We start from the raw sequence: 97,842 nt of genomic DNA on the forward strand, positions 1-97,842 counted from the left end.
CTTCACTGTTTGTTTTGGAGATGACATTGCCGTTGTCGTCATACTCATAACGTTCTTTTCCGGCTGTCTGCAGCTGGTTCATGGCATTATACGTGTATTCGCTGGTTCCTTCGTCATCCGTCATCGTCAGCCTGTTTCCGGCTGCATCGTAGGTGTACTTGACTTTGCTTTGTGGATTCACCAAATAATCTGGCAGGTTATCCACTGGTCCGTTGCTTAGGTCAAGTTCGATGTTTCCATCAGGTCCGCATGATAAAGGTGATTTGTTATTTTTGCCGTTGTTTTCTTTGCCCTTAGACGGTTTTTCCTTTTCTGCCGGTTTTCCTTTTCCTTTTTCAGAGCTGTCTTTTCCGCCCTTGTTTGGATTATTTCCTTTATCAGACTTGTTCTTGTCTTCTCGAGCAGGAGACTTGCCCTTGTCTTTAGTTTCACCAGTAGTTTTCTCTTCTGGCTTTCCTGTAGTCTTCTCCTCTTTGGCCTTCTTCTCATCTGAAGCATTAGGCTCTTTATTTTTTTGTCCTTTCTCCGAACCTGGTGCCGTTTCAGAAACATCAGCTTTTGCTGCTTCGGCCTTAGAGCCGCTAAAGAAGCTGACTATGCTTTCCCACAGATTCTTAAAGAACCTTCCGATTGCCTCTGCCGCTGCTTTTATTTTTTCTTTAATAAAGGCAATGATTTTGTTTTCGTTTTTCTCTTCCTCAGTCTTTTTGTCTTTTGAGTCTGACGAAGCTGCTGCTTCCTTCACTTCATCCTCAGCATTAGAAGAATCAAGAGTGGAATCCAGAGCTTCTTCTTTGCCAACCTTTCCATTTTCCGGGTTTTCTGATTCGGACACTGAGGTGCCTGTTGCGTCTTTCTCCTCAGAACCGCCAATCATGTCACCAATAAGGGGAAGGGCAACAATTTTTTCTTGTATTTTCTTCATTCCAGATTCGATCGACTCTATTCCTGATTCAATCGACTCTGAAATTTTCCCCGGTTTCTTGCTGCCATCGGAAGGAGTATCCGGCTCATTCCTCAGTCCTTTGATCTTCTCCTTTGGATAAATGACTTCTGTCAATCGATTCAAGGCATCGTAGCTATACTTTGTAGCCGCTCCGTCTTCCTCGATCTGCGCAGTACGATTGCCGTTTTTATCATACTGATACGCAAAGGAAGAGAAGACTCCATCTGAATTTTTGTTTTCAATTTCAGACAGGTTTCCATCTTTGTCATAGCTTCTGGCAATGGTGTTGCCGTTCGCCATGCTTCTCTTGATTTCACGGCCCAGGCCATCGAACTTAAAGGATGTGACGTTTTCATCAGGATCCGTCACACTGGACATTTGGTTCCGCTCGTCATAGGTATAGGCAGTGGTCCGATCCTCGCTGTTTGTTACCTGGAGCATGTTTCCAACTGCATCGTACTTGAATTGCAGCTGTTTTTCCAGCTTTACATTGTCCTGCAATGTCATCCTGCCCATCGCATCATATTGATATTTTTCATGGGATGCAGGGGAAGACAATTCCGACAATCTTCCGGCTTTATCATATTGATAGTTGATCTTTTCATCGCCATAGTCGGCGCTTTTCACCTGGCTCAGCTGTGAGTATTGATAAGCAACCGTATTGCCATTCGGCATCGTGACGCTTCCGAGCTGGCCTGCAGGGTCATATGAATATTGCGTCTGCTTGCCGAGCGGATTTGTCTCTTTTGAAACCTGGCCATTAAGATTATACTGCCAGCTTCTCATGTTTCCATTCGGGTCGGTCTGCTTGATCATCTGGCCGAGCTTGTCATATTCATATTGGGCAGTTCCCTTTAAAGCATCCTCTACCTTGGATAACCGATTCAAAGAGTTATATTGATAAGAGGTATTGTAGCCTAAAGGGTCTGTTTCTTTTACAAGATTGCCCGCTTTGTCATATTCATATTTTCTCGTATTTCCTTGAGGAGAGATTTCCTCAACAAGACGGTTCAGTGGGTCGTATTTATAGCTGGTTACGGCACCAACCTGATTGTTAACAGTCAGCATGTTCCCGGCTTTGTCATACTCCCAGTGAGTCTTGGAGCCTTTTGCATCTGTTACCTGGACAGGACGGCCGATTTCGTCGTATTGGTACGAAACCTGGTGCTCAAGCGGATCTGTTTCGCTTAATACATTTCCTTCCGCATCATACGTATACTTCGTTTTAAAACCAAGAGGATTGGTTTCCTCAAGGAGGTAGCCTACTTTATTGTATGTGTATTTCCATGTCTCTCCCGCAGGATTTGTCTTCTCGAGGGTCCTGGAGAGCAGGTCATATTTAAATCCGGTTTCCCCTCCAGCCGGATCTGTCAGCACTTCAAGATTCCCGGCGCTGTCAAACTTGTACTTTGTTGCGCGCATCAGCGGGTCGATTGCTTTTGTATTCCTGCCAATGGCGTCATATTCGTAAGCCCAGATTCCGCCTTCAGGATCGATTTCCTGTACGAGATTGCCAAGCTTGTCATACTTGTAAGCAGATTTTCCGCCGTCTGGGTTTGACTGGGCAGCCAATCTGTTCAGTTTGTCATACTGGTAGGAAATTTTCCCGTCCGCCGGGTTCGTCATGCTTGTCATGTTGCCAGCAAGGTCATATTCATAGCTTGTTGCATGGCCATTTTTATCGACTGCCGAAAGGACATTGCCCACTGAGTCATAAGTTGTTTTTTCAATATTGCCGAGTGCATCCTTCACTTCCGTCAGACGGTTAAGAGGATCGTATTTATAAAATGTCTTGTTCCCTAAAGGATTCGTTTCCTCAATCAGATTCTGGAGCGCATCAAATTTTTGGCTAATGACTGCTCCAGTTGGATCGGTTACTTTTACGATTCCTGCCTGATCACTGAACTCATACTTCGTCGTTTTGCCGCGTCGGTCTGTTTCAGATACCAGCCTGCCAAGGGCATCATAATCAAATGAACTGCTTTTCCCCATAGGATCGACAGTTTCAAGGATATTTCCGACCTCATCATATTGGTACTTGGTGACCCCGGCCATTGGATCGATTGTTTCTATATTTCTTCCCAGTGCATCATAATTATGTGAAGTGACTGCACCATTCGGCATGATTGCCTGTTTTAAACGGCCGGCCTGGTCGTATTCATAGGATGTTGCCTGATTAAGCGCGTTGATTGTTTTGATCAGCTGGCCAAGCTTATCGTACTGGTATTGTGTCTTATTTCCTGCAGGATCCGTCACTGAAAGCAGCTCACCTGCAAGGCTGTATTCCATTTCGGAATTCTGGCCAAGGGCATCGGTTACTGTCTTTACGTTGCCGAATTCGTCATATTGGTAGGAAGTATTATTGCCAAGAGGGTCAGTCATGCTCGTAACCCTTCCCAAGGCGTCATACTTCATTTTTTGTTCGGCTCCATTAGGCTGTGTCACCGACTCTGCCTGTCCTAATGGATTGTATTGATACTCTGTCTTCCCTTGAAGCGGATCCACCATCTCTTTAACCCGGCCAAGCTTGTCGTATGCCCATGTCATCGTCTGCTTGAGCGGGTTCGTCATGGTTAGGGTCCGGCCCATCACATCATAGGTATAGCTGGTTGCTCCCTTGATATCTTCCGATTTTGTCACTCTGCCGAATGAATCATAGGACAGTGTCGTTTTCTGCCCTAGCGGATTAATGGCCTCATATAATCTGCCTGCATCATTGTACTTGTATTCTGTAACAGCATTATCCGGCCGTGTTTCCCTTGTGACCTGGTCAAGGACGTTATAGTAAAATTGTGTTTTTTGGCCGAGTGCGTCCTCAATGATGGTTGGACGGCCTGCCTTGTCATAGGTCCAGGCTGTCTTTTCGCCAAGAGCGTTGCTAAACTCGCTGATCAAGCCCAGGCTATTGTATTTGTATGTCAGTTTCGTTCCATCTGGACGAGTGTAAGTTGATGTGTTATCTGCTGCATTATAGGTCCACTTATGGACTCTGTCCATCTGGTCTACTGTTTCAACCAGGCGGTCCAGTTCATCGTATTTGAAGGTTTGAGTGCTTTCTTTTGGACCTATGATTTTTTCGGTACGGCCTAATTCATCGTAATAGAATGAAGTGACCTGGTTCAGCGGATTTTTAATCGCCGTCAGGTTCCCTATCGCATTATAAGAATAGGTAATCTTTCCTCCTGCAGGGTTGATTACCCCTGTTGCATGGCCGTTTTTATCATAATCATAACTCGTGACCTGTCCGAGAGCATTTTTCACTGTGGCGAGCTGCCCGCCAGGATGGTAAGTATACTCCTCGGTGGTTCCGTCACGGAGCGTCTTTTTATAAACCTGTCTAATAGAATCATATAAATAAGATTCTTTTGTGCCGTCCTCATATACTTTATCCTTTAATAAGCCAAGTCCGTTATAGACATACTGGACTGTCTGGCCATCAAAAGATTTCTCTTTTTTCAAACGCCCGATTGAATCATATTCATAGCTTTGTACTCTTCCTGCTGGATCAGTGATTGATGTAATCTGCTGGGAGTTATTGTACTTATAGCTGGTTGTGCGGCCAAGCTCATCCTTGATTGTGTCAACCAGGCCCTTTGAGTTATAAACATACTCGAGTGTACCCCGTGGCGATGTCACTTTCTCCGCCCCGTGCTCTCCATAAACATAAGAGGTTGTACCCTCGATTGTTTTAAAGGTTTTCAGTCTGCCAAGTCCGTCCCAATCATAGGATATCACCTGGTTTCCTGGTGCCGTTACAGTTTTTACCCTTCCAGTCTTGCTGTCATAGGAATAGACATATTGGTATCCTTTTGGGTTTGTAATGGTTTCCAGTTTGCCAGCGTTATCATACTTATGGGATGTCACCTGACCCAGCTGGTTGGTAATCGTCAGGATCCTGCCAGCCTTGTCATAGGAATACTGCAGCGTCTTCCCATCAGCATAGGTGATCTTAAGGAGATTCCCATCCCCGTCATATTGATATTGCTCTCTATAGCCGTTAGGCTCCTGCATCGATTTGATGTGCCCAAGGCTGTCAAAAGTGTAGCTGGTGATTTCACCTTTTGCGTTCTTCGCCTGTTTCATGTTGCCAAAAGCGTCGTATTCGAAGGTGATTTGAGCGCCAGCAGAATCCTTCGCCCAAAGCATGCGGCCCTTGCTGTCGTGGCCATAAGTCGTAACAATTCCATTTTCCGTTTTCTTTGTTAATTTTCCGTTGGAATCGTAGTCATAAACGGTTGATTTTCCAGTGGATTCATTGATCGTTTTTGGCTGATTCCATAAGTCCTCATATGTATAGGTTGTGGTTACGCCAAATATGTCAGTCTTTGTCTTAATACGATCCTTATCATCATAGGAAAAGCTTTCTGTTCCTGTGCTGGAAATTTTCTTCGTTATCTTTCCATTATCGTTGTTTTCAAAGTTTGTCTGATATCCCAGCGGGTCAGTGACACGGACAGCCTTCTCTTTTGCAATATGATAAGTCCATGCTTCTCCTGCTGGATTTTGCTTAATGGTTTTCGTCAGTTTTCCTGAACCGTCAGTTGTATAAGAATAGCTATACAGGACAGCGCCAGCAGGATTTTTCGCCGTTTTGACACGATTGTTGCTGTCATACGTGAATGAAGTGGTTTCCCCTTCACCATTTGTGATCCCTGAAATACGGCCGCCGTCATAAGAATAAGTGATTGATTTATTTCCTGGGTAGTTTACGTTTTCCAGTCTTCCAGAGCCATCATAAGAGAAGCTGATTTTACGGTTTTCTGGATCAATCAGCTCACTGATATGGCTGCCTGACCATTTGATCTGGATCGTGCGGCCGTAATCGTCTGTCATCGTTTCAAGCTTGCCTTTATTGTCGTAACCGTATTGAATGCTGTTGCCATAACGATCTGTTTGTTTGACCAATCTTCCGACTTTTTCGTCCTGGCCTTTTCTCCACGATGCATAGTAGCCATAATAGGTATATTTTGTTTTATCAGCTGTTTCAACAACATACTCAAACTGGCTAATCCTTGTAAGCTTATCGCCATTGGCCGCTGTAATATACTCGCCCTTGTCAAGCTCATAGTTTGTCATGGAGTCTTCATCGTATTCGGTCACATAGGCATTCGGATCTTTCTTGTCGAATGCGTAGCTTTGGGTGCTGCCGTCTAGGCGGCTTTCTCCCATTGAAAACTCGGCATACATTTCGAGTCTTGATTCCAGTGATGTGGTCCAGCCTTTCCCAAAAGGACCATCTTCGGTATTATTGCTGGAGTAATCTCTCTTGATGCCAAACGGACGCAATACTTCCGGAACAAGAATATCTTCTTCCTTCAGTTCCAAATATCCGTTTTCGATGTTGATAGGTGGTTCAGCAGTCGTGTTTGCAGGCGGCGGTGCCTGCTGCTGCTTTCGTGGAGCCACCTGGCTGTTTGGAATTTCCGGTGAAGTATTTGGCACCGGGGGCTTGATTCCCTGGGCTGGATTGTTGACCGGCTGATGCTGGTCGATTTCCGGCAGCAGGCCAAGAAGGTTCTCAGGATTCGAATAAAACTCCTGTTCAAAAGCTTTCTTCTCAGCAAATGCCTGTGCTGGATAGACCCCAACACTACTGAATAGGATGATTGCAGATAAAAATATTACGGTAAATCTTTTAAAATACATAAAAACTCCTTTCTTTCCGTCTGTAAAAGGGCATACTTCGCCTTTTGGTTACCGGTAAAAAAGGAGTTTACTAGGATGAATGATTCACGGCAACCCAGCCGCCATAATAGGATATACCCACCTTAGGCCTGAAGCTTTGCGTCCCCGCCTTTCAACGGGTTTGCCTTTTACTTGAATAGTTATAAAGTTATAGTTCAATATAACTATACTACATTATTTTACAAATTCTGATTATTTTTTATAAAATAGGACAATTTTCCTAATTATTGTCGAAAAAAAGAATCCAGAGGATGGATTCCTCTGGATTCTTTTTCTTTATTCTTCAACTTTCATCCTTCTTCTGCGTATCACTACCGTAGTTGCGGCAACTACAAGACCTACTACTCCGACCAGTGTACCGCCAAGCAAAGGTTTATTTTCATAAAACTTCACCAATGCTCCCTTTTCGACGATTTCAAATGAAATGACTGTTGTTTTTTCATTGCCTGCTTCGTCATATGCGGTAACTGCGATTTCGTAAGGCTTGATTTCAGCCAATTTGGTTTTGATTACTTTGTAGCCATTTTCTTCTAATACGTCCCCTTCGAACATTTCGCCGTTAATCATGACAGATTTTATTTTGTCATTTGGATTATCCAGGCGGATGGCGATGTCAACAGGGTCATAGTATTTTTCTTTATTTTTCACACCTTCATAAACTACCTTTGGCGCGGTTTTGTCGATAATGAACTCGACGCTCAGCTGCTGGATGTTACCTGCCTTATCCTTTACTTCGAAGAACATGACGTGCTTTCCTTCTTCCTTGATTGGATCACCTTTTTCATATGGCTTTCCGTCAAGCATCATTGCGATGATATCGTAAGAACTCATATCATCAATCAGCAGCTGAGGCAGCAGATCCGTGTTGAAATACTTATTGGAAATTGGCTCTTTGAACTTGATGACTGGCTTTGTTTTATCGATTGTGAAGACGATCGTACGTGATGAAACGTTTTTCGCCAGGTCTGTTATTACTGCTTTTAAAATATAATCCTGTTCGTATTCAAGCTTTGTTCCGTTTTCGAATGGTTTGCCGTTCAAAGTAACGGATGTCTTGCTGCTATCCAAATGGATATCTGAATAGGTCACTTTCGGCGCGATGTTTTTATTGAAAAAGCCATCGAGTACTCCGGAAATATTCAGCATTGGCTTTGTAGTATCAAGTGTGAAGCCGATTTCAAGTGTTGATTCATTGCCGGCTTTGTCGCGAGCAAGAACCTTGTATGTGTATTTCATTTCCTTTGCTGCAACAGGGATGTTTCTGCCAAGGTTTGCACCGTTGTTCAGTGTCGCGGATACAATCATATCTTCCGCTTCATCCAGAGCAAATTCCGGAGTGAATACTTCATTGATATACTCGCCATTCTTAATGACACGATTCTGTCCTTTAAACTTCGGCGTAATGACAGGCTTCGTCTTGTCGATGGTGAACTTCATCGTCTTGCTGAAGCTGTTGCCTGCTTTGTCAGTTGCTTCTACCAGGATGTTGTACTCACCCTCTCCGCTGAAGTTATGGCGGAAGGAAGCAAGGTCTCCATTTACAGAGAAACCGCCGGCGTTATATCTTGCACCGTTTCTTGTAACAGTGATTCTGTTGATATCCAGGTTCACATCTTTGATTGCAGCGTTAACAGGTTTATCAACATTGTAATAGGCGTTATTTTCCACACCTGTGATCTCAATTTCCGGTTTGGTCTTGTCGATGGTAAAGGTCCTTTTTTCAGTGATTGGACCGTTACCGGCTTTGTCCTCTGCAGTAGCAAGGATTGTGTAAAGACCGTCCCTGGTAAAATTGTATCCCAGGTTCGAAAGTTTTCCGCTGTTCTTCCATGTACCAATAGGGAATGCAGCTCCATCTTTCGTAGCGCTGATGCTCACATTGTTCGTTTTATAATTCAGTTCGTCAATCGAGATGGTGACATATTTGCTTTCAGGATTGAAAGAGTTATTTTCTGCTCCATCGATTTTTACGATTGGATTGGTTTTGTCGATGATGAAAGCAAGTTGGTCATGTCTCTTTGAATTGCCGGCTTTATCGGTAGTCTTAAGATTGATTACATATTCGCCTTCTTCAAAGAATGTGTAGCTGTTGACAGCAATTGTTTTTGAATCAGCAAGCAACTTCATTTGTCCCACATTATATGGCTTGCCATTTTTCTCAACTTTTAGTTCTGTGTTTGAAAGATTGATATTGCGGTCTTCAACTTTCATTTTGACCAGCATGTTCTTTCTGTAGTCATTACCATCTTGAATCTCAGTCACTAGTTCTACATTAGGCGCTGTCTTGTCAATCGTGAACTTGAGAGTTTTCATATCAGCACGATTTCCGGCTGCATCTTCTGATTTAACAATGATTTCATAGTCATTATCAGCTTCAAACCTGTGCTTTAAAATTGTTTCTTGATCAACGTTTTCCCACTTAACAGGATACTTGACCTTTTCCCCATTCACTTTAAACTCGATTTCCACTTTATTATTTTCAAAGTTTCGCTCGTTTACCTGGATTTTAATCTCTCGGTCTTTGTTATTGAACGAATTATCTTCAGCGCCAGTAATTTTAATTTCCGGCTGAGTATCGTCCACAGTGAAAGTCCTTTTCATGGTTGACTGGTTTCCTGCTTTATCCGTTGCTATGACGGTGAATTCGTAGTTTCCGTCGCCTTTGAATGTGTAGTCATTTGTAGTTTTTTCACCCTTATCGGTCCAGGAAAGTTTTTGTTTCTCCCCACCATTTATCTTGTAATAGACCTCTACATTCATGTATTCATGGTTATGCTCATCAACCTGGACCTTAATCAAGTTTCCGCCCTTTACAAAGTCCCTATCTTTTATTCCACTTAAAGTAAGCTCCGGTTTCGCCTTATCAATCGTGAAAGATATCGGCTTAATGGCATAGCTATTTCCCTTTTTGTCATAGCCTGAGAATTCTAACTTATAGTCTCCCTCTTCTTCAAAAGACAGGACCTGGTAGGCAGTTTTCAGTCTACCTTTATTTTCTTTTGTCCACTTGTCATATTCAACAATTGTCCCGTCTTCTTTTGTGACTTTCAGCAGGGACTTGCTCAGGTCAAGTGTTAAGTCTTCTATGGTGAAGGTCGCATCCTTCAATCCTGGGTAATGGCCACTTTGCTGCAGGTTTTCTACCGTTAGCTTCGGTTCATTCTGGTCAATCGTGAAAGTGATTGCTGAATCATTCACCGGTCTATTTGTTGCTTTGTCCTGGATGTCAAAACGGATTTCATAGTTACCGTCAGCATTGTAGCTATACTTATATAGTGCGCCTTCAAGGTCACCTTCTTTTATCTTCTCGATTACCGGTTTAGCCTTTAAGTCCTCACCGTCACGCCAGACAGAGATCATTGTATTATCAAAATCAAAGTTCTCGTCCGTCACCTTGATGGTGAATTCCTGTTTTCCTCCGTAGTCTTCATTTTCCTTTAAGTTTAAGATTTCCAGCACTGGAGGCTTTTGATCAATTGTAAAAGTGTATGGCCCTTTTGAATTCTGGTTATTGAATAAATCTTTCGCGATTACTTCAACAGTGTATGGGCCATCTTCTTTAAAAATATGTTTTGTCTGAGCAGTAAATAAGAATTGAGAAAAAGGAGTGTGGTCAACTTCTTTTCCATCTTTGTTCGTTATAGTTAAGGTCTTTTCAATCAGGGTTAAATCTGTGACGGAAAAATCAATTTGAGTATCCTTGTTAAAATACTTGCCTTGAAGTTGTTCATTTTCCAGACTTCCCGCCCTCATCGAGATGACAGGGCCGGATTCCTTATCGATTTTAAACTTGGCAGTCTCGTTTGTTTCATTGCCAGCTTTATCGATGGCATTTGATTGAATGGTATATTCACCTTCTTCAGACGCTGTGAATGTTGTTTTACCATTACCATTCCTTGTCGAGACGTCCTTTTTATCTCCGTTGGCATACTGCAATATCACCGTTACATTAGAAGATTGTATGTTAGCTTCATCCAGTGCGATCTCAACTTCCATATTCTCATCGCTTTGCAAGCTATAAGCCTTATCTTTCTCGAAACTGTAAGTGAATTCAGGCTTTGTATTATCAACCACGAAAGAATATGAGACGGGGTCATGGAGAATCCCCTTATTGTGATGGTCCTTAACGGTTACTTTGACTAAATAAATTCCGTCCGGATTTGCAGTACCACCCTTTGTGAGATCATACTCGAATATTTCTGTTGTTCTTTTTGTAGGAACCATTTGCTGCGCGGGAAGTTCCTCACCATCTTTGATAATGACCAGACTTGCTTCCCCAATCAAAATTTCACTGTCAACCTTGACACCAATTCGCTTTGCTATTGCATAATCCTTGATGACTTTTCCCCCATCTGTCATGTTAAACACAGATACTTTTGGTTCATTTCCAGGCTTTGATACTGTCAAATAGAAAATTTTTGATACTTCGTTTCCTGCTTTGTCTTTTGCTTCAATGGTTACTTCATAATTGCCGTTTTCTTTAAAAAGGATATCCTTTGTATACTTTCCAGTTTCCTCAACATCAGCTGTAAATACCACTGCCGCTTCATCATTCTTTTTCTTGGAGATCTTAATCGAATTCGGTAAAAGGTTTACTTCATTCACTTCTGCCGTTAAAGTAACATCTTTTGTGTAAAAATCATCGTTAACGGAGCCATCAGGACCATTTAACTCTGCTGCAGGTTTTGTAATGTCACGATGGACAGCAAAGGAACTTGCTGAAGCAGGATTTTTCCATTTTTCAAGATGTGCTATATCAATGTTGATCTTTACAGCCCCGTCAGCAGCCACTGGAACGGTAATATTGTATAACCCCGTAAAAGCTTCACCTATTCCCTGAGGAGTAACAGCTATATTATTAATGGAGTTTTCTCCTTGTGTTGCCGAAACTGAGATAGGCTTATCAACGTCTGGGTTTATATTAGATTTGTCTTCAATTCTTCCATAATCATCTTGCAAATCGACAACAAAGGAAATATTCTCTTTGTTTGTCCACAGAGTCCCCAAAGGCTGTGATTTCATCTCCCATTGTTGGCCATCAAAAGAAATATACCTTTTGGGCTCTGTCTGCTCCGACAGAACCTTTCCATTTAAAATCAAAACCGAAGAAATTAACACCAGCACGAGTGGAAGAGCGATTGCCCATTTATTTCGGGGCTTCTTTTTCTTTTTCCTAGGTTCAAGCATCTCTTTTTCTCCTTTTAAATAATGGTTTTGGAGTGGACAATCATGATATCCACTTGTTTCTGAAAACTTGGTTCCTCTTCTGTCAGCAAGGTGGTCTCATTGATGTTGTCTAATAGTGTTGTTTCATCCATGTCATCCGGTTCCGCTGTAAGGACGGTAGTTTCATTCCATTCGGACAGAATGGTCGTCTCGGTTGGTGAATCATGGGAGGTACTCTGGCTTGTTGAAACTCCGGCTGCCACTGGTTCCCGCACCGGAACTTCAGCTAATAATGCTGTAGGCTCGTATCCAGCCTGAGTAAGAAGAGCAGTCGGCTCAAGGCCATCCTGTTTAAGCAAAGCTGTCTTTTTGAAGCTCTCCTGGCTTAAGAGAGCAGTCGGATCCATCTTCTCGCTTGCCATCTTTTCGGTCGGCTCCACATATTCACCAGCTGCGACTTCCTTCTCAACATTCTTGCGGACATGGATTTCCTTTGTTGTCGGCTTGGTGCTTGTGTCGGTCTGTTTACTGGTCGTCTTCCGGGCTTTTCTTCCCGCCCCAGGCCAATTCCATCCGGTAAGGTCCGTAATCACCTGGGCAATATTGAGCTTCATATAGACTGTGATGGCTATCACCAGCGTAACCGCTGCCCCTGCCATTCCGCCGTAAAACATAATCTGGTATGCCAATCTCTTTCAACTGCCTTTCTTGAGAAGTGCCCCTTTGCTACTTGGGGCCTTCCCTTTACTCCCCTAGAGAATATTCAAGTTTTCCATACGTCTGGTGAGTTTTTTGAAGCCTTCATCGTCTTTGACGCCAGGCAGGCTGCCTGCTTTTTCATAGACCTTTTTCGCTTCGGCATAATTTCGGCTGCCTTCCTCTTTGTTTTGTTCAATGTCGAGGAGCAGGTTCCCGAATTTCACATGTGCGTCGATGCTGTCAGGGAATTTTTTTAGCGTCGTGTTACGGAAATGTTCGACTGCCCGTGAGAATTCACCCATCTCCTGATATATAACGCCAACTTTGACATAGACTTCTTCCTGGTCGGCGACATTCAAATCGAGCAGATTGTTATAACGCTCGATCGCCTGTTCAAAATCGCCGCGCGCGGTGGCTTTGTCCTCGGAATTCACGCCGCGGCTGTAGTATGCCTGAGCCAGCTTCTGTTCAAATTCCATTTCATATTTGAATTGGAGCTGTTCGTTTTCGAGCTTTGCCAGTACTTCCTTCGCCTTCTGGACAATTTCGATCGCCTGGGTATTGGCATCTGGAATCTGGCTTTTGTAAGAAATATAGATGTTGGCAAGTGAATTGTAGTTATCGATTTTCCTACTGTCGTTGGCAAGGCCATCATTGTACTCGTGGAATTCCAGAAGGTCTCCGGCAAATTTGGCATAGTCGACGTTCAGACTGCTCATTGTCGTTGCCAGCGACTTGTAATATTTCGCATCCGGCAGGTCTTTTTCATCGATTTGCTGGAAGTATTTCAGCGCATTGTTATAGTCCCTTTTTACATCGAAATAGGTCATCCCCATTTTGAAAAGGACCTCGTTATTCTTATGGACTCCTCCGTATTCATCCTGTATGTATGATTCCAGCTTGGCGAGTCCTTCGTCGGTCTGGTTTCTATTAATATATAAATCAAGCAGATTGATGTATGCCTCCGGACGGCTCTTGTCGACGCGGGTGGCACTTTCGAGAAGCTTGATCGCCTCGGTCTGCTCTCCGTCCATCAAGGCAATGCTGGCCTGATTAACAAGATTCATATAATCCTGGAACTGTTCATTTTTCATCCCTTTGTAGCCAAGGGCAGAAGTCGTCGAGAATCCGAGGAACAGTACAGCAGGAACAAGAAACATCGCCAGCTTCTTGATCAGCATGTTCTTGTAGCCCTTCGTCAGCCTGTTGATATGCTCAAGGTCATAGCTCAGCTCTTCGCAGTTCTGATATCGATTAGCTGGTTCGGCCTGGGTGCATTTTTTGATGATATGCTCGAGGCCTTCAGGAAGCGTCGGATCCCACTCGCGTATTGGCCTGATTTCAAACGGCGGCTCGCTCAGGTTTTTCCCTGTTACGAGATGATAGAGAGTGATTCCAAGGCTGTAAATATCCGTTTTTGCGTCGGTCTGCCTGCCGGAAATCTGTTCAGGGGCCGCATACCCCTTCGTTCCGAGATTCGTAGTGTCAGAGAGATTTTCGGTTTTGAATTCCCGAGCGATCCCGAAGTCAATCAGCTTGATTTTCCCCTCGGGCGTAAGCATGACATTGTCCGGCTTCATGTCGCGGTAGATGATTGGGTATGGCTTTCGGGTGTGCAGATAACCGAGCACATCACTCAGCTGCTTCGCCCACTCGATCACTTCTTTAGCAGGAATTTTGCCATCGCGCTTAAGGCGTTCCTTCAGCGACTCACCCTCGATATAGTCCATCACCACATAAATGTCGCCTTCTGACTCGATGATGTCATAGATTTTCGGCAGTGAACCGTGGTCGAGCTTCTTTAGCATGTTCGCCTCAACGACAAGGCTGTTGATCAGCAGCTCGTTGTTGCTGTTGCTGCGCTTGCGGATATCCTTGACGACGAGCGATTTGTTGAGCCGGTTGTCCATTGCCAGATAGACGACACTCATGCCGCCGCGCCCGATCTCCTTCAATATTTCATATCTGTCATCAATAATCGTGCCAATTTGTATCAAAGTCATTCCTCCCAGAAACGCGGGCTGGTTCTTAATGATTTATCGTGATCTTGAACCTTCCCTATGCTTCCTTTTTTGCCAAAAGAATCGAGATATTGTCTGTTTCCTGGCGTTCTTTTGCCAGCTCGACGAGTTGAACGAGCTTTTCTTTCATGGTTATTTCATTGGTAAAATGTTGCGGATTCAGGTTTGTGAGCATTTCTTCCTCAGTGATTTCATGGTAAAATCCGTCGGTGCAGAGCATAAACATGCTCCTGCTTTCGAGTTGGCCTGAAGTAGTGACGACGTTAATGTCCTTTGTTGCGCCCACGCACTGAAGGAGCACATTCCGCCTCGGGTCAATTCTTGCCTGCTCCGCAGTGATGTTGCCGCGCTGCAGTTCGCGTTCCACGAGGGTCTGGTCCTCGGTCAGTTTTACCAGATGGTCAGTGATACTGTAGGCCCTGCTGTCTCCAATCTGCAAAATGTAATATTGCTTTTGGAGGATGAGCAAAGCCGTGATTGTTGTCCCAAGCTTGATGTTCGAAGCCTCGCCATATTCAAGGATTTTAGTGTTCAGGTCGCGGATACGTTCCTCAAGTCTTGCGGGGATTTCGTGTTCAGCAATGCCGGTCTCCAGCAGCTCCGGCAGATCATTGTCAAACCAGCCGGACATGCCCCTGATCACCGTCGCGCTTGCAAGCTCCCCATGAGATAGTCCGCCCATGCCATCGCAGATGATGAACAAGCCGATTTCCCCGGCAGGTGTCTTCGCTGTTTTCAGCAACAGGCCATCCTGGTTCGTTTTCTTCTTGATTCCTATGTCGGTATGATAGGCCACTTGAAATGCCATCGTAGTTCCTCCTATCCATCAATAAAGCCTGAAGATGAATTCCTCGTTCGCGAGCTTGATTTTGTCTTCATGCTTGATTTTGACTTTCTCCTTAGGCGAGACCTTCACGCCATTCACGTAACTGCCGTTGGTCGAGTGATTGTCTTCCAGGAAGTATTCGCCGTTCAATACGATCACATGGGCATGGACCCGGCCGATCACTTTATTTTCAGAGGCAAAGTCCGCCCTCATCGGGTCGCGGCCGATTTTGAAAAAGTCCTTGGCAATTGTAATTTTTTCGTTCTTTGATACCGCCAGTAAAAATGGCCTTCGGGTCGAATGGCCGAGGGTTGTTGTTCCCTCATCCTCATCGTCCGGAAAAACTCCCAGAACTGTTGTCCCTTCGTGCTCCGGTTCACTGCTGGCAATGGCCGGCTGGATATTAATTGACGTACCACCGCCTAGTGCTGAAGCATCTTTTAACAAGGCATTGTTGTCACCGAGCTCTGCCCTCGTGATTCGCTTGTAATTGACCTCTTCCTCGATTTCAAGCTTGCGTCCTGTTTTTACATCCTTCTTCTGGCTTGTATACTCGGAGGTCAGCACGCCATTGTCGACACTCGTTTTCATAGTGTGAACTTCGCTGCCCGGGCTGTAAAAGTTCGGGTTGATCGCCGGAATTTCAAGCTCTGAGGATTCCAGCAGTGGTTCTTCGTCTGTTGTTGCTGCTTGTAGTGCCGCTTCCTGCTTCGGTTTTTCGGGCATTTTGTATGGCTGACGTACGAGCGTTTCATCCCCGCCAAGCTCATTCATCTTTTCTAATAGACGTTCCGGCGTGGTTTCCTCTGACTCAATCAGGAAGTTATGGAGTTTGATGAAAAATACGGCATCATCATTTTCGTCGTAAGGAGCCGACAGCAGCAATTCCTGCAGGAATCCTTTAAGTGATACCTTTTCAAAAATATTATTTTTTATTGGGAGGTAGATAAAAACTAATCTGTTTGAAAAATTATCAATAAAGATGTCACGCTGGCTGAACACAAAATTCGCGATATCCAGGCCGCTGGCTTGAGCATCCGCCAAGGTTTCGGCAATGTTGAGGAAGCTGTTGTACAGCCGCTCCTTCGTCGCCGGCGCGGAATTCAGCATTTCAAGCGTGTTATCGGAAATCATGTCATAGCGAAGAAAGCAGTTCTCTCCCTCTAAAATCGCATGACACGGCAGGATTCCCGGAACCCGGCTCGCTCTCAGCAGCTCCACCTGGCCGGCATCGATATCCGCCTTGCTTTCTGCATGAAAATAAAGGAATTTCGAAATTCCGTAGCTTTCCAATTTAAATTCCACCTGTTTGATCATCGCGCTTCGACTCCAATTTTGAATTTATGTATGGTTTTAGGTTGAGACCATCCTTTAAGGACGTTTATCTCCAGTTGGGCCCATTTTATCTCCAGTTGAAAAGCTTTTATCTCCAGTTGAAGAACTTTTATTTCCAGTTGAAGAGCTTTTATCTCCAGTTTGGTGATTTTTTACAGCGAATCCCATTTTTAGAGGAAAACAAAAGCTTTCCCTCCTGCAAAATCATGGATATTTCCTGTTGGAGCACTTTTTTTCCGGGTTGCTCCTCATATATGAAAATTGCCCTTAATTAGGGGTACATTTTACAGAAGGGCAAACTGCCAATGCCGCTTGCCCCCTACCCTCTGTAAAAAGTGATTACTTAAAAGAGCTGGCGTTGTTGTTGATTGCTGTTTCTGCGGTGTTGTAGTTTGTGACAGTGTTATCCAAGAACTTGGCGTAGCTGTCGACGACCTGGCGATATTCTTCAAATCGTGGTGCCAATGAGTTGAAGTTGCCGCGGATTGTGTTGGATGCATCAGAGTTCCATGATGACGCAAGTGCATTCATGTCCTTCTTGATTTCTTCCAATCTAGTGGATAGTTGCTGGTTCAGCGTGCGGATCTGGCCCGCCGTTTTGCTAACCTCGCCGAGCGAGATTTTGATTCCATCTCCTGCCAATGTATTTCACCTCCTGCATTATGTTATGGATTAGTTGCTCAATCTCTTAGCCTGGTTAATGACTTCAGATTGAGTGTCGCGGTATGTCTTCGCGCTCATCTTCAGGAACTCAGAGTATTGTCTCATCAACTGAGTCATCTTCTGGAAGTCGTCCATGAAGCCTTTGATCTGTGCAGTGTAAGCCTGGTTGTCAGCACCTTGCCACGCTGCAGCCATGCCTTCGACTTCGTTGAAAAGAGCTTTGTAGTTTCTTTCGTAGTCAGCTGCCTGCTGGTCGATCTTGTTAGCAGTCGTTTCAAGCTTCGCTGGTTCAACAGTGATTGATCTTGCCATCATTTTTCACCTCCTTTCAAGTCTGATAGAGTTATATTCTTCTTAATTTGTAGCTTACATAGCGGTACTTTTCCGCAGACCGGCGCAAACCCGACGCTGCTTTTACAGAACCGATCCCTTTAAATTCGTGACTGATCCCATTCGAAATATCATCAAGCTCCCTGGCGATTGCGTTCGCTTCGTTGGCAATCCTGTTAATCTTGCTTTTCACTTTCGCATCCATTGTTTACCCCCTGATCGAACCGGCTTTTCCGGCAAGATATCTTTCATTCTTCTGTAAAAGTTCTGCCGTGGTGTAAAGGTAATTGATGCTATCCGGAATCCGGAAGTCGAAAGACGTGCTGATATCGGCAGCAAGGACATTATCCAGCCCGGACAATCCCGCTTCCCAGTATAGATTGTCAATCATGTCGTTGAGCTGCGCGATCCGCCTTTGGACCGAACGGAGCCGGTTGGCGTAATAGTACAGCCTTGGGATGTCTACTTTTATATAGGGTTCGATTGGGAAGTTGTTGCCGTTCAGGCCGTCTATAAAATTGCCGATTTTAACTGCAGCCTTTGATATGAGCTCGGCAAAGAATGAATTTACCTTTTCCTCGAACTCTTTTTTTGCTTTTGCCAGTCCCACGACAAGCTTCACCGTCTGTTCACGAATTAAATGGGCAGCTGCTGTCATTGCTTTGGCCGTGTAATGCATGACAGCTACCGCGGCATTAGCGACTACGTAAGCTGCCTTATAAACCCTGATCGGAGTGGAGTTAGATAGTTCACGGAAGATGTCTTCAAAAATCATATTGTTTAGGACAGACCTGCCAAACGATTGACCATTCTCATAAACTTTGAAATTGCCATTTTCATCAAATCCAGCACTGCTCGTTAATGAATGAGGATAGAATGGTTTTTTAATATCATAATCCTCTTTAATACCAATCGTTTTATCGACATACGGTACTTTGCCAAGTTGCGAGACAGGATCATAAGCATAAACGATGAAATCATGCCGATCTCCCATCAATGCCTCTTGTTCCTTCTTGGATAGAGACCACCAATATAATGGGGCAGCATTTATTACATATGCCTTGGTGTTATCATCAAGGTTGTTGATAAAAACGTAATCCGCCAGGTTGCCGCCCTTGGAATGGCCAAGCAGCAGCCTTTCACCCGATGCCTCTCCAAGATATTTTTGATAAAATTCATTTGCTTCTTTCTGTTGCTTGATTTCCACTCCCATTGAAGCTTCAAAATTGGAGGTCCAATCAGTCCTTAAGTGACCCATATCCCCCATCGCCTCACTGCCTCGGAAAACAGCAGTCGCGTTTCCGCTCTTATCTTCGAATGCATATCCAACAAAACCGGAGTCGGATGCACCTTTAGAATTGTTTCCTTCATTAGGGTTAAAGTTCTGGTAGCCTGATAATTTTACGTTATGAAGATTTGAACTTTTAAAACTACCACTTGAAAAAAAAGCCTCTAGCTGTTTATAGCTATCCTCATTTTTATCAGCACTCATTTTTGCATAATCCCAAATCCGCTCTATGCTTTTGCCGTTAAGAGGTTGATTATTAGGCAAATCATAGTATGACAACATTAACAGGACATTTTTCTCTTCATCAGTTAGTTTATTAAGGGACATATTATCACCCCTCTTGCGGTTGATAATATTCTTTAATCTGCTCAGGGCTGCTAATATCCATTGAATCATCAACCATAATAGTTCCGTACACCTTAGCATCCAGATTTGACCAGTCAATATTGTTCACATTAGATGTCCTCATATAGTCAGATACATTTTCAGAACGATCTACAAAGCCGACAGTCACTCCATAATATTTCGCATTAGACTCCTTTAGTTCGTTCAGCAATTGATATACCGGCTCCAAATATTTCTCTACTTCCGGTTCTCCGTCGGTTTTCACTGCAATATTTAACGTAAGCAAAGCACCATTTTCATCTGTTTGTAAAAAATCAGTGACAGATGAATCTTTCTTTTCTGCAGTGTATTTCTCTTCTTCCACAAACAGCATTGTCTTGAACTCGACATCTTCATTGAAAGCCTGGTTCACCTTATCCTTATAAAGCTGGTCAAGCTGATTTGACCAAACGGATAAAATATAGGTGTCATAGTATACTCCATCTTCATTTCTACTTTCACCTGCAAGGAAAACAAGCTCCGGCTTTCCTTCTGGATGAGCCATCACTTTGTCTTTTCCATACATTTCCGGAAAGATAACACTGCCTTCTTTTACACTTTCAATCTCAAACTTCTCACCATATTTTTCTTCCAAATGCTCCATAACCTTACTCTCCGAACTCATACACCCCGCACCTCCCATTACTACGAATAAAATCACTGCAGTCAGCTTGATCCATTTTTTCAAGTTCTCCACACCTTCCGTATTTAAAAACAGGAGCGGTCCGGTTTATGAAAACCGCCCCCAAGGTCATATGTTCATATTCTGTGAGACGTGCATCGCCCCTGCGTCGCTCTTTCCGTGACACAAGAACCGTCCCCATGTCTCTAGATCAGCATCAACTTCGCCCCGTTCATCAACCCATGTTCCTCGACGGTCTGGTTGATATTCAAGATGGTGCCGGTTTTGCGGTCACAGAGGATGGTGTCGGCTGTTGCTGAGAAGTATCCCTGTGACAGTTCGGTCATGGTGCCGGCGAGCAGGAAGACGACTTCGTGCAGTTTGCTCTCGGGCGGCAGGAAGACGTCGTATGATTTTTCCGAGGCGGGGATGAAGACCTCTACGAGCACCTTATCCATGGTACGCTACCTCCTCTTGCATGCTCTCAACTGAGGTTATCAGCTTCACTAGTGTTGCTTTCCCTTTTGTCACAACGTAACCGAAGCCTGGAGGGATTTCCTGGTACATATCGTTTGTCACCTTGCCGATCTTCATGATGTACTGGTCGGTGATGCCGTTGCCTGCCCAGATGAAATCGCTTAGCGATACGTGCTGCTTGAACCAGGCTTCGAATGAAACCGAGCTCAGTTTATCGGCACTGTCGGAGATGACCAGGTTCACATTCAGGCCATTTCCTTTTTCAAGGAAGACCTTGAGTTTATCCTGGCCGTCCGGCGACAGATACATCATCAGATCTGTAAAGGAGTCGATGACGCAGGTGATGTTGCCGAATACTGGCGGCTGTTCGCCCGCTTCGATCGCGTCCTTCGTCGTATTGTTGCGGTGGACGAGCGTGTTGAACAGATAGACGATTGTGTCTTCGAGTTCAGCAGGCTCAACGATATACTTGTAATCCTGCGTGCGGCCCGCCGCAAAGTGCTCATTAGGGTCGATGACGATCAGCTCCCTGCCTTCAGAAGCGTTGAACATTTCAGCGACACCCTGCATGAAGCTTGAGCACTGGTCGTTTTGCATTGCCGCCACGACATTTATATAATTGCCAAGGAAATCGAAATGAGCTGTCTTTAGCGAGTTTTTCTCGATGCCGACCGGCACTTTGTTGCTGGTCATATTTTTTGCTTCATCACGGAGATAGTTCAGATCCACTTTTTCCGGAAGGATCGGAACGCGCATTGCGGCCGGCTGCGTCCAGGTTTCACGCAAATCCTTGCAGTAATCAGTGATGAATGTGTACATATTGTCTATATCGCTTGTGATATGGGCCGTCTGGAATTCATATGTGGTATCGTTCTTGAATATGCCGCGGCCCTTCGATTTGGATGGATACACACCATCCGTATTGCCCAGTACGCCAGAGTATTCGCTCTGGTCATTCAGCTGGAGCACATACATCTGCTTGAAGTTCTGCAGCAGCCTGTAGCGTATCGCCCCCGTATTGATCGCGGTGACGATGAAGTAAATGCCATACTTCAGGCCCTCGCGCGTCAGGAATGAAATCCCTTCCTCGAGCTCCTCGAACATCTCTGAGAACGCTGCATAGTTGTGGATCGCCACAATGATCGATGGCAGGCTCTCACCTGACATCTCGTTGTAGGTAATAAAATCGCCGCCGTAATTCGAAAGCAGCTTCTTCCTCCGTTCAATCTCGCCTGTCAGCATCTTGAACAGATTGTGGATCTTCTCACTCTCATGCGACAGCATGACATCGCCGACATGCGGTGCTTCCTTGAACCAGACCAGTGTCTCGGAACCGAAGTCCAGCAGGTAAAAATTCACTTCGTTCGGCGTATGCTCTTCCATCAATGAGTAAAGCATCGTCGTCAGGAAGGTCGTCTTGCCGCTGCCAGCAATTCCGTAAATGACGGCATTTCCTTCCTCAGTGATCGGCATCCTCATGACCAGCTGTCTCTGGTTCGCAGGATCATCGTATTCGCCGATGATCGGATTCAGATGGAAACCTTGCTGAACGACACTATATTTCTGTTTCAGCTTATCTACGTAAATCAGTTCAGGAATCGGCTCAAGCCACAGCTGGCGGACCTTGATGTTCTCCTGCTGCGCCATTTTAGCCAGGTACTCGGTAATCTCATCGATTTGCTTCGGCGGGTTCTTCACAGCCAACTTGCGCTTATCGATACGGGCATTCTTGATGACGCGGCCGAGGTCATCGATGACGACGACGCTGTCATCCTTATGCTTTTCAACTCTGTCGGACGGATAGTAAGGTGCACCTGCCCATGCGGACTGCCCCAGCTCGAACAATTCGTTGAAGCCGACCTGGAGGTAAAAACGTCCCGTCTGCTTAAGCTCCGCGGCGTCAGGACGCTTGATGACTTCCATACTGTCCGCTTTTTCCTGCACCTTCAAGCTGATGCGGAATTTACTGTTACTCCAGATCTGGTCATCAACGACACCTGATGGCTTTTGTGTCGCCAGGATCAGGTGGACGCCAAGGCTTCGGCCGATACGGGCCGCACTGACAAGCTGCTCCATGAATTCAGGCTGCTGGGCCTTCAGTTCGGCAAACTCATCGGAAATGATGAACAAATGCTGCAGCGGCTCTGTTACCATGCCTTCGCGGTATAGCTTCTGATATTTATAGATATCGATATTGCTCTGGTCAACAACCCGGCTCGTTTCGCTAAAAATGGCCTGGCGGCGCTTCAGTTCACTCTGGATTGAAATCAATGAACGGTTGACCGCTGCCCCGTCGAGATTGGTGATTGTACCTGCCAGGTGTGGCAGATCCTCGAACGCGTTCGCCATGCCGCCGCCCTTATAGTCGATCAGGATGAATGCGACTTCATCAGGATGGTAATTGACCGCAAGCGATAAAATGAACGTCATGATGAATTCACTTTTACCGGAACCGGTCATCCCGGCAATCAAGCCGTGCGGTCCGTGGTATTTTTCATGCAGGTCAATCATGAACGGGTCGCCTTGCGTATCGACACCGATTTGCGTTTGAATCGTATGGACCGGATTGTTTTCCTTCCATTTTGTCAGCGCATTGAGATGCTCTATTTTTCCGACGCCAAACATTTCCAGGAATGTCAGCATATCAGGCAGGGTATAAGCCTTCTGTGAGGTATTCAGCTGGATATTGGCCAATTTTACTGCCAATTCTTCAGCATTTTCCTCTAGGTAGCTGTCTGCATTGAAGCCTACATATTTCCCGGAAATATCGTCTTTGTCATAGATTTTTGAAAAACTCTTGTCAAGCTCGATGACATTCGTACATTCCTTCGGCAGGTTTTTCAGCTCGTCATAAAGGGTGACCAGGCTGAATCTGATATTCTTTTTTTCTTTTAATATGAGGTTGATCATCTCAGCCTTTGACGCGAGGCTCTTGCTCATTGAGAACACGATATAATGCTGTTCGATTTCAGCTAGGTCTTCCTCGTCGAGTGCCTGGCGCGCTGCAATTTCTTTTTCAAAGTAAGCCGAAAGCTCCTTGATTTCATTCGCATCTGTAGCGACGAAGCGGATTGTCTTGCCATCATCCCAGACATGCGGCAGCCACTTCACGAAATTCCATGTATCATGCTCATGGTCATCATAGATGAACACCAACTTCAGCTCGTCATAGCTGTGCAATGCTGTCAACTGAAAAATCAGCCCCTGAACGAAGCTCTTCACTTCTTCTCTTCTGCCGATGATGCCGCTGATCCGTTCATCCGTCAGGTCGACCGTAACAGGAACATCCTTTAAAATCTGCGGCTGCTCCACGATTTGATACAATTCATCCTGAAGATTATCATCCTCAAGCATGAAGCGTTTTTCCGGATATTTGATCTCTGCGTTCAACGGTAAATCGCCGATCCCAAGACGCACTTTTAAAAAGTCATTTTGCCCGATCCCGCGCTCCCACAGATTCCGCTGGCGGCGCTTGATCCTTGTCAGGCAGTTTTCCAATGTGACATGGTTTTCGAACAGAATCTCGCTCTGGTGCTTGCACTCATCTGCGATAACCTGTTTCATGTCTGCAAGGTATTTCAAATATTTCTCCTGGCGGATGCCTTCAAGCTTGATCCGGCGCTTCTTTTCGTATCTTTTTGTTAAAATCGGCCAAAGTACGGTACCGATCAACATGCTGAACGACATAACAAGCATTGGCAACGCCTGTATGATATTCCCGTCATTGCTCATGACGTTCTGTAACATCAGGAGTCCGGTGAACAAGGATGCCATCCCCATCGTGATGGACGGTCCCAACAGGAGCATCAGCGGTGTTTCATCAACATTCGGCTGCGGCGGCGGCGGATCGATTTTTATCGTCGTTTCCTCAATATCCCTCTTGAAACGCGGTGAACGGTAAAAAAGCTGATCATTTTCTTCTTCAATATGTATTTCATCGAGGTTGATTTCTTTCTCTACTACCGGCTTTTCGGCAATGAAGGAATTGAACGCATTCCGGTCAAGGAATACAGATTTATGTGGATTGTTAAGCGACAACAGGCGGCCGTTGAAAATGATCTTAAGGCCCATGATAAAAATGACATCGCCAACAGCCAGCTGCTTTTCCTTGATTCTTTCGCCATTGACATATGTACCGTTCGAACTGTTGAAGTCCTTGATCACAGCCTCGCCCTTGCTGCTGTATTCGATGACGCAGTGTGAACCTGATACTAGTTTGTTCGAGAAGCAAATCTGGCTGTCCTGGGAACGGCCGATTTTTATGAGATTGCTTGTTGCGATATGTTTTGTGAATTCATTGCGGTCTGCCGTTTGCGGCTCGACATAGACTAACGCGGATTGATCATCGTTGCGGTGAATACTATACGTTTTGAATGGTTCAATGAGGACCTTTGATTGTATTTCGTTGGCGTTGTTCTTTATGAATGCATGCTTATTGGACTTCAGGTACCACTGGCCATCTTCCGCTTCCACCGCCAGCATATCGACCGGATTTTGCTCCGGGTCTTCCGTGTTCAGTATGTATCTCCCAGTGACTCGTTCAGGTAAAACGAGATCGAATACCCGATTCCGGTCAAAAAGTGTTAAAATCACCTCAAAACCTCCCCAGCCCCAATATTTATATTCCTACAGTATGTATAGTGGCAATTTCATATTTTTTACCATGTTAGCTCAAAAAGTGTAATTTTACATCAAACTTAAGGTTCATCTCTAAATATATAAATATCTTACAATATTAGGAATTATATTCAACTAATTACCCCCTTAATTGGAAAAATAGGGATATTGGTCCTAAATTTACTTACTATATGTAAGTATCAAAGGATGTTAAAGGTGCCAACTTGCTCTCCAAAATCATAAAACTAGTTCTTTTTACCCTGAAAAAATGTAACATAAACCCTAATTTAACTAAAATAATCCATTTTATTTTTATAAAACATTGGGATTTTTTTCAAAAACATACTATAATCAAAGAATCTAAAAATATGAGCAGGTGATCCAGATGAAAATCAATGTCAGCCAGGCGTATGCACAGGCAAATAGAATCAGTGAATACGCCCAGGAATTGAATGAGGTTAAAAGCAGGCTGCAGGACTTCAAGGGGAGTCTTAACAGCGGCTGGCAGGCGCAGGAAATGGTGTATATCAATAACGCCATCAATAGCATAAGCAGGGAAATTTCAGAACTGCAGACGCTTCTTTTTTCTATTGGACCGGATATCGTCGCAGCAGCGAATGAAATCAGAAGGGAAGAAGAGGCTCGGGAAGCAGCGGAAAAGGCAGCAGCAGAACGCGCAGCTGCCGAACGGGAAGCAAGACTGAAGAATACCGGCTTACGGTAGACGAACAGGGGGCACGGGTGGATGGATTCGGCTGCCTGTCCCTTTTCCCCCCATAATAAAAAGGCGGCAGCCTCCGCTATGTATCAAAGCAGAATCATACACGCCTTTTGTGGCGATGCCCGGCTTTTCTGGATCTAAGCTGGGCATTTTTTTTTGATATGTCGGCAGTGATTATAAAGCTGAATTACGGTCCCTCCCATCTGCTTCATTCGGATTTTTTCACTTCACAGGTTCTTCTTCCCTTTCCTCTTTACGGTACTTCATTTTGGTGGCTTCCCCGCCTCTTAGATGGCGGATGGATTTATGATAATCAAGGATCTCTTTTACTTCGTTGGCAAGGTCAGGGTTGATCTCAGGCAATCTTTCTGTCAGGTCTTTATGGACTGTACTTTTGGATACGCCAAACTCCTTCGCTATGACGCGAACTGTTTTTCTCGTCTCCACGATATACTTTCCAATCTTGATTGTTCTCTCTTTGATGTAATCGTGCACACCACTCGCCCTCCCTAAATTGGATGTGAGAAGCGTGAAATGAGACTCGCTTTTATCGGCCAATACTGTATTCCGCGAATGCTCTCCCATTGCGGCAGAAGGATGGTCCTTCTGGATATTACTAAGATTAATCATGTCCCCGGCTGAATCCTCATATTGTTCAAACGATTCCTCACCTCAAACACTCTCTTTGTCAGGTTTGTAACATTTTATTAGCTTGGTTGAGGATATATGCACGAAAAAAGCAATAGGGACAAGGTTTAGGTAAGTTTTTTGAAAAATTCAACTATTTTTTACAGAAAAACTTTCCTATATACCCATTTTTAGTACATAAAAACTTATTCCCGCACGAATTTTTGTAAAGGAGTTTATTTTTCATTGGGGGAGAAGCAGACTTGATTACCTACAGACAGACTAGAAAACAGAGAATCAGAGAAGAAAAACGCAGAAAAACCTTAAAAAGGAATCGAAAATTAATTGGTGCAGCGGTAGCCGGATCGGTTGCGGCAGGATTGCTGATCGGGGTCGGCCAAAAGAAAACAGATGCGGTCGGATCCTTTTATACTGTGAAAAAAGGAGACACCCTCTACAGCCTGGCAAAGCAATATGATACCTCAGTTGAAATGCTGAAAGAGGTTAATTCACTCCGTTCAGATTTCATTAGGACCGGCCAGAAACTTGAGGTGCCAGTAGAGGCAGAAGCAGGAACCTATATTGTTAAAAAAGGGGACACATTGTTTTCCCTGGCAAAGAAATATGGAGTGGCCATTACCGACTTGAAAAAGGAAAACAAATTGGTCACTGATTCCATCTATGTTGGACAAGCCTTATCCGTACCGACTCATGGTTATGATACACACGAAGAATTTTATGAAGTGAATGCTGGAGACACGTTATATAATATTTCCAAGCGGTTTGGAGTTAGCCTAAAAGAATTAAAAGACGCAAATGGGTTGAAGAAAGATATGGTGTTGATCGGCCAACACCTGCTCATCCCAGGTAACATTGAAGTTATGGAAGCAACCGTTAACGGAGCAGCCGATAATTTCACCGTCGAGTTCGAAACAGATGGGAAGGCGATACCTTTGAAGGTGTCATACGGTACGGCCCGGAAATATCAAGAGCTGGCCGGACAACAAGTCATTGTTACTTTTAAAAACGGGGCATTGATCAATATTCAATAATACACAAAATGCTTAGAGGGATCTCTAAGCATTTTTTACTTGTCTTCTTGTATATTCATCAATTAAAAAGAAAATGGCCGAACATAATGTTGGCAACATGAAAACACCTGGTTCCATGTAGTCTGACAGTCCAAAAATCGCAGTAAGAAGTCCAAATCCGATGTGTATTGAACCAGATACCAGAGCACGAAACTTCTTGAACCGTCGAGAAACAAGCTCTGCGATGATAGAGGAGGGAATTCCATAACAGAAAATCCCGATACCGCTAAAGAAAAAGACAAGCATGAAGCCAACAAAAATTTCGTGGCCTAAATGTGCTATACTCTGCATGGCAGAAAAAAGCAGCAATCCGATCGAAAAAGCAAGTGAAGTATAAAGAGCCACTTTTATCTTTCTCAGTTTATTTTCGAACATAACCTCTCTCGCTGCCGGTATTATGAATGTTAATCCAAAGATCGCAAGGACTACTTTTATATATCCAGGAATAGTAGATAAGTAAACAATAAGTAAGACCATAATAACAGAAAGATTAGGTATGATATTTTGTATTTTTAACATATTACACCCTTCCTCTTGCTGAAATCGCACTCTTACTATATCCATAGCAAATAATAAGCCCCTGCTGCTATCACAGAAAATGACATCATTCCAAAACCTTTTTTATAGCTCACATCTATGAGTTCTAGGCCGCCATAAAACCAGCTAATGCAAATCAACGAGATACCGATATGCTGGATTATAGAAATCCATGTAATCATCCCCGTAAACATCAAAAGCATACCGATATGCCTAAATCCATCATCAAGATAATATAAGGGACTTTTCAAGGCTGCTTTTATTTCTGATTGTTCCTCTTTATCCAGTTTTCTATAAATCTTTATAAACCGGACGAGTGGTATTCCCCATAACAAAATTAAAAAGACAATCTGGACTACATCCATGCATTTCCCTCATTTACCTAATAAGTTGAAACAAACTTAGCAGGCGAAAGCAATAATCCACTGTTTTCATTTTACACATTATTCCATATTAATGAAACAATCAAAACTGCATCGACCGCATCTGGCTATCGGTCGCTTTGATCAGCTCACCCCAGGTGGAATTTCCCCTGCCCTTGAACTGCTGCAGCAGCTCGGTGAAAAGATACGCCGTCGTCAATGCGTCGCCGATTGCGCTATGGCGGTCATAAATCCTTGTTCCGAATGCCATGGCGTATCGTTCCAAATCGCGCATATCGTAGGATGGGGCAATGAAGCCGATCAGGTCAAGTGTATCGATGGTGAACAGCTTTTTCAGGGCCAGCTTTTCCCGTTTGAGCTCGCTTTTCAGCACGAGATGGTCGAAGCCGACATAGTGGCCGACAAGACATACCGCTTCGTGGGATTGAACATAATCAAAGAAATCGGAGATCGCTTCAGATGCCTTCGGCGCGCCAGCCACCTTTTCATTTGTAATCGACGTCAGCTCAATTATTTCCCGAGAAATTTGTCGCTCAGGGTTTACATATGTCTGAAAACGATCATTTTCCATCACCTTCAGGCCTTTTACCGGAACTCCACCTATTTCAATGAGCCGGTCAGAAGTCGCCACCTGAAAACCAGTCGTCTCCGTGTCGAAAACAATAAAAGAAAGATCATCGATTCCAGTCGATAAAGGTATTTTTTCATACAAAAGCGGGCAGGAAATACTCCTTTTTTGAAAAAACATGCCAGCCTCCTTTCCACTTCGGTGCCTGGCACCGCCCAATTTTGACGAATCCAGTAACGATCAGGTTTACGTTCGCGTGATTTTCATGGTGCCTGTCACCAAACTTGTCGATTTCTCAGACTGAGAATCTAGCATATACCATACCTTGTAGTTCGCGGAGTGTGCGCAGGCTCAGGATGAGTTCGTCTTTTTGTCTGGTGGACATGGTGGTGAATGATAGAATGGTGCTGCTTTCGCTATTTGTCCATCTTTGCCTGATATAGAGGTCAAGTACATGGCTGATGGCTTCTCTCAGGTCTTGTGTGAATCCTTCCGTAAAAACGCCTTTCTCCTTTAATGCTCCGATTTTCTCGAGGGGCATTCCCGGGATGCCGCCATAATACAGCGAAAGAATCTGCAGGCTGTGATGGAATGGGAACAAGACTTCTTTTTTCATGTCGATGCTTTTCCGGCCGAGTCTGAACAGGGCGCGTATTGGTTCATCCAGAGTCGGGATTTCCTGCTCCTTTTCTGCCTGGACCATGCGATACAGGAATATTTTAGAGCGGTCGAGCAGTTCGCCGATTTTTGCTTCGAATTCCTTGTTCAGTTGTTCGCTTCCAACCGCAAATCGATAAGAGAAAAAATTCTGGGCCAGCAGGATATTCTCATTCGTCGATTGCAGCATCCACTTTCGGACACGCTCCTGCCATTGCAGCACCGTCCCTCTCCACTGTTCTTCACTCGACATCATCAGACCTTTGCAGCGGGCAAAGCCTGCGGTCTCGAGCTTGGCGGTGATTTCCCCGCCTAATTTTTCAAAATAGCCATGTTCCTTCGTATCGGCATATACAAGAAAATGATCCTGGTCTGTCAGCATGAACTGCTCACCGCGGCCCGCAGATCCCATCAAGTAGAACGCAAACGGTACAGGCGGCTCCCCAACTGCCTCAACAGATAGCTCCACTGCCCTGCCGATCAATCTATCATACAGTTTTGTCACGATATCTAGCAGCGCCAGTGAAGGAACAGAGTCCCGCATCAATGTATCGGTAATTTCATAGATTGCGGCTTTAACCTCAGGCAGGCTCGCTTCATTTTCCCCCTCGATTTTCTTGATTGTCCTCATCACACTGTCATTCTTTTTTCTAAGCAAGTCGGTTAATGTAACAATCCCAGACACCTGGCCATCGTCAACGACCGGCAAATGCTTGATGCCATTCAAAAGCATTTCTGAAAATGCATCATAATAATAAGAGAACCTTGAGATCGTCACCGGGTCCTCAGTCATGACGAGTCTGGATGGTTCATCAAATGACAGACCCTCTGCCACCACCCGGCCGACGATGTCCCGCTCGGTGATGATTCCTTTCAGTTCTTGTTGTTCCAGTACCAGCACGGAGCTTGTTTTATGCTCGGACATTTTCAGGGCAGTGTCCTTTATGCTTGTTTCCGGGGAAACGGAGACGATGCTCTCCGACATCATGTCCTGCACCCTTGCTAGAATCGTCTCGCCTTCGCCGATTCCCCTGGCCATCTTCACCTGCTCTGCAAGCGATCCATACACATCTTTTAGCCGGATTGACACCTGGGTCAGCAGATAGTCATGGACATCCTGGTCATCCCATCTCTTTGCCAGAACGGAAAAAGGAATCAGCAGGGCCCGGACATCATCAACTGCCCTGACCTCAACATTGGTTTGTGATTTATCGGCCTTCGTAAATCCGAGGAATTCCGCGAGGCTTGAAAAACCGACGATTTCCCCTTTTTGGATGACCTCCAATATTTCTTCCTGCCCGGCGGCATTTTTTACGAATACCTCGGCGATTCCTTGTAAAATCAACAAAAGCCCCTGGCGTGGTGTGTCCGCCTGGAGCATCATTTCCCTTTTCCCATAAGAAAATGCTCCACATTCCTCGACAAGGGAAAGGGCCGTGCGTTCATCCAACCCCTGAAACAGGGGATGGAACTGCACGGCCTTCCAGATTTCTTTATAGAGCTTTTGTTCCATCATCATTCATCCAGACTTCGCCATTCTTGTAAGACATCTGTTCAGGATAACGAAGGTCGAGGACTTCTTCCTGAATTTTTTGCGATGGAGCCGGAGTGGCAAGCGATACGATCACGTTTGCTAAAATCGCAGCTGTAGCGCCGAATACTCCTGCACCGGTGTCGATAATGCCAAGAATCGTATAGCCGCCGTACTTTGCGGCGAAAATATATCCCAATGTCACGGCCAGACCGACGACCATGCCGGCGATGACACCCTGTGCATTGGAACGCTTCCACCAGACACCAAGGATTAGTGCCGGGAAGAATGTACCGCTGGCAAGCGCAAACGCCCAGGCCACGATCTGCGTAATCGCCCCAGGAGGGTTAAGGGCAATCAGGCCTGCAAATAAAGTCGCTACAACGATCGAGATACGCGCTACGTTCAGACGCGTTTTTTCAGTAGCATTTGGCTTCATGACTCGGTAATAGATATCGTGCGCAAACGCTGAGGAAATGGCGATCATCAAGCCTCCTGCTGTAGAAAGGGCTGCAGCCATAGCGCCTGCCGCTACAAGGCCGATGACGAATACGCCAAGGTTGGCGATTTCAGGCGTCGCCATTACGACGATATCGTTGGAGATGATCAATTCACTCCATTGCAGGACTCCATCGCCGTTTCCGTCGGCAACCTGAAGCTTGCCAGTATCGACCCAGGTTTTCGTCCATGCAGGAAGCTCGCTGATTTTGCTGCCGGCTACTTTTGTCATCAGGATGAAACGTGAAAATGCCGCATACGCAGGTGCAGACAGGTAAAGCAAGCCGATGAAAAGAAGTGCCCAGGCGCCTGACCAGCGAGCAGCCTTCATCGTAGAAACCGTATAGAAACGGACGATTACGTGCGGAAGTCCCGCCGTACCGGCCATCAATGTGAACATAAGGGCAAGGAACTGCCATTTTGTGCCGTTCGTGAATGGTGCAAAATATTCGGAAATGCCAAGCTCACGGTCGAGTTCACCCATTTTCCCGACCAGTTCGCCGTAAGAAAGCCATGGCAGCGGGCTGCTCGTGATTTGCAGGGACATGAAGATAACCGGAATCAGGTAGGCAATGATCAAAATGATATACTGAGCAACTTGTGTCCAGGTAATTCCTTTCATACCTCCGAAAGCAGCATAGAATGCAATCAGGACAACCCCGATCATCGTGCCAACCTTTGCATCGATTTCGAAAAGGCGCCCGATCACCACGCCGGAACCGGAAAGCTGGCCGATTGAATACGTGAAGCTGATGATGATTGTTGAAATGGCCGCAATAACGCGTGCTGTATGGCTGTTGAAGCGGTCACCGATGAATTCAGGAACCGTGTATCGCCCATACTTCCTGAGCTGCGGTGCAAGCAGGAAGGTCAGAAGCAAATATCCGCCCGTCCAGCCCATGATATACGCCAGGCCGTCATAGCCGAGCAGCATGATCGTACCGGCCATCCCGATAAAGGAAGCGGCACTCATCCAGTCAGCTCCGATTGCCATGCCGTTGAAAATTGGCGGTACTCCGCGGCTGGCAACATAGAAGTCTGACGTTTGTTTAGCTGTATTGTAGACCGCAATCCCGATATACAAACCGAATGTAGCTAAAATAATAGATAATGAGACCAAGAATTGTGTATCCAAAGTTCTCCCCCTTATTCAAACGCTCTTTTTGTCATTTCCAAAGACTTAATGGTCCAGGCTCTTTCCTTCGTTCAGCTTTACATTCTTCTCTTCGTCAATTCCATACTTCTTGTCGATGCTGTCGCTAAGCTTGGCGTTGACAAACAGCAGGATGATGAACGTCACAACCGCACCCTGGGCTCCCATGAAGTAGTGGAACGGGAAGCCGCCGATTGAAATCTCGCTCAGAGGCTCGGCAATCAACACTGCACCGAACGAAACGAGAAACCAGATGACGAAATAAACGATCATGTTACGGGTTTTTTCACGGAAATACGCGTCAGCAACTGACTTATCAATTTTCTTCACATTTACACCCCTTTGGTTTTGCTAATCCCCTTTTTATATTCCTTCATGATGGACGGTCACAGCCTATCATTCTAAAAGCTTCCCCACTCCTTTTTCAAATTTTGATTATATGAACCCTGCGCCAGGCAAGGTTGATACCGATTTGTTTACGGAAAAAAATTTAGCTCAGACTGAAGATGAACTTTAACGTTTCGAAAAATGGGGCCGGGACCATGATGATCTGGATGAGGAAGTAGAGAAAGATGCTCAGGAATGGGATTGCCAGAAAAACCACCTTGTTTTTCCGTAAACCCATGAATAGACTGATGCCGGTAATCACCAGCAGGCCAATTAAAATAATCAAGTAAATCCCTCCAACTCTTAAATATGTCATTTAACTAAATCTTTAGAAAATTTAATTTAATTATCCATATAATGTCCAGGCTGGTCAATACATTATGTTTAAAAAATGTAATCGCTTACTATGTCGATATTTTTCATACCGTGGTAAATTCGTCAGTAACAGTAAGGGTTTATAAGGATTACAGGCTAAGGAGTTTGTCGAAAAAATTTTTTTCTGCTTGTTTCCAGAGAAATGGACTGTTTGTAATGATTTTACAGAATAGCAAAAAGGAACACTCGTGATGGAGTGTTCCTTCATTAGACTATAATATTACCAGCAGGCAATGGCACCGTCAGTTCTCATTTCGGTTCCGCCGGTCAGGACGCCCGTCTTTGGATCACGAATAATAACCTGGCCTCGGCCGAAACCTCCTCCATCGTACGCCACCTTCATCTGATGCCCTCGTCTAGCTAGTTCTTTGACGATATGGTTTGGGAAATGATGCTCTGCTTCAATCTGTTTTCCGCTAGTCCATTGCCAGCGAGGTGCATCCAGCGCAGCCTGCGGATTCATTCCGAAATCAATCATATTCATCGCAACCTGGACATGACCCTGTGGCTGCATATAGCCGCCCATTACGCCGAATGGGCCGACTGCCTGGCCATCCTTCGTGATGAATCCCGGAATGATTGTATGGTACGTCTTTTTGCCAGGAGCAAGTGCATTCGCATGAGTGGGGTCAAGCGAGAAATCATGTCCGCGGTTTTGCAGGCCGATGCCTGTTCCCGGAACGACCACACCAGAGCCGAAGCCCATATAGTTGCTCTGGATGAACGAAACCATGTTGCCTTCGCCATCCGCTGTAGAAAGATAGACCGTTCCTCCTTTTGGAAGTGAACCCGGTTCAGGCATTCTTGCTTCATCGGAAATTTTAGCTCGCGCTTCCTCACCATACTGCTCTGATAACAGGTCCGCTACCTTCGCCTGCATCGTCTTAGGGTCGGTGACATACTCCTTTCCATCCGTGAACGCCTGCTTCATCGCTTCCAGCTGCAGGTGGACTCCACGGACATCATCACGATGAGTAAACTCGTATCCTTTTAAAATATTCAATGCCATCAAAGCTACGATTCCCTGCCCGTTCGGCGGGATTTCCCAGACCTCGTGCCCGCGGTAGGATACTGAGATGGGCTCTACCCATTCCGGATGATAGTTTTCAAGATCAGTCTTACTTAAGAATGCGCCAGCTTTCTTAGAGGCAGCGGCAATTTTTTCAGCAAGTGCGCCGCGGTAAAAGCTTTCACCATTCGTTTCGGCGATTTCCTGGAGTGTATTCGCATGGTCTTCCGATTTCCACATCTCACCGGCGTCAGGCACTCTGCCTTCAGGAGCGAAGATACGGAACCACTCATCGTATTCCTCGCCCTGAAAACGGCTCTTGTAGGCGTTATAAGCACCCTTCCAATATTTTGCGAGAATCGGAGTCAGCGGATAGCCATTGCGAGCATATTCGATTGCCGGCTGCAAAACTTCGGTTAGCGGCAGACGCCCGAACCTCTTTGACAACTCCGCCCAGGCAGATGGCGCCCCCGGAACCGTGACCGGAATCCAGCCATGCGAAGGCATTTTTTCATGGCCAAGCTCTTTTACTTTTTCAATCGAAATCGATTGCGGTGCAGGACCGCTCGCATTCAGGCCATAAAGCTTGTCTTTTACCCAGACGAGCGCGAACGCGTCGCCGCCAATCCCGTTTGAAGTTGGTTCAACGACCGTCAGGCATGCTGCTGTTGCAATCGCCGCATCAATCGCGTTGCCGCCCTTTTTTAAAATATCCAGCCCAGCCTGCGCAGCAAGGGGCTGTGATGTAGCGACCATCCCATTGCGCGCTACCGCCGCCATTCGCTGGGACGGATATGGATATGTATGCAAAGACATTTGAATTCCCCCAATATTTTTTCGTCTTACGAAATATTATACCAAGATAATTGAAAATTCTAAATAAAAATATACTAGGGACTAAATTTCGACCAACAATGGAACTGGCTAATTGATTTGCTATAAATAAAAAAGCCCGGCCAGTATCGGCCAGACTTCCTATTGTCCACTATCCAACTTTAACTCATAAAACGACTTCACCCGAGAAACAACATCCTTGGATCCAGAGTCCTCGATCATCATTGCGACAATCATGTCGGCTGCATTCGGGTTGTAGGCGACGAACCATCCAAGTTCTTTGCCCTTTTCACCCTGCTTCTCTTTGATTTCCGCTGTGCCTGTTTTACCTGCGAGCGGATAATTGGCTATCAAGCCGTTATGTGCGGTTCCTTTTGGATCGGTGATGACCTTTGTCAGCATGCTGTTTATCACAGCGGCATTTTCCGCGCTGACCAGGCCTTCCTTCCACACCTGCCCCTGCTCATCCTCCATATTCAGAATCGGCTTTATCATGTTGCCCTTGTTCACGAATGGCGAATAAGTGGTCGCAAGATGGAGGATATTCATTTCCACCTGCCCCTGTCCGTAGGCAGAGTCCGCCAGGCGGATTTCACTGTCAATCTTGCCGATTTGCGATGGCTCGATCGGGTATAAATATTCCGGCTGGTCTTCAAAGCCGAATTTTTTCAGGCCTTCTGTAAAAGTTTCCTGCCCCATTCCAAGCGCAGCCTGAGCGAAATAAATATTATCCGAATAAACCAGCGCTTTTTCCAGATTGATGCTGCCTTTTATATCGGAATATCTTGTCACCTTGTACTTGCCCCAGGATGCGTCTTTTTGCCATTGTTTCTCGTTGATTTCAAATGCAGTATCCGTCTGGAGCTTGCCGCTTTCAAGGCCGATTGCCGTGGTGATCGGCTTCATCACAGACCCTGGCACATAGGTCAGTTTGAATCGGTTCTGGAAGGGCTTGAGCGGGTCTTCCTCTAGCATTTTCCGTTTGTTTTGCGAGATTCCGAGCGTCATTTTATTCGGGTCAAAGCCTGGCGCGCTCACGAGGGCCAGCGTTTCGCCTGTTGCCGGATTGATGGCTGATGCCATACCCGCTTTTCCTTTTAGCTGATCATACAATTGCTGCTGTGCGACTACATCGATGGTCAGCTTGACGTCCTTCCCGTTTTTCACTGGCTTTTCTGCGAGTGTCTTGACCGTGCCGTCTTTCTTCACTATCGAAATCCGGACACCGTTTGTTCCTTTTAATTGCTCCTCAAGAACCTGTTCAAGGCCGCGGCGGCCAATGAGATCAGTCGAGGTGTATCCTTTTCCCTCCAGCTTTTCGAGGTCATCGGCTGTAATTGGGCCGACGTAGCCGATTAAGTGGGACAATGCTGCTCCGTATGGATATTCACGTGCCCCAACCTCCTGGCTCTTCACGCCATTCATCGCAAACAGTTTTTCATGCAGACCTTTGTCTTCCTTTGAAATTTTCTTCAATGGAACAAACAGGTCATCTTTTACCCAGCCGGCGCTCATCGCCTTGTTGATTTGCTCCTCGGACATATCGAGCAGTTCCGCCACCTTCGCAATCGTCTGATCTTTCTGCTCGCCCAGTTCGCCTGGGACTACTCCAACCTGGACAGCAGTACCGTTGATTGCAAGACCGTTTCCACCACGATCGAGGATGCTGCCCCGTTCTGCCTGGACATTCTTGAAGCTGATTTTATCGCCTGATCCAAGCTCAGGAAAAATATAGGTCGTATTCCATTCCACATACCAGTTTGTATCATCATCGCGTTTTTCTTTTACAAGAGTGGCATCATGATCGAATCCAATCGGACCAGCAGCACTCTCCATTTTTGCCGAAAAAGGAAGCTCTGCGTTCTCTTCGTGTTCCTTTTCTTCCTCAGGCTTTTTGTAGCTGACCTTCAGCTTGTCTATCTCCAAATCCTGATAAATTTTATTATACCGGGAGACGAAATCCTCTTTTGAAATCGAATTCTTCGCTTCCGCTGATAAAAATCCATACATCTCATCAAACTTCTGGTCATTCCAAAGCTTCACATACTCGGAAAACCGTTCTTCGGGAGTCGGTTCCTTGCTGCAGCCTGAAATGATTGCGGCTATTAGCACCGACATGATTATGAACAATACTCGTTTCATATGTACCCCTCCTCCTGTCTGATTTTACCATACTCAACCCTTTTCGATAAGTGTGATGCATTTCATATTATTCCAATAAAAAAACCCGCCTTTAAAACCAGGCGGGTTCCAAAATTTTTAATTTTATTATGAGTTGCTCGAAGTATCAGAGTCAGTTGAAGAATCTTGGTCTTCGCCTGCATCCTTATCTTCATCTTGTCCAGCGTCTTTTTTATCAGAGCCATCTTCAGCAGGCTTCTCTTCTGCTGGAGTCGTACCCTCTACATCTTTTTTAGATGGAGTGGTTCCTTCAGCATCTTCCTCGACAGCATCTTCAGACTTTCCTGCATCTGCATCAGATGAAGCCTTCTCTTCTGTCACATTGGCATCCTGCAATGCGCTCATCGGCTTGTTGAAGTACTCGTGCGGATTGACAGGAACATTGTCCTTGCGGATTTCAAAGTGTACGTGGTTGCCAGCCTTCTCATTGATCAGGCTTGTGCCGGACTTCGCAATGACTTGTCCTTGCTCAACCTCGTCGCCAACCTTAACTTGATAGTCTTTTACTGACTGATATTGTGTTACAATACCTTTGTCGTGCTCGATTTCAATGACATTTCCAAGTACAGCATCTTCCATGACATTCTTGACAGTACCGCTAAGTGACGCGATTACATCAAATTCCTTGCCGTCTTTTGCTGCAATGTCCAGTCCAGTGTTCGGATGGTAAGTATTATCATAGAACACTAGAGCTGCTTCTTGCTCTGCCGAATCGCCGTCATTATCATAGAATCCCATTTGGATGACAGCATCGTCCTCACTCACCACTGGCATTACGAAGTTCTCCATCGCGCGGTTTACTTCAACTGCAGGCTGGTCATTCATCTTTTTGCCAGGCATGTCAGTCGCTTTGTATTCCGACTGATCCAGTTGATCGCTCGCGCTGTTTTGATACCAAAGGACACCAGTTAGAATGATTGCGGCACTAGCAATATAAACTGTTGGATACACCCACCGCTTCTTGAAAAAGCTGTTCTTGCTTTTGTCTTGAGAAGATCTTTTTTCTTCCTCTCTCATTTTCATCACCTCAGCAATCAGTTTGAACAGAAGCGAAAAAATATATACATAGAGTTGAAAAATTTTTTACTGCTTATTTTTCGACAAAGGTTATGATTTTATGCATAAAAGTTTTTGGGCGGATTTTTAGCTGCTAAGTGTCGGCTGATACCCGCTTCCCACTCCGTTCGTTCGGATTATTACTATAAAGAGAGGTTTTATCATGAAAAAATTATTAGTATGGATTCTACGCATTCTTCCTTTTGCCTATATGGCGGCGATCTGGATCATGTCCAGCCTGCCCGATACCGCGGTCATCGAACTGCCGGACCGTGGCGTTGACCGCTTTTTAAAAGAATCACTCCACCTCGTTGAGTTTGGCATCCTGTATGTGCTGCTCGTCCTTGCCGCGCTGACGACCGGGCGCTTCACCCCTGTTATGAGCTTTGCCTTTATGGGCGTGGCAATTTTGTACGGCCTGCTCGACGAGATTCATCAAAGCTTCGTCCCGGCGCGGTCCGCCACCGTGATTGATTTTATAAAAGACGTAATCGGGGTTTTAGCGGCATCACATTTCATTCATCATGCATACTTTAGCGGCAAGTTTAAGCGGCTGGGGAGGGTTTTGCGCGGGATTGAGGAGAGAGTTCGGGGATTTTAGCTAGATTTATTATAAAGATAGGTATTAGTTACGGTTTTTAAGGGGCTAGCCTTGTTATTGGGGCTGGCTTTTTGTTTTTCAGCAGTGACTTTGGACAGTCATTTAGTCCAACCGTTAAATTATTTGCCTCAACCGTTAATTTATTGTCTATAACCGTTAAATTATTGGCTGCAACCGTTAAATTATTGCTCCCAACCGTAGAATTACAATGTGGTTAGCTACTTCGGACATAAAACTTTCATAATAAAAGCATTATATCCGCAGGTATTCGGAGTGAAAATAAAGAATCCATAAAAAAACTAATAGGGAAGTGAATAATTTGATAGAAAAAGAACGGAAATATCCCATACGCCTTCTTATGTATGAGGCTTTAATGGAAAGAATTTTACCGAACCATCCCAAATTCCCATTAATTGAGTCAGATTACAAAGCCTGGCGCGCGGGATATAGAGGTGAACTTCAAACTGATTACCGTTTAAGTTTTCTGCCTGAAAAAGGTTTCCATATATTCAGGGATTTACGCCTGCAAGATGAAAAATGGCATTTCCAGATTGATACCCTCATTTTAACTCTTCGATATATCCTTCTAATTGAAACCAAAGCCCATTCCGGTACCCTTTTCTTCGACAAACATTCCGAACAAATGATTCAAACTAAGGATGGTCAAGAAAAATCATACGATAATCCCATTAACCAGGTCCGAATGCAAGCCTGGCACTTGAAAAGGTGGCTGCAGAACCACAAATTCAGTGTCCCACCCATATACCATCTTGTTGTGATCAGCAATTCATCTACTATTATCAAGGTAAGTGACCGCTCCCTGAATAACTTGATCGTAAAAGGGGATGTATTATTAAGTCGGGTTCATGAAATTGATGATAGGACTTCAAATCCAACTTTTACTGATAAAGAAGCAAAAAAGTTATCCAGGTCACTTGTAAAGAATCATTCTCCACACCACCCTGACATTCCGAAACAATATTCCCTCACTCCAGACGACCTTCAAAAGGGAGTTCAATGCCCAGCCTGTTTATCATATGGCATGCATCGGGAAAAATGGTTTTGGCGTTGTGCTGTGTGTGAACATAAATCCAAAACTGCTCATCGTAAAACTGTAAAAGATTTTTTCCTACTTATTAATCCAGCAATTAAGAATAAGATGTGTAGAGAATTTTGCATTGGTATATCTTCGAAAACAGCCAGTGATCTTTTAATTTCATTGAATCTTCCCTTCACTGGCACCACTCATGGGCGCATCTACCACATGCCACCAGACATCGAAACCTTCTTCGATTCAGCGAAAAAATAACATCCTGAACTCGACATAGAAAAGTGCCATCCTGAACTCGCGAAGAATTAATAAGTCAAACCACCAAATCAATCCGCGCTAAAAAGCCAGGGCTGCTCTTCGCCCTGGCCTGGTCATTATTGTGTTTATCGCTGTGGCTGCAGTAACCCGCTCTTATTTCCTCGCTGTCACCTTCGCCAGCATACTATCCGCTTCACTTATCTCAACGCCTTTGTAGTAGTGCTTGACGATGTCCTGATAGTTCTTGCCCTCGGTGGCCATGCCGTTGGCTCCGTATTGGCTCATGCCGACGCCGTGGCCGAAGCCTTCGGTGGTGATGATTACGTTGTTGCCTTTCAGTTCCCAGCTGAAGTCGCTTGAGCGCAGGCCGAGTTTATCACGAACTTCTTTTCCAGTCAGGACTTTGCCGCCGATATCAATTTTTGCAACACGGTTCCCAGTGGTCCTGGAGATGACTTTGCCAATCTCCGCGGAATTTGGGAGCTTTATGCCCAGCTTGGATTCCACCTCGGCCACTGTCTTCACTTCCTGGCTGCGGAACTTCGGTGATTTCAGATCCCATGGACTTTCTACGCTGCGCAGATATGGCAGTGAATTTGACCAGTATTCCTCTGAGTTCTCTGTGAACCCATTCGATGTCGAAAAGAATGTGGCGTCGATGGGCGATCCATCATAAGTTAGTACCTGACCATCGGTGGCTTTTACAGCTTCGGCGATTTTCTTCATCTTCCATTTGTAATCGGCACCCCACTGCTTTTTCAGCTCTTCTTTATTTTTAAAAACCTGGTGGATTTCGGTATCATTCAGCTGTGCACCCTCGGGAACGCCAACTTTATTCGGGCTCAGCATTTGTTTTACATAATATGTCCTCGCTGACAGCGCCTGTGCCTTCAATGCCTCGAGCTCGAACTCGGCTGGCATTTCAGCGGCTACGACGCCAATCAAGTAGTCATCAAGTGGAAGCTTCTCGGTTTTGGATAACGCTGTCCTGTAGACAGCCACCTCGATTGCTGAATCTGCTGTAGGCATAGCGGCAGCCTCCTTTGCTTCATTTTGCAGCTCTTCCCCAAGCTTTCCGCCTGCCTTTTCTTCCATAAAAGGGAGGACCAGCAAGGATGGAATCAAGAGTGTGACCGCGAAAAGGATTGCAGCTAGTACGATGATTGGTTTGAATTTTAACATAAAAAAGCCTCCATTATGAAATTTCACGGCCGTTAACCGTCTCATTCCATTCATATGGAGGCGGACAAGCTTTTATGACAGAAATTGAAAAAGCTCGCCATTTGTATATTTTCTTTCATGATGCTCATAATAAGTCGGTCGAAATTGGACAGTTATTTTTAGAAAGGCTGTTTTTGTCATAAAGATTGTTGTTATAATCCTTAAGCCGATTTTTGCAAGCCCTTTTCTCATAATAAGAAACTTAGGGAATTCAAACCTATTTAGTAGTCAATAGCAATAAAGTTAGAGAAAAGGGCCTTTAAAAAAATCCAATCCTAAAATCAAAAAACCGCAGAACTATACGTTAAAGCACAATTCTCCGGTTTTATGAGCAGTTTATTTATGCGTTCATGTCTGAGACTAATTTTTCAGTTACTGGCTGTTCTTCTACTTCGCTTACGCGTTCGATATCCGCGCCAAGTGCGGCAAGCTTAAGATGGAAGTCAACATAGCCGCGGTCCAGGTGATACAGTTCTGTAACGCGTGTAACTCCATCTGCTACAAGGCCAGTCAGGATCAGTGATGCTGCGGCACGCAGGTCAGTTGCTGCCACTTCTGCTCCTTGAAGGTCAGATGGCCCATTCATGATGACAGAGCGGCCATCAATTTTGATGTTTGCGTTCATGCGGCGGAATTCTTCCACGTGCATGAAGCGGTTTTCGAAAACAGTTTCGGTGATCATGCTTGTTCCCTGTGCGCGCAATAGCAAGGCCATCATCTGGGACTGCATATCCGTCGGGAATCCAGGGTGCGGCATCGTTTTGATGTCGACTGCTTTCAGTTTTTCAGGCCCGATGACACGAAGACCATCTTCTTCCTCGGTGATAGTAACGCCCATTTCTTCCATCTTTGCTACTAATGAAGAAAGATGCTCAGGAACTGCGCCCCTTACAAGCACGTTTCCGCCAGTAATGGCAGACGCAACCATGAATGTTCCTGCTTCGATTCGGTCAGGAATGATGTTGTGGTCAGCACCAAACAGTACTTCAACACCTTCGATCTTGATCGTGCCAGTGCCTGCGCCTTTTACCTTTGCTCCCATTTTGTTCAGGAAGTTTGCAAGGTCGACGATTTCTGGTTCTTTTGCGACGTTTTCAATGATTGTTGTACCTTTTGCAAGGACAGCAGCCATCATAATATTTTCCGTAGCGCCAACGCTAGGGAAATCAAGATATATTTTAGCTCCGTGCAGACCATTGACTGCTTCGGCTTCGATAAAACCGTTGCCTACCTTGACTGTAGCACCCATTGCTTCAAAGCCTTTAAGGTGCTGGTCGATAGGACGGGAACCGATTGCACAGCCGCCTGGTAATGCTACGCGAGCACGGCCATTCCTGGCAAGCAGGGATCCCATAACCAATACAGAAGCACGCATTTTTCGAACATACTCAAAAGGTGCTTCAATTTTTAACTCTCTGGATGCATCTACTGTAATCGTGTTATTTTCAAACTCCACTACGGCGTTTAAAGAACGTAATACTTCGTTGATGGTATATACATCGGAGAGAGTTGGCACATCACGAATTACGCTTTTTCCGTCACTTGCTAATAATGTTGCAGCGATAACAGGCAAGACGGCATTCTTAGCTCCTTCAACCTTTACAGAACCGCTTAGCCTTTGTCCGCCGCGGACGATGATTTTTTCCAAGTGTATTCCCCTCCGCGTCCAATTTCTCTATATTAATATTCAATCGTAATGATGGGTGTGCCAACTACGACGGTAGTCTTTGCGCCCAATCGTTCAGTTTTCCGTAATCCAAGCTGCATATTCATGTCATGTTCATTGCTCAGTGTTTTGTCGAACAAAGGCGAAACGGCGGAAGAGGAAATGAATGATTCTTCTGCCAGCCCTTCAACTTCACGAGCGTTGAAAGCCTTAAGCAATTTACTTTTATAAACAGGTAAAGCCGACTCTATCTTATCATTGATTTCGCCTATTACACAAGAGAAAGTTGTTGCGTTTCCTCGAAAAATGTCAAATATTCTGCCTGGTAAATTTTCGTTTAAAAAGGTTTCTGTATTTTTATTCCAGTACTGACCTCTGACCTCATACATCACATACGTATGTAAAGGTCCCTTTGTGTCGGTAGAAACAATTTTAATTTTTTCCTGAATCCCAGATGAGTTCGTGACAGCTGTCAGTTCTCCATCGTGTCCTGACCATGTCCACTCAGAAAGCTGGACCTTCAAATCCTTCACCAATGCTTCGACATTTTGTTGTTCCAATGTTTCCCTTGCATATAAAGACCAACCAGTGATTAAAATATCTTCGTCCTGCAAAACCGAGGCCAGAGTTTTTATTTCATGATCAGCGTCAGCTACAGTCGTCTTATTCCCAGCTTGGAACACAATAAAACCAATAATGCCAAAAATTGATAAAATAAATGGAATCTTCTTCATATCTGCTTCACTCTCCCCTTATTACCATTCTTACCAGGAGAGCGAATCACATACTTGGGAATTCTCGTCACTTTTTGACATCATTCTATGTACCAACTTGCCCGGGTGTTCATAGATTGTGAAAAAACAAACATGTTTGTTCAAAAAAACAAACACAAAGAGAATAATACTTGATATTGTTCGTTTTGAAAACATGTATGAAGACCTAATTTTTTACCAATTTGGGTATGACTTAACAGCTACTGAAAAATCATAGGAAGCTGCTGCGACCATTGGAGGTAATCAAGGAAGAAATTACTGACTGTAGATCCGAGTGCAATGGAAAGCAGGATATATAGTACGCGGGCTTGAAGAACATGATTCGCTCGCAGCAGTTTGTCAAACTGCAGTGCCTGAAGAGCCCACCATGAAAGAGCAATAAAAACTAGATGTGTCAGAATGCTGGTCAGCGCAAAGCCGCCAAAACCTGTTAGCATATACTCTCCTCCCTTCACATGCTATTTTACCATAAAGGCGATACTTTCCCTTATTTATAGACGTATTACTTATGAAAAAGTTTCAAAAATAAAAAGCGGAAGCTCCTCGCTCAGACCCGACAAGCGCTGGAGCTGGATTAATAAATCCACATATAGTTATCCACCTAAATTATCATTCATAATTTCCTATAAAATAAAAAACCGGCCCGCAAAAATCGCAGGCCAGCTGAATTTACCCCTTTGTTTCCATGAATGGATTTTCCCCAAAATTCATTCTGGTTATTTCATAAAGTCAACGAACTGGTTGAAGTTATTTTGCATGAAGTCGATGGCCAGGTTTGGCATGACTCCGAACAGGATTGTTCCGATTACTGCTACCAGGATGACCACGATTGTTCCTGCTGGTAGCTTGATTTTTTCATCATTAGCTGCCGGGCGGAAGAACATTTGTGTCATGACTCCGAAGTAGTAGAAATAGGATACGACTGTAGTCGCAATCATGATCGAAACGAGCACGTAATGTGCCTCGTCGACCATCAAGGCTCCCATGAAGATGTTCAGCTTTCCGATGAAGCCTGCTGTACCAGGGATTCCTGCGAGTGACAGGATGAAGATTCCCATTCCGACTGCTAGTAATGGCGAGCGGCGGTAAAGTCCGGCAAAATGGCTGATATCCTCTGAACGGGTTTTTGCTGTGATGACCTGGATTACGGCGAACGCACCTAGGTTCATCAAAACGTATGCCAGCAGGTAGAACCAGATGGCATCGAAGGTCACGAACGACATCGCTGTCAGCGCGACAAGGATGTAACCGGCATGGGCGATGCTTGAGTACGCGAACATGCGCTTGATGTTGCGCTGCCTTAAGGCGACGACGTTACCAATGATCATCGTTGCTCCCGCAAGGAATGCAATGTAATCCTGCATCGCGAACAGCAGCGGAATTGGCTGGCCGTCCTCCTGTGCAACCGGTACATACCCGAAGATGGATAGCAGGATGCGCAGGATGATGACAAATCCAGCTGTTTTGGAGACGACACTCAGGAATGCCGTCACTGGAGTCGGCGCTCCTTCGTAAACATCAGGTGCCCACATATGGAATGGTGCAGATGCCAGCTTGAAGGATAGGCCAACGAAAATCATGAAGAATGCCAGTCCAAGAATGTAAATATGCTGAGGGTCACTCAAGCCATTGAAAACCTGGGCGATCCCTTTTAAATTCGTTGTGCCGGCAATTCCGAACACATAGCTCATACCGAACAAAGTGATGGCAGATGAAATGCCGCCATTCAGGACGTATTTCATTGCTGATTCATTCGATTTCAGGTTGCGTTTACGCATTCCTGCAAGGATGTAAGACGGAATCGACAGCAATTCAAGGCCGACGAACAAAGTGATCAAGTCGCCGCTTGATGCCATGAACATGGTTCCAAGCAAGGCAGTAAGGAACAGGTAATAGAATTCACCTTTGTAGTCCTCAAGCCCCTCATTCGCTCTGAAGTCAATCGCCAATAGCATGACAAGCGCCGCTCCAAGAAGAAGGATCAACTTGAAGGCGATCGCGAATGAATCAAGCCTGAATGTATCATGTAAAATTGATGTTGTATCGGTACCAATCAAAGTTACCAGTGAAACCAGCGCCATTACCACCCCGGCAAAACCAACCAATCCAAGGATCTTGCGGTCAACATGCTTTGGCATGAACAAATCAGCGACTGATAAAAGTGCAATAAAACCGAGGATGATGAATTCCGGAGCCATCGTCCCCCAATCAAATGATAGAAGTGTATCTAGATCCATCCTTCATCACCCCCCTATTCCCATCAAGATAGTCTCTAATGTTGCCTGAAGCGGTTCACTAAGAACGGCCGGATATACACCGATCAGGACGATCAAGCCGACAAGCACAAGCACCGGTGCCCATTCGAATGAACGGATGTCACTTACGCCGACAAATTCACGTTCTGCTTTGCCATACGTGATGGCCAGCACGGCACGCAGCAGGTAAACCGCAGTCATGATGATGCCCAGTGTACCGACTGCAGCCAGAACTGGCATCTCTTCGAACAAACCGAGGAATGCCATGAATTCGCTGACGAAGCCTGACATGCCAGGCAGTCCAAGTGAAGCCATCGCGCCTGCGAGCAGGAAGCCTGCGGCAAGCGGCATTCCGTTTGCCATGCCGCCAAGATTGGCAAGTGTGGTTGTGTGTGTGCGTTCATAAAGTACACCGACAAGGAAGAACAATAATGCTGAAATCAGGCCATGTGATACAACCTGGAAAATAGCACCTTGTATTCCCGCCTCATTTAATGCTCCAAGTCCGATTAAAACGATTCCCATATGGGAAATAGAAGAGTAAGCAAGGACCATTTTGAAATCTGTCTGGATAAAAGCAAGGAACGCTCCGTAAAGCAGGTTGATGACACCCAGTACTGCAAGCAGCCCGGCTAATTCAGCGAACTGTTCAGGGAAAATCCCCATCCCGAAGCGGATCAAACCGAATGCCCCGATCTTCAGCAGGATCCCTGAGTGGATCATGACGATCGATGGCGGTGCTTCAACGTGGACGCGCAGCATCCAGCTGTGCAGCGGGAAGATTGGCAGCTTGACACCGAAAGCGACAAGCAAGGCAATCAATAATCCCATCTTCAAGGAATCAGACACAGGCGCGAACAGCGGCGCATTATCTGTGTTCATCATGACTTTTAGCATTTCGATATTTGAGGTGCCGGTTCTTGAGAACAACACCATGATGACAATCAGCAGGATCGCTGAGCCAAGGCCGTTATAAATCAAGAAGCTGTAGGCAGCCTTTTCTTTTTCGTAATAGCCCCATTTCCCAATCAGGAAGAACATCGGGATCAAGGTGATTTCAAAGAACAGGAAGAACAGGATCAGGTTTTGCGATGTAAATACTCCGAGCATCCCGATTTCGAGAAGCAGGAACAGCATGTAATAGCCTTTCCACTCTTTTTTGATATGGAAGGATGCGATTGCCGCAAGTGTTGCGATTACCGCTGTCAGTACCACCATGATCAAACCGAACCCATCGATGCCAAGTTCGTAGTTGACAGAGAACATGCCCTGCTGCTCGGCACCCTGCCCGCCGAATTGGATCCAGCGGAATTTTTCAGAAAAGCCAGCGAGATCGCTGCCTCCGCGATACGAAAAGTACGCGATCAGCGCAAGGATCAAAGATGGCAGTGTTGCCAATACGCCAAGCATTTTAATGCCTGATTCGTTCGCTTTTGGCATGAAGACCAAAAGCAGGATTCCTAGTAAAGGGGAGAATACCAGCAAGGTAAGAAAATAGTTGAAATCCATTATAAATACCCCCCTGTTAACGCATAGATGACAATCAGGACTGCAAGGCCGACGAAGGCGATTGTGCCGTAAGTCTGTACCTGACCGTTCTGGATTTTCGCACCGGCTTTACCAAGGCCCTGGACAGTTGCCGTTGTCAGCTTCACGAGTCCCTCAACAAGGAAGAGCTCGATGAAACGCAGGAACAAGCTGACTGCCTTTGCGCCAAACACGATGCTTTGATTGTATATTTCATCGATATAGTACTTATTTTTCACAATGCCATAGGCAATTGGCGCCCTGCTGGACAGCCAGTCGCGTGAAATCGACTTCTTGCTGTACATCATCCATGCAAGCAGGATGCCAAGCAAGGAGACAACCGTCGCGACAATCATAATCCAGCCAGGTCCTTCGATATGGCCATGTCCGAGTGCTTCGTTGCCTTCGACAAGCCAGTCACCAAGGAATGTGCCGAACCAAGGTGTATTCACATAACCAGCAATGACTGCCAGGATTGCAAGGACAACCATCGGCATCGTCATGACGGATGGCGATTCATGGACATTCTTCATGTCGCTGCGTGCTTCACCAGAGAAGACCATGAAGAACAGGCGGAACATGTAGAACGCTGTGAAAAATGCCGCAATCACTGCCAGCCAGAACAGAATATAATTGCCATGTGCCCATGCAGCGATCAAAATTTCATCTTTACTGAAAAATCCCGAGAATAATGGGACACCGCTGATGGCCAGCGTTCCGATCAGGAACAAAGGTCCTGTGAAGGTCAGCTTTTTCCATAGCCCGCCCATTTTTTCAATATCCTGAGTATGTACAGCATGGATGACGCTTCCTGCTGCAAGGAATAACAATGCTTTGAAGAAAGCGTGGGTCATCAAGTGGAATACTCCGGCCACATAACCGGCAGATCCCAATGCGAGCATCATGTAGCCAAGCTGGCTGACAGTCGAGAAGGCAAGCACTCGTTTAATGTCAGTCTGGACAAGGCCGATCGTTGCCGCAAAAATTGCTGTGAACGCTCCAATGATCGCTACCGTCAGCATTGCTGTTTCACTAGCGTTGAACAGCGGGAACAGTGAAGCGACCAAATACACACCAGCCGCAACCATCGTTGCTGCGTGGATTAACGCAGAAACTGGCGTAGGACCTTCCATCGCGTCTGGAAGCCATGTGTGCAGCGGGAACTGACCTGATTTACCAACTGCCCCGATGAAAATCAGGATCGCAGTCAAGGTAATCATCGTTCCGGTAATCGCGCCTTCTTCTACTGCCGCAAAAATTTCATCATATTCGAAGCTTCCAGTTTGCCAGAATAAAAGAATCATTCCGATCAAAAGTCCGACATCCCCGATACGGGTCATGATGAAGGCTTTCTTTGCAGCCGCTTTGGCGCTTTCCTTGTAAAAGTAAAATCCAATCAACAGGAATGAACCAACACCGACCAATTCCCAGAAAATATAAGTTTGTAAAAGGTTCGGCGAGATGACGAGACCAAGCATTGCAAAAGTAAAGAGTCCAAGATAAGCATAGAAAACCGGGAATCGCTCATCACCATGCATATATCCTTTTGAGTAGGTATGTACAAGGAAGCTGACAAGAGATACGATTACCAGCATCAGTGCGTTTAATTGATTTACTTCAAAACCCGCAGTAAGTTCCAGATTCCCAATAGTGAGCCAAACGGCTTCAGCTTTATGTGTCGGGCTCTCCAGGCGCTCAAGGAGCACAAGGATGGAGTAGACAAGTGAGGCTAGCGTCGCAAGGATTCCGACGAATGCGCTCGCTTCTTTAAGCTTTTTTCCGAACAGCAGAAGGAATAGAAAGGATACAAGCGGGAACAGCGGAATGAGCCAAGCATTCTCCATTAATATCACAATCCCCTTTTTTGAACGCGCGCGTGTTCTTTCATGTGTACGCCCGTCAGATTGAGGCCCGCATCAAGCGGGGCAGTCCAGCTACTAAATATCTTCTTTTTCAAACGGCCGATGCCGCTTATGAAAAGTTTCATTAATTTTTCAACTCATTCATTTCATCGATATTGACACTTCTGCGGTTGCGGTAAAGTGAAATAAGGATCGCCAGTCCAACCGCTACTTCAGCAGCTGCCACCGCGATGGAAAACAGCGCGAACACCTGGCCGGTGATCGATGGAACTGCTCCGTATTTACTGAAGGTTACGAGATTGATATTGACCGCATTCAGCATCAGTTCGATTGAAATCAACACAATGACTGTGTTCTTTTTTGTCAGGGCACCGTACAGTCCGATGCAGAAAATAATAAGTGCAAGTGCCAGATAGGCTGAAACCGGAACAGAACTCATTCCTGATCACCCTCCTTATCGTCATCCTTGCGCGCGAGTACAATTGCGCCGACAAGCGCAGCGAGCAGGATCACGGATGTCAGTTCAAACGGGATGATGTAATGCGAGTACAGAGCGACCCCGATTTGTTCTGTATTGTTTTCGTGCAGAGTATTCGGCAATGCTTCGAAATCCAGATCGTAGATACCGAAATAGACTGCTGCGCCAAATCCGAGGACACCGAGCAGCAGCACAAGCTTGCGCAATCTTCCGCCCTTTGGCTCTTCTTCGTCGCCATGGTGGCGGGTGAGCATGATCCCGAACAGCATCATGATTGTAATGGCGCCCGAGTAGATCATGACTTGGATGACCGCCAGGAATTCAGCGGACAAGAGCACATAAATACCTGCAATACTGACGAATGTAAAGACGAGCGCTACGACCATGTGGATGACCTTGGTGAGATTCAATAAAAGCACGCCGCCGATTACCGCCACTAAAGCAAGTGACATAAACGCAAAGAATTCGCCTGTTAACGTCATGCTTTATTCACCTTCCGTATATTCTCATCATTTTCGTCAAGCCATTCCAGGTTCTTGAATAAGTCATCCCGGCTGTATTCAGCAAGTTCAAAGTTATTCGTCATGATGATCGCTTCAGTCGGGCACACTTCTGTGCACAGGTCACAGAGGATGCAAAGTTCGAAGTTGATATCATACGTATCAATGATTTTGCCTTTTTTCGTTGGATCAGGATGCTTTTTACCAGTCAAGTTAATGCATTCGGTCGGGCAAATATTGGCACATTGGTTGCAGACGATGCATTTTTCAGGATAAAACTTCTGGATTCCGCGGAACCTGTCAGGAAGCGGAATCGGTTCGTTCGGATAATCGTAAGTCACCTTTTCGCGAGTCAATTGTTTAAGGGTATAAGCTAATCCTTTAGTCCATCCTAGCACGTAATTCACCCCTTTAATGCAGGAAGCCATGCTGCTTCCATTCCTATTTTAGAAAAAATTAGTGAAAAATTCTTTGATCAATGCCGACAGGAAGATGTTTGCCAGCGCAACCGGCAAAAGCACTTTCCAGGCGAACTCCATCAATTGGTCTGCACGGATACGCGGGAACGTAGCACGGAACCAAATGAGGATATAAACCACTAAGCTGAACTTGAGCGCGAACCATACAGCTCCAGGGATGAAGCCGAGGAATGGGAGCGGCAGCCAGCCTCCAAGGAATAATACAGTGATCAAAGCAGACATTGCGAACATATACACATATTCAGCCAGCATGAACATCGCCCAGCGGAATCCGGAATACTCTGTGTGGAAACCGGCAACAAGTTCGTTCTCCGCTTCGGCAAGGTCGAATGGCACCCTGTTCAGTTCAGCGGTAGCGGCAATGAAGAACACGATGAACGCGATCGGCTGCCACAGGATGAACCAGCCGTTGTTCTGCTGTGTTTCAACGATCTCATTCAGGTTAAGGCTGCCTGATAACAGGACAATCCCCAAAACACTCATGACCAGCGGGATTTCGTAGGAAATCATCTGGGCCGCGGCACGCATACCGCCAAGCAATGAGTATTTATTGTTGGATGCCCAGCCTGCCATCAGCATCCCGACAATCGTCAGGCCTGAAATCGCTATATAATACAGGAATCCGACATTCAAGTCGGCAAATTGCAGTTTATCCGTCAGCGGGATCGTCGCCATGACCATGAAGGACGGCGCGAACGCGATGACCGGTGCGATGATGAACAGCGGCTTATCCGCTGCTTTTGGAATTAAGTCTTCTTTTACAAGAAGCTTTACAACGTCGGCAACGGATTGCAACAGCCCCCACTTACCGCCGACATGGGCTGGACCATAACGGCCCTGCATGAAACCAAGCACTTTCCTCTCTGCCAGAATCGCCATTGTTACGAATCCAAGGATTACGAACAAAAGGACGACAGCCAGGACGAAGAAGATGCTGAAATTCATAAGGCCAGCACTGGATTCGAGTAGCTCCTGAACCATTATCCGTCTACCTCCCCAAGAACGATATCAACCGCTCCTAAAATTGCAATCAGATTTGAGATGCTTTCACCTTCGAGCAGTTTAGGGAGGATTTGCAGATTATAGAAACTAGGCCTTCTGAACTTGAGGCGGTACGGCTCTTTTTTGCCATCGCTGGAAATATAGCAGCCAATTTCGCCCCGGGAGCCTTCGATCCGGACAAACGCTTCCCCTTTTGGAGCCTTGATGATCTTTGGAACCTTGGCCATGATTTCTCCCTCTTTCGGGAATTGCTGCACAGCCTGTTCAATGATTTTTAATGATTCTTCGATTTCGCCCATCCGTACATAATAGCGGGCCAGCGCATCGCCTTCGTCACGCGTGACAATATCGAAGTCGAAACGGTCATAGATTGAATACGGCTCATCCTTGCGCAAATCCCACTTGACTCCGGTTGAACGCAGGTTCGGGCCGCTCAATGAATAATTGATGGCGTCTTCCTTTGTATATGTACCGATATTCTTCGTACGATTAAGGAAGATTTCATTCCCTGATACAAGCTGGTGATAGCCCTTCAGCTGTTCCCTCAGGTATGGCACGAATTCCGCTACCTTTTCAATCCATCCTTCCGGAGCATCCCATTTGACGCCGCCTACACGCATGTAGTTGAACGTCAGACGAGCACCAGACAGTTCATTCAGCAGATTCAGGATCATCTCCCTGTCTCGGAATGCGTAAAGCAGTGGGCTTGTCGCACCAAAGTCGAGGATGAATGTTCCCCACCACAGCAGGTGGCTGGCAACCCTGTTCAGCTCCATTGCAAGTACTCTTAAGTACTCGGCGCGTTCCGGAATTTGGACGCCCATCATCGTTTCCACAGCATGGACGATGACATAGTTATTCGTCATCGCTGACACATAGTCCATCCGGTCTGTGTAAGGAATGATCTGGGTATATTGCAGATTTTCCGCTAACTTTTCAGTGCCGCGGTGCAAATAGCCGATGACCGGCTTCGCTTCTACAATGATTTCCCCGTCGATTTTGAGAACGAGGCGGAATACACCGTGTGTACTAGGGTGCTGCGGGCCCACGTTCAAGAGCATTTCTTCTGTGCGTATCACGGGCTACACCTCCACATCATACGGTTCATAGTCTTTTCTTAATGGGTGGCCGACCCAGTCTTCACCAAGCATGATGCGATGGAGGTCAGGATGGCCTTCGAATTTGATGCCAAGAAGGTCGTAGGTTTCACACTCTGGCCAGTTCGCTCCTGCCCACAGGTTCGCCAATGACTCGATGGCCGGCTGGTCACGGTCAAGCTTAACTTTCAACGCTACTGACTGTCTGTTCTTGTATGAGTACAAGTGAACATACACTTCCATATGGGTCTGGAAATCCGTTCCGTGAAGCTCTGACAGATAATCGAATCCAAGCAGTTCATTGTACTTCAGGAATTCAGCCAGGCGATAATAGGATTCTTTCTTTGCCACAAGCGTTGGGACATCCTTTGAAAGAGGGTTAATATAGGAATCTTCCAAAATGTCATCGCCAAGATTGTCGGTGATTGCTTTTACATATTTATCAAGGTAAGGCTGGTTTGGAGATGGCTTCTTCTCTTCGACAGGCTCATCTGCTCCTGCTTTCGCGCCAGCTGCTGATTTAGCCTTCGCTGCTGCTGCGGCTTTTGCCTTGGCTGCGGCAATCGCTTTCGCTTTCTCGTCGTCCGCAGAGTCTCCGCCTGCTGCCGCTTTTGCTTTTGCTGCTGCGGCCGCCTTCGCTTTCGCTACAGCTGCGGCTTTCTTCTTCGCCAGATCATCGTCACCTGCTGAAGCGTCTTCTCCTCCAGCTGCCTCCTGTGCTTTCCTTTTTGCTGCCGCTGCTGCCTTTGCCTTCGCTACGGCTGCGGCTTTCTTTTTCGCAAGGTCATCGTCATCCGTTGAAGCGTCCGCTCCACCTTCTGCCTCGGCCTGCGCCTTCCTTTTCGCTGCCGCTGCTGCCTTGGCTTTCGCTACGGCTGCGGCTTTCTTTTTCGCCAAATCATCGTCGTCTCCGGCTGGAGCATCCGCTGCTGCTGGAGTTTCTGATGCTGCTGGAGCTTCGGCGTTTTCCTCTATCTGGCCAGTCGCTTTCATCTTTGCGAGAGCGGCTGCCTTTGCTTTTGCGGCTGCAGCTGCTTTTTTCTTGGCCAAATCAGCATCCTGTCCTTCGACCGGAGCCGAAACCTCTTCTTTTGCCTCTGGAGCTTCCCCAGACTGCTCGTTGGCTTTCATTTTTGCAAGTGCAGCTGCCTTTGCGTTCGCTGCGGCTGCAGCTTTCTTTTTCGCTAGCTCGGCATCGTCACCAGCAGGTGCTTCCGCTTTTGCTTCAGTTTGTTTTTCTTCAGGTTCTGCGACTTTGTCGGCAACCTCTTTCGGGTCATTTCCTTCCCCTGCTTGTTTGGCAGCCTGACGCTGCTTTGCAAGCTCCTTCGCCTTTTGGGCTGCTTCTCTTTTTATTTGCTCTAAATCCTTTTCCCCGCTCATCGGTTAGATCACCTTCTTCCCGGTTTTCGCCTCATAACGGATTTTCTCTTTCAATTTATTAATCCCGTAAATCAATGCTGCTGGGTTCGGCGGGCATCCCGGTATGTATACATCAACCGGTACAATCTGGTCGACTCCCTTTACAACTGAGTATGATTTTACATATGGTCCACCTGCTGTCGCGCAAGAACCCATCGCGATTACCCACTTTGGTTCTGCCAGCTGGTCATACAGCCTGCGGACAGTCGGAGCCATTTTCTTCGTTACGGTACCTGAAACAATCATGACATCGGATTGACGAGGTGAGTTCCTGTAGAACGTCCCAAAACGGTCAAGGTCATAGTGAGCCGAACTGGACGCCATCATTTCAATCGCGCAGCACGCAAGACCAAAAGTCATTGGCCACATCGAGTTGCTTCTGGCCCAGCCTTTTACCTGTTCAAGAGTTGTCACGAATACATTCCTTTGGAGTTCTGCCGCTTCTGCTGGTGATAAATCATCCAATTTTAAATCCATTTTAGCACCTTCTTTTTCCATGCGTAGATGAGTCCGATTAGAAGCATTACGACGAAAATCAGCATTTCAATCAATGCGAAGATCCCCAGCTTCTCGTAGGCGACAGCCCATGGATACAAAAACGCTGTTTCTACATCAAAAATAACGAACATAAGGGCAAACACATAATAACGGACATTAAACTGGACCCGTGCATCGCTGAACGGTTCCATCCCGCTCTCGTAGGTGGTATATTTCCGCTCGTCGTTCTTGTATTTCGGCCTCAGAAGCTTAGCCGCAAACAAGGCTACGATTGGAAGCAATACCCCGAGACATAGGAACACAAAGACTATCAAATAGTTATTTTGATATAGATTCAACTGTTCCATGCCCATCCCTCCAATGTTGTAAAATTTTCATACTTTTTAAACTTGTAACCGATAACAATTATACCATTGTTACAATAGTGTGTCGACAAGGCTTTGAACAATCTGGCAACCTTCTTCCTTACACTTTTGGTAGAAAAATAGTATCTTTCTTGACCTGTTCGGAAAGCTGGAAAGAGTCGTCCCTTTCCATACTTAGTTGTCCAGAAGGCAAATTATTCTCATTGTTTTTACGTGGCTGTCTGGTGTTAATGCCGGGCCGCGTTCTGAAGGGTGCATCCTCACAGACGCGCGTTAAAAACAAGACAATCGGTTACATTTTATATTTAAAACAATTCAGGCTTGATTGTCAGTGACGTTTGTCAACATTTATGAGTTCTGTTACAGCGTTGAGTTTATGGCGAAATTGTGGACTTTTCTCCTTGCGGGAGTTTTTGAGGATCTTTATTGGGGAATTGAGTGAGGAATTGATTTCTAAACGAGAATTTAACGAAGATCGAGTGTATTTTGATCTCTATCATGATTTCTTAGGATAATTTATCGGATAAACTCTGATTTATTTTTGAGTTTTATAGCCGGAATTTTATTTATATAGCGACTGTTTTATTTATATAGCGAGTTTATCGGTTATATAGCGACTTTTTCTTTTTTATAGCGACTTTCCCGATTTTTTAGCGAGTTTTTAGTTTTTATAGCGAAACGGAATCCGCTCCCAGATTTGCTAATCAATTGGATAGCTCCGCCGAAGTTCACGGCATTCAATCAATGCCAAAAAGAAGATTCTTTCACAGCACAACAGAAAGGGAACATTGTTGTCAACAAACACACCTCCATAAAAAAACACCCCCCAGCATCACCGGAGGGTGTTCATCCAAAAATTAAATTCTGCGTTCAGCAACTGAAATACGGTTTATTGCACGCTGAAGGGCAAGTTCTGCACGCTTGAAGTCGATGTTCTCCTGCTTTCTTTCATGCAGGCGCTGTTCAGCGCGTTCCTTTGCTCTTAATGCACGTTCAAGATCGATTTCAGATGATTGTTCTGCAGATTGAGCAAGGATGGTTACCTGCTCGGGACGGACCTCAAGGAAGCCGCCGCTGACTGCAATGAACTCGTAATTGCTGCCATTTTTCAAACGGACAGCGCCAATTTGTAGCGGTGCAACCATTGGAATGTGGCCTGGCAAGATTCCAAGCTCGCCTGTGCTCGCTTTTGTGCTTACCATTTCAACATCTGATTCATACACCGGCCCATCGGGAGTAACAACACTGACTTTAATCGTCTTCATTTTTTACCCTCCTGGTCCGTTATTAGACCTCTACACCCATACGTTTTGCATTCTCGATAACTTCTTCGATTCGGCCAACTAGGCGGAATGCATCTTCTGGAAGGTGGTCATATTTGCCGTCAAGGATTTCAGCGAATCCTTTAACTGTTTCTTTAACTGGCACGTAAGAACCTTTCTGTCCTGTGAACTGTTCGGCTACGTGGAAGTTTTGTGACAGGTAGAACTGGACGCGGCGAGCGCGGTGTACAGTCAGCTTATCTTCGTCAGAAAGCTCATCCATACCCAGGATCGCGATGATGTCCTGAAGTTCTCTGTAACGCTGCAATGTTTGCTGGACGCGGCGAGCTACTGAGTAGTGCTCTTCGCCAACGATTTCAGGTGTCAATGCACGTGAAGTCGAAGCAAGCGGATCCACCGCAGGGTAGATACCCATTTCAGAAAGCTTACGCTCAAGGTTCGTTGTTGCATCCAAGTGAGCGAAAGTTGTAGCCGGAGCCGGGTCAGTGTAGTCATCGGCAGGTACATAGATCGCCTGGATGGAAGTAACAGAACCTACGTTAGTAGATGTGATACGTTCCTGCAATTTACCCATTTCAGTTGCAAGAGTCGGCTGGTAACCTACCGCTGATGGCATACGGCCAAGTAGGGCAGAAACCTCAGAACCTGCTTGTGTGAAACGGAAGATGTTATCCATGAAGAAAAGAACGTCCTGTCCTTGCTCATCACGGAAATATTCAGCCATTGTCAAACCAGTCAGGGCAACACGCATACGTGCTCCTGGCGGCTCGTTCATCTGTCCGAATACCATCGCAGTTTGCTTGATAACGCCAGAATCCGTCATTTCGTGGTAAAGGTCATTACCTTCACGTGTACGCTCACCAACACCTGCGAATACGGAAATACCGCTGTGCTCTTGGGCGATGTTGTTGATCAATTCCTGGATTAATACGGTTTTACCTACACCGGCACCACCGAACAATCCAATCTTACCACCCTTGATATATGGAGCAAGAAGGTCAACTACCTTGATACCTGTTTCAAGGATTTCTACCTCAGTTGAAAGCTGTTCGAATGTTGGAGCTTCCCTGTGGATTGAATCGCGGCGTGCTTCAGCCGGTAGTGGAGCGTCAAGGTCGATTGACTCACCCAATACGTTGAATACACGTCCTAGTGTTACGTCCCCAACCGGAACGGAGATTGGAGCACCTGTATCTAATACTTCCACGCCGCGCTTAAGGCCGTCTGTGGAAGACATCGCGATTGTACGAACTGTGTCATCGCCTAAGTGAAGGGCTACTTCAAGAGTTAGTTCGATGTTCACATCCGCATCGCTGGTTACAATTTTCAAAGCGTTATAGATCTCTGGAAGATTGCCGCTTTCAAACTTAACGTCAACAACCGGACCCATAACCTGGAGAACGCGTCCTTTGTTCATCTTGTTCCCTCCTATCGTACTAGTTGAAATATATACATCATGATGGGATGCGGCATTAAGCCACATCCCCGATTGTCATTGGAAAATCTATTCGAGTGCTGCAGCTCCACCGACGATTTCGGTGATTTCCTGGGTAATCGCAGCCTGACGCGCGCGGTTGTAGCTCAAGCTGAGGGAATTGATCAGCTCTTTTGCGTTGTCCGTCGCGTTTCTCATGGCTGTCATACGAGCAGCGTGTTCACTTGCTTTGCTGTCAAGCAGTGCTCCGTAAATCAAGCTTTCTGCGTATTGCGGCAAGAGAACTTCCAGGATCTCCTCAGCGTTCGGCTCAAATTCATATGAAGTAAGCTTTGTTGAAGCAGCGCCAATATCCGTTAACGGAAGCAGCTTCTTTTCGGTTACTTCTTGAGCGATCGCGCTGATGTAATGACTGTAGTAAATATATAATTCATCAAATGTTCCATCCGAGAACATGCCAACTGTGCTGCTGGCGATATCCTGGATCTCAGAGAAGGACGGCTGGTCAGCGATGCCAACGATGTCAAGGACAACGTTCATGCCACGGCTTTGGAAAAAGTCACGGCCGACACGCCCGATCGCGATGATCGCAAACTCGTCATTTGATTTATGGCGTTGCTGGATTGTCTGGTACAGCTGGCGAAGGACGTTACTGTTGTAAGCCCCTGCTAGTCCGCGATCAGATGTAATCACTAGATATCCCGTCTTCTTGACTGGACGGCTGTTCAGCATTGGGTGGTTGGAATCCTTGCTGCCCATTGCGATTGAGGCAGTCACTTCCTGGATTTTTTCCATGTAAGGAACGAATGCTTTCGCGTTCATCACTCCACGGTTCCATTTAGCTGCGGATACCATCTCCATTGCCTTGGTAATCTGGCTCGTCTTTTTAGTCGAAGTAATACGGTTTTTTATATCGCGTAAAGATGCCATTTCGGTTCTCACCACCCTTTTACATAGATTGTTAGTCCAAGGTCAGGCAGGACCAGCATGGAAGCTGGCGCTGCTTAACTACTTATTCAGATACTGCAAACGTCTTTTTGAAAGCGTTTAGTGCAGCAGCCATATCGTCGTCTGAAGGAAGTTCCTTCGTTGAACGGATATGGTCTAACACATCTGTATGGTTGTGGTCTAACCATGAAAGGAATTCACCTTCGAAGCGGCGGATATCCTGCAATGGAATATCGTCCAGGAAGCCGCGAGTCAGTGCATATAGGATTGCAACTTGCTTTTCAACAGCAAGCGGCTTGTTAAGATCTTGTTTAAGTACTTCTACCGTACGGGCACCGCGGTTAAGTTTTGCCTGAGTTGCTTTGTCAAGGTCAGAACCGAATGATGCGAATGCTTCCAATTCACGGTATGAAGCAAGGTCAAGACGCAATGTACCAGATACCTTCTTCATCGCTTTGATTTGAGCGGATCCACCTACACGGGATACAGAAAGACCTGCGTTGATCGCTGGGCGTACGCCAGAGAAGAATAGGTCGGACTGTAAGAAGATCTGTCCGTCTGTGATTGAGATAACGTTCGTTGGAATGTAAGCAGAAACGTCGCCTGCCTGCGTTTCAATGAACGGAAGTGCTGTGATTGAACCCGCGCCTTTAGCGTCGCTCAACTTAGCAGCACGCTCTAGCAAGCGTGAGTGCAAGTAGAATACATCCCCTGGGTAAGCTTCACGGCCTGGAGGACGGCGAAGCAGCAAGGAAAGTTCACGGTATGCTGCCGCTTGTTTTGAAAGGTCATCATATACTACAAGCACATGCTTGCCATCGTACATGAAGTCTTCAGCCATTGTAACACCTGCGTACGGAGCAAGGTATAGCAATGGAGCTGGCTGGGAAGCAGATGCTGTAACAACGATAGAATAATCTAACGCGCCGTTCTTACGGAGTGTTTCAACCGCATTACGTACAGTTGATTCCTTCTGTCCGATTGCAACGTAGATACAGATCATGTCCTGGCCTTTTTGGTTAAGGATTGTATCGATCGCTACAGATGTTTTACCAGTCTGGCGGTCACCGATGATCAATTCACGCTGTCCGCGGCCGATTGGAACAAGTGCGTCGATCGCCTTGATACCAGTCTGCAATGGCTCATGAACGGATTTACGATCCATAACGCCTGGTGCAGCGTACTCGATTGGACGAGTTTTAGTTGTGTTGATTGGACCCATGCCATCCACTGGCTGTCCAAGTGGGTTTACGACGCGGCCGATAAGCTGTTCCCCAACAGGAACCTCCATGATGCGGCCCGTACGGCGTACCTCGTCGCCTTCGCGGATGTCCGTGAAAGGTCCAAGGATGATGATACCGACGTTATTTTCTTCCAGGTTTTGTGCCATACCCATAACGCCGTTTGAAAATTCAACAAGTTCTCCAGCCATGACATTGTCGAGGCCATGAGCACGGGCGATACCGTCACCAACACTGATAACTGTACCCACATCACTCACTTGAATTTCCGACTGATAATTTTCGATTTGCGATTTTATCAGCGCACTGATTTCTTCAGCTTTGATGCTCATGAGTTTCACCCCTATCTACGAATCTTAGCCTAGCAATTTACGTTCTAAACGATCGAGCTTGCCGCGCAAGCTGCCGTCAAAAATGCGGTTTCCAATGCGAAGCTTTACGCCTCCAAGCAAATTGGAATCTACAATGTTTTCAATTTGAAGTGACTGTTTGCCAACCTGTGGCGCGAACGAAGCTGAAAGAGCTTCAGCCTGCTCAGCCGAAAGTGGCTGGACACTATAGACTTTTGCTTCAGCCACACCTTTTGCATCATTTGCAAGGGCGATGAACTGGTCAGCAACGTCTGCGATCTGGTCTTCGCGGTGGCGGTCAACCAAAATCATCAAAGTGTTAAGGACATACGTGCTTACAGATCCGAATGCCTGCTTCAAAACCTCTTTCTTCTTCTCATTAGGAAGTTTCGGAGACTTTAAAAATGCAGTCAATTCCGGATTGTTCACAACAACTTCTTTTACTGTGCGAAGCTCTTCCTCAACCTGTGGGAGAGCCTGCTTTTCAGAAGCGAGTTGAAAAAGTGCCAGGGCATAGCGTTTTGCTACTGTAGAGTTGCTCATCGGGCATTACCCGCCTCTTGAATGTATTCATTGATGAGCTTTTCCTGGTCAGCTGCAGAGATTTCCTTCTCGATTACTTTAGAAGCGATCAAGACAGAAAGTGAAGCAACTTGTTCGCGGATCGCCGCAACAGCCTGCTCCTTCTGCTGTTCGATTTCAAGCTTCGCAGATTCTTTGATTCTGTCAGATTCAGTGCGTGCCAGTGCAATGATTTCATCACGCTGAAGGTCGCCCTGTTTCTTTGCATTTTCAATTAGGCCCTGTGCTTCTGTGCGTGCCTGCTTAAGCATATCACGCTGTTCTTCCAAAAGTTTTTGTGCTTCTGCACGGCTCTTTTCAGCCGCTCCGATTTCACCAGCAATATGCTCTTCACGTTCCTTCATGATGCCCATCAATGGACCCCAAGCGAACTTTTTAAGCAATGCTAACAAAACAAGGAACATAACAAGCTGGAACAAAATATCTCCAGTATTTAGGCCGGAAGCCGCTCCCAATACAAAATTCATTGTTAACACCCTCGATTCACTCCCTTCAAGAGTTGTACCATGATTAAAAAAGGTCCAACATGCGTCATCCGGCTTAGTGCCGACGCTTAGGGCCGCTCAAAATGCCTGCTTGCCCTATTTTATTTCAAACGATTGCTTGCATTCAGATCCAGGTCTGCTCCTCTCCGGGTTTAACCGTCTCGAAGCCTACATAATAGAATGGCGAAGGTTCGCGCGGAATGATCTTCGCCATCTTAAATTCTTATAATTGATTAACCACCGATTACCATGAACGCGATAACTACTGCGATGATAGGAATCGCTTCAACCAACGCAACCCCGATGAACATTGTAGTTTGAAGCATACCGCGAGCTTCTGGCTGACGAGCGATACCTTCTACTGTACGTGATACGATCAAACCGTTACCAATACCTGCACCAAGTGCTGCTAAACCAATTGCGATTGCTGCTGCTAATAGACCCATTATAAAGTTCCTCCTTTAATGTATGAAAAAATAGTTTTATAAGTTTTGTTCATTAAATGAACAGGGTATATATTAATGGTCATGACTCACTTTATGAGAGAGATAAACCATCGTTAACATAGTGAAGATAAACGCCTGGATTGCTCCGACGAAAACGGAGAATCCTTGCCATACAAGCATTGGAACGGCTGCGGCCAAGTGTCCGCCTACTCCGGTTGCGAGGCTGGCTGCAAGAAGACCCAACAAGATCTCACCTGCGTAAATGTTACCGTAAAGACGAAGACCAAGAGTGAGCGTATTCGCGAACTCTTCAATGATCTTGATCGGGAACATGAACCAAAATGGCTTAAAGAATTCCTTGCCATATTCGGCAGTGCCCTTAAGCTTGACGCCATAATAATGGGAAAGCCCTACCACCATGACTGCAAGAGTCAGTGTGATGACCGGGTCAGCTGTCGGTGATTTCCACCATAGTTCATTGTCGACAACGACAGAGAACGGCAGTCCCAGCATATTGGAAACAAACACATACATCAGCAGTGTGATCCCAAGGACGTGAAATCTTCCCCCGTCCTTCCAGTCCATCGTGCTGTTGATGATTCCCTTGACGAAATCCATAACCCATTCCATGAAGTTCTGCATTCCTGTCGGTTTCATCGCAAGCCTGCGAGTGGAAAGAACGGCAATGATGAATACGATTGCGGTAGCTACTGTAATCATCAGCAAATTTGCTAAGTTAAAAGTAAGCCCAAATATTTCTTTTAATGGAGCTTCATGATGCATCAATTATTCACCTCTCTTCCCCGCTATTTACGTGATTGAAAAGTCTGGACAAAAAAATCTATCATAATGACAATATAAGCTGTCATTAATCCCAAAACCGTAAATACAAGGTTTATGCGATCCGGATATTCCATCGCAATGATTACGGCAAGCGCACCGGTCGCAAGTCTCGACATCGAGCCAAGTGAGCGAACCTTCTTCCCCTGTACCACCGAATCCCCGAAGGTGTTCATTTTCCTCGCAAGCAGCCATAAATTAAAAAGGCTCAGGCTTGTACCAAAAATCAATCCGGCAAAAACAGATTGATAGGTTGTAAACCCATATCCAAGTACATATAAGGACAATAATGTAAATATGTATTTTCGCTGGCGAGTAAACATATCCTTAATTTCCATTGGTGGCTAGTCTCCTGAAAAGAAGTGTTGGATGAGGCGAAGCATGGCATACACACCTGCCGCCAGTCCGATCAGCAATCCGAATATTAAGAAAAGCGGCTCTGTACCAAGGGTACGGTCAAGCCATCTTCCGGAAAAAATGCCAATTAAAATGGAGCCTACCAATTGAGATAGTATAGCGGACATGAGTGCCATCGCTTGTAAAGGGTGGCGGTTGTTTCGGCGCATAAAAACGCATCCTCACTATAGAGAATGGACATTCAGGGGAGTGAGAAATATTTTTGCAAAAACAATATTTTCACATAAAAAAAAGCTTGCATATCAACATTGAAAACCTTATCATTTTATGCCCTTTGTAAGCATACAATAGGCAAATGTCAATGTCAATCAATTGGGGTGAAAAAATTCACAAAGTTTTCACTGTGAATATATACCATCAACCCTATATCAGTATTATATTATTATAACAGAAAAAAACAGGACCGGAGTAAAGTTTCACCTTTTTCCGGTCCTGTTTTCAATAGAAGTTTTATCGATATAAATCATCGTTTCGATCATGCTCTCGCGCCCAGCTTTCTTCGCGAATACCTTTGCCAGATACACTCCGTCCTCCGGCAATTTTTCAAGCGGTATCTCTTTGCCGGCCATCCCTTTTTTCAGCTTTCTTCCCCAATCGAGAAAACCAACGAACCGAAACTGATCAGGATCGAAGAGGGCGATACCAAACTCGTCGGCTCCCCCGGGGAGATAAACTTCATATCGATAGGCTGTCCCAGAGTCGGCTGGAGCGAAACCGAAGCCCATTACCCGCGGATAATCCGGCTCTTCGAGGACATACAGATAGGGTATGCGGATCTTATTTTTTCCGTCATCCATCACAAGGCTGCCGTCATTGATTTTGTCATCGAGCATCTCCGGGGTAACCTTCATCGCCACTGCGACATCTTTACTTTCACCTGGTTTGAGTGTAAAACTCAGCGGCAGCTCCCATGCAATCCCTTTTTGTTTTTTCGGTATCGAGAAGGAGTAGGACTTTGTGGCGGAGCCCGTATTTTTCACTTTCAGTCGAGCGCTATGCCGATGCATGTTATCTGCAAGCTGGAATTTCCCAAATTGCAACGATCCTGGAATCACGAGGCTCTCTGTTTCAATTGCAGCTTCTGTCTGGATCCGGCCAGCTCCCTGCTCGAATGTCCGATATGTTTTTCCGGACTGATCCTGGATTTCCTTGGCAGTGTTCATGATCGCCGCCTTGATTTCAGCAGGAGTCCAATCTGGATGCGCCTGCTTGATGAGCGCTGCTGCACCGGCGATATGGGGCGCAGCCATGCTCGTTCCCTGGAGCGGCAGATAGCCTCCGGGAATCGTACTGTTGATCGCAACTCCAGGCGCTACGATATCCGGCTTGATTTCCCAGGTAATCGTTACAGGTCCGCGCGAACTGAAGTCTGCAAGGATATCTTTTTCTTCTATTAAATGGATACGAATCAGCATGGAGTTATTTTTTAGTTGCTTTTTCAATGCCAGGCCCGCTTTTTTGCTGATTGCAGCTACAGGGATCGGCAGGGTCTCTTCGAGGTTGCCAAAGAATGTACCATCCGTATTGTTGTAGATGATGACACCAATCGCGCCTGCTTCGAAGGCATTCTTTGCTTTTTCGGTAAAAGTAAGCTTGCCCCGCTCGACGAGGACTAGCTTATCACTAACGTCTTTCATCTCTTCTTTGGTTCCCAGTCCTGCAAACACCAGGTTCTCACTCTGGGTAATCTTCCAATTGTCCGAACCCTGTAAAAGCTCGAGCCTGATTTCTTCCGTGTTGCCTGTAGCGGTGATATACGGTATCTGCATCGGTGGGGTGGAAGCGCCCACCGATATCGCTTTTGAAGCGGTCCCTGGCGATCCGACCGTCCAGCGGTTCGGACCTGAATTCCCCGAAGACGTAACCGCGACGATTCCTGCATCAACCGTTTTGTTAAGCGCGAGGCTAATTGGCAGATCAGGACCATTTACATCATTTCCAAGTGATAGGTTCAGGATGTCCACCTTATCCTTGATCGCTTCATCTATCGCCGCAATCACCTGCTCGGTCGTTCCGCTTCCGCCCGGACCAAGCGCCCTGTAGGCAACAATTTTCGCTTCAGGTGCCATGCCTCTCATTCTCCCGTTTGCTGCGATGACACCGGCCACATGCGTGCCATGAAGCGTGCTTTTGAATCCCATACCCTTCGTTTCCATCGGATCATCATCGCCATCAACGAGGTCATGGCCACCGGCAAAACTTCTTCTTAAGTCAGGATGCTCGTAATCGATTCCCGTATCGATCACCCCGATGGTAATCCCCTTCCCCGTCAAATGGTTTCCTTTTTCATCAAGCAGCCCATGGACCGCTTCCGTTCCTATCAATTCAAAGTTATCAATGAAACTGGAGCTGGATTGATAGTGCTTAGGCTGGTGAAGTGATGAATTCTCCACTTTGTATGTGCTTACTTCAGAAACAAGTTTTACGTTTTCTATCCCTTCCAGCTGTTTCAGTTCAGAAGCTGGCCCCTGTACAGAATATCCATTTATCGCATGTGTGAACACACGTCGAAGCTTCGTATTTTTAAGGTTTTTCAGCGTATTTTTGATTTGCTTTTCTTCCACCGGCTGCTCCGTCAGTACGATGGCAATTTTTTCAGCCTGGGGATCTTCACGCGGAATCGGCGGATGCTGCAATTTTTGTGGCTGGAAGGCGGTGAGGATGACTAATGAAAGGAAAAAGAAGAAAATATTACGGATTTTCATGAAATACAGCCCTCCCTTTTTAGCTTAGCCTGTCATTTAAGGGAGAATAGTATTCAGATTACATTTTTTCCGCGAAAACTGCGGGGAATTCCGCGAAAGCGATGTTGTTTCCCGCGAAAAATTCGATAATTCCGCGAAATCTTGATGGAATTCCGCGAACTAGAATTATTCTAAATCTACAAACACAAGATTTTCAAAGAAAAGAAAAACACCCCTTTTCCAGAAAAGAGGTGTCTTAATTATTACTTACTTCGTCCCAAATAAACGATCTCCTGCATCTCCAAGACCAGGTACGATGTATCCGTGGTCGTTCAGCTTTTCATCGAGCGCGGCGATATAGATATCGACGTCAGGATGGGCTTCTTTTACCGCTTCTACGCCTTCTGGGGCTGCAATCAAACACATGAATTTGATGTGCTTGGCGCCGCGATTTTTAAGAGAGTTGATCGCTTCAACAGCAGATCCTCCTGTCGCAAGCATTGGGTCAACGACGATGAAGTCGCGCTCTTCGACGTCGCTTGGAAGCTTCACATAATATTCAACCGGCTTCAATGTTTGCGGATCACGGTATAGACCGATATGTCCTACCTTCGCTGCCGGGATTAACTTCAGGATGCCGTCAACCATTCCAATACCTGCACGCAGAATCGGGATGATGCCGAGCTTCTTGCCTGAAAGTACTTTCGATTTTGTCTTTTCGACTGGTGTTTCAATTTCAATTTCCTCAAGCGGCATGTCACGCGTGATTTCGAACGCCATCAGCGTTGCGACTTCGTCTACAAGCTCGCGGAATTCCTTTGTGCCTGTGCTTTTTTCGCGGATATAAGTAAGTTTATGCTGGATCAATGGATGGTCAAATACGTATACTTTTGCCATGATTATCGCTCCTTTTAAAGGTAAATGAGTTGTGAACACCGTCTGTTATATGTAAGATCTGCTGAATCACACTTCGTTTAATTTTACAGAAAAACCTCTTTACAAGCAACCGCAATAGCGTAATGATTTTCCCCTGAAAAAGCGGCCCTCATTCATGAAGGGCCGCCGGGGTGTTATTTTATCTCTCAGGATATAATTCGAACTTGCTTGTCAGGTCTTCGACGCGTTTACGCGCTTCTTCCAGTTTTGCTTCATCTTCATGATTTTTCAGGGTGAACGCGATCAATGAAGCAATCTCGTCCATCTCTTCATGTCCGAAGCCGCGGCTTGTGACGGCGGCTGTACCGATACGGATTCCGCTTGTGACGAATGGGCTTTCCGGATCGAATGGGATCGTATTTTTATTGACAGTGATGCCGATTTCATCCAGGACCTTTTCCGCTACCTTTCCAGTCAGGCCAAGTGAGCGCAGATCAACCAACAGCAAATGATTGTCTGTACCACCCGATACAAGATCGATTCCTTCTTTGTTCAAGCCTTCTGCAAGGCGGTTGGCATTGGAGATGATATTCTGGGCGTATTCTTTGAAAGAATGCTCCAGCGCTTCGCCAAACGCAACTGCTTTGGCAGCAATGACATGCATAAGCGGGCCGCCCTGGATGCCAGGGAAAATGGACTTGTCGATTTTCTTCGCGAATTCTTCTTTGCAAAGAATCATCCCGCCGCGCGGTCCGCGAAGGGTTTTATGGGTAGTCGTCGTGACAAAATCAGCATATGGAACCGGATTCTGGTGCAGGCCTGCTGCAACCAAACCGGCGATATGCGCCATATCGACCATCAAATAGGCGCCGACTTCATCCGCGATTTCACGGAAACGCTTGAAATCGATCGCTCTTGGGTATGCACTCGCACCGGCAACGATCATCTTCGGCTTATGTTCACGCGCTTTTTCAAGGACAACATCATAATCGATGACTTGAGTTTCCTCGTCGACACCGTACTCGACGAAATTATACTGGACACCACTGAAGTTAACCGGGCTGCCATGAGTCAAGTGACCGCCGTGGGAAAGATTCATCCCGAGGACGGTATCGCCCTGTTCAAGAACGGTAAAATAAACCGCCATATTCGCCTGGGCGCCTGAGTGAGGCTGGACGTTCACGTGCTCTGCGCCAAAGATTTCCTTCGCGCGGTCGCGGGCGATATTTTCGACAACATCGACATGCTCGCATCCGCCATAATAGCGGCGGCCTGGATAACCTTCCGCATATTTATTTGTCAGTACAGATCCCTGCGCTTCCATGACTGCCTCGCTGACAAAGTTCTCAGATGCAATCAATTCGATTTTCGTACGCTGACGCTTCAATTCATCCTGCATTGCTGCGAATAACTGGCTATCCTGCTGTGACAAGTGCTTCACGTAAGTTCCCCCTCTTGATATGTATTATCTGGTTTCGTTATTAGAAAATTCATTCTTATTTTAGCCGATATTATGATGAAAGAAAAGGATGACGCTAGAAAAAACAGAACCATTGAACAGGTTCTGCTTCTTCATCAATCAACATGATTCATTTTCGTTTGTTCGTTCGTAAACTGCTCGGGCGCCGCCGATCAGCTTCGGCCTTGTTTTCGCCAGCGTCACATGGGCATGTCCGAGGCTTTTCTGCTGCACTCTGACTGGCACGGCGACATGCTTCATTTGCATGCCAATCAATGTATCGCCAATATCGATGCCGGCGTCTGCCTTGATGAATTCCACCATAACAGGGTTGTCGAGGTGTTGGTAGGCATGCGCGGCCATTGCCCCGCCTGCATTCCTCACCGGGATCACCGTCACTTCATCCAGCTGCTTTCGCTCCGCCGTATCCCGTTCGACGACGATTGCGCGGTTCAAATGCTCACAGCATTGGAACGCCAGCTGGACGCCTGTTTGATTCTGAAGTTCGCGGAGCTGCCTGAAGACCATTGCCGCGACCTCGTCCGTACCCGCTGTACCAATCCGCTGGCCGATGATTTCACTCGTGCTGCAGCCGACAACCAATACCTGGCCTTTTTTCAGTTGTACCTGTTCGTTAAAATCGGTAAGAATGGAGTTCAATTCTGCTTCCCATTGTTGAATAGACAGTGTCAGCGCCTCCTTTTAAAAATCTTACTGCTTGTTTTCATACTCCTTGATTTTGCCTACACGGTTTTCGTGGCGGCCGCCTTCGTACTCCTCTGTAAGCCATACAGCTGCAATCTCCCGCGCAAGCCCAGGTCCGATGACACGCTCTCCCATCGCGAGCATATTGCTGTCATTGTGCTGGCGAGTTGCTTTCGCACTGAATACATCATGCACTAGCGCACAGCGAATGCCCTTCACCTTGTTCGCAGCGATGCTCATGCCAATGCCTGTACCGCAAATCAAGATTCCCTTATCAAACTCTCCGTTCGCCACTTTTTCCGCAACCGGGAGCGCATAGTCTGGATAGTCAACAGAAGTTCCGCACTCACAGCCGAAATCTTCATACTGAATATTCATTTCATCCATCAAATTCTTAATTTCTTCGCGGATATTGACTCCGCCATGGTCTGAAGCAATTGCAACCTTCATTTGTAAAATCCTCCTATGTATTCCCGCTTGCGGGGCGATTAAATCTACTGTTATTTTCTCATATTCGCTCTGGATTATAAAGAAAACGGTTTTTTGTATTGATATTCATTACTAATATTTGTTTAGAAAAAGATTTTATAGCGAGTTTTACTTTTTTATAGCGACTTTTTGCTTTTTATAGCGAGTTTCATTTTTATATAGCGACTTTTCGTTTTTTATAGCGAGTTTCATTTTTATATGGCGACTTTTCGTATTTTTATAGCGAGTTTTTAATTTATATAGCGACTTTCTCATTTTTATAGCGACTTGGAAATTCAGCGCCATTTTTTCCAACTCAAAAAAAAAAAAAAACCACAGCATCTTCCAGCTGTGGTCCAACAATTATTTACAACGAAAACTTCGTAATCGTGCTTTTTAGTTTTCCGGCCTGGTTTTGCAGTTCTACCGCCAACTCTTCTACATCTGAAATGACTTCCGCCTGCTGTTCGGCAGCTGAGGCCACGCTCAATGCTCCGGCAGAAGTTTCTTCCGCAATCGCGGCCATTTCCTGCGATTGATTGGATGTGTGCTGGATGGTTTTCATTTGCGTTTCGACAAGTGCGGTAATCGTGTGGATCACATCTGCCATCTCGTGGATAGTTTCCGTCATTTCTTCAATTACCTGGTTTGTCTTCTCGCCTTTCTTCGCTTCACCATTCGCCGTCTCGACCTGTCTGCTGATCTGGCCGACGACGTTCTGCACCTCAGACTGGATGTTTTGGATCAAGCCTGATATTCCCTGGACAGCATCCGCACTCTGGTCGGCAAGCTTCCTCACTTCTTCGGCGACAACTGCGAAGCCTTTGCCATGCTCTCCGGCACGTGCTGCTTCAATCGATGCATTAAGCGCGAGCAAATTCGTCTGTGCAGCGATATCGCCAACAAGCTGGATGATCTGCTCCACTTTTGTCGCGTTTTCTTCTAATCGTTTGACCGTGCCAAGCGATTCGCGGTTATCATTCGCAAGCCTTTCAATCCCTGAAATCAATGAATGGATGGCATCCTTTGATTCCTGGAGATCTTTAACCATTTCCACGGAGATCGATTCAGATGCCCGCGCTTTTTCCTGGACGTCTTCTGCGATCCGGATGACTTCATCAACCGATTCTGCCGTTGTTTGCGTAGATAGCGCCGAAGAATCAGCTCCAGCAGCAATTTCCTTGATCGTCGTTGAAATGATCGATGCCTGCTCTGAGGCAGTTGCTGATTGGCCGGAAATGCGGATTACTTTTTCATTTGTTTCATTGAAATTCGCATCAATCTGGCTGACCATCTCACGCAGGTTTGACAGCATATTATTGAAGGCCATTCCCAAAGAGCGGATTTCGTCATCCGATTTCGAGACTTCCACATCCTCGGCAATCTCACCCTGTGCCGCCTTCAAAGCCGACTGTTCCAGCTTTTGCAATGGCTTGATAATAAGGCCGGCAGCCATATACGCGAGCAGCCCCGACCAGAAAATACCGAGACCTAGAACTGCGGCAGTATAAACGACCGAATTAATGCCAATGAACTTTTGAACAAAAGGATAAAGGAAATAAATAAAGAATGCACTTGTTGAATACGTAATGATCGCTAACACGGTCGTCAGCATGACCATTTTCTTTCGCAATCCCATTTTGTAGCTTCGTTTTGAACCCACTGACAATCCCCCTGAAAAATGAATTTGCATCGTTCCACTTTTCGAATCGCTGCGAAAAGTTTTTCTCAAGGGTATTATCGGATTTTATCGATGATTCTTTCGATACTTTTTTGAATTTCTTGAAAAGCTTTCCGATAAATTTGCTCATCCCCGCCATACGGGTCTGCTACATCCTGGCTTCCGCTTTCTTCCGCAAATTCTTTCAATGTAAAAGTTTTCTCAGCTGCGTCTGGATACTGGCTCAGAATCAGCCCTTTATGGCTACCAGTCATCGTCAGGACCACTGTCGCCCAATCAATCATTTCCTTTGTCAATGTCGAGGAGCGATGCACATGGCTTATTTCGTTTTCCTCAAGCACGATTTTTGCATTGACCGAAGCATCCTCGCCGTTCGGAGCATACACTCCCGCTGATTTCACTTCGATGCCGGGCAGCTGCTTGCTTTTTAAAATCGCTTCCGCCATTGGGCTTCGGCATGTATTTCCGGTACAGACAAATAAAACGTGCGCCATGCGTTTCCCTCCTGTGTTCAACTTTTCTTCATTATAAGACAATCTCAAAGCATTTTCATTTTTGCCATTTTGAAATGCGCGAAAAAAATACACCCGCATCACAACAGGTGCACAAAAAAAGTCTATAGTGGCAGAAGCAATTTCAGCCCGAATGTGAGCAATATGCTTCCTCCCAATGCTTCGCTGTATGTACCAAGCCAACCCTGCACTCTTTTTCCGACCAGCAGGCCTGCCCATGTCAGGACCATCGCTGCGACTCCAAAGCAGATCAGTACTAGCAGTGTCCTCGCGCCATAGATTCCCAGTGTGAGGCCGACAGAAAAACTATCAAGGCTGACAGATAGGGCAAAAATCAATAAACCCTTGCCAACCGGAGTAATCAGGCTTGTCTCCTCTTCCTTGAAGCTTGCCCAGATCATCTGGACACCGAGCACAATCAGCAGCAGGCCGCCAATATATCCTGCTATCGCCCCGAATTGCTGCGATAAGAATCTTCCTGCCACCATTCCAAGCAGCGGCATCCACACATGGAACAAGCCAATCGTGACGCCAATTTTAAAAATATGCCTTTTCGTCAGCCTGAACATGCCCATTCCGAGACCTACGGAAAATGCATCCATTCCCAATGCGAATGCCATCAACATCAGTGTGAATAATTCGCCGGCTATTGCTGCCATGTCTTCGCCCCCTCGGACTTGCTAATTCAGCATATGCACGTCCAAAAAGATTTAGAAGCACGGAATTGGGAGTTTAAAACTCATGGCGGCCGCAACAGCAAAAAAGCGCTTCAGGGCTGAAGCGCTTTTCTTCTATTTGTTGATAATCGGCAGACCAGAGGCCTTTGATAAGCGATTCATGATCGCCTGGCCGACACCCTGATCAGGGAAGATTTCGCCGAAAATGATATCGAGGTCTTCCTGGTTGAATGCCCGGAGTGTATCATAGAGAGCTTCCGCGACAGTTTCAAGACGGGCTCTTTCGCCGCATGCTATCACGACATTCGCATCATAAAATCCCTTGTTTTCCTTCGTGGTCATCACGCCGACTCTCTGGCCTTCGTTCCGCTTTTCGTTCACCAGCTGCTGGATTTCTTCTTTTGATCCATCAACGAGATAAAAAGGGGAATTAGGCGCGTAATGGCGGTATTTCATCCCAGGTGCTTTCGGCGCCTGCCCTTCATCCGTTAACGCAGGGTCTGCCGAAATTTTGCCAATTACTTCTTCCAGCTGCTCCTTCGTTACACCGCCAGGCCTTAAAATCACAGGGACTTCACTGGTGCAATCGACCACCGTGGATTCAAGGCCAACTCCGGTTGCACCGCCATCAACAATCCCGGAAATTCTGCCGGTCAGATCGTCAGCAACATGCGCAGCCGTCGTCGGGCTTGGCTTACCTGACAGATTCGCACTTGGTGCTGCAAGCGGAAGGCCTGTTTCCTCGATGAGCGCCAGGGCAACGGGATGGTCGGGCATCCTGATTGCGACTGTGGATAATCCGGCAGTTGCCTTTTCAGAAAGAGCGCCTGCCTTCTTTTCGAGGATGATCGTCAGCGGACCTGGCCAGAAAGCATCCATTAATCGCAATGCCTGTTCAGGGATTTCTTTTACAAAAGAATGAATTTGTTCACGATTGGCAATATGGATAATCAATGGGTTATCCCCAGGTCTTCCTTTTGCTTCGAAAATCTTCGATACGGCTTCATCGCTTTCTGCGTTACCTCCGAGTCCATAAACCGTTTCTGTCGGAAAAGCGACGACTTCATTTTGCTTCAGTTTTTGTGCAGCTTCCATGATTTGTGGATATGTTTTTAAATTATCCACATTCTTATCCACTGTCCACATTTGTGTTTGCATGTACATCCACCTTTTACTTCTCGCTATACTAGTCTATTTCTATGAAAGTATAAAAGAAGAATTAGCAGAACTCAAGTTTTTATCCACAAATTGTGGATACTTTTAATGAAACAGTGGATAACTTTGTGGATTAATCCACAATTCACAGAATTATTTTCATAATCGCGGAGTTATCCACAGTTAAAACTTGTTTAAGATGATTTTTTTCAAGAAGAGAATCAGGAATTTCGGATTGGTTCACCATTTCAAAACCAATGCTCCCAAAAAAAGAGACAGCACTCATCTTGTTGGTGACGAGATAAAGCTCCTCCAGCTCCTGGCTTTTCGCCGTCAGGAATGCTCTTTTGAAAAGAAGCATCAAATCAGGCTGGGCAATTTGCGGAGAGACGACGAAGGAACGCAATAAACCCGCCTTGTCCACAGGTTCTACACCAAGACATGCCTTAAGTTCCCCTTCCTGATTCTCCATTAAAGAAAAGTTTTCAATCGATTCTGCCAAACCTTCCGGGCTTACACCTGCCTCTGTCAAAAAAGCATCTAGCTTAGGCAGGTCCTCTTTATTTGCACTTCTGATTTTCCATGTCATATCTTTCACCTCGAGATTTAGATTCTACTAAATTGATATGATAGGATTGAAAAAAGTAGAACTCAAAAAAAAAAACACGGCAGCAAATCACTTATGTGACGCTGCCGTGCTTCTTTTAAATGTGCTCTTTAAGCCGGGTGTTTAGTCGTTGTTATTGTTGTTGCGGGCATTGCCGCCTTTTTCACCGATTTCTTCATAGAAGCTTCGGTCATGGTTCTCAGAAGTCGCTTCTCCGCCTTTGCGGCCAATCTCCTGATAGAAGTCCTTGTCGTGGCTTTCGGATGTTGATTCGCCACCTTTTTTACCGATTTCCTGGTAGAATTCGCTGTCATGGCTCTCAGCAGTAGCCTCTCCGCCTTTGCGGCCAATATCCTGATAGAAATCTTTGTCGTGATTGTTGGAAGTTGCTTCGCCGCCTTTACGGCCGATTTCCTGATAGAATTCGCTGCCATGGTTCTGGCTTGTTGCTTCGCCGCCCATGCGTCCTCGTTCTTCACGTGACATCTTATCATTATTATTGTTTTTAGCCATATTACTCATCCTCCTTGAAATCTAAGTTTTGATGTTACACTACACTGAATATCCGGAATCTCACATGCTAAAACTAGATTCAAAAGAATGTAATATGCTTGTTCAACGAATGTAATATTTTTGGAAATTCGCGCAGTCGTTTTTCCTCCTTTACCATGTATTTCTTAATAGAAGCTAGCTAATGTTTCCTAGCTTCTCATAGTGAAAAATTCATACGTGAGTGATTTAGGTCACTATGTCCCTCACTTTGTATGGTTATAATAAATTTATACAGATGAAAACCTTTCTCAAAAAGGGGGCAGGGCATGGAAATCAAAACAATATATCAACAGATTGGCGGAGACGAATCGATCCGCAAAATTGTTGATACTTTTTATCCGAAAGTTTATGAAAATGAAGAGCTCAGTCCGTTGTTTGAAGGAGATATAGCAGAAATCAAGAGGAAGCAGTGGATGTTCCTCACACAACTGACCGGCGGCGGAGCACTTTACAGCGAGGAATTCGGACCTCCCAATATGAGGGCCAGGCATATGCCTTTTGAAATAACGCCTATTCGCGCGCAGGCATGGCTGAGGCTGATGCATGAAACATTGACCGAAACAGGATTGCTGGAAACCGAGGGAGGCAAAGCCTTGTTCGAGCGCTTGAGCCAGATCGCGCCAATTATGATTAACAGCCAATAAGGAGGGCTTATCATGGAAAAACAATCATTGAAACAATACCAGGAATTCAGCGAAGAACGGTTTACGAAACGGATTGTCTTTAAAAAAGGTGACAGCACCGTATTCCTGCTAAACTTCACGCCCGGCCAGGAGCTGCCGAAGCACACTCATCCAGGGACAGAAGTATTTATTTTAACAATGCAGGGTGAAGGAACGTTTACGATTGACGGAGAAGAAGTAACGGCAGCAGCCAACGAAACCGTCCATTTGAGCGGCAGCGAAGAACTATCCTATAAAAACACCGGTGATGAGCCTGTCACTTTATATGTGATGCTCAACAAGATTCCGGATGAAAGATTTGCACAGGATATTTAAAGTAAGATTGAAGCAGCTGGTTTTTGCTAGTTGGTCGATATAATAACGGTTTTGGTCGAAATACTTTAAAATGTGGTCGATATAATTGAAAATCCGCTGATATAATTCAAAAAGTGGTCGATATATTTTGAAATTCGCCAAATTAATTTAAAATGCGGTTTAATTATCTAAAATTGCGAGCTGGATTGAAGTTATTTTGATCAAGTCTGCTAAAAAAACAGCCCCTGCATCCGCTGCAGGGGCTTATTTTATCCAAAAATCCTGTTCCAGATCTCCACCAGGAAGAATGCAACCTCAACTTCTTCTTCCTCGCTGCCTTCGTAGACTGGTTTTTCATCCTTTTCTGATGATTTCTTGTCCTTTTTCGCTTCTTTTACAAGATCGGCATCTGCCTTTTCGTCTTCCACATCTACTTTCACATCACCTTTGTCGCTGTTTTCATCGAAGCCTTCGCTTGTTGCTTCGCCGTTTGAGAAATCAAGGAAGCATAGCGGCGGATACAGGACGCACCACCAGTTTGCTCCTTCTCCTTCGCCCAATGTAATGAGGATCGCCTCATATTCACCCGCCGGATAGAGAAACTGCCCGTATAGTTTAGTAGGAAACTGGACCTTATCGAACTCTGTTTTTACCGTCTGTGTGGAGCCTTGTTCTGCGACGACTTTTTCGGCGATCTTCTGGATTTCCGGAAGTTTGGACTTGATTACTTCTCTCGCAGCTTCAATCGATGTAAGGTCCTGGACCCATTTGGTGATCTCCTTATTGATTTCATCGCGTACCAGTCGCTTGATTTCCTGATCTTTTTCAAGGTCACTTTCAGCAAGAATCCTCAGCCGGATCGCTTCGTTCGGTATTACCTTTGCCTCCTGGGCTGCCACTTCCGTTTTCGGTGTATATAAACTTAACATCGTAGCTGCACATAATAGGAGTATATATAATAAAGCCGCTGATTTTTTCATCATCATCATCTCTCGCACCATCCCTTCACTAGTCACAGTGTGGACAGTTTGATAGATTCTTAAACTAGTAATTTTGAAAAAAATGGACCCCTTTTGATCAGGAGTCCATTTCAGCAAAAACCATCCGATCCTTGCCATTGATATCAAAAACAACCTCAACTCTTGCGTGCGGGAAGGTTTTTTCCAGAAGCCCGCGAACAGCTTCTCCCTGGCCTGCGCCGATTTCAAAGCCGACGATTGCCTTTTCTTTCAGCACAAGCGGCAGCTCGTCCATGAAGCGGCGATACAGGTCCAATCCATCTTCACCTGCAAACAGTGCCATATGCGGCTCATGCTCGGTAACAATGTCTGACATCCATGCCTGGTCCGCAATGGGAATGTACGGCGGGTTCGAGATGACAGCATCGACTTTTTTTCCGTGTAAAATAAGCGGCTGCAACAGGTCGCCATGCAAGAATTCGACGTCTGCACCAAGTTTGCCGGCATTTTTCCGAGCAACATCCAGAGCTTCTTCTGAAAGGTCGACCGCTGACACCTTCAATTCAGGTTTCTCCAGCTTCAGACTGACCGAAATCGCTCCGCTTCCGGTCCCGACATCGACAAGGTCAATTTGGCCACTTTCCGGGAAAAGCTTTTCCAGCCGCTGAAGCGTGCCATGAACAAGCTCCTCCGTCTCCGGACGTGGAATCAGCACATGCTCGTTCACCTCAAAGCGGCGGCCATAAAACTCCTCTGAACCGATAATATACTGGATCGGTTCACCTTCTGCATGCCTTTTTACAGCGGCACGGAACTCTGTCCACACTTCCCCTTCCAGTTCATCGCGCATCTTCATCAGCATCGAAGTGCGGGACAGCCCCGAGAAGTGCCGCAGAAGCAGCTCACCGGCAAACTCTTCACGGTTATGTTCTTTTAAAAAAGAAGAAGCCCAGTTGAGGGCTTCATACATTTTGGGATCAGTCATTGTTCGCACTCTCAAGTCTTTGCGATTGGTCTTCCATGATTAATGCATCGATGATTTCATCCAACTTGCCCTGGAGAATCTGGTCAAGCTTTTGGATCGTCAAACCGATACGGTGGTCAGTCACGCGGTTCTGCGGGAAGTTGTACGTACGGATACGCTCAGAGCGATCGCCGGTACCAACGGCTGATTTACGAACCTGGTCGTACTCCGCCTGCGCTTCCTGCTGGAACTTGTCATAGACGCGGGCACGAAGTACCTTCATCGCCTTGTCTTTGTTTTTGTGCTGTGATTTTTCATCCTGACATGACACGACGATTCCAGTCGGGATGTGAGTCAAACGGACCGCTGACATCGTGGTGTTTACGGACTGTCCGCCGGCTCCGCTGGACGCGAATGTATCGAAGCGGATATCCTTATCATGCAGCTCGATTTCAACTTCTTCTGCTTCCGGAAGACATGCAACCGTAGCTGTTGAAGTATGGATACGTCCGCCTGATTCCGTTTCCGGAACACGCTGGACGCGGTGAGCGCCGTTCTCGAACTTCATTTTGGAATATGCGCCATTTCCGTTGATCATGAAGATGATCTCTTTAAAACCGCCAACGCCAGTCGTGCTGGCATCGATGATTTCTGTTTTCCAGCCCTGTGATTCAGCAAAACGGCTGTACATGCGGTATAGGTCGCCAGCAAACAGAGCGGCCTCATCACCGCCCGCAGCGCCGCGGATTTCCATAATAACGTTTTTATCATCATTAGGGTCCTTAGGAACCAGGAGAATCTTGATTCGCGCTTCCAGCTCTTCAATGCGCGGCTCAAGATCGGAGATTTCCTCCTTGACCATTTCACGCATATCAGCATCAAGCTTTTCTTCGAGCATCGCCTTTGCATCGGCCAATTGCTCTTTCACTTCTTTGTATTCACGGTAAGCCATGACCGTTTCCTGGATGTCAGACTGCTCCTTGGAATACTCGCGGAGCTTCTTGGAGTCATTGACTACTTCCGGGTCACTCAATAGTTCATTCAATCTTTCATAACGATCCTCAACTGCTTGAAGACGATCAAACACGGACATTCACCTCTATTTTCATAATCCTTCATATGGATTCAAACATAATAGTAAAAGTTCATAGCATAACATTCTAATTATAGTATAGGTGCCACTCTCAGTCAAAATCATTCTAAACGCTTATAGCCAACGAAAAAGCATGCCCGATGCCGAGCATGCTGTCCCGATGGTGCTTTTATTCAATATTGACATTGATGTCGTAGCGCGGCAAAGCTTGAGCCAGCTTATCATGTAATGTTTTCTGTGCTTTTTCGCGATCCTTTCGGGTTACCCGCCCTTGAAGCTGAGCTGTCACGTTCATCTCCCCGCCGTTGATCCAGATCGAACCTGGTTCATAGCCAGCATCTGAAATGACGTCTTTCGCTTTTTGGACATCCTGGGAAAAACTGTGGTGGTTCTCGTTATCGGTATTCAGCAAATTCGGGTTTTGATCGGTCATCGTCATGCCATTGTCCTGGTCCTTTGTGAAATTCGGGCCATCCCCGTGGCGGACTCCGTCATTTTCCCTGTTCAGATCAACACCAGCCTGGTCTTCATCCTTGTCATATACAGATTCAGCATTATCCTGAGCACATCCTGAAACCATAACCACCGCGAACATAAGCAATATGAGTAATTTTTTCAAATTATGGCACCTCCCGCGGTTAGCTTGCCCTTTTGGGGGATCATCCATGCAAGGATTGAGCTATTTTTAGCGGAAATACGCGGCCGGAAAACTTCACGGCTATCATTGCATCTTAATGAATATTAATTGCACGATAAGAAGCATTAATTGCATGTTCAACCGTGTTAATTGCACCGTAAGAAACATTAATTGCACGCTCACCCGTGTTAATTGCACCGTAATGTTACATGATTGCACGCTTAACCAATATAGGCGAATTCATATAAAAAATCCCCCGCTCACGGGAGGATCAGACATTATTATGTTAAGCTTTGCGTCGTTTTTTCGATTTTAAGCTCATTTGGTGATTTTGGCACCTCATGGTGGTGTCTGCAGCGCGGCTCATATGCTTCTGATGCGCCAACAAGTATGACTGGGTCATCGTAAGAAGCCGGTTTGCCGTTGATCAGACGCTGTGTACGGCTTGCAGGCGATCCGCAGACAGCACATACAGCCTGAAGCTTGGTCACATTTTCAGCAACAGCCATCAACGCAGGCATTTGGCCGAATGGCTCGCCGCGGAAATCCTGGTCAAGCCCGGCAACGATGACGCGATAGCCGCTGTCTGCCAGGTGCTGGACAACCGCAAGGATTTCATTGTCAAAAAACTGGACTTCATCGATGGCAATGACATCGATATCAGGGTTGATGTGCTTGAAAATATCAGTAGAGTTGGCAATAGGCTTGGCAGTAACTGCTGCTCCGTTGTGTGATACAACCGATTCTTCGCTGTAGCGGTTATCAATCGCAGGCTTGAAAACAGCAATTTTTTGCTTTGCAAATTGCGTCCTGCGCACGCGGCGGATCAGTTCTTCGGATTTACCGGAAAACATGCTGCCGCAGATCAATTCGATCCAGCCGCTTTGTTTCATAACGTACATGGTCGGCCTCTCCTTCCTCGCTAAACCAAAAATTTGATAGGCTTTTTTCGTATTTTTACGGCTTTTCCATGCCATAAAGGTACGAAAAAAGCCTGGTCAAAGTTCGACACTTTTTTTCAGCTTTTTCCATTATAACAAAAAATTCCGCTGAATCCAGACACAAAAATAAAGTTCATAAAATAAATTTTTATCTTATATATGTACCCAAAAGCACATGTAAAAAGGCAATAAAAAACAGGCAAGTCACAAAGCTTCTTGCCTGTTTCATCATCTCTTATATTACTGGTTGTTTTTAAGACCGTATTTCTTGTTGAAGCGGTCAACACGTCCGCCAGCTTCAGCAAACTTCTGACGTCCAGTATAGAATGGGTGGCATTCAGAGCAAGTTTCAACGCGAATCTCGTCCTTAACAGAACCAGTTTCGAATTCGTTTCCGCAAGCGCAAGTCACCTTAACTGTTTTGTAGTTTGGATGAATTCCTGATTTCATTCTTTTCATCTCCTTCCGCCCTGAATCATATCCGAAACAGAGTTATAATCAACGGTTCAGACCGTTATTGGAAAAACACACTGACCTCATTATAACAAGTCCAATTCATTTTTTCAAGTCAGTTTTTCAGCCCAGAATCTGGAATTATGAGCGCTTGTTATTGCCTTTCATTTCTTCACCAAGTACTGCGAAGAAATCTTCATTCGACTTGGACTGTCTTAGCTTGCGCAGGAATTTTTCCGCGAAATCCGGTGAATCGGACATCGATTTGCGGATCGCCCACAGCTTGTCCAGATGGTCCTTTGGAATAAGCAATTCTTCCTTACGCGTTCCGGAGCGACGGATGTCGATGGCCGGGAAGATCCTTCTTTCGGCAAGTGAACGGTCAAGGTGAAGTTCCATATTACCTGTTCCTTTGAATTCTTCGTAAATGACATCGTCCATACGTGAGCCTGTATCTACAAGCGCAGTTGCAAGGATCGTCAAGCTGCCGCCTTCCTCGATATTACGCGCAGCACCGAAGAAACGCTTCGGACGGTGGAATGCCGCAGGGTCAATACCACCGGACAATGTACGTCCGCTTGGCGGAATGACAAGGTTGTAGGCACGTGCAAGACGTGTGATGCTGTCCATCAGGATGATGACATCACGCTTATGCTCGACAAGGCGCATCGCACGCTCAAGCACAAGCTCTGCAACCTTGATATGGTTTTCAGGCACTTCGTCAAAAGTGGAGCTGACTACATCGCCGGCAACGGAACGCTCGATATCTGTTACCTCTTCAGGACGCTCATCGATCAATAGCACAATCAGTTCCGCTTCCGGATGGTTCGTTGTAATGCTGTTGGCAATTTCTTTGATAAGCATCGTTTTACCAGCCTTTGGCGGAGCGACAATCAATCCGCGCTGTCCAAAGCCGACTGGTGCAAGGACATCCATGATTCTGGTGGAAACCTTGTTGTGTGTAGTCTCAAGCTTCATCTGACGGTCTGGGTACAATGGCGTCAATCCCGGGAAGTGAACCCTTTCTTTTGCCGATTCTGGGTCATCACCGTTGACAGCCTCGACCTGAAGCAATCCGAAATAACGTTCGTTCTCTTTAGGAGGACGGACTTTACCCGATACCTTGTCCCCGTTCCTTAAGTCAAAACGGCGGATCTGCGAAGCCGAAATGTAGATGTCCTCTGAGCTTGGGGAATAGTTGATTGGGCGCAGGAATCCAAAGCCCTCAGACTGGATGATTTCCAGGACACCTTCCATGAAAAAATAACCCTGCTGTTCGGCACGTGCTTTTAAAATAGCAAAAATAAGTTCTTTTTTCGTCAACTTGCTGTAGTAAGAGACTTTATACTCTTTTGCGAGTTCATAAAGCTCTTTCAATTTCATATTTTCTAAGCTTGAAATATTTACTTCCATAATGAATGTCACCACGCCTTAAAATATTTCGATTTCCCCCATAAAGAAAAGTATATGAATATCAGAGTATGGATGGAAAAAGAAGAAATGAGTTCCTTGAAGGTTGTAAGAAGGAATTAATGAAGGTAGAACATTTTGTGATCTATATATTTTACTTTCAAAACAATTTTCATTTTACCCTTAAATATGAAAAATAATCAATCTTTTTATATATCCGCTGCCTTTAGGTGGTAAGGCAGCGGACTTGAAAGGGTTTGCAGTCATTTTTTTAGCTATTAAAACACGACTGTTGATTTTCGTTTCAGGCGCTTCGCTTTCCGCTGGAAGAATATGAAAAAGACCAACTGCCGTCTTTTTCATAAGCAATCCTTCCTTGGGGCTGGCGCTGAGCCTCCTCGCCGTTCCACTCCTGCGGGGTGCAAATGATTCCTCACGTGAATCATTTCACCTAGGTCTCATCTGACCAGCTGCGCCCGCAGGACACTGAATGGCTTCCTCGAGTTTAACCACGCACGATGGAAATGCGATAGCATTTTCGGAGGAGTCTACGCGCCTTCCACTACAATCAACAGGAGTAAAAACAACATAATGCTTTAACAACATCTTTTTAAAATAATTTATTATTTCATGACTAAGTGAGGTTTTTTCTTCAGGCTGTGCTGGCCTTCGATGAACCGGACTGTGCCTGATTTTGCACGCATGACGACGGAGTGGGTTGAGCCGTAAGAGCCTTTGAACTGGACTCCTTTAAGCAGCTCACCGTCAGTTACGCCTGTGGCTGCGAAAATGGCATCGTCGCCGCGGACGAAATCTTCCATAAGGAGGACTTTATTGACATCGATGCCCATTTTTTTGCATCGCTCAAGCTCTGCATCATTTTGCGGAAGCAATCTTCCCTGGATTTCACCGCCGAGGCTTTTAAGTGCTACAGCTGCGATGACACCCTCAGGTGCTCCGCCTGAACCAAACAGGATATCCACGCCGGTAGTATCAAACGCCGTATTGATCGCGCCTGCTACATCTCCGTCATTGATCAGTTTGATCCTTGCTCCGGCATCACGAAGCTGGGCAATGATATGTTCATGGCGCGGACGGTTCAATACCGTCGCTACAACATCTTCAATATCCTTGTTCTTCGCTTTTGCAACTGCCTTCAGGTTATCAAGGACAGAAGCATTGATATCGACCATTCCAACCGCCTCTGGTCCTACTGCAAGCTTATCCATGTACATGTCAGGTGCATGAAGCAGGTTGCCGTTATCTGCCACCGCTAGGACAGCAAGGGCATTCCAGCCGCCGGACGCTACGATATTCGTTCCTTCCAAAGGATCGACCGCTACATCCAAACGCGGGCCATAGCCTGTCCCAAGCTTTTCACCGATATACAGCATCGGTGCTTCATCCATTTCACCTTCACCGATCACGACTGTACCTTTCATCGGGATGGTGTCAAACACATCTCTCATTGCCGACGTTGCAGCATCGTCAGCTTCGTCTTTTTTTCCGCGTCCCATCCAGCGTGCTGACGCAAGCGCCGCCGCCTCGGTCACGCGGACAAGCTCCATCGTTAAGCTACGTTCCATATGATCATCCCCTAATCATGAAAGGGGCTAATGCCCACCGAAACAGTAAACCTCTCTATCTCTTTGATGTGGCCGCAATGCACGGCTCGATAATCAAATAGGTTATACTAATTTACGGTTTCAATCAGCATTAGCACCACTATTTGTATTGTACAACTCCATTGTACTATACTTTTTATGATTTTTTTACTTCTTCTTGCTCTTCAGAGGTCATATCTTCACGCCAAATTGTGGCACCGAGCCCATTCAGCTTTTCAACGATGTGGCTGTAGCCGCGATCGATATGGTCTACACCCGTCACCTCAGTGACACCTTCAGCCATAAGGCCGGCAATGACAAGAGCTGCTCCGGCGCGGAGATCGCTTGCCTTAACCTTGGCTCCCTGAAGCTTGACCGGACCGCTGATGATCGCAGATCTGCCTTCAACTTTGATATTGGCATTCATTCTTCTCAGTTCATCGATATGCTTAAAGCGTGCGCCATAGATTGTATCCGTGACAACGCTTGAGCCTTCCGCCCTTGTGAGCAGTGCGGTGAATGGCTGCTGCAGGTCTGTCGGGAATCCTGGATAAACGAGTGTCTTAATGTCGACCGCCTTGTACTTCTCAGCAGGAGCAACATAGATTTGTTCATCACTGGCTTCAATTTTGGCTCCCATTTCCTTCAGCTTGGCCACAAGTGACTCAATATGCTGCGGAATGACATTATCAATCGTGACGCCATCACCAATCGCAGCTCCAAGAATCAAATATGTTCCTGCCTCGATTCGATCCGGAATGATAGTATGGCGGCAGCCATGAAGCTCATCCACACCATCGATACGGATTACATCGGTTCCGGCTCCTTTGATTTTCGCTCCCATATTGGTGAGCAATGTTGCTACGTCAATGATTTCCGGCTCTTTGGCGGCATTTTCAATGATGGTCCGCCCTTTTGCCCGTACAGCTGCAAGCATGATATTGATCGTTGCCCCAACGCTTACGACGTCAAGATAGATTCTTGCTCCGCGAAGCTCATCTGCACGAAGATAGATTGCACCCTGCTCATTTGTCACGCTGGCACCAAGTGCTTCGAATCCTTTTATATGCTGGTCAATCGGCCTGGGACCCAAATGGCATCCGCCAGGCAGTCCAATGACAGCCTTTTTAAAACGGCCAAGCATCGCTCCCATTAGATAGTAAGAAGCTCGCAGCTTTTTCACTTTTCCATTCGGCAAAGGCATGGAAATCATGGAAGACGGATCTACCGTCATTTCATTGTTCGAGAATTCAACAGAACCGCCGATTTCCTCCATCAAGTCCTTGAGCATATGAACATCGGAAATATCCGGCAAACCTTCAATGGTTACAGGCGATTCAGCTAAAATAGTTGCGGGGATCAAGGCTACCGCGCTGTTTTTCGCGCCGCTTACCCGTACAGTCCCTTTTAAAGGATAACCGCCTGCAATCTTAAGCTTTTCCATTTTTGACTCCCTTCTAAGCCGTGATGTAAGGTCAAGCTGGAGATGCAAACAATGTACAGCTAAGACCGATATAGGCTCTACGTAGATTAAAATGACCGAAATCAATTTGGTTTATTTTTCCAATAAAAATATTCAGATTCCGGGAGTTTTCTATTCCCTTAGTTTACACGATATTCCCAATTTCATGTAATAAAATGCAAAAAAGATTAAATTGGGTAAAAGTTCCTAACTAGACTATGCCTCTGCAAGGCAGACCATATTTCTAGTTTCAATAGCCCTGTTAATCAAGACTGTTGACCTTCGTTCCAGGCACTTCGCTTTCCGCGGGCAGTCTGGTAGCCTCCTCGGCGTTAACACGCCTGCGGGGTCTCCCAATGACTTGCTAATCCCGCAGGACTTTGAATAAGCTTCCTCGAGTTCGCCCACGCACGATGGAAATGCGTTAGCATTTTCGGAGGAGTCTTCGTGCCTTCCACTACGGTCAACAGGACTTAAAAAATCGTTGGGTGTAACAGAGCAACTAAGTAAGTTGCTTCATACAGCAGATACAATTACTGTCCGCGAGATTCCCAGTCTTTCAAAAATGCTTCGATTCCTTTGTCTGTCAGCGGGTGGTTGAACATTTGCTGAATGACTTTGTATGGTACGGTGGCGATATGTGCGCCTCTTAGTGCTGCGTCTGTTACGTGTTGTGGGTGACGGATGGATGCTGCGATGATTTCTGTGTCGATTCCGTGGATGGTGAAGATTTCGGCAATCGTTGAAATCAGGTCGAGTCCGTTATGGCCGATGTCATCGAGGCGGCCAAGGAATGGTGACACGTATGTAGCCCCCGCTCTGGCTGCCAGCAATGCCTGGTTTGCACTGAAAACCAGTGTTACGTTTGTCTTGATTCCCTCTTTTGAGAATACGGAAACAGCCTTCAGCCCTTCTGGAGTCATCGGAACTTTGATCGTAATGTTCGGTGCGATTGCAGCTAATTCTTTTCCCTCTTTGATCATGCCTTCTGCATCAAGCGCGATGACTTCGGCACTGACAGAGCCAGGGACCAATTCGGTAATTTCCTTCAGACGGTCCTCAAACTTCACATTCTTTTCTTTTGCCACAAGTGACGGGTTTGTCGTGACACCTGATAAAATTCCAAGAGTATAGGCCTCGCGGATTTCTTCCATATTTGCAGTATCGATAAAAAACTTCATTTGTAAACGCCTCCAGTCGACATAATTTTCAAACTTACGAGAAAAGCGCAAGCGCCTTGGTCAGCCCCGACAAGCGCTGGAGGGCCTGACAGTGAAGTCGTTCTTTGACTTCATTGGCAGGACCGAAGCGTCTTGAGGGGCTAGGCGCTGAAGCTAGACAATTCTCGAAGTGGATTTAAAATATTCTAAATTATATAAATGGACAAAAACCGCCTTATTGTAAGGCGGTTTTATTATAACAAATTTTCGTTGCTATTACGCTTTGTTAGAAGAACCAAATTCGCGCATTTTGCCGATTACAGTTTCTTTGATTGCGTCACGAGCTGGTCCAAGGTATTTGCGTGGATCGTACTCGTTAGGCTTTTCAGCCAATACCTGGCGGACAACTTTAGCTGAAGCAATCTGGTTTTCAGTATTAACGTTGATTTTAGCAGTTCCTAAAGAGACTGCTTTCTGGATGTCTTTTGTTGGAATGCCTGTACCGCCGTGCAATACCAATGGTACGCCTGCAACCTTGTTGATTTCTTCCATTTCTTTGAAACCAAGGTTTGGTTCGCCTTTGTAAGGGCCGTGTACAGAACCAAGTGCAGGAGCAAGGCAGTCAATGCCAGTGCGCTCAACAAGTTCTTTACACTCTTGTACGTCAGCATAGATAACGCCGTCAGCAACGACATCGTCTTCCTGTCCGCCGACAGTTCCAAGTTCTGCTTCAACAGAAACACCTTTTGAGTGAGCGTATTCTACAACCTTTGAAGTTGTTGAAACATTCTCTTCGAAAGGTCCGTGTGAAGCATCGATCATGACAGATGTGAAGCCTGCGTCGATTGCCTCTTTACATTTGTCGAAGCTTGAACCGTGGTCAAGGTGAATAGCGACAGGAACTGTAGTGTTATAGTCCTCCATCAAACCTTCTACCATTTTCACAACAGTCTTGAAGCCGCCCATGTAGCGTGCAGCACCTTCAGAAACCCCAAGGATAACCGGTGACTTCTCAGCTTCTGCAGCCTGAAGGATCGCTTGAGTGAACTCAAGGTTATTTAAGTTGAATTGCCCAACAGCGTAGCCTTCCGCATTCGCTTTTTTCAGCATTTCAGTCATTGAAACTAAAGGCATATCTTTTCCTCCTTCGTTATGATCAATCGCTTTTTGATTATGCTACCCTTTAAAAGGGTTTCCCTCTCTGCTTTTGATTATGTACCCGAGATGGCATTCATCAAAACGAAATGATCCTGTGGAATTCATATGTATCATACCAAAAGAAAATCAGAATTGCCATTGTTCAAGCCTTGTTTTTGCAAGTGTCATAAAAATGCTATAAAGCAAGCGCTACCAATAGTTTCACTTGTCTGTAAACTCACTTTTTCAGGCAAGAAAAAACCCCCTGGAGCATCCTGAGGGCACTTTATGTATCTCAATCTTTTGATACGGTTTGTGAATATTTCTTTACTGCTGCGCGGATATCATCAATATCGAATGGCTTGGCAAAGTGGGTCAAAGCACCAAGGTCCATCGCTTCCTGAATCATATCCAGCTCGCCATAGGCGGTCATGATGATGACGCGTATATCCGGGTCGATTACTTTCATTCTTTTTAAAATTTCAATACCATCCATGCCCGGGATTTTCATGTCCAGAAGAACGAGATCGGGTGGATGCTTCTTAACCAGTTCCAGGGCCTGGACGCCATTTGCAGCCTGGTACGTTTGATAACCTTCTTTTTGCAGCACTTCATTAAGTAGAATTCTGATGCCAAATTGGTCGTCAACAATTAGTATTTTTTCTTTCATGCCGCCTCTTCCCCCTAATAAATGTAATATGAGTATATGCTTTTGCCCAGGAAATGGTTTCGTCCTATCCCCATTACACAATTCGTTAAGAATCTTGAAATTCCTGCCATATTTTTAAACTTATTTTCGACAGATGCTTTTTCATTCTCATTGTAGTACTTTATAATCAGTATTGGCAAAGACGGAGGTGCTGGAATGTTAAAAATGTTTTCGACACAATTGGCCGGATTATTCAACCGGCTGATGGAAAAAGAAGAATTTTCAATTGAGGATGGAGCACGGCTGCTGGCACAGGCTGCTGCCGGAGAAGGCAAAATTTATATTTTCGGTACCGGGGAAATGAAGGCTGTTGAACTTGAAGCCGTTTATGGCGAAGAGCCACTTCAATCTGCAGCTATTTTATCGAAGGAAACAGAAATAGAAGCCGCAGACCGCGTGCTGATTGTCAGCCGCTACGCCGATAATGAAGAGGCAGTCAAAATGGCAGGCATTATACAGGAAAAAGGGATCCCGTTCGTGGCGATTTCTACCGTCCGGAATGAAAATGAAGGACTGAATACGCTTGCGGACGTCCATATTGATTTACGAATCAAAAAAGGCCTGCTGCCGGATGATGCCGGCAACAGAATTGGCTATCCCACTTCTATGGCGGCACTGTATATCTATTTTGGCCTAAAATTCACGATTGAGGAAATTTTGGAAGACTATTGACACGTATTTGTATGATTAAATCACAAAAATGCACAAAAAAAGCCGGCAAATTCACCGGCTTTTTTTTATGTTATTTATTTGTCTTGATGGATGCTTCAATAAAGTCCCTGAATAGTGGCTGCGGACGTGTTGGTCTTGATGTGAATTCAGGATGGAACTGTGATGCCAGGAACCATGGGTGGTCCTTCAGTTCGATGATTTCAACCAGACGACCATCCGGGCTTGTCCCTGAGAAGATGAACCCTTCATTTTCCATTGCCTGACGGTATTCGTTATTGAACTCGTAACGGTGGCGATGGCGCTCGTATACCAGGTCATCACCATAAGCAGCGAATGCCTTCGTATCTTCAGCAAGCTTACATGGATATAAGCCAAGACGGAGTGTTCCGCCAAGATCTTCAATATCCTTCTGCTCTGGAAGAAGGTCGATGATCGGATTTGACGTGCTTGGCATGATTTCGGCAGAGTGAGCATCTTTCAAGCCAAGAACGTGGCGTGCGAATTCAACGGATGCCAGCTGCATGCCAAGGCAGATTCCGAAGAAAGGCACTTTATTCTCGCGCGCGTATTTGGTCGCAAGGATCTTCCCTTCGATTCCGCGATCGCCAAATCCGCCAGGAACAAGAATTCCATCTGCGTCATTCAGCAATTCAACGACGTTTTCCTCTGTTACTTCCTCAGAGTTGATCCACTTGATTTCAATATCACTGTCAAATGCATATCCTGCATGCTTCAATGATTCAACTACTGAAATGTAAGCGTCTTGAAGTTCAACATATTTACCGACGAGGGCAATTCTCGTTTTGCCGGTAAGATGCGTCACTTTCTCGACGAGTGCATTCCACTCAGTCATGTCTGCTTCAGCGCAGTCCAATTTGAAGTGCTCGCATACAAGCTGGTCCATCTTCTGCTCTTGAAGAGCCAGAGGGATTGAATAAAGAGTTTCCGCATCTGTCGCCTCAATTACCGCTTCCTTGTCGATATCACAGAACAGGGCAATCTTGTCCTTCATGTCCTGTGAAATCGGCATTTCGGTACGAAGAACGATAATATTTGGCTGGATTCCCAGGCTGCGCAATTCTTTTACGCTATGCTGGGTTGGCTTTGTTTTCATTTCACCGGCTGCCTTGATGTAAGGAACCAGTGTACAGTGGATGTACATCACATTGTCACGGCCAGCATCATTCTTGATCTGGCGGATTGCTTCAAGGAACGGCAGTGATTCGATATCCCCTACTGTGCCGCCGATTTCAGTGATGACAACATCTGCGCCAGTCTCTTTGCCGGCACGGAAAACCTTTTCCTTGATTTCATTCGTGATGTGCGGGATAACCTGCACAGTTCCTCCGAGGTAGTCACCGCGGCGCTCTTTTTTCAGAACCGTCGAGTAGATTTTTCCTGTTGTCACGTTTGAGTATTTGTTCAGGTTGATATCGATGAAGCGCTCGTAGTGGCCCAAGTCCAGGTCCGTTTCGGCGCCATCGTCCGTCACGAATACTTCACCGTGCTGGTAAGGACTCATTGTCCCAGGGTCTACGTTGATGTATGGATCGAACTTCTGGATTGTCACGTTCAAGCCCCTGTTTTTCAGCAATCTTCCAAGGGATGCAGCCGTGATTCCCTTACCTAAGGACGAAACTACTCCGCCCGTAACAAAAATATATTTTGCCATTGTGTAATCCCCCTCATCAAACAGTTTGTACAATATGCACCTGTTTAATTGATTTATTAATTAAATTTTTAACCTTTTCATTTCGCCTGCTTCTGTTTTTGCAAGCGGATGTACAGAGGGTTATTTTTAGCCTGTAAAAATAAAAAAAACGCCCCGCATACAGAGTATGGGGAGCGTTTTGTGGCTGTTTTACTTAATCGTCCTTTTTTAAGGAGCCCAAAAAGTATTCTACATTCGGTAAATATAAAAGTCAAGTTGTTAATTATAGTTCTTCGTCTTCATCTTCGAGATCTTCATCTTCGAGCGGCAGGTCTTCGTCTTCATCCTCCAGCAGCTCATCCTCATCGTCTTCGAAGTCATCGGAATCTTCCAGGTCCTCATCGAAGTCCTCATCATCGTCGTCATCGTCGTCGAGAGCATCATCGTCGTCTTCTTCATCGAATTCGTCGACATCATCGTAGTCCAGATCGTCCTCATCGATTTCATCGAATTCGTCAAGATCTAGATCGTCCTCATCAACAGCCTTCTTAGCCTTCTTCTTTTTCGGCTTGACTGTGGTGACATTATCTTCTTCGATCTGGTCGACTGGGTACCAGACGCGAAGACCCCAGCGTCCTTCACCCTGGGACATGAAACGTCCATCTATATTTATATCTGTATAGAATTGAACCATTCTTTCAGCAGCATCGGCCTCGTCCAATTTAAGGACGCTCTTGATTTCAGCCATCAGCTCCTGAAACGTGATCGCTTGCTTCTTTTCTTTTAAAATTTCAAATCCTACTTCAATCAATGACATTTCTTGAAGCTCTTCTTTTGAGTATTGGCTTAAACTCAATTTTCGCACTTCCTTTCTCTATTCCAGGCCTTTACCCGGCCATTCGTCCGAAAACAAGGAAAATATCCCAGAATGCATATTCTACATTATAAACAAATTTTAGACCTTTATGCCAGTTTTATCTGCCGTTTTCCCGGCTTTTTTCGCTTTCCATTTCCACTTTCCCTCTTCCAGCCTTCCTCCTTTTCTTCAGCTGGCCATATGCCAGTAAAAAAAAGGCGATCGATAAAATGAAAAATGGGATTGCGCCAAGCTGACGCTGATAAAGATAATACATGGCAGCAGCAGCCACAAAAGCCCCTGCCGTGAACAAAACCGATTTCACAAAATTCACATCCTGAAGTAGGTCGTATGTATGAACCGATAACTAGATTATATAAGATTATCCGCCAAATGATAGGTAAAATTTGAAAAACCTTATATTGGTTTCTAGTTTACGAAACGAGCACCATAAAATGCAAGATGGCTCATAGATTTCCTATAAGCCATCCCATTCAGGCAGATTGCAAAAGTCTTTTTTTTGCACGCCCTACATTTTTACACCATAATGCTTGTTTTGAAACTAACCTTTACATATTCCTGCGGAACTGGCCGCCTACTTCGTAAAGCGCCCTTGTGATCTGTCCCAGGCTTGCGTATTTAACAGTTTCCATCAGTTCGGCGAAAATATTGCCGCCATTGACTGCTGTTTCCTTCAGCCGGTCAAGCGCTGTTTCGGACTGGTCTTGATTCTGGTCCTTGAATGCTTCTAGGTTGCGGATCTGTGTTTCTTTTTCTTCTTTCGTCGCACGGGCAAGCTCCATCTTGTCGATCTCTTCCTCTGATGGAGGATTTGGATTCAAGTACGTGTTCACACCGATGATCGGCAGCTCCCCGGAATGCTTCTTCATTTCATAGTACATGGATTCATCCTGGATTTTACCGCGCTGATACTGAGTTTCCATTGCACCAAGCACGCCTCCGCGGTCATTGATCCGTTCGAATTCCTGAAGGACTGCTTCCTCAACCAAATCAGTCAGCTCTTCAATGATGAACGCACCCTGGAGCGGATTTTCGTTCTTCGTCAATCCGTGCTCCTTCGTGATGATCATCTGGATCGCCATCGCACGTCTGACTGATTCCTCAGTCGGCGTGGTGATTGCTTCGTCGTAGGCATTCGTATGAAGCGAGTTGCAGTTATCATGAAGTGCCATCAACGCCTGAAGCGTCGTACGGATATCGTTGAAGTCGATTTCCTGGGCATGAAGCGAGCGGCCTGATGTCTGGATATGATACTTCAGTTTCTGGCTGCGTTCATTCGCTCCGTACTTATTTTTCATGACCGTCGCCCAGATTCTGCGGGCAACGCGGCCAATCACGGAATACTCAGGATCAAGGCCATTCGAGAAGAAAAAGCTCAGGTTTGGCGCAAAGTCATCGATCTTCATTCCTCTGCTCAAATAGTACTCAACATACGTGAAGCCATTTGACAGTGTGAACGCCAGCTGGGAAATCGGGTTCGCCCCTGCTTCGGCAATATGGTACCCGGAAATCGATACAGAATAGTAGTTCCGGACTTTTTCATCAATAAAATACTGCTGGATATCGCCCATCATACGTAGTGCGAATTCAGTCGAGAAGATACAAGTATTCTGTCCCTGGTCCTCTTTTAAAATATCGGCCTGTACTGTACCGCGGACCGTTTGAAGTGTCATTTCCCTGACCTGGGCAAACTCTTCGTCATTCAGCTTGCGGCCAAGCTCTGCTTCCTTCTTTTCCACCTGCTGTTCAATCGCTGTGTTCATGAACATCGCCAGGATGATCGGTGCCGGTCCGTTGATTGTCATCGACACCGATGTTGATGGATGGCAAAGGTCAAATCCTGCATACAGCTTTTTCATATCATCAAGCGAACAAACACTGACGCCGCTCTCGCCGACCTTACCGTAAATATCGGGACGATAATCCGGGTCTTCCCCGTAAAGTGTGACGGAATCGAATGCAGTGCTTAGGCGTTTTGCTGCGTCATCCTTTGAAAGGTAATGGAAACGGCGGTTTGTCCGCTCCGGTGTTCCTTCACCAGCAAACTGGCGTTTCGGATCCTCACCTTCACGCTTGAACGGGAATACGCCCGCTGTGTACGGGAAGCTGCCAGGCACATTCTCAAGATAAACCCAGCGCAGGATTTCGCCGTAATCCTTGTATTTTGGCAGTGCAACCTTAGGGATGCTCAACCCGGAAAGACTTTTTGTCTTCAATTCTGTTACGATTTCCTTGTCACGGATTTTCGTGATGAACTGGTCACCGCTATATTTTTCCTTCAGAGATTCCCAGTTTTCAAGGATGTTTCTTGACTCTGGTGTCAGTTTCTTCTCTGTTTCTTCCCTTAACGCTTGCAGAGAAGAAAGAACTTCGCTGTTTGTTTCTTTTTCTTTTACCGCTTCGATTGCCCCTTCAAGCTGGAACAGTCTGCGGGCAAGGTCGGCCTGCTCAGCTGCGTGTTTATGGTAGCTCCGTACCGTTTCGGAAATTTCCCTTAGGTAATAGCGGCGGTCATTCGGGATGATGACATTTTGTTTTTCCACTACTGCATTGGTAGAAAATGATGTCGTCCAATCTGTGCCTGCTTTTTCATTGATTTTATTGACCAGCGCAGCAAACAGCGCGTTCGTGCCAGGGTCGTTGAACTGGCTGGCGATTGTGCCGTAGACAGGCATTTCATCAAGCTCTTTGTCAAAAAACATATGGCTGCGCTGATACTGCTTCTGCACCTGGCGCTTTGCATCCTCTGAGCCTTTGCGCTCGAATTTATTGATAACAATCAAGTCGGCATAATCGATCATGTCGATTTTCTCAAGCTGTGACGGCGCACCGAATTCGCTCGTCATCACATACATGGAAACATCACAGACATCCGTGATTCCTGCATCGCCCTGGCCAATGCCGCTCGTTTCGACGATAACCAGGTCAAACCCTGCTGCTTTTACAACATCGATGGCATCCTTGATCGCAAGGGACAACTCAGACTTTGACTTTCTCGTCGCCAGGCTGCGCATGTAAACGCGTGGAGAGAAAATCGCGTTCATGCGGATCCGGTCTCCCAGAAGTGCTCCGCCTGTTTTCTGCTTTGTAGGGTCGACTGATAAAATCGCTACGCGTTTTTCAGGAATTTCATTGATGAAGCGCCTGATCAACTCGTCCGTCAATGAACTTTTACCTGCACCGCCCGTACCCGTAATTCCTACAACCGGCACCGCCTTTGTCATCGTCTTGACTTTTTCCATCAAGCTTTCGACAGCGGCGGCTGTTTCTTTTTCCGAACCAACATGCTGCTCGGCAAGCGTGATCAGCTTTGCGACAGCATTTGGGTCTCCATCTTCAAGTTTTTCGATTTCCTCGACGCCTTCAGCAGTCACAGTCGGGAAATCACACTCCTTGATCATTTGCTCGATCATGCCATTAAGGCCATATTTCCTGCCGTCTTCTGGCGAGAAAATACGGGCGATTCCGTATTCATGAAGCTCTTTTATTTCCCGAGGAATGATGACACCGCCGCCACCGCCGTAAATGCGGATATGGGAAGCGCCTTTTTCCTTCAAAAGATCGTACATATACTTAAAGTATTCAACGTGCCCGCCCTGATAGGAAGAAATCGCAATCCCCTGTGCATCCTCCTGGATTGCGGCATTGACGACCTCTTCGACGGAGCGGTTGTGGCCAAGGTGAATAACCTCGCCACCCAATGACTGGATGATCCTGCGCATGATATTGATTGAGGCATCATGGCCGTCAAACAAGCTTGAAGCTGTCACAAAGCGAATATGGTTCTTTGGCTTATACATTTCCGGCATACTCATTTTGTTCCCCCTGTTCCTAATTTCATTTCCGATCCCTTAATCCCCTTGAAAAGCAAATCTGTCTGCAGTTCTGTGTACTCCTCGAGAGTGTACAGTTTTTGCAGTGCCCAGCGGCGGAATCCCCACATCTGCCCCTGGACAAAAATATCATGGGCAATGATTTTGACATGTTTTTCATCCAGGTCAAGCTCGCCATTTTCGACGCAGCGCTGGATTACATCCTCAAACATCCCTACCATCTCGATTTCTTTTTTCAGCACATATGGAAGGGCATCCTTCGTCAGCGATTTGACCTCCTGGTACATGACGAGCACTTCGTCCTGCAGGTCATCCATGACCTTGAAGTAATTGGCGATGCCAACCTTCAGGCTCTCAAGCGTCCCCTGGTTCGTGTCGAGGTTTTCCTGAAGGCGGTCGCGGACTTCGTCATAAATGCTGTCGCAGACTAGGTAAAGCACATCTTCCTTCGTGCGGATATATTCATAAAGGGTACCGATGCTAAAGCCTGAAGCCCGGGCAATCTCTCTGGTCGTCGTGCGGTGGAAGCCCTTTTGCTTGAAAAGGGTTACGGCCCCTTTGATCATCTGGTCGCGCCTCTTTTTCACAAGTCGCTCATCTTTTACCGACGCCTGCACTTCTCGCTTTTTCATCTCTTCTGCCCCGCCTTGTTATTTCGTCAGCATCCTTGAGATGACTAGACGCTGGATTTCCTGTGTACCTTCATAGATCTGCGTGATTTTTGCGTCACGCATGAAGCGTTCAACCGGATAGTCCTTCGTGTAGCCGTAGCCGCCGAATACCTGTACTGCTTCAGTTGTCACCTTCATTGCTGTGTCGCCGGCAAATAGTTTGGACATTGCTGATTCCTTGCCGTATGGAAGGCCTTCAGACTCTAGCCATGCAGCCTGATAAGTTAATAGTCTTGAAGCTTCTACTGAAGTTGCCATGTCCGCAAGTTTAAAGCCGATTCCCTGGTTCGCCGCGATCGGCTTGCCGAATTGCTGGCGTTCTTTCGCGTAATCGACCGCTGCATCTAGAGCACCCTGCGCAATTCCGACTGCCTGTGCAGCGATCCCGTTACGTCCGCCGTCAAGTGTCATCATCGCGATTTTGAAGCCTTCGCCAACTTCGCCAAGGATATTTTCCTTTGGCACGCGGCAGTCTTCAAAGATGATTTCGGTTGTCGGAGATGAACGGATGCCCAGCTTTTTCTCCTTCTTGCCGACAGAGAATCCAGGGAAGCTGCTTTCGACGATGAACGCAGTCGTTCCTTTATGCTTGCTTGACGGATCAGTCAGCGCGAACACAACATAGATATCCGCTACACCGCCGTTTGTGATGAAGATTTTCGAACCATTTAATACATAATGGTCTCCATCTTCTTTTGCAGTCGTCCTCATTGCACCTGCGTCAGAACCGCTTCCTGGCTCAGTCAACCCGTAAGCTCCAATGCTCTTTCCTTCAGCCATTGGACGCAAATATTTTTGCTTCTGCTCTTCGTTTCCGAACTTGAAGATCGGCCAGCCAGCAAGTGAAGTATGTGCGGAAAGCATGACACCAGTCGATGCGCAAACACGTGATAATTCTTCCACTGCAATGCAGTAAGCCAGATAGTCGCTGCCGATGCCGCCGTACTCTTCAGGCCAAGGAATACCTGTCAGTCCAAGCTCCGCCATCTTGTCAAAAATCTCGCGGTCAAAGCGTTCTTCTTCATCACGCTCAGCAGCCGTAGGAGCCACTTCATTCCTCGCAAAATCACGGACCATTTTCCGGATCATTTCATGTTCTTCTGATAATCGAAAGTTCATTATTGTTTCCTCCGTTACTGTTTGATTTATATTTGCCAATTGGTTGGGTTACCTTTTCAGCCGCTTTGTTGTATTCAATCGTTAATTGACTTCATTTTCGCAGTCGACCCTGGATTATTCCGGACTTTTTTGACAGCTTTTCTGCTTTCACTGCCCTAGCTGTCAGAATAACCTGCTTTTCTTGACAGCTTTTCGTCCTTCACTGCCTAACCTGTCAGAATAAACAGCTTTTCTTGACAGCTTTTCGTCCTTCACTGCCTAACCTGTCAGAATAACCTGCTTTTCTTGACAGCTTTTCGTCCTTCACTGTCTAACCTGTCAGAATAAACAGCTTTTCTTGACAGCTTTTCGTCCTTCACTGCCTAACCTGTCAGAATAACCTGCTTTT

Annotated in this window: 86 protein-coding genes and 1 riboswitch; of the genes, 7 read left to right on the forward strand and 79 right to left on the reverse strand. The window is 46.0% G+C overall.

What is annotated here, in order from left to right; all coding sequences use genetic code 11:
* From FS736_RS15915 to essC, 13 genes are all read right to left on the reverse strand, one after another.
* Positions 1–6,592: DUF6531 domain-containing protein (locus tag FS736_RS15915; RefSeq protein WP_144479047.1), on the reverse strand; the 6,592-nt coding region annotated here is incomplete at its 3' end.
* Between the two features lie 85 nt (positions 6,593–6,677).
* A riboswitch (cyclic di-GMP riboswitch) is annotated at positions 6,678–6,767 on the reverse strand.
* 140 nt (positions 6,768–6,907) lie between these two features.
* A complete protein-coding gene (locus FS736_RS15920) occupies positions 6,908–11,818 on the reverse strand; it encodes an Ig-like domain-containing protein (RefSeq protein ID WP_144479049.1) in 4,911 nt (1,636 codons plus the stop codon).
* Positions 11,819–11,832: 14 nt separating this feature from the next.
* A complete protein-coding gene (locus FS736_RS15925) occupies positions 11,833–12,486 on the reverse strand; it encodes a hypothetical protein (RefSeq protein WP_144479051.1) in 654 nt (217 codons plus the stop codon).
* 63 nt (positions 12,487–12,549) lie between these two features.
* On the reverse strand, positions 12,550–14,499 hold the full coding sequence (locus FS736_RS15930; protein WP_313959731.1) for a protein kinase domain-containing protein: 1,950 nt from the start codon (positions 14,497–14,499) through the stop codon (positions 12,550–12,552).
* Between the two features lie 55 nt (positions 14,500–14,554).
* Positions 14,555–15,325 carry a PP2C family protein-serine/threonine phosphatase gene (locus FS736_RS15935; protein ID WP_144479055.1) on the reverse strand — a complete coding sequence of 257 codons (771 nt, stop codon included), beginning with the start codon at positions 15,323–15,325 and terminating at the stop codon, positions 14,555–14,557.
* Between the two features lie 18 nt (positions 15,326–15,343).
* Positions 15,344–16,660, reverse strand: coding sequence for an FHA domain-containing protein (locus FS736_RS15940; protein WP_144479057.1), 1,317 nt, complete (start codon positions 16,658–16,660; stop codon positions 15,344–15,346).
* 357 nt (positions 16,661–17,017) lie between these two features.
* On the reverse strand, positions 17,018–17,320 hold the full coding sequence (locus tag FS736_RS15945; RefSeq protein WP_041964573.1) for a pore-forming ESAT-6 family protein: 303 nt from the start codon (positions 17,318–17,320) through the stop codon (positions 17,018–17,020).
* 30 nt (positions 17,321–17,350) lie between these two features.
* Positions 17,351–17,656 carry a WXG100 family type VII secretion target gene (locus tag FS736_RS15950; RefSeq protein WP_260983630.1) on the reverse strand — a complete coding sequence of 102 codons (306 nt, stop codon included), beginning with the start codon at positions 17,654–17,656 and terminating at the stop codon, positions 17,351–17,353.
* A 28-nt stretch (positions 17,657–17,684) separates the two neighbouring features.
* The gene (locus tag FS736_RS15955; protein WP_144479059.1) at positions 17,685–17,876 is read right to left on the reverse strand and encodes a hypothetical protein; all 192 of its coding nucleotides are present in this window, start codon (positions 17,874–17,876) and stop codon (positions 17,685–17,687) included.
* A 3-nt stretch (positions 17,877–17,879) separates the two neighbouring features.
* Complete coding sequence (locus FS736_RS15960) at positions 17,880–19,286, reverse strand: Mbeg1-like protein (RefSeq protein WP_186326816.1); 1,407 nt, start codon at positions 19,284–19,286, stop codon at positions 17,880–17,882.
* Positions 19,287–19,290: 4 nt separating this feature from the next.
* On the reverse strand, positions 19,291–20,031 hold the full coding sequence (locus tag FS736_RS15965; protein WP_144479063.1) for a hypothetical protein: 741 nt from the start codon (positions 20,029–20,031) through the stop codon (positions 19,291–19,293).
* Positions 20,032–20,171: 140 nt separating this feature from the next.
* Entirely contained in the window at positions 20,172–20,423 is a 252-nt protein-coding gene (locus FS736_RS15970) for a methyltransferase (protein ID WP_144479064.1), read from the reverse strand.
* Entirely contained in the window at positions 20,416–25,035 is a 4,620-nt protein-coding gene (gene essC, locus FS736_RS15975) for a type VII secretion protein EssC (protein WP_144479066.1), read from the reverse strand. The genes FS736_RS15970 and essC overlap by 8 nt, the downstream gene beginning before the upstream one ends.
* Before the next feature lie 409 nt (positions 25,036–25,444).
* Here essC and FS736_RS15980 point away from each other — a divergent pair, with 409 nt between their 5' ends.
* A complete protein-coding gene (locus tag FS736_RS15980) occupies positions 25,445–25,783 on the forward strand; it encodes a hypothetical protein (protein WP_144479068.1) in 339 nt (112 codons plus the stop codon).
* A gap of 219 nt (positions 25,784–26,002) precedes the next feature.
* On the opposite strand, the gene spoIIID is transcribed toward FS736_RS15980, so the two are convergent.
* A complete protein-coding gene (gene spoIIID, locus FS736_RS15985; protein WP_031307660.1) occupies positions 26,003–26,275 on the reverse strand; it encodes a sporulation transcriptional regulator SpoIIID in 273 nt (90 codons plus the stop codon).
* Between the two features lie 395 nt (positions 26,276–26,670).
* Here spoIIID and FS736_RS15990 point away from each other — a divergent pair, with 395 nt between their 5' ends.
* Positions 26,671–27,459, forward strand: a complete 789-nt coding sequence (locus tag FS736_RS15990) for a LysM peptidoglycan-binding domain-containing protein (protein WP_144479070.1) — start codon at positions 26,671–26,673, stop codon at positions 27,457–27,459.
* A 24-nt stretch (positions 27,460–27,483) separates the two neighbouring features.
* Here the strand turns inward: FS736_RS15990 and FS736_RS15995 are convergent, their stop codons facing one another.
* The 10 genes from FS736_RS15995 to FS736_RS16040 all read right to left on the reverse strand — a co-directional run bounded on the left by FS736_RS15995 (position 27,484) and on the right by FS736_RS16040 (position 38,628).
* The gene (locus tag FS736_RS15995; protein WP_144479072.1) at positions 27,484–28,017 is read right to left on the reverse strand and encodes a hypothetical protein; all 534 of its coding nucleotides are present in this window, start codon (positions 28,015–28,017) and stop codon (positions 27,484–27,486) included.
* Between the two features lie 35 nt (positions 28,018–28,052).
* Positions 28,053–28,400, reverse strand: coding sequence for a hypothetical protein (locus FS736_RS16000; RefSeq protein WP_144479074.1), 348 nt, complete (start codon positions 28,398–28,400; stop codon positions 28,053–28,055).
* 100 nt (positions 28,401–28,500) lie between these two features.
* A complete protein-coding gene (locus FS736_RS16005) occupies positions 28,501–29,166 on the reverse strand; it encodes a 3'-5' exonuclease (protein ID WP_144479076.1) in 666 nt (221 codons plus the stop codon).
* 115 nt (positions 29,167–29,281) lie between these two features.
* Positions 29,282–31,162 carry a DUF294 nucleotidyltransferase-like domain-containing protein gene (locus tag FS736_RS16010; protein ID WP_260983631.1) on the reverse strand — a complete coding sequence of 627 codons (1,881 nt, stop codon included), beginning with the start codon at positions 31,160–31,162 and terminating at the stop codon, positions 29,282–29,284.
* Positions 31,137–32,807, reverse strand: a complete 1,671-nt coding sequence (locus FS736_RS16015) for a sodium:solute symporter family protein (protein ID WP_144479078.1) — start codon at positions 32,805–32,807, stop codon at positions 31,137–31,139. Before FS736_RS16015 ends, FS736_RS16010 begins: the two co-directional genes overlap by 26 nt.
* Before the next feature lie 45 nt (positions 32,808–32,852).
* Positions 32,853–33,155 carry a DUF4212 domain-containing protein gene (locus tag FS736_RS16020; protein WP_144479080.1) on the reverse strand — a complete coding sequence of 101 codons (303 nt, stop codon included), beginning with the start codon at positions 33,153–33,155 and terminating at the stop codon, positions 32,853–32,855.
* Between the two features lie 160 nt (positions 33,156–33,315).
* A complete protein-coding gene (locus tag FS736_RS16025) occupies positions 33,316–33,498 on the reverse strand; it encodes a hypothetical protein (RefSeq protein ID WP_144479082.1) in 183 nt (60 codons plus the stop codon).
* Between the two features lie 309 nt (positions 33,499–33,807).
* Positions 33,808–35,412 carry a gamma-glutamyltransferase family protein gene (locus tag FS736_RS16030; RefSeq protein WP_144479084.1) on the reverse strand — a complete coding sequence of 535 codons (1,605 nt, stop codon included), beginning with the start codon at positions 35,410–35,412 and terminating at the stop codon, positions 33,808–33,810.
* Between the two features lie 159 nt (positions 35,413–35,571).
* Positions 35,572–37,572 (reverse strand): penicillin-binding transpeptidase domain-containing protein, encoded by a 2,001-nt coding sequence (locus FS736_RS16035; RefSeq protein WP_144479086.1) that lies wholly within the window; start codon positions 37,570–37,572, stop codon positions 35,572–35,574.
* Positions 37,573–37,698: 126 nt separating this feature from the next.
* Positions 37,699–38,628, reverse strand: a complete 930-nt coding sequence (locus FS736_RS16040; RefSeq protein ID WP_144479088.1) for a M23 family metallopeptidase — start codon at positions 38,626–38,628, stop codon at positions 37,699–37,701.
* A 202-nt stretch (positions 38,629–38,830) separates the two neighbouring features.
* Between FS736_RS16040 and FS736_RS16045 the strand changes: the two genes are divergently transcribed.
* Positions 38,831–39,268 carry a VanZ family protein gene (locus FS736_RS16045; RefSeq protein ID WP_144479090.1) on the forward strand — a complete coding sequence of 146 codons (438 nt, stop codon included), beginning with the start codon at positions 38,831–38,833 and terminating at the stop codon, positions 39,266–39,268.
* A 319-nt stretch (positions 39,269–39,587) separates the two neighbouring features.
* A complete protein-coding gene (locus tag FS736_RS16050) occupies positions 39,588–40,577 on the forward strand; it encodes a nuclease-related domain-containing protein (RefSeq protein WP_144479092.1) in 990 nt (329 codons plus the stop codon).
* Between the two features lie 153 nt (positions 40,578–40,730).
* Here the strand turns inward: FS736_RS16050 and spoIID are convergent, their stop codons facing one another.
* The 36 genes from spoIID to FS736_RS16230 form a co-directional block, all read right to left on the reverse strand.
* Positions 40,731–41,759, reverse strand: coding sequence for a stage II sporulation protein D (gene spoIID / locus FS736_RS16055; protein ID WP_144479094.1), 1,029 nt, complete (start codon positions 41,757–41,759; stop codon positions 40,731–40,733).
* Positions 41,760–42,138: 379 nt separating this feature from the next.
* Positions 42,139–43,446 carry a UDP-N-acetylglucosamine 1-carboxyvinyltransferase gene (murA, locus tag FS736_RS16060; protein WP_144479095.1) on the reverse strand — a complete coding sequence of 436 codons (1,308 nt, stop codon included), beginning with the start codon at positions 43,444–43,446 and terminating at the stop codon, positions 42,139–42,141.
* 32 nt (positions 43,447–43,478) lie between these two features.
* Positions 43,479–44,198 (reverse strand): YwmB family TATA-box binding protein, encoded by a 720-nt coding sequence (locus tag FS736_RS16065; RefSeq protein ID WP_144479097.1) that lies wholly within the window; start codon positions 44,196–44,198, stop codon positions 43,479–43,481.
* Positions 44,199–44,437: 239 nt separating this feature from the next.
* Positions 44,438–44,674, reverse strand: a complete 237-nt coding sequence (locus tag FS736_RS16070; RefSeq protein ID WP_144479099.1) for a DUF1146 family protein — start codon at positions 44,672–44,674, stop codon at positions 44,438–44,440.
* A gap of 279 nt (positions 44,675–44,953) precedes the next feature.
* A complete protein-coding gene (gene nuoN, locus FS736_RS16075; RefSeq protein ID WP_144479101.1) occupies positions 44,954–46,474 on the reverse strand; it encodes an NADH-quinone oxidoreductase subunit NuoN in 1,521 nt (506 codons plus the stop codon).
* Between the two features lie 6 nt (positions 46,475–46,480).
* A complete protein-coding gene (locus tag FS736_RS16080; protein ID WP_144479103.1) occupies positions 46,481–48,001 on the reverse strand; it encodes an NADH-quinone oxidoreductase subunit M in 1,521 nt (506 codons plus the stop codon).
* Positions 48,001–49,863, reverse strand: coding sequence for an NADH-quinone oxidoreductase subunit L (nuoL, locus tag FS736_RS16085; protein WP_144479105.1), 1,863 nt, complete (start codon positions 49,861–49,863; stop codon positions 48,001–48,003). Before nuoL ends, FS736_RS16080 begins: the two co-directional genes overlap by 1 nt.
* A gap of 142 nt (positions 49,864–50,005) precedes the next feature.
* Entirely contained in the window at positions 50,006–50,320 is a 315-nt protein-coding gene (gene nuoK / locus FS736_RS16090) for an NADH-quinone oxidoreductase subunit NuoK (RefSeq protein WP_144479107.1), read from the reverse strand.
* The gene (locus tag FS736_RS16095) at positions 50,317–50,841 is read right to left on the reverse strand and encodes an NADH-quinone oxidoreductase subunit J (RefSeq protein WP_144479109.1); all 525 of its coding nucleotides are present in this window, start codon (positions 50,839–50,841) and stop codon (positions 50,317–50,319) included. The genes nuoK and FS736_RS16095 overlap by 4 nt, the downstream gene beginning before the upstream one ends.
* Positions 50,838–51,257, reverse strand: coding sequence for an NADH-quinone oxidoreductase subunit NuoI (gene nuoI / locus FS736_RS16100; protein WP_144479111.1), 420 nt, complete (start codon positions 51,255–51,257; stop codon positions 50,838–50,840). Before nuoI ends, FS736_RS16095 begins: the two co-directional genes overlap by 4 nt.
* Before the next feature lie 48 nt (positions 51,258–51,305).
* A complete protein-coding gene (gene nuoH, locus FS736_RS16105; protein ID WP_144479113.1) occupies positions 51,306–52,319 on the reverse strand; it encodes an NADH-quinone oxidoreductase subunit NuoH in 1,014 nt (337 codons plus the stop codon).
* Positions 52,319–53,419, reverse strand: coding sequence for an NADH-quinone oxidoreductase subunit D (locus FS736_RS16110; protein WP_144479115.1), 1,101 nt, complete (start codon positions 53,417–53,419; stop codon positions 52,319–52,321). The genes nuoH and FS736_RS16110 overlap by 1 nt, the downstream gene beginning before the upstream one ends.
* Before the next feature lie 3 nt (positions 53,420–53,422).
* Entirely contained in the window at positions 53,423–54,820 is a 1,398-nt protein-coding gene (locus tag FS736_RS16115) for an NADH-quinone oxidoreductase subunit C (RefSeq protein WP_144479117.1), read from the reverse strand.
* Positions 54,821–54,823: 3 nt separating this feature from the next.
* Positions 54,824–55,336 (reverse strand): NuoB/complex I 20 kDa subunit family protein, encoded by a 513-nt coding sequence (locus FS736_RS16120; protein WP_144479119.1) that lies wholly within the window; start codon positions 55,334–55,336, stop codon positions 54,824–54,826.
* Positions 55,327–55,704 (reverse strand): NADH-quinone oxidoreductase subunit A, encoded by a 378-nt coding sequence (locus FS736_RS16125; protein ID WP_144479121.1) that lies wholly within the window; start codon positions 55,702–55,704, stop codon positions 55,327–55,329. The genes FS736_RS16120 and FS736_RS16125 overlap by 10 nt, the downstream gene beginning before the upstream one ends.
* 875 nt (positions 55,705–56,579) lie before the next feature.
* Positions 56,580–56,987, reverse strand: a complete 408-nt coding sequence (locus FS736_RS16130) for a F0F1 ATP synthase subunit epsilon (RefSeq protein WP_144479123.1) — start codon at positions 56,985–56,987, stop codon at positions 56,580–56,582.
* Positions 56,988–57,009: 22 nt separating this feature from the next.
* Positions 57,010–58,422: a F0F1 ATP synthase subunit beta gene (atpD, locus tag FS736_RS16135; RefSeq protein WP_144479125.1), complete on the reverse strand. Its 1,413-nt coding sequence runs from the start codon at positions 58,420–58,422 to the stop codon at positions 57,010–57,012.
* Between the two features lie 87 nt (positions 58,423–58,509).
* Positions 58,510–59,370 (reverse strand): F0F1 ATP synthase subunit gamma, encoded by an 861-nt coding sequence (locus FS736_RS16140; RefSeq protein WP_144479127.1) that lies wholly within the window; start codon positions 59,368–59,370, stop codon positions 58,510–58,512.
* Between the two features lie 82 nt (positions 59,371–59,452).
* On the reverse strand, positions 59,453–60,961 hold the full coding sequence (gene atpA / locus FS736_RS16145) for a F0F1 ATP synthase subunit alpha (protein ID WP_144479129.1): 1,509 nt from the start codon (positions 60,959–60,961) through the stop codon (positions 59,453–59,455).
* A 24-nt stretch (positions 60,962–60,985) separates the two neighbouring features.
* A complete protein-coding gene (locus tag FS736_RS16150) occupies positions 60,986–61,522 on the reverse strand; it encodes a F0F1 ATP synthase subunit delta (protein WP_144479131.1) in 537 nt (178 codons plus the stop codon).
* Positions 61,519–62,037, reverse strand: coding sequence for a F0F1 ATP synthase subunit B (locus FS736_RS16155; RefSeq protein WP_144479133.1), 519 nt, complete (start codon positions 62,035–62,037; stop codon positions 61,519–61,521). Before FS736_RS16155 ends, FS736_RS16150 begins: the two co-directional genes overlap by 4 nt.
* 242 nt (positions 62,038–62,279) lie before the next feature.
* On the reverse strand, positions 62,280–62,492 hold the full coding sequence (atpE, locus tag FS736_RS16160) for a F0F1 ATP synthase subunit C (protein WP_023613579.1): 213 nt from the start codon (positions 62,490–62,492) through the stop codon (positions 62,280–62,282).
* A gap of 72 nt (positions 62,493–62,564) precedes the next feature.
* Positions 62,565–63,275 carry a F0F1 ATP synthase subunit A gene (gene atpB / locus FS736_RS16165; RefSeq protein ID WP_079506316.1) on the reverse strand — a complete coding sequence of 237 codons (711 nt, stop codon included), beginning with the start codon at positions 63,273–63,275 and terminating at the stop codon, positions 62,565–62,567.
* 23 nt (positions 63,276–63,298) lie between these two features.
* On the reverse strand, positions 63,299–63,670 hold the full coding sequence (locus FS736_RS16170; protein WP_144479135.1) for an ATP synthase subunit I: 372 nt from the start codon (positions 63,668–63,670) through the stop codon (positions 63,299–63,301).
* Between the two features lie 6 nt (positions 63,671–63,676).
* Positions 63,677–63,898: an AtpZ/AtpI family protein gene (locus FS736_RS16175; protein WP_079506312.1), complete on the reverse strand. Its 222-nt coding sequence runs from the start codon at positions 63,896–63,898 to the stop codon at positions 63,677–63,679.
* A 267-nt stretch (positions 63,899–64,165) separates the two neighbouring features.
* Positions 64,166–66,454, reverse strand: coding sequence for a S8 family serine peptidase (locus tag FS736_RS16180; protein ID WP_144479137.1), 2,289 nt, complete (start codon positions 66,452–66,454; stop codon positions 64,166–64,168).
* A 246-nt stretch (positions 66,455–66,700) separates the two neighbouring features.
* Positions 66,701–67,330: a uracil phosphoribosyltransferase gene (gene upp, locus FS736_RS16185; RefSeq protein ID WP_144479139.1), complete on the reverse strand. Its 630-nt coding sequence runs from the start codon at positions 67,328–67,330 to the stop codon at positions 66,701–66,703.
* Positions 67,331–67,508: 178 nt separating this feature from the next.
* The gene (locus FS736_RS16190) at positions 67,509–68,750 is read right to left on the reverse strand and encodes a serine hydroxymethyltransferase (RefSeq protein WP_144479141.1); all 1,242 of its coding nucleotides are present in this window, start codon (positions 68,748–68,750) and stop codon (positions 67,509–67,511) included.
* A gap of 138 nt (positions 68,751–68,888) precedes the next feature.
* Positions 68,889–69,461: a TIGR01440 family protein gene (locus tag FS736_RS16195; RefSeq protein ID WP_186326822.1), complete on the reverse strand. Its 573-nt coding sequence runs from the start codon at positions 69,459–69,461 to the stop codon at positions 68,889–68,891.
* An 18-nt stretch (positions 69,462–69,479) separates the two neighbouring features.
* Positions 69,480–69,923: a ribose 5-phosphate isomerase B gene (gene rpiB, locus FS736_RS16200; RefSeq protein WP_144479145.1), complete on the reverse strand. Its 444-nt coding sequence runs from the start codon at positions 69,921–69,923 to the stop codon at positions 69,480–69,482.
* 385 nt (positions 69,924–70,308) lie between these two features.
* Positions 70,309–71,604, reverse strand: a complete 1,296-nt coding sequence (locus FS736_RS16205; RefSeq protein WP_144479147.1) for a methyl-accepting chemotaxis protein — start codon at positions 71,602–71,604, stop codon at positions 70,309–70,311.
* A gap of 74 nt (positions 71,605–71,678) precedes the next feature.
* Entirely contained in the window at positions 71,679–72,116 is a 438-nt protein-coding gene (locus FS736_RS16210; protein WP_144479149.1) for a low molecular weight protein arginine phosphatase, read from the reverse strand.
* 122 nt (positions 72,117–72,238) lie between these two features.
* Positions 72,239–72,793, reverse strand: a complete 555-nt coding sequence (locus FS736_RS16215; RefSeq protein ID WP_144479151.1) for a manganese efflux pump MntP — start codon at positions 72,791–72,793, stop codon at positions 72,239–72,241.
* Between the two features lie 132 nt (positions 72,794–72,925).
* Positions 72,926–73,969, reverse strand: coding sequence for an L-threonylcarbamoyladenylate synthase (locus tag FS736_RS16220; RefSeq protein ID WP_144479153.1), 1,044 nt, complete (start codon positions 73,967–73,969; stop codon positions 72,926–72,928).
* Positions 73,970–74,111: 142 nt separating this feature from the next.
* The gene (locus FS736_RS16225; protein WP_144479155.1) at positions 74,112–74,555 is read right to left on the reverse strand and encodes a GNAT family N-acetyltransferase; all 444 of its coding nucleotides are present in this window, start codon (positions 74,553–74,555) and stop codon (positions 74,112–74,114) included.
* A 141-nt stretch (positions 74,556–74,696) separates the two neighbouring features.
* On the reverse strand, positions 74,697–75,086 hold the full coding sequence (locus FS736_RS16230; protein WP_144479157.1) for a KGG domain-containing protein: 390 nt from the start codon (positions 75,084–75,086) through the stop codon (positions 74,697–74,699).
* 305 nt (positions 75,087–75,391) lie between these two features.
* On the opposite strand from FS736_RS16230, the gene FS736_RS16235 reads away from it, so the two are divergent.
* Both FS736_RS16235 and FS736_RS16240 read left to right on the forward strand, forming a co-directional pair.
* A complete protein-coding gene (locus FS736_RS16235; RefSeq protein WP_144479159.1) occupies positions 75,392–75,769 on the forward strand; it encodes a globin domain-containing protein in 378 nt (125 codons plus the stop codon).
* A gap of 12 nt (positions 75,770–75,781) precedes the next feature.
* Complete coding sequence (locus FS736_RS16240) at positions 75,782–76,123, forward strand: cupin domain-containing protein (RefSeq protein ID WP_144479161.1); 342 nt, start codon at positions 75,782–75,784, stop codon at positions 76,121–76,123.
* A gap of 248 nt (positions 76,124–76,371) precedes the next feature.
* Here the strand turns inward: FS736_RS16240 and spoIIR are convergent, their stop codons facing one another.
* The 13 genes from spoIIR to FS736_RS16305 form a co-directional block, all read right to left on the reverse strand.
* Positions 76,372–77,085 (reverse strand): stage II sporulation protein R, encoded by a 714-nt coding sequence (gene spoIIR, locus FS736_RS16245; RefSeq protein ID WP_186326823.1) that lies wholly within the window; start codon positions 77,083–77,085, stop codon positions 76,372–76,374.
* A 94-nt stretch (positions 77,086–77,179) separates the two neighbouring features.
* Positions 77,180–78,046 carry a peptide chain release factor N(5)-glutamine methyltransferase gene (gene prmC / locus FS736_RS16250; protein WP_144479163.1) on the reverse strand — a complete coding sequence of 289 codons (867 nt, stop codon included), beginning with the start codon at positions 78,044–78,046 and terminating at the stop codon, positions 77,180–77,182.
* Positions 78,039–79,112 carry a peptide chain release factor 1 gene (prfA, locus tag FS736_RS16255; protein WP_144479165.1) on the reverse strand — a complete coding sequence of 358 codons (1,074 nt, stop codon included), beginning with the start codon at positions 79,110–79,112 and terminating at the stop codon, positions 78,039–78,041. Before prfA ends, prmC begins: the two co-directional genes overlap by 8 nt.
* A gap of 175 nt (positions 79,113–79,287) precedes the next feature.
* Positions 79,288–79,737, reverse strand: a complete 450-nt coding sequence (locus FS736_RS16260) for a hypothetical protein (protein ID WP_144479167.1) — start codon at positions 79,735–79,737, stop codon at positions 79,288–79,290.
* 299 nt (positions 79,738–80,036) lie between these two features.
* Positions 80,037–80,657: a thymidine kinase gene (locus tag FS736_RS16265; protein ID WP_144479169.1), complete on the reverse strand. Its 621-nt coding sequence runs from the start codon at positions 80,655–80,657 to the stop codon at positions 80,037–80,039.
* 279 nt (positions 80,658–80,936) lie between these two features.
* Positions 80,937–81,146: a 50S ribosomal protein L31 gene (gene rpmE / locus FS736_RS16270; RefSeq protein ID WP_144479171.1), complete on the reverse strand. Its 210-nt coding sequence runs from the start codon at positions 81,144–81,146 to the stop codon at positions 80,937–80,939.
* A gap of 144 nt (positions 81,147–81,290) precedes the next feature.
* The gene (gene rho / locus FS736_RS16275; RefSeq protein ID WP_079506270.1) at positions 81,291–82,562 is read right to left on the reverse strand and encodes a transcription termination factor Rho; all 1,272 of its coding nucleotides are present in this window, start codon (positions 82,560–82,562) and stop codon (positions 81,291–81,293) included.
* A 180-nt stretch (positions 82,563–82,742) separates the two neighbouring features.
* Positions 82,743–82,922 (reverse strand): hypothetical protein, encoded by a 180-nt coding sequence (locus FS736_RS16280; protein ID WP_144479172.1) that lies wholly within the window; start codon positions 82,920–82,922, stop codon positions 82,743–82,745.
* A 260-nt stretch (positions 82,923–83,182) separates the two neighbouring features.
* Positions 83,183–84,145: a class II fructose-bisphosphatase gene (gene glpX / locus FS736_RS16285; protein ID WP_144479174.1), complete on the reverse strand. Its 963-nt coding sequence runs from the start codon at positions 84,143–84,145 to the stop codon at positions 83,183–83,185.
* Between the two features lie 175 nt (positions 84,146–84,320).
* A complete protein-coding gene (locus tag FS736_RS16290) occupies positions 84,321–85,607 on the reverse strand; it encodes a UDP-N-acetylglucosamine 1-carboxyvinyltransferase (RefSeq protein WP_144479176.1) in 1,287 nt (428 codons plus the stop codon).
* A gap of 551 nt (positions 85,608–86,158) precedes the next feature.
* A complete protein-coding gene (gene fsa, locus FS736_RS16295) occupies positions 86,159–86,806 on the reverse strand; it encodes a fructose-6-phosphate aldolase (RefSeq protein WP_144479177.1) in 648 nt (215 codons plus the stop codon).
* Positions 86,807–87,061: 255 nt separating this feature from the next.
* Complete coding sequence (locus tag FS736_RS16300; RefSeq protein ID WP_144479179.1) at positions 87,062–87,919, reverse strand: class II fructose-bisphosphate aldolase; 858 nt, start codon at positions 87,917–87,919, stop codon at positions 87,062–87,064.
* Positions 87,920–88,217: 298 nt separating this feature from the next.
* Entirely contained in the window at positions 88,218–88,592 is a 375-nt protein-coding gene (locus FS736_RS16305) for a response regulator (protein WP_144479181.1), read from the reverse strand.
* Positions 88,593–88,787: 195 nt separating this feature from the next.
* Here FS736_RS16305 and FS736_RS16310 point away from each other — a divergent pair, with 195 nt between their 5' ends.
* Positions 88,788–89,303 (forward strand): DUF2529 domain-containing protein, encoded by a 516-nt coding sequence (locus tag FS736_RS16310; RefSeq protein WP_144479183.1) that lies wholly within the window; start codon positions 88,788–88,790, stop codon positions 89,301–89,303.
* Positions 89,304–89,373: 70 nt separating this feature from the next.
* Here the strand turns inward: FS736_RS16310 and FS736_RS16315 are convergent, their stop codons facing one another.
* The 6 genes from FS736_RS16315 to FS736_RS16340 form a co-directional block, all read right to left on the reverse strand.
* Positions 89,374–90,975: a CTP synthase gene (locus FS736_RS16315; protein ID WP_144479185.1), complete on the reverse strand. Its 1,602-nt coding sequence runs from the start codon at positions 90,973–90,975 to the stop codon at positions 89,374–89,376.
* A 262-nt stretch (positions 90,976–91,237) separates the two neighbouring features.
* The gene (rpoE, locus tag FS736_RS16320; protein WP_144479187.1) at positions 91,238–91,810 is read right to left on the reverse strand and encodes a DNA-directed RNA polymerase subunit delta; all 573 of its coding nucleotides are present in this window, start codon (positions 91,808–91,810) and stop codon (positions 91,238–91,240) included.
* Positions 91,811–91,928: 118 nt separating this feature from the next.
* Positions 91,929–92,135: a hypothetical protein gene (locus FS736_RS16325; RefSeq protein ID WP_144479189.1), complete on the reverse strand. Its 207-nt coding sequence runs from the start codon at positions 92,133–92,135 to the stop codon at positions 91,929–91,931.
* Between the two features lie 244 nt (positions 92,136–92,379).
* On the reverse strand, positions 92,380–95,640 hold the full coding sequence (icmF, locus tag FS736_RS16330; RefSeq protein WP_144479472.1) for a fused isobutyryl-CoA mutase/GTPase IcmF: 3,261 nt from the start codon (positions 95,638–95,640) through the stop codon (positions 92,380–92,382).
* Positions 95,641–95,642: 2 nt separating this feature from the next.
* A complete protein-coding gene (locus tag FS736_RS16335; protein ID WP_144479191.1) occupies positions 95,643–96,296 on the reverse strand; it encodes a TetR/AcrR family transcriptional regulator in 654 nt (217 codons plus the stop codon).
* A gap of 18 nt (positions 96,297–96,314) precedes the next feature.
* Positions 96,315–97,454, reverse strand: coding sequence for an acyl-CoA dehydrogenase (locus FS736_RS16340; protein WP_144479193.1), 1,140 nt, complete (start codon positions 97,452–97,454; stop codon positions 96,315–96,317).
* Between the last annotated feature and the right edge of the window lie 388 nt (positions 97,455–97,842).

It is taken from the genome of Cytobacillus oceanisediminis 2691, assembly GCF_007678455.1.
In the GTDB taxonomy this organism is placed as follows: domain Bacteria; phylum Bacillota; class Bacilli; order Bacillales; family Cytobacillaceae; genus Mesobacillus; species Mesobacillus oceanisediminis_A.

Excerpts from the sequence above, each read along its gene's own strand:
- FS736_RS15920 (WP_144479049.1), bottom strand. The coding sequence starts at position 11,818 with ATGCTTGAACCTAGGAAAAAGAAAAAGAAGCCCCGAAATAAATGGGCA.
- FS736_RS15930 (WP_313959731.1), bottom strand. The coding sequence starts at position 14,499 with ATGACTTTGATACAAATTGGCACGATTATTGATGACAGATATGAAATA.
- FS736_RS15935 (WP_144479055.1), bottom strand. The coding sequence starts at position 15,325 with ATGGCATTTCAAGTGGCCTATCATACCGACATAGGAATCAAGAAGAAA.
- FS736_RS15940 (WP_144479057.1), bottom strand. The coding sequence starts at position 16,660 with ATGATCAAACAGGTGGAATTTAAATTGGAAAGCTACGGAATTTCGAAA.
- FS736_RS15950 (WP_260983630.1), bottom strand. The coding sequence starts at position 17,656 with ATGATGGCAAGATCAATCACTGTTGAACCAGCGAAGCTTGAAACGACT.
- FS736_RS15955 (WP_144479059.1), bottom strand. The coding sequence starts at position 17,876 with ATGGATGCGAAAGTGAAAAGCAAGATTAACAGGATTGCCAACGAAGCG.
- FS736_RS15960 (WP_186326816.1), bottom strand. The coding sequence starts at position 19,286 with ATGTCCCTTAATAAACTAACTGATGAAGAGAAAAATGTCCTGTTAATG.
- FS736_RS15970 (WP_144479064.1), bottom strand. The coding sequence starts at position 20,423 with ATGGATAAGGTGCTCGTAGAGGTCTTCATCCCCGCCTCGGAAAAATCA.
- FS736_RS15980 (WP_144479068.1), top strand. The coding sequence starts at position 25,445 with ATGAAAATCAATGTCAGCCAGGCGTATGCACAGGCAAATAGAATCAGT.
- FS736_RS15995 (WP_144479072.1), bottom strand. The coding sequence starts at position 28,017 with ATGTTAAAAATACAAAATATCATACCTAATCTTTCTGTTATTATGGTC.
- FS736_RS16000 (WP_144479074.1), bottom strand. The coding sequence starts at position 28,400 with ATGGATGTAGTCCAGATTGTCTTTTTAATTTTGTTATGGGGAATACCA.
- FS736_RS16005 (WP_144479076.1), bottom strand. The coding sequence starts at position 29,166 with ATGTTTTTTCAAAAAAGGAGTATTTCCTGCCCGCTTTTGTATGAAAAA.
- FS736_RS16010 (WP_260983631.1), bottom strand. The coding sequence starts at position 31,162 with ATGATGATGGAACAAAAGCTCTATAAAGAAATCTGGAAGGCCGTGCAG.
- FS736_RS16030 (WP_144479084.1), bottom strand. The coding sequence starts at position 35,412 with ATGTCTTTGCATACATATCCATATCCGTCCCAGCGAATGGCGGCGGTA.
- FS736_RS16035 (WP_144479086.1), bottom strand. The coding sequence starts at position 37,572 with ATGAAACGAGTATTGTTCATAATCATGTCGGTGCTAATAGCCGCAATC.
- FS736_RS16040 (WP_144479088.1), bottom strand. The coding sequence starts at position 38,628 with ATGAGAGAGGAAGAAAAAAGATCTTCTCAAGACAAAAGCAAGAACAGC.
- FS736_RS16045 (WP_144479090.1), top strand. The coding sequence starts at position 38,831 with ATGAAAAAATTATTAGTATGGATTCTACGCATTCTTCCTTTTGCCTAT.
- spoIID (WP_144479094.1), bottom strand. The coding sequence starts at position 41,759 with ATGTTAAAATTCAAACCAATCATCGTACTAGCTGCAATCCTTTTCGCG.
- FS736_RS16065 (WP_144479097.1), bottom strand. The coding sequence starts at position 44,198 with ATGAAGAAGATTCCATTTATTTTATCAATTTTTGGCATTATTGGTTTT.
- FS736_RS16070 (WP_144479099.1), bottom strand. The coding sequence starts at position 44,674 with ATGCTAACAGGTTTTGGCGGCTTTGCGCTGACCAGCATTCTGACACAT.
- nuoN (WP_144479101.1), bottom strand. The coding sequence starts at position 46,474 with ATGGATCTAGATACACTTCTATCATTTGATTGGGGGACGATGGCTCCG.
- FS736_RS16080 (WP_144479103.1), bottom strand. The coding sequence starts at position 48,001 with ATGGATTTCAACTATTTTCTTACCTTGCTGGTATTCTCCCCTTTACTA.
- nuoL (WP_144479105.1), bottom strand. The coding sequence starts at position 49,863 with ATGGAGAATGCTTGGCTCATTCCGCTGTTCCCGCTTGTATCCTTTCTA.
- nuoK (WP_144479107.1), bottom strand. The coding sequence starts at position 50,320 with ATGAGTTCTGTTCCGGTTTCAGCCTATCTGGCACTTGCACTTATTATT.
- FS736_RS16095 (WP_144479109.1), bottom strand. The coding sequence starts at position 50,841 with ATGACGTTAACAGGCGAATTCTTTGCGTTTATGTCACTTGCTTTAGTG.
- nuoH (WP_144479113.1), bottom strand. The coding sequence starts at position 52,319 with ATGGTTCAGGAGCTACTCGAATCCAGTGCTGGCCTTATGAATTTCAGC.
- FS736_RS16115 (WP_144479117.1), bottom strand. The coding sequence starts at position 54,820 with ATGAGCGGGGAAAAGGATTTAGAGCAAATAAAAAGAGAAGCAGCCCAA.
- FS736_RS16120 (WP_144479119.1), bottom strand. The coding sequence starts at position 55,336 with ATGGATTTAAAATTGGATGATTTATCACCAGCAGAAGCGGCAGAACTC.
- FS736_RS16125 (WP_144479121.1), bottom strand. The coding sequence starts at position 55,704 with ATGGAACAGTTGAATCTATATCAAAATAACTATTTGATAGTCTTTGTG.
- FS736_RS16130 (WP_144479123.1), bottom strand. The coding sequence starts at position 56,987 with ATGAAGACGATTAAAGTCAGTGTTGTTACTCCCGATGGGCCGGTGTAT.
- atpD (WP_144479125.1), bottom strand. The coding sequence starts at position 58,422 with ATGAACAAAGGACGCGTTCTCCAGGTTATGGGTCCGGTTGTTGACGTT.
- FS736_RS16140 (WP_144479127.1), bottom strand. The coding sequence starts at position 59,370 with ATGGCATCTTTACGCGATATAAAAAACCGTATTACTTCGACTAAAAAG.
- atpA (WP_144479129.1), bottom strand. The coding sequence starts at position 60,961 with ATGAGCATCAAAGCTGAAGAAATCAGTGCGCTGATAAAATCGCAAATC.
- FS736_RS16150 (WP_144479131.1), bottom strand. The coding sequence starts at position 61,522 with ATGAGCAACTCTACAGTAGCAAAACGCTATGCCCTGGCACTTTTTCAA.
- atpE (WP_023613579.1), bottom strand. The coding sequence starts at position 62,492 with ATGGGTCTATTAGCAGCAGCAATCGCAATTGGTTTAGCAGCACTTGGT.
- atpB (WP_079506316.1), bottom strand. The coding sequence starts at position 63,275 with ATGCATCATGAAGCTCCATTAAAAGAAATATTTGGGCTTACTTTTAAC.
- FS736_RS16170 (WP_144479135.1), bottom strand. The coding sequence starts at position 63,670 with ATGGAAATTAAGGATATGTTTACTCGCCAGCGAAAATACATATTTACA.
- FS736_RS16175 (WP_079506312.1), bottom strand. The coding sequence starts at position 63,898 with ATGCGCCGAAACAACCGCCACCCTTTACAAGCGATGGCACTCATGTCC.
- FS736_RS16180 (WP_144479137.1), bottom strand. The coding sequence starts at position 66,454 with ATGAAAATCCGTAATATTTTCTTCTTTTTCCTTTCATTAGTCATCCTC.
- upp (WP_144479139.1), bottom strand. The coding sequence starts at position 67,330 with ATGGCAAAAGTATACGTATTTGACCATCCATTGATCCAGCATAAACTT.
- rpiB (WP_144479145.1), bottom strand. The coding sequence starts at position 69,923 with ATGAAGGTTGCAATTGCTTCAGACCATGGCGGAGTCAATATCCGCGAA.
- FS736_RS16210 (WP_144479149.1), bottom strand. The coding sequence starts at position 72,116 with ATGGCGCACGTTTTATTTGTCTGTACCGGAAATACATGCCGAAGCCCA.
- FS736_RS16215 (WP_144479151.1), bottom strand. The coding sequence starts at position 72,793 with ATGGCAGCAATAGCCGGCGAATTATTCACACTGATGTTGATGGCATTC.
- FS736_RS16220 (WP_144479153.1), bottom strand. The coding sequence starts at position 73,969 with ATGCAAACACAAATGTGGACAGTGGATAAGAATGTGGATAATTTAAAA.
- FS736_RS16225 (WP_144479155.1), bottom strand. The coding sequence starts at position 74,555 with ATGACATGGAAAATCAGAAGTGCAAATAAAGAGGACCTGCCTAAGCTA.
- FS736_RS16230 (WP_144479157.1), bottom strand. The coding sequence starts at position 75,086 with ATGGCTAAAAACAATAATAATGATAAGATGTCACGTGAAGAACGAGGA.
- FS736_RS16235 (WP_144479159.1), top strand. The coding sequence starts at position 75,392 with ATGGAAATCAAAACAATATATCAACAGATTGGCGGAGACGAATCGATC.
- FS736_RS16240 (WP_144479161.1), top strand. The coding sequence starts at position 75,782 with ATGGAAAAACAATCATTGAAACAATACCAGGAATTCAGCGAAGAACGG.
- spoIIR (WP_186326823.1), bottom strand. The coding sequence starts at position 77,085 with ATGATGAAAAAATCAGCGGCTTTATTATATATACTCCTATTATGTGCA.
- prmC (WP_144479163.1), bottom strand. The coding sequence starts at position 78,046 with ATGACTGATCCCAAAATGTATGAAGCCCTCAACTGGGCTTCTTCTTTT.
- FS736_RS16265 (WP_144479169.1), bottom strand. The coding sequence starts at position 80,657 with ATGTACGTTATGAAACAAAGCGGCTGGATCGAATTGATCTGCGGCAGC.
- rpmE (WP_144479171.1), bottom strand. The coding sequence starts at position 81,146 with ATGAAATCAGGAATTCATCCAAACTACAAAACAGTTAAGGTGACTTGC.
- rho (WP_079506270.1), bottom strand. The coding sequence starts at position 82,562 with ATGGAAGTAAATATTTCAAGCTTAGAAAATATGAAATTGAAAGAGCTT.
- FS736_RS16280 (WP_144479172.1), bottom strand. The coding sequence starts at position 82,922 with ATGAAAAAGACGGCAGTTGGTCTTTTTCATATTCTTCCAGCGGAAAGC.
- glpX (WP_144479174.1), bottom strand. The coding sequence starts at position 84,145 with ATGGAACGTAGCTTAACGATGGAGCTTGTCCGCGTGACCGAGGCGGCG.
- FS736_RS16290 (WP_144479176.1), bottom strand. The coding sequence starts at position 85,607 with ATGGAAAAGCTTAAGATTGCAGGCGGTTATCCTTTAAAAGGGACTGTA.
- fsa (WP_144479177.1), bottom strand. The coding sequence starts at position 86,806 with ATGAAGTTTTTTATCGATACTGCAAATATGGAAGAAATCCGCGAGGCC.
- FS736_RS16300 (WP_144479179.1), bottom strand. The coding sequence starts at position 87,919 with ATGCCTTTAGTTTCAATGACTGAAATGCTGAAAAAAGCGAATGCGGAA.
- FS736_RS16305 (WP_144479181.1), bottom strand. The coding sequence starts at position 88,592 with ATGAAAGAAAAAATACTAATTGTTGACGACCAATTTGGCATCAGAATT.
- FS736_RS16310 (WP_144479183.1), top strand. The coding sequence starts at position 88,788 with ATGTTAAAAATGTTTTCGACACAATTGGCCGGATTATTCAACCGGCTG.
- FS736_RS16315 (WP_144479185.1), bottom strand. The coding sequence starts at position 90,975 with ATGGCAAAATATATTTTTGTTACGGGCGGAGTAGTTTCGTCCTTAGGT.
- icmF (WP_144479472.1), bottom strand. The coding sequence starts at position 95,640 with ATGCCGGAAATGTATAAGCCAAAGAACCATATTCGCTTTGTGACAGCT.
- FS736_RS16335 (WP_144479191.1), bottom strand. The coding sequence starts at position 96,296 with ATGAAAAAGCGAGAAGTGCAGGCGTCGGTAAAAGATGAGCGACTTGTG.
- FS736_RS16340 (WP_144479193.1), bottom strand. The coding sequence starts at position 97,454 with ATGAACTTTCGATTATCAGAAGAACATGAAATGATCCGGAAAATGGTC.